At 64.5% G+C, this 91656-nt stretch carries 79 protein-coding genes and 1 pseudogene (1 of these 80 cut by a window edge); 34 read left to right on the top strand and 46 right to left on the bottom strand.

The window, feature by feature from the left end; translation table 11 throughout:
• The 11 genes and pseudogenes from BM154_RS21480 to pobA form a co-directional block, all read right to left on the bottom strand.
• A pseudogene (locus tag BM154_RS21480) lies at positions 1-248 on the bottom strand (C4-dicarboxylate ABC transporter); the annotation flags it as partial.
• Positions 249-414: 166 nt separating this feature from the next.
• Positions 415-1410 (bottom strand): C4-dicarboxylate TRAP substrate-binding protein DctP, encoded by a 996-nt coding sequence (dctP, locus tag BM154_RS21475; RefSeq protein ID WP_074889251.1) that lies wholly within the window; start codon positions 1408-1410, stop codon positions 415-417.
• Between the two features lie 328 nt (positions 1411-1738).
• Positions 1739-3124, bottom strand: a complete 1386-nt coding sequence (locus tag BM154_RS21470; RefSeq protein WP_074889247.1) for a sigma-54-dependent transcriptional regulator — start codon at positions 3122-3124, stop codon at positions 1739-1741.
• Positions 3121-4938, bottom strand: a complete 1818-nt coding sequence (locus tag BM154_RS21465) for a sensor histidine kinase (protein WP_208609466.1) — start codon at positions 4936-4938, stop codon at positions 3121-3123. Before BM154_RS21465 ends, BM154_RS21470 begins: the two co-directional genes overlap by 4 nt.
• Before the next feature lie 113 nt (positions 4939-5051).
• Entirely contained in the window at positions 5052-5921 is an 870-nt protein-coding gene (gene rfbD, locus BM154_RS21460; RefSeq protein ID WP_074889245.1) for a dTDP-4-dehydrorhamnose reductase, read from the bottom strand.
• Positions 5918-6463, bottom strand: coding sequence for a dTDP-4-dehydrorhamnose 3,5-epimerase (gene rfbC, locus BM154_RS21455; RefSeq protein WP_074889242.1), 546 nt, complete (start codon positions 6461-6463; stop codon positions 5918-5920). Before rfbC ends, rfbD begins: the two co-directional genes overlap by 4 nt.
• The gene (gene rfbA, locus BM154_RS21450; RefSeq protein ID WP_074889241.1) at positions 6463-7332 is read right to left on the bottom strand and encodes a glucose-1-phosphate thymidylyltransferase RfbA; all 870 of its coding nucleotides are present in this window, start codon (positions 7330-7332) and stop codon (positions 6463-6465) included. Before rfbA ends, rfbC begins: the two co-directional genes overlap by 1 nt.
• Positions 7329-8396: a dTDP-glucose 4,6-dehydratase gene (gene rfbB, locus BM154_RS21445; protein WP_074889238.1), complete on the bottom strand. Its 1068-nt coding sequence runs from the start codon at positions 8394-8396 to the stop codon at positions 7329-7331. Before rfbB ends, rfbA begins: the two co-directional genes overlap by 4 nt.
• Positions 8397-8489: 93 nt before the next feature.
• Positions 8490-9359: a KPN_02809 family neutral zinc metallopeptidase gene (gene ypfJ, locus BM154_RS21440; protein ID WP_074889236.1), complete on the bottom strand. Its 870-nt coding sequence runs from the start codon at positions 9357-9359 to the stop codon at positions 8490-8492.
• 25 nt (positions 9360-9384) lie between these two features.
• Positions 9385-9819 (bottom strand): DUF411 domain-containing protein, encoded by a 435-nt coding sequence (locus BM154_RS21435; RefSeq protein ID WP_074889232.1) that lies wholly within the window; start codon positions 9817-9819, stop codon positions 9385-9387.
• A gap of 54 nt (positions 9820-9873) precedes the next feature.
• The gene (gene pobA, locus BM154_RS21430; protein ID WP_074889276.1) at positions 9874-11058 is read right to left on the bottom strand and encodes a 4-hydroxybenzoate 3-monooxygenase; all 1185 of its coding nucleotides are present in this window, start codon (positions 11056-11058) and stop codon (positions 9874-9876) included.
• Positions 11059-11197: 139 nt separating this feature from the next.
• Here pobA and BM154_RS21425 point away from each other — a divergent pair, with 139 nt between their 5' ends.
• From BM154_RS21425 to BM154_RS21410, 4 genes are read left to right on the top strand one after another with little or no spacing between them, the layout of a single operon-like run.
• Positions 11198-12064 carry a helix-turn-helix domain-containing protein gene (locus BM154_RS21425; RefSeq protein WP_074889229.1) on the top strand — a complete coding sequence of 289 codons (867 nt, stop codon included), beginning with the start codon at positions 11198-11200 and terminating at the stop codon, positions 12062-12064.
• A 39-nt stretch (positions 12065-12103) separates the two neighbouring features.
• Positions 12104-12490 carry a DUF4345 domain-containing protein gene (locus BM154_RS21420; protein ID WP_074889226.1) on the top strand — a complete coding sequence of 129 codons (387 nt, stop codon included), beginning with the start codon at positions 12104-12106 and terminating at the stop codon, positions 12488-12490.
• A gap of 31 nt (positions 12491-12521) precedes the next feature.
• Entirely contained in the window at positions 12522-13229 is a 708-nt protein-coding gene (locus BM154_RS21415; protein ID WP_074889273.1) for a GntR family transcriptional regulator, read from the top strand.
• Positions 13222-13680 (top strand): GNAT family N-acetyltransferase, encoded by a 459-nt coding sequence (locus BM154_RS21410; RefSeq protein ID WP_074889223.1) that lies wholly within the window; start codon positions 13222-13224, stop codon positions 13678-13680. The genes BM154_RS21415 and BM154_RS21410 overlap by 8 nt, the downstream gene beginning before the upstream one ends.
• A 278-nt stretch (positions 13681-13958) precedes the next feature.
• Here the strand turns inward: BM154_RS21410 and BM154_RS21405 are convergent, their stop codons facing one another.
• Positions 13959-14906 carry a PDR/VanB family oxidoreductase gene (locus tag BM154_RS21405; RefSeq protein ID WP_074889221.1) on the bottom strand — a complete coding sequence of 316 codons (948 nt, stop codon included), beginning with the start codon at positions 14904-14906 and terminating at the stop codon, positions 13959-13961.
• Positions 14907-14968: 62 nt separating this feature from the next.
• On the bottom strand, positions 14969-16033 hold the full coding sequence (locus tag BM154_RS21400) for an aromatic ring-hydroxylating dioxygenase subunit alpha (protein ID WP_074889218.1): 1065 nt from the start codon (positions 16031-16033) through the stop codon (positions 14969-14971).
• A 365-nt stretch (positions 16034-16398) separates the two neighbouring features.
• Here BM154_RS21400 and BM154_RS21395 point away from each other — a divergent pair, with 365 nt between their 5' ends.
• A complete protein-coding gene (locus tag BM154_RS21395; protein ID WP_074889215.1) occupies positions 16399-17727 on the top strand; it encodes an MFS transporter in 1329 nt (442 codons plus the stop codon).
• 40 nt (positions 17728-17767) lie between these two features.
• Here BM154_RS21395 and BM154_RS21390 read toward each other — a convergent pair whose 3' ends face one another.
• Positions 17768-19069 (bottom strand): OprD family porin, encoded by a 1302-nt coding sequence (locus BM154_RS21390; protein WP_074889212.1) that lies wholly within the window; start codon positions 19067-19069, stop codon positions 17768-17770.
• Between BM154_RS21390 and BM154_RS24045 the strand changes: the two genes are divergently transcribed.
• From BM154_RS24045 to BM154_RS21360, 7 genes are all read left to right on the top strand, one after another.
• Positions 19058-19255 carry a hypothetical protein gene (locus BM154_RS24045; RefSeq protein ID WP_139225503.1) on the top strand — a complete coding sequence of 66 codons (198 nt, stop codon included), beginning with the start codon at positions 19058-19060 and terminating at the stop codon, positions 19253-19255. The genes BM154_RS21390 and BM154_RS24045 overlap by 12 nt on opposite strands.
• Positions 19256-19399: 144 nt before the next feature.
• A complete protein-coding gene (gene mhpT, locus BM154_RS21385; RefSeq protein WP_074889210.1) occupies positions 19400-20617 on the top strand; it encodes a 3-(3-hydroxy-phenyl)propionate transporter MhpT in 1218 nt (405 codons plus the stop codon).
• A 432-nt stretch (positions 20618-21049) separates the two neighbouring features.
• Entirely contained in the window at positions 21050-21880 is an 831-nt protein-coding gene (locus tag BM154_RS21380) for a p-hydroxycinnamoyl CoA hydratase/lyase (protein ID WP_074889207.1), read from the top strand.
• A 77-nt stretch (positions 21881-21957) separates the two neighbouring features.
• Positions 21958-23406 (top strand): aldehyde dehydrogenase, encoded by a 1449-nt coding sequence (locus BM154_RS21375; protein ID WP_074889205.1) that lies wholly within the window; start codon positions 21958-21960, stop codon positions 23404-23406.
• A gap of 111 nt (positions 23407-23517) precedes the next feature.
• A complete protein-coding gene (locus tag BM154_RS21370) occupies positions 23518-25374 on the top strand; it encodes a feruloyl-CoA synthase (protein WP_074889202.1) in 1857 nt (618 codons plus the stop codon).
• A complete protein-coding gene (locus tag BM154_RS21365) occupies positions 25371-26609 on the top strand; it encodes a thiolase family protein (protein WP_074889197.1) in 1239 nt (412 codons plus the stop codon). Before BM154_RS21370 ends, BM154_RS21365 begins: the two co-directional genes overlap by 4 nt.
• A 168-nt stretch (positions 26610-26777) precedes the next feature.
• Entirely contained in the window at positions 26778-28517 is a 1740-nt protein-coding gene (locus tag BM154_RS21360) for an acyl-CoA dehydrogenase family protein (protein ID WP_074889192.1), read from the top strand.
• 221 nt (positions 28518-28738) lie between these two features.
• Here BM154_RS21360 and BM154_RS21355 read toward each other — a convergent pair whose 3' ends face one another.
• The 5 genes from BM154_RS21355 to BM154_RS21335 form a co-directional block, all read right to left on the bottom strand.
• Positions 28739-29197 carry a MarR family winged helix-turn-helix transcriptional regulator gene (locus BM154_RS21355; protein WP_074889270.1) on the bottom strand — a complete coding sequence of 153 codons (459 nt, stop codon included), beginning with the start codon at positions 29195-29197 and terminating at the stop codon, positions 28739-28741.
• Positions 29198-29340: 143 nt separating this feature from the next.
• Entirely contained in the window at positions 29341-29577 is a 237-nt protein-coding gene (gene rmf / locus BM154_RS21350) for a ribosome modulation factor (RefSeq protein WP_074889189.1), read from the bottom strand.
• A gap of 129 nt (positions 29578-29706) precedes the next feature.
• Complete coding sequence (gene gshA, locus BM154_RS21345) at positions 29707-31287, bottom strand: glutamate--cysteine ligase (RefSeq protein ID WP_074889186.1); 1581 nt, start codon at positions 31285-31287, stop codon at positions 29707-29709.
• A gap of 157 nt (positions 31288-31444) precedes the next feature.
• A complete protein-coding gene (locus tag BM154_RS21340) occupies positions 31445-31834 on the bottom strand; it encodes a PaaI family thioesterase (RefSeq protein WP_074889183.1) in 390 nt (129 codons plus the stop codon).
• Between the two features lie 3 nt (positions 31835-31837).
• Positions 31838-34165, bottom strand: coding sequence for a Tex family protein (locus BM154_RS21335; RefSeq protein WP_074889180.1), 2328 nt, complete (start codon positions 34163-34165; stop codon positions 31838-31840).
• Between the two features lie 263 nt (positions 34166-34428).
• Here BM154_RS21335 and ompR point away from each other — a divergent pair, with 263 nt between their 5' ends.
• Together ompR and BM154_RS21325 are read left to right on the top strand one after the other, a co-directional pair.
• Positions 34429-35172 carry an osmolarity response regulator transcription factor OmpR gene (ompR, locus tag BM154_RS21330; RefSeq protein WP_074889177.1) on the top strand — a complete coding sequence of 248 codons (744 nt, stop codon included), beginning with the start codon at positions 34429-34431 and terminating at the stop codon, positions 35170-35172.
• A 93-nt stretch (positions 35173-35265) separates the two neighbouring features.
• Positions 35266-36579 carry an ATP-binding protein gene (locus BM154_RS21325; protein ID WP_074889175.1) on the top strand — a complete coding sequence of 438 codons (1314 nt, stop codon included), beginning with the start codon at positions 35266-35268 and terminating at the stop codon, positions 36577-36579.
• Positions 36580-36715: 136 nt separating this feature from the next.
• Here BM154_RS21325 and BM154_RS21320 read toward each other — a convergent pair whose 3' ends face one another.
• The 4 genes from BM154_RS21320 to rimA form a co-directional block, all read right to left on the bottom strand.
• A complete protein-coding gene (locus BM154_RS21320) occupies positions 36716-37612 on the bottom strand; it encodes a S66 peptidase family protein (RefSeq protein WP_074889172.1) in 897 nt (298 codons plus the stop codon).
• Positions 37609-38514 carry a 30S ribosomal protein S6--L-glutamate ligase gene (gene rimK, locus BM154_RS21315; protein ID WP_074889170.1) on the bottom strand — a complete coding sequence of 302 codons (906 nt, stop codon included), beginning with the start codon at positions 38512-38514 and terminating at the stop codon, positions 37609-37611. The genes BM154_RS21320 and rimK overlap by 4 nt, the downstream gene beginning before the upstream one ends.
• Positions 38511-38978, bottom strand: a complete 468-nt coding sequence (rimB, locus tag BM154_RS21310; RefSeq protein WP_074889167.1) for a retropepsin-like aspartic endopeptidase RimB — start codon at positions 38976-38978, stop codon at positions 38511-38513. The genes rimK and rimB overlap by 4 nt, the downstream gene beginning before the upstream one ends.
• 73 nt (positions 38979-39051) lie before the next feature.
• Positions 39052-39843: a S6 modification regulatory phosphodiesterase RimA gene (gene rimA / locus BM154_RS21305; RefSeq protein WP_074889164.1), complete on the bottom strand. Its 792-nt coding sequence runs from the start codon at positions 39841-39843 to the stop codon at positions 39052-39054.
• A gap of 78 nt (positions 39844-39921) precedes the next feature.
• Here rimA and BM154_RS21300 point away from each other — a divergent pair, with 78 nt between their 5' ends.
• The gene (locus BM154_RS21300; protein WP_074889162.1) at positions 39922-40347 is read left to right on the top strand and encodes an RNA-binding S4 domain-containing protein; all 426 of its coding nucleotides are present in this window, start codon (positions 39922-39924) and stop codon (positions 40345-40347) included.
• Positions 40348-40373: 26 nt separating this feature from the next.
• Here BM154_RS21300 and BM154_RS21295 read toward each other — a convergent pair whose 3' ends face one another.
• Positions 40374-41165 carry a phosphatase PAP2 family protein gene (locus tag BM154_RS21295; protein ID WP_074889159.1) on the bottom strand — a complete coding sequence of 264 codons (792 nt, stop codon included), beginning with the start codon at positions 41163-41165 and terminating at the stop codon, positions 40374-40376.
• 215 nt (positions 41166-41380) lie between these two features.
• Here BM154_RS21295 and hslO point away from each other — a divergent pair, with 215 nt between their 5' ends.
• The 4 genes from hslO (at position 41381) to BM154_RS21275 (ending at position 47444) form a co-directional block, all read left to right on the top strand.
• Entirely contained in the window at positions 41381-42268 is an 888-nt protein-coding gene (hslO, locus tag BM154_RS21290; protein WP_074889156.1) for an Hsp33 family molecular chaperone HslO, read from the top strand.
• Positions 42269-42422: 154 nt separating this feature from the next.
• Positions 42423-43964 carry a phosphoenolpyruvate carboxykinase gene (locus BM154_RS21285; RefSeq protein ID WP_074889152.1) on the top strand — a complete coding sequence of 514 codons (1542 nt, stop codon included), beginning with the start codon at positions 42423-42425 and terminating at the stop codon, positions 43962-43964.
• Between the two features lie 153 nt (positions 43965-44117).
• Complete coding sequence (locus BM154_RS21280; protein WP_074889149.1) at positions 44118-46043, top strand: RecQ family ATP-dependent DNA helicase; 1926 nt, start codon at positions 44118-44120, stop codon at positions 46041-46043.
• Positions 46044-46115: 72 nt separating this feature from the next.
• Positions 46116-47444 (top strand): NTP/NDP exchange transporter, encoded by a 1329-nt coding sequence (locus BM154_RS21275; protein WP_074889146.1) that lies wholly within the window; start codon positions 46116-46118, stop codon positions 47442-47444.
• On the opposite strand, the gene BM154_RS21270 is transcribed toward BM154_RS21275, so the two are convergent.
• The 15 genes from BM154_RS21270 to BM154_RS21200 form a co-directional block, all read right to left on the bottom strand.
• Entirely contained in the window at positions 47434-48318 is an 885-nt protein-coding gene (locus tag BM154_RS21270; protein WP_074889142.1) for a LysR family transcriptional regulator, read from the bottom strand. The two genes, BM154_RS21275 and BM154_RS21270, sit on opposite strands and share 11 nt — an antisense overlap.
• Before the next feature lie 69 nt (positions 48319-48387).
• Positions 48388-51174, bottom strand: a complete 2787-nt coding sequence (locus BM154_RS21265; RefSeq protein ID WP_074889139.1) for a hybrid sensor histidine kinase/response regulator — start codon at positions 51172-51174, stop codon at positions 48388-48390.
• Between the two features lie 161 nt (positions 51175-51335).
• Complete coding sequence (gene purD, locus BM154_RS21260; RefSeq protein ID WP_074889136.1) at positions 51336-52625, bottom strand: phosphoribosylamine--glycine ligase; 1290 nt, start codon at positions 52623-52625, stop codon at positions 51336-51338.
• Between the two features lie 197 nt (positions 52626-52822).
• Complete coding sequence (gene purH / locus BM154_RS21255) at positions 52823-54427, bottom strand: bifunctional phosphoribosylaminoimidazolecarboxamide formyltransferase/IMP cyclohydrolase (RefSeq protein ID WP_074889134.1); 1605 nt, start codon at positions 54425-54427, stop codon at positions 52823-52825.
• A 74-nt stretch (positions 54428-54501) separates the two neighbouring features.
• The gene (gene fis / locus BM154_RS21250) at positions 54502-54822 is read right to left on the bottom strand and encodes a DNA-binding transcriptional regulator Fis (RefSeq protein ID WP_070884611.1); all 321 of its coding nucleotides are present in this window, start codon (positions 54820-54822) and stop codon (positions 54502-54504) included.
• Positions 54819-55817: a tRNA dihydrouridine synthase DusB gene (gene dusB / locus BM154_RS21245; RefSeq protein ID WP_074889131.1), complete on the bottom strand. Its 999-nt coding sequence runs from the start codon at positions 55815-55817 to the stop codon at positions 54819-54821. The genes fis and dusB overlap by 4 nt, the downstream gene beginning before the upstream one ends.
• A gap of 202 nt (positions 55818-56019) precedes the next feature.
• On the bottom strand, positions 56020-57423 hold the full coding sequence (locus BM154_RS21240) for a DUF3426 domain-containing protein (RefSeq protein WP_074889128.1): 1404 nt from the start codon (positions 57421-57423) through the stop codon (positions 56020-56022).
• A 116-nt stretch (positions 57424-57539) separates the two neighbouring features.
• Entirely contained in the window at positions 57540-58418 is an 879-nt protein-coding gene (gene prmA / locus BM154_RS21235) for a 50S ribosomal protein L11 methyltransferase (protein WP_074889125.1), read from the bottom strand.
• A gap of 76 nt (positions 58419-58494) precedes the next feature.
• Positions 58495-59190 carry a DUF4272 domain-containing protein gene (locus BM154_RS21230; protein ID WP_074889122.1) on the bottom strand — a complete coding sequence of 232 codons (696 nt, stop codon included), beginning with the start codon at positions 59188-59190 and terminating at the stop codon, positions 58495-58497.
• A 76-nt stretch (positions 59191-59266) separates the two neighbouring features.
• Positions 59267-60622: an acetyl-CoA carboxylase biotin carboxylase subunit gene (accC, locus tag BM154_RS21225; RefSeq protein ID WP_074889119.1), complete on the bottom strand. Its 1356-nt coding sequence runs from the start codon at positions 60620-60622 to the stop codon at positions 59267-59269.
• Between the two features lie 17 nt (positions 60623-60639).
• Positions 60640-61095 carry an acetyl-CoA carboxylase biotin carboxyl carrier protein gene (gene accB, locus BM154_RS21220; RefSeq protein WP_074889115.1) on the bottom strand — a complete coding sequence of 152 codons (456 nt, stop codon included), beginning with the start codon at positions 61093-61095 and terminating at the stop codon, positions 60640-60642.
• Positions 61096-61207: 112 nt separating this feature from the next.
• On the bottom strand, positions 61208-61657 hold the full coding sequence (gene aroQ, locus BM154_RS21215; protein ID WP_027909693.1) for a type II 3-dehydroquinate dehydratase: 450 nt from the start codon (positions 61655-61657) through the stop codon (positions 61208-61210).
• A 120-nt stretch (positions 61658-61777) separates the two neighbouring features.
• Positions 61778-63550 (bottom strand): protein-disulfide reductase DsbD, encoded by a 1773-nt coding sequence (locus tag BM154_RS21210; protein ID WP_083414628.1) that lies wholly within the window; start codon positions 63548-63550, stop codon positions 61778-61780.
• Positions 63551-63907: 357 nt separating this feature from the next.
• Entirely contained in the window at positions 63908-65872 is a 1965-nt protein-coding gene (locus BM154_RS21205) for a methyl-accepting chemotaxis protein (RefSeq protein WP_074889109.1), read from the bottom strand.
• A 158-nt stretch (positions 65873-66030) separates the two neighbouring features.
• A complete protein-coding gene (locus BM154_RS21200) occupies positions 66031-67644 on the bottom strand; it encodes a response regulator (RefSeq protein WP_074889107.1) in 1614 nt (537 codons plus the stop codon).
• Positions 67645-67966: 322 nt separating this feature from the next.
• On the opposite strand from BM154_RS21200, the gene BM154_RS21195 reads away from it, so the two are divergent.
• The 5 genes from BM154_RS21195 (at position 67967) to BM154_RS21175 (ending at position 72567) form a co-directional block, all read left to right on the top strand.
• Positions 67967-69034, top strand: coding sequence for a DUF2333 family protein (locus BM154_RS21195; protein WP_074889104.1), 1068 nt, complete (start codon positions 67967-67969; stop codon positions 69032-69034).
• 3 nt (positions 69035-69037) lie between these two features.
• Positions 69038-69571, top strand: a complete 534-nt coding sequence (locus tag BM154_RS21190) for an NUDIX hydrolase (protein WP_074889101.1) — start codon at positions 69038-69040, stop codon at positions 69569-69571.
• 107 nt (positions 69572-69678) lie between these two features.
• Positions 69679-70050, top strand: coding sequence for a translation initiation factor Sui1 (locus BM154_RS21185; RefSeq protein WP_074889098.1), 372 nt, complete (start codon positions 69679-69681; stop codon positions 70048-70050).
• Positions 70051-70183: 133 nt separating this feature from the next.
• A complete protein-coding gene (speA, locus tag BM154_RS21180) occupies positions 70184-72097 on the top strand; it encodes an arginine decarboxylase (RefSeq protein WP_074889095.1) in 1914 nt (637 codons plus the stop codon).
• A 50-nt stretch (positions 72098-72147) separates the two neighbouring features.
• Entirely contained in the window at positions 72148-72567 is a 420-nt protein-coding gene (locus tag BM154_RS21175; RefSeq protein WP_074889092.1) for a DUF4174 domain-containing protein, read from the top strand.
• A 78-nt stretch (positions 72568-72645) separates the two neighbouring features.
• Here the strand turns inward: BM154_RS21175 and BM154_RS21170 are convergent, their stop codons facing one another.
• Complete coding sequence (locus BM154_RS21170; protein WP_074889089.1) at positions 72646-73356, bottom strand: NrtR DNA-binding winged helix domain-containing protein; 711 nt, start codon at positions 73354-73356, stop codon at positions 72646-72648.
• 38 nt (positions 73357-73394) lie between these two features.
• Positions 73395-73973 carry an adenylyltransferase/cytidyltransferase family protein gene (locus BM154_RS21165; protein ID WP_074889086.1) on the bottom strand — a complete coding sequence of 193 codons (579 nt, stop codon included), beginning with the start codon at positions 73971-73973 and terminating at the stop codon, positions 73395-73397.
• 99 nt (positions 73974-74072) lie between these two features.
• On the opposite strand from BM154_RS21165, the gene BM154_RS21160 reads away from it, so the two are divergent.
• The 3 genes from BM154_RS21160 to nadE are packed head-to-tail and all read left to right on the top strand — an operon-like array spanning position 74073 to position 76772.
• A complete protein-coding gene (locus BM154_RS21160) occupies positions 74073-74726 on the top strand; it encodes an isochorismatase family protein (protein WP_074889083.1) in 654 nt (217 codons plus the stop codon).
• Positions 74719-75924, top strand: coding sequence for a nicotinate phosphoribosyltransferase (pncB, locus tag BM154_RS21155; RefSeq protein ID WP_074889081.1), 1206 nt, complete (start codon positions 74719-74721; stop codon positions 75922-75924). Before BM154_RS21160 ends, pncB begins: the two co-directional genes overlap by 8 nt.
• 20 nt (positions 75925-75944) lie before the next feature.
• The gene (nadE, locus tag BM154_RS21150; protein WP_074889078.1) at positions 75945-76772 is read left to right on the top strand and encodes an ammonia-dependent NAD(+) synthetase; all 828 of its coding nucleotides are present in this window, start codon (positions 75945-75947) and stop codon (positions 76770-76772) included.
• Between the two features lie 54 nt (positions 76773-76826).
• Here the strand turns inward: nadE and BM154_RS21145 are convergent, their stop codons facing one another.
• Positions 76827-78182: an MATE family efflux transporter gene (locus tag BM154_RS21145; RefSeq protein ID WP_074889075.1), complete on the bottom strand. Its 1356-nt coding sequence runs from the start codon at positions 78180-78182 to the stop codon at positions 76827-76829.
• 145 nt (positions 78183-78327) lie between these two features.
• Here BM154_RS21145 and BM154_RS21140 point away from each other — a divergent pair, with 145 nt between their 5' ends.
• The 3 genes from BM154_RS21140 to BM154_RS21130 all read left to right on the top strand — a co-directional run bounded on the left by BM154_RS21140 (position 78328) and on the right by BM154_RS21130 (position 82315).
• Positions 78328-78831, top strand: coding sequence for an RNA polymerase sigma factor (locus BM154_RS21140; protein ID WP_074889072.1), 504 nt, complete (start codon positions 78328-78330; stop codon positions 78829-78831).
• The gene (locus BM154_RS21135) at positions 78828-79775 is read left to right on the top strand and encodes a FecR family protein (protein WP_083414626.1); all 948 of its coding nucleotides are present in this window, start codon (positions 78828-78830) and stop codon (positions 79773-79775) included. The genes BM154_RS21140 and BM154_RS21135 overlap by 4 nt, the downstream gene beginning before the upstream one ends.
• A gap of 134 nt (positions 79776-79909) precedes the next feature.
• Complete coding sequence (locus tag BM154_RS21130; protein WP_074889069.1) at positions 79910-82315, top strand: TonB-dependent receptor; 2406 nt, start codon at positions 79910-79912, stop codon at positions 82313-82315.
• A gap of 45 nt (positions 82316-82360) precedes the next feature.
• On the opposite strand, the gene BM154_RS21125 is transcribed toward BM154_RS21130, so the two are convergent.
• Positions 82361-84535 (bottom strand): TonB-dependent receptor family protein, encoded by a 2175-nt coding sequence (locus BM154_RS21125; protein WP_074889066.1) that lies wholly within the window; start codon positions 84533-84535, stop codon positions 82361-82363.
• A 301-nt stretch (positions 84536-84836) separates the two neighbouring features.
• Between BM154_RS21125 and BM154_RS21120 the strand changes: the two genes are divergently transcribed.
• The 3 genes from BM154_RS21120 to BM154_RS21110 are packed head-to-tail and all read left to right on the top strand — an operon-like array spanning position 84837 to position 87435.
• A complete protein-coding gene (locus tag BM154_RS21120; RefSeq protein ID WP_074889063.1) occupies positions 84837-86282 on the top strand; it encodes a cytochrome ubiquinol oxidase subunit I in 1446 nt (481 codons plus the stop codon).
• A gap of 2 nt (positions 86283-86284) precedes the next feature.
• Positions 86285-87292, top strand: coding sequence for a cytochrome d ubiquinol oxidase subunit II (gene cydB, locus BM154_RS21115; protein ID WP_074889060.1), 1008 nt, complete (start codon positions 86285-86287; stop codon positions 87290-87292).
• Complete coding sequence (locus BM154_RS21110) at positions 87292-87435, top strand: DUF2474 domain-containing protein (protein ID WP_074889056.1); 144 nt, start codon at positions 87292-87294, stop codon at positions 87433-87435. The genes cydB and BM154_RS21110 overlap by 1 nt, the downstream gene beginning before the upstream one ends.
• A gap of 126 nt (positions 87436-87561) precedes the next feature.
• Here BM154_RS21110 and BM154_RS24040 read toward each other — a convergent pair whose 3' ends face one another.
• The 3 genes from BM154_RS24040 to BM154_RS21095 all read right to left on the bottom strand — a co-directional run bounded on the left by BM154_RS24040 (position 87562) and on the right by BM154_RS21095 (position 89973).
• Positions 87562-87963 carry a hypothetical protein gene (locus BM154_RS24040; protein ID WP_139225502.1) on the bottom strand — a complete coding sequence of 134 codons (402 nt, stop codon included), beginning with the start codon at positions 87961-87963 and terminating at the stop codon, positions 87562-87564.
• A gap of 148 nt (positions 87964-88111) precedes the next feature.
• The gene (locus BM154_RS21105; RefSeq protein ID WP_074889053.1) at positions 88112-88900 is read right to left on the bottom strand and encodes a transporter substrate-binding domain-containing protein; all 789 of its coding nucleotides are present in this window, start codon (positions 88898-88900) and stop codon (positions 88112-88114) included.
• 581 nt (positions 88901-89481) lie between these two features.
• On the bottom strand, positions 89482-89973 hold the full coding sequence (locus BM154_RS21095; RefSeq protein ID WP_074889048.1) for a hypothetical protein: 492 nt from the start codon (positions 89971-89973) through the stop codon (positions 89482-89484).
• Positions 89974-90605: 632 nt separating this feature from the next.
• Here BM154_RS21095 and BM154_RS21090 point away from each other — a divergent pair.
• On the top strand, positions 90606-91656 hold the 5' portion of the coding sequence (locus BM154_RS21090; protein ID WP_074889046.1) for a TldD/PmbA family protein. The gene runs 392 nt beyond the window's last position; only the first 1051 of its 1443 coding nucleotides appear in the window; it begins with the start codon at positions 90606-90608; its stop codon lies beyond the right edge, outside the window.

Below are 91656 nucleotides of genomic sequence, written 5' to 3'. Positions count from 1 at the left end.
ATCAGCCAGCCGAACATGGCCTTGGTCAGGGCCACGCTCCAGGTCATTTCCTGGGCGATGTAGAGGATGCCGTCACCGATGGCGAACATCGCATCGTTGGCGAACGGCAGGGCATCGCCCAGGCTGTAGAAAACACCGTAGAGGTTGTTGAACACCACGTACGAGAAGGTGACCAGGGTCATGCCTGCAAGCAGGAATGCCACCATCACCTCTTCGGCTTGGTTCCAGACACGAGCGACAGCGTGCATGGGTTATCTCCGTGTATGAGAGCGGTCGCGAGGCGACATGAGAGACAGCGGCACCCGGGGCTCGGCAGCGAGGCTGCAGCCAGTAGGTGTCAATGTCGGTATAGCGGGCGGCAACCCCTTTCAGGAGTCGCCGCCGGATGGCCCCAGCGTATGGAGCCGGGCGGCCTCAGTTGGCCTGGTTGGCGGCTTCGGCAGCCTTGATCAGGTCGGCACCGATCTCGCCTTCGAACTTCTTCCACACCGGGCGCATGGCTTCGCGCCACTCTTCACGCTGCTCCGGCGTCAGGGTGACGATCTCGGTGGTGCCGGCATCGAGAATGCGCTGCTTGTCTTTCTGGTTCAGTGCTTCGGCCTGCTTGTTCACCTCGACGGTGACTTCGGCGAGGATCGCGGTCAGTTCGCTGCGGATGTCTTCCGGCAGACCTTCCCAGAACTTGGTGTTGGTGATCACCATGTAGTCCAGCACGCCGTGGTCGGTCTCGGTGATGAACTTCTGCACTTCGTGCATCTTCTGGCTGTAGATGTTCGAGTAGGGGTTCTCGGCACCGTTTACCACGCCGGTCTGCAGGCCTTGGTAGACCTCGGCGAAGCTCATCTTGCGCGGCGCGGCGCGCAGGGCCTTGAACTGCTCGTCGAGTACGGCGGAAGCCTGTACGCGGAATTTCAGGCCGCGGGCATCTTTCGGCTCGACCAGCTTCTTGTTGGCCGACAGCTGCTTCATGCCGTTGTGCCAGTAACCCAGGCCGGTGATGCCTTTGCTTTCCATGCTGGTCAGCAGGGCCTTGCCTTCAGGGCTTTGCTGGAAGCGGTCGACGGCGTTGATGTCATCGAACAGGAAGGGCAGGTCGAAGATCTGGATCTGCTTGGTGTAATGCTCGAACTTGGCCAGCGACGGCGCGATGATCTGTACGTCACCGAGCAGCAGCGCTTCCATTTCCTTGCCATCGCCGAACAGCGAGGAGTTCGGGTAGACCTGCACGGTCACCTTGCCGTCCATGCGCTCGTCGACGAGCTTCTTGAACAGCAGTGCGCCTTGACCTTTGGGGGTGTGCTCGGCAACCACGTGGGCGAATTTGATGGTGATAGGCTCGGCGGCCTGGGCCATCCCGGCGATGCTCAGCGACAGGGCGCAAGCCAGTGCCTTGGCAGTGAATTTGAACATGCGATGCTTCCTCTTGTTGTTGGATATCGTGCTGGGCGCCGAGGCGCAAAACGAGCGAACAAGAGCAAGTCGAGGATTGCCGCTTGAGCGGCAGGATCGGTTGGCAGCGATTGGGCCTGGACTTGTACTTGTTTTTCGCTGATGAGCAGCAGAGCAAGCGTTGTGCCAGGCTGTGTGAGGAATTGGCATGGCAGCTTTGCGTGCGGTGCAAAGCCCCATGGTGTACGGGATGGATGATTGTATCGAAAGAGCCGGCCAGCCCTTGCGGCTGGCAGCATTACGGGCGAACGCTGAAAGCGGCTGCCGAAGTCGGCAGGAATCCGCTTATTTACTCGATGTCGTCTGGCGAGCTTCCGCCAGCATCGGCGAAGTTCAGCCCGTGCTTGCGCAACTTGTCGTGCAGGGTCTTGCGCGGCACACCCAGGGCTTCGGCCAGGCTGCGCAGGGAGTTGTGGTTGCGGGTCAGCTCGGCCGCGATCAGGGCGCGCTCGAAGGCCTCGACCTGCTCGCTGAGGCTGCCGGACAGCGGGGCGTTGTGCAGCGGGCTGTCGACGTTCAGCTCCAGGCCCAGGTCCAGCCCGAGGGCGAAGCGTTCGCCAGCGTTCTGCAGCTCGCGCACGTTGCCCGGCCAGGGATGGCGCAGGAGCATGGCGCGCTGGCCCGGTTGCAGCTCGCGCTGGGGCAGGCCGTGGCGGGCGCTGGCGGTGTTGGCGAAATGCTGGAACAGCACCAGGATGTCCTCGCCACGTTCGCGCAGGGGCGGGATGCGCAGCGGCGCGACGTTGAGACGGTAATACAGGTCGGCGCGGAAGCGGCCCTGGTCGGCGGCGCTGCGCAGGTCTTCCTTGGTGGCGGCGATTACGCGGATATCCAGCGGGATCAGCTGGTTGCCGCCGAGGCGTTCGACCACCCGCTCCTGCAACAGGCGCAGCAGCTTGACCTGCACATCCAGGCTCATGCTCTCGATCTCGTCGAGAAACAGGGTGCCACCGTTGGCGAACTCGAACTTGCCGATACGGCGTTTCTGCGCGCCGGTAAAGGCGCCTGGCTCGTGGCCGAACAGTTCGCTTTCCACCACGGACTCGGCGAGGGCGCCGGCGTTGATCGCCACGAAGGGCCCGTCGCGGCGGCTCGACAGGTCGTGCAGGGCACGGGCCACGACTTCCTTGCCGGCACCGGTTTCACCGAGGATCAGCACATCGGTGCTGATCCCGGCCAGGGAGCCGATCTGTTCACGCAAGCGCTGGATGGCCGACGACTGGCCGATCAGCCGGCCGGACAGTTGCTGGCGGTCGGCCAGGGCCAGGCGCAGGCTGCGGTTGTCCAGTACCAGGCGGCGCAATGCCAGGGCGCGGCGCACGCTCTCGAGCAGGTCTTCGCTGGCGAAGGGTTTCTCCAGGAAATCGTAGGCCCCCGCGCGCATGGCCTGCACGGCCAGGGGCACGTCGCCATGGCCGGTGATCAGCAGTACCGGCAGGTCGGGATCCTGTTCGTGCAACTGCTTGAGCAGCTCCAGGCCATCGACGCCGGGCATGCGGATATCGCTGACCACCACGCCCGGCCAGTCGCGCTCGATGCGTTCGGCCAGGCCCTTGGCATCGGCCAGGGTAGCGACTTTGAGGCCGGCCAGATCCAGGGTCTGGCTGAGGGCCTGGCGCAGGTGCGGGTCGTCGTCGATCAGCAGAACCTGGGTTTGCGCGTCGATGGTGCTCATAGGGTGAAGTCCTCGGGCGGCTGGATATTCACGCCGTTTTCGGCGGTGCGCAGGCGCAGGATCAGGTGCGCGCCGCCTTTAGGGTGGTTGGCGAACAGCAATTCACCGCCCAGGGCGCGCATCAGGGTGTCGCAGATCGCCAGGCCCAGGCCGAGGCCCTGGGCGCTGGTCTTGGTGGTGAAGAAGGGTTCGCGGGCGTGGGCCAGGGCGCTTTGCGAGAAACCCGGGCCATTGTCGCGCAGGTGCAGTTCGAGCACGTCATCCTGCAGCTCGGTGCTGATCCAGATGCGCCGCGGTTGCGGGCGTTCGGCCAGGGCATCGAGGGCGTTGGCCAGCAGATTGCTGAGCACCTGGCGCAGGCGCGTCTCGCCAGCCTGCACCCACAGTGTGGCATCGGGCAGGTCGCGGATCAGCTCCACATCCATGGCCCGCCGGCGCTTGGCCAGCAGCGCCAGAGCGTCGTCGATGGCCGGTTGCAGGGCCACGCTTTCCGGCGCGTGGCGGTCGCGGCGGGCAAAGGCGCGCAGGTGGGCGATGATCGAGGCCATGCGTTCGGTGAGCTGGCTGATCAGCTTGAGGTTGCCGCGGGCGTCTTCGGTGCGCCCGTGGTCGAGCAACACGCCGGCGTTTTCCGCGTAGCTGCGTATCGCCGCAAGTGGCTGGTTGAGTTCGTGGCTGATGCTCGCACTCATGGTGCCCAGGGCGGTGAGCTTGCTGGCCTGGACCAGTTCGTCCTGGGCCTGTACCAGCTCCTGCTGGGCCTGCTCGCGCTCCAGCACTTCCTGCTTGAGGCGACTGTTGAGGCGCTCCAGGTCCTGGGTACGTTCCTGTACGCGCTGCTCCAGTTCCTGGCGAGCACGGGTGCTGAGGGCGATCCGATCGAGGTAGTGGCGGCGGCGTTGCATCAGCAGACCGAGCAGTAGAATCAGCACCAGCAGCGCGCCACCGCCGATGGCCACCACGGTGCGCACCGAACGGTCGAGCACCGCCCGCGGGGCAAGAATGCTCACGCTCCAGCCGGTTTCGTCGAGCACCCGGCTTTGGGTCAGCCAGACTTCGGGATCGAGCTGCAGGGGCGGCGGTGCCTGGGTCGGGTACGGCTGGATGGCGGCGATGGAGGCGCGTTCGGCCTTGTCCAGCGGGCGGCTGGCGTGAAACCGCCAGTCGGGGCGCGAAGTCAGGATCACCACGCCGTTGCCGTCGGTCACCAGCAGCTGTTCCGGGGTATTGCCCCACAGGCTCTCGGTGTGGTCGAGGTCGACCTTGATGACCATCACGCCGATCTTCTGGTTGCCGTCATAGACCGCCGAGGCAAAATAGTAGCCGCGCTTGCCGGAGGTGGTACCGAGGCCGAAGAAGCGTCCCAGGCGGCCGGCCAGGGCTTCCTGGAAATACGGCCGGAAGGCGAAGTTGCCGCGCACGAAGGTGTCCTGCTGGTCCCAGTTGGAGGCGGCCAGGGTTTCGCCTCTGGGGTTCATCAGGTAGATGACGTCGGCACCGGTCTGCTGGCGTACGCGCTTGAGCAGCTGGTTGGCCGCCGCCTGCGCCGTTTCGTCGCCGGGCGTGGCCAGCACGGTACGCAGGCCAGGCAGATCGCCGAGAATCGGCGGGAGCACTTCATAGCGGCGCAGGGTACCCAGCAGGTTGGCGACGTACAGGTCGAGGGTCTGGCGGTTCTGTTCGGTCAGCTCGGTGCGGTAATAGCGTTCGGCGACGTAATGCAGGGGCCATAGCAGCGGCGCCAGCAACAAGGCCAGCAGGGCCAGGCTGCGCCAGCGAGGGCGTTTGGGAATGCTGTTGGGGATCGAGTTCATGAAGTCGGCGCCGGATAGACCGGGGCATTATGACCGCATTAGCTTTCGGCCCGGTAGCCCGCGGCGGGCGCTGCGACAGCTGGGTCGCCGTGCTCAAGCCGGGCGGGCTGGGTTCAACGTGGGCTGTTCAGGCACTGCAACAGGCCGTCGTGCCAGTCCGGCAAGCGTACGCCCCAGTCACGTTCCAGGCGCGTACAGTCCAGGCGCGAGTTGAGCGGGCGCCTGGCGGGCGTCGGGTACTCGGTGGTGGCGATGGGCGTCAGCGCGGCGACGGACTTGCCTTGCGCCAGCAACTGCGCGGCGATGGCTTCGGTAAAGCCGAACCAGGAGGTCTCGCCATGTGCCGTGAAGTGGTAGATGCCCCAGGCTGCGGTTTGCTGATTCTGCCAGCGTTCGATCAACTGCACGGTCGCGGCGGCGATGCTGCCGGCCCAGGTCGGTGCGCCGATCTGGTCGGCCACCACCTTGAGCTGCTCGCGTTCCTGCAACAGGCGCTGCATGGTCAGCAGGAAATTGCGCCCGTGCAGCGAGTACACCCAGCTGGTGCGCAGGATCAGGTGCTTGCCGCCCACCGCGGTGATCGCCTGTTCACCGGCCAGCTTGCTGCGCCCATAGACGCCTAGCGGGTTGGGAACGTCGTCTTCGTCATAAGCGGTCGGCTTGCTGCCGTCGAAGACGTAATCGGTGGAATAGTGGATCAACGGCACGTCGAGCGCTGCGGCCTCTTCGGCGAGTACGCCGGGCGCCAGGGCATTGATCGCAAAGGCGGCCTCCGGCTCGCTCTCGGCGGCATCGACCGCGGTGTGCGCGGCGGCGTTGATGATCAGCTCCGGCTGCAGTCGGCGAATGGCTTCACGCAGGCGCTCGGTGTCGGCAAGATCGAGCTGTTCGCGACCGAGCACGATCAACTCATGGCGGCTGCCGAGCAACAACTGCAACTCACGGCTGACCTGACCGTGCTGACCGAGCAGCAGGATCCTCATGGAAAGACCTCCGCCTCGTCGAAGCTCAGGCCCTGCTGATCCTTGGCCGATAGCCTGGGCGCTTCCTGCAGTGGCCAGTCGATGGCCAGCTTGGGGTCGTCCCAGCGGATGCAACGCTCATGGGCCGGCGCGTAGTAGTCGGTGGTCTTGTACAGGAACTCGGCGAATTCGCTGAGCACCACGAAGCCGTGGGCGAAGCCCTCCGGCACCCACATCTGGCGCTTGTTGTCGGCGCTGAGGTGGGTGCCGACCCACTGGCCAAAGGTCGGTGACTGGCGGCGTAGATCCACGGCGACGTCATACACCTCGCCGGCGGTGACCCGCACCAGCTTGCCCTGGGCCTGCTGCACCTGATAGTGCAGGCCGCGTAGCACGCCGCGTTGCGAGCGCGAGTGGTTGTCCTGGACGAATTCCGGGTTCAGGCCGGTGGCTTCGCTGAAGGCGCGGGCGTTGAAGCTTTCGAAAAAGAAGCCGCGCTCATCACCGAACACCTTGGGTTCGAGGATGAGTACATCGGGGATAGCGGTTTGGATGATGTGCATCAGTTGTCCTCGGCGAGGCTGAACAGGTACTGGCCATAGCCGGTCTTGCCGAACGCCTTGGCCTGGCGCAGCAGGCATTCGCGGTCGATCCAGCCCTGATCGTAGGCGATCTCTTCCAGGCAGGCGACCTTCAGGCCCTGGCGGTGCTCGATGGTTTGCACGTACTGCGAGGCTTCCAGCAGGCTGTCGTGGGTGCCGGTGTCGAGCCAGGCGAAGCCACGGCCGAAGCGCTCGACGCGCAGGTCGCCACGCTGCAGGTAGGCGTTGTTGACGTCGGTGATTTCCAGCTCGCCGCGCTTGGAAGGTTTGACCGCCTTGGCGATCTCGATCACGTCGTTGTCGTAGAAGTACAAGCCGGTAACGGCATAACTGGAGCGCGGCTGCGTCGGTTTTTCCTCGATGGAAATCGCCTGGCCCTGGGCGTCAAACTCCACCACGCCAAAGCGCTCGGGGTCGCGAACCCAGTAACCGAACACCGTGGCGCCCTTGTCCGCGGCGGCTGCACGCAGCAGCTTCTCGGTGAAATGCTGACCGTGGAAGATGTTGTCACCGAGGATCAGGCACACCGAGTCATCGCCGATAAATTGCTCGCCGATGATGAAAGCGCAGGCCAGGCCATCCGGCTCGGGCTGTTCGGCATAGCTCAGTTGCAGGCCGAATTGGCTGCCATCACCGAGCAGCTTCTGGAACTGCGGCAGGTCGTGGGGCGTGGAAATCACCAGGATCTCGCGGATGCCGGCGAGCATCAGCACCGACAGCGGGTAGTAGATCATCGGCTTGTCGTAGATCGGCAGCAGTTGCTTGGACAGGCCCAGGGTGATCGGGTGCAGCCGGGTGCCGGAGCCACCGGCGAGGATGATGCCTTTCATGCTTGTTGCTCCCTGGGGGCGCCGAGCCGTTCGCGCTGATAGCTGCCGTCTTGTACGCGGCGGCACCAGTCGAGGTTGTCCAGGTACCAGCGCACGGTCTTGCGCAGGCCGCTGGGGAAGGTTTCGGCCGGCGTCCAGCCCAGCTCGCGCTCGATCTTGCTGGCGTCGATGGCGTAGCGCAGGTCATGGCCGGGGCGGTCGGTGACGAAGGTGACCTGCTCGCGGTAGGAGCCTGCCGCACGCGGTTGCAGCTCGTCGAGCAGGTCGCAGATGGCATGCACCACTTCGAGGTTCTTCTGCTCGTTGTGGCCGCCGATATTGTAGGTCTCGCCGACCGCGCCGCGGGTCACCACCTGCAGCAGGGCGCGGGCGTGGTCCTCGACGAACAGCCAGTCGCGTACCTGCTGGCCGTTGCCGTACACCGGCAGCGCCTTGCCATCCAGGGCGTTGAGGATCACCAGCGGGATCAGCTTCTCCGGGAAGTGATACGGGCCGTAGTTGTTCGAACAGTTGGTCAGCAGCACCGGCAGGCTATAGGTGCGTTGCCAGGCGCGCACCAGGTGGTCCGAGGCCGCCTTGCTGGCCGAGTAGGGGGAGCTGGGTGCGTAGGGCGTGGTCTCGGTGAACAGGTCGTCGACGCCGTGCAGGTCGCCATACACCTCGTCAGTGGAAATATGGTGGAAGCGAAACGCCTGACGACGTGGCTCGTCCAGCTTCGACCAGTAGGCGCGGGTGGCCTCGAGCAGGGCATAGGTGCCGACGATATTGGTCTGGATGAAGGCCGCCGGGCCATCGATGGAGCGGTCGACATGGGACTCGGCCGCCAGGTGCATGATGGCATCGGGCAGGAAGCTGTGCAGCGCCTCGCTTACCGCAGGCTGGTCGCCGATATCGGCCTGCAGGAAGCGATAGCGCGGGTCGTTCTCGACCTCGCGCAGCGACTCCAGGTTGCCGGCGTAGGTCAGCTTGTCGAGGTTGAGCACCTCATGATCGGTGTCGTTGATCAGGTGACGGATCAGTGCCGAACCGATAAAGCCGGCGCCGCCGGTAACGAGAATGCGCATGTTAAAGGTGCCCAGCCATTAAAAGAGTGAAGTATGCCCGCCCGAGCGCTTTTGCGTACAGCGCTCCAGCCCTGACCAGTCAGGGCTGGCGGCTTACAGCCGTGCGCTGGAAAAGGTGTCGCAGGCGCCTACCTTGCCGGTGTCGAACCCGGTGGTGAACCAGTGCACGCGCTGCGCCGAGGTGCCGTGGGTGAAGGAGTCCGGCACCACGTGGCCGCGGGCCTGTTGCTGCAGACGATCATCGCCGATGGCATTGGCGGCGTTCAGGGCTTCTTCCAGGTCGCCGGGCTCGAGCCAGTCCAGGCGCTGCTGGGCGTGGTGCGCCCAGATGCCGGCCAGGCAGTCGGCCTGCAATTCCTGGCGCACCAGCAGGCCGTTGGCGCCTTCCAGGTTTTCGCCGCGCTGGCGCGCTGCATCGACCTTGGCGGAAACGCCCAGCAGCGTCTGCACATGGTGGCCGACCTCATGGGCGATCACGTAGGCCTGGGCGAAGTCACCGGCCGCCCCATAGCGCTGTTCCAGATCACGAAAGAAGCTCAGGTCCAGATACACCTGCCGGTCGCCCGGGCAGTAGAAGGGGCCGACCGCCGAGCTGGCGAAGCCGCAGGCGGAATTCACCCCGCCGTCGAACAGCACCAGTTTCGGATCCTGATACTGACGGCTATTGGCCTGGAAGATGGTGCGCCAGGTATCTTCGGTATCGCCGAGTACCGCACGCACGAACTCCGACTGCTCGTCGTTGGCAGCGGGGCGATCCGCCTGGGTCGTCGTGTAGCCGCCTGATTGCCCGGTCAGTTGGCCGAGAATCTGCAGCGGGTCCTGGCCCATCAGCAAGCCGACCACCACGACAATGGCGATGCCGCCCAGGCTCAATCCGCGGCCGCCACCAAAGCGCATGCCACCACCGCCGCCGCCGCGGGCGTCCACGACGTTGTCACTGCGGCGAGCTCGTTTCCAGCGCATGGCGATATCCTTTCAAGAGAGCGAGTCAGTTACCCGGATAACTACTGACCACGCTTTCGCCGCCTTGTGCGTCCAATCCAATCACCTGATAGGCATCGCGAATGTTGCCGCGCTCCATGCCCGGCGAGCCGGTGGGCATGCCGGGGGCGGCGATGCCGAGCAAGTCGGGTCGTTCGCGCAGTTTGAGGATATCGGCGGCGGGCACATGGCCTTCGACGAATTTGCCGTCGATCACCCCGGTGTGACAGGAGCCCAGGCGCTCGGGCACGCCGAGGCGCTGCTTGACGGCGTGCATGTCGGTCTCGACATGGTCGTTGACCTGAAAACCGTTGGCCTGCAGGTGGCTGATCCAGCCCTTGCAGCAGCCGCAGTTGGCATCACGGTGCACATCGATGGTCAGCGGCTCGGCGGCCTGGGCAAAGCCGACGACCAGGCCGGCGACAAGAAGCATTGGGCGCATGCTGGAAATCCTCGGTGGGGTTTCGGAAGCATAGCGCCGTCAGCGGGTGTTTATCTATTCGATGGGCTCGTAGGGCAGGCCCACGTAGTTCTCGGCGATGCTGGTGCGGCCTGCCTCGGAGCCCACGAAGTAGTCCAGCTCGGTCTGGCGCATGCGCGCGGTGAAGGCATCGGTATCCGGAAAGTTGTGCAGCAGGCCGGTCATCCACCAGGAGAATCGCTCGGCCTTCCAGATCCGCCGCAGGCAGATCGCCGAGTAGCGCTCCAGCAGGTCGGTGCGGCCTTCGCCGTACACCTTGAGCAGGATGCGGTACAGGGTGCTGACGTCGCTGGCCGCCAGGTTGAGGCCCTTGGCGCCGGTGGGTGGCACGATATGGGCGGCGTCGCCGAGCAGGAACAGCTTGCCGTACTGCATGGGCTCGACCACGAAGCTGCGCAGCGGCGCGATGCTTTTCTCGATGGATGGCCCGGTGACCAGATTGGCCGCCGTCTCGGCTGGCAGGCGCGATTTGAGCTCATCCCAGAAGCGCTCGTCGGACCAGTCCTGCACCTGCTCGTCGAGGCCGACCTGCACGTAATAGCGGGTGCGCGTCGGCGAGCGCATGCTGCACAGGGCGAAGCCGCGCGGGTGGCTGGCGTAGATCAGCTCCTCGGCCACCGGTGGGGTGTCGGCCAGCACGCCGAGCCAGCCGAACGGGTAGACCCGCTCGAACACCTGGAGGGTTTCGGCGGGGATCGATTGCCGGGACACGCCGTGGTAGCCGTCGCAACCGGCGATGTAATCGCAGTCCAGGCGATGGGCCTGGCCGTCCTTCTGGTAGGTGACATGAGGCGCGCCACCCTTGAGGTCGTGCAGCTTTACATCGCTGACCTCGTAGTGGGTCACGCCGCCACTCGCCTCGCGGGCCTCCATCAGGTCGCGGGTGACTTCGGTCTGGCCGTAGATCATCACCCTCTTGCCGCCGGTCAGGCCCTTGAGGTCGATCCGCTCGCGGCGGCCGTCGAAGGCCAGCTCGAAGCCATCGTGCACCAGCCCTTCGCGGTCCATACGCGCACCGACGCCCGCCTCGCGCAGCAGGTCGACCATGCCTTGCTCCAATACACCGGCACGGATGCGGCCGAGCACGTAGTCGGGGCTCTGGCGTTCGAGAATCACGGTATCGATGCCGGCGTTGTGCAGCAGTTGACCGAGCAGCAGGCCGGAGGGGCCGGCCCCGATGATGGCGACGGAGGTCTTCATGGTGTCCTCGATATTGTTGTGTGGACCTTTGTGCTTGTATTTTTGATTGGCGTTATTCGGCGGATAAGGCAAATTCACGTCGTTTACTTGGACTTTCATAAACTCCGTTCGCCTATCGGCCACTTTTCTAGGAGCCGTCATGAATCAGCAGCAGGTCGGCGTACCGGTGTTCAAGTTGTATGGCGATGCCCTGGAGTGGCCAACGCCTGACTTGCTGCACTGCGAGTCGATTCCCAAGCGCAGCCGCCTGCACGACTGGGTGATCGAGCCCCATCGCCATCCGGATCTGCTGCAGCTGCTGTATCTGCGCAGCGGCTGGGCTTTGATCGAGGTGGAGGGCGTGCAGTCGCGCATCGACGACGCGGCGCTGCAGGTGCTGCCGCCCTTGTGCGTGCACGGTTTCCAGTTTTCCGATGACGTGGACGGCTACGTGCTGACCTTGGCGGCGCCGCTGGTGGCGCAACTGGAAGCCCATCTCGGTGCCCAGCACCCGGTGTTCAGCGCACCGGCGCTGTACCCGGTGGGCGATGACCAGGGCTATCTGGATACCCTGTTCGATGCCATCGACCGCGAGTACGGGCAAAGCGCACCGGCCCGCAACCTGCTGTTGCAGTCGCTGGTCGGCGTGCTTGCCGTCTGGCTGGGCCGCCAGGTGCTGGTGCGCCAGGCCGCCGACCGGCCGGTGCGCGGCGAGCAGCATCTGGCCGCGTTCAATCGCCTGGTGGAGCAGCATTTTCGCGAGCAACTGTCGGTCGAGGAGTACGCCCGGCGTCTGGGCATCACCACCGCCCACCTCAACACCATGACCCGTCGCTACGCCGGGCAGAGCGCTCAGGCGCTGGTGCACCAGCGCCAGTTGCTGGAGGCCAAGCGCCTGCTGGTGTATTCGTCGATGACCCTCAGCCAGATCGCCGATGCGCTGCAGTTTTCCGAACCGGCGTATTTCTCGCGTTTCTTCAAACGCCTGACCGGCCAGACGCCCAGTGCCTTTCGGCAGCAGCGCTGAGTGGCCTATGCTGCGCCCACGTGTCCGGAGGACTGCGCCATGCCCGTTGCTCGTCTGTTTCTCGTTGTGCAATTGCTGTTGCTCGCCGGCTTCGGCGGCGCTTACTTTCTGTGGCCCCAGGAAATGGGGGCGGTCAGCGGCATGCTGCTGATGGAGTCGTCTGCGGTCACCGATGTGCGCGCCTACTACGGCGCTCTGTCGATTGGCCTGGCAGTGTTTCTCGGCCTGTGCCTGTGGTTGCCCGAGCTGACCCGACCGGCGCTGATCCTGCTGCTGGTGCTCTATGCCAGCCTGGCGCTGGGGCGCATCGTCGGGTTGTGGCTCGATGGCGGCGCGCAGCAGACCTTCAACCTGTGGGCCATCCTCTTCGAGGTGGTGTCCGCGGGGCTTGCCGGTTGGGCGCTGCGCCGCGGGCCAGCGGTATGATTGGGCGCTTCAGCAAGGCGACGAGGACATGATGTACAAATCCGGACAGCGGGTGTTGGCCGCCTTGCGGCAGATGATCGCTTCGGGCGAGCTGGCGGCCGGCGAGCGTATCGCCGAGATTCCTACCGCCGAGCGGCTGCAGGTCTCACGTACGCCGATCCGCATCGCCTTTCGTACCCTCGAACAGGAAGGCTTGCTATGCAAGGCGCCTGGCCGTGGCTACACGGTGCGGGCGGTGACCGACGAGGATATCGCCGGGGCCGTGGAGGTGCGTGGCGTGCTGGAGGGGCTGGCCGCGCGCCAGGCCGCCGAGCGAGGGCTATCCGATGCGATCCGCAGCCGGCTGCATGCCTGCCTGGTTGAAGGCGATCGGCTGTTCGACAAGGGCCATGTGGTGATGGAGGAGCTGGAGATCTACCACGACCTCAACAAGCGCTTTCACCAGGCGATCATCGAGGCCAGCGGCAACAGTGCCATTGCCGTGGCGCTGTCGCGCAACGATCACCTGCCATTCGCCTCGGTCAGCTCCCTGGCCGTGGACGGCAATGACATGGCGCGCGAGTACCGGCGCTTCAGCTTTGCCCACATGCAGCATCACGCCGTTTACGACGCCTTGATCAACGGCCAGGGCGCCCGTGCCGAAGGCATCATGCGCGAGCACGCCAATGCCACCCTGCGCTATGCCCGAGCCATGCAGGGGGGCGGCGAGGCGGCGATGACCGTATTGCGCAATGGCTGAGGCGCAGATTCGTCGCGCACTCGACAGCGATGCCGAGGCGATCAGCCAGCTTATCGTGCAGACCCTGCGGCTCAGTAATGCGCAGGATTACCCACCTGCAGTGATCGATCGGGTAGTGGCCAACTTCGACGCCGCTGGCGTGCGTGGGCTGATGGCCTCTCGGCAGGTGTTCGTGGCGCTCGACGGCGCACGCGTGGTCGGCACCGCGAGCCTGGCGGGCGATGTGGTCAGGTCGGTGTTCGTGCTGCCCGAGAGGCAGGGGCGCGGCGTTGGCAAGGCGCTGATGAGGCATGTCGAAGGTGTGGCCCGTGCCGCTGGCGTGGGGCAATTGCGGGTGCCTGCCTCGCTGACGGCGGTGCCGTTCTATAGCGCGCTTGGTTATGCCGTGGTGCGTGAAGTTGTCGACGGTGATGAGCGCACCTTTGTCATGGCGCGTGAGCTCTGCAGCTGAATCGATCTTGGGTGGGGGGTGATTTGTGGGGGTAACTTGCGAGCGCGCCATGCTCGAGATTTTTCGCGCGCATGGCGCGCTCCCACATTATTTGCGTAAGCCGCGCGATGTCTTTCGCATCTGACATCTGAAACCGGCCGGGCAGCTGTAAAGAGCGGCGTTTAAGTCACTCAAACCCCTTTAATGGAAACAAAGCCTGTGGGAGCGGGCGGGGGCGCCCAGTCCATGCCCGCGATTTTTCGCGCGCATGGCGCGCTCCCACAGTTATCCGGGTGTATTCAGATATCCAACACCAGCCGCGCACTTTTCGCCCTTGAACAGCAGGGCGTGAATTGATCATTGGCGGCCTGTTCATCCTCGGTGAGAAACAGGTCGCGGTGGTCCGGTTCGCCCTCCAGCACGCGGGTCAGGCAGGTACCGCAGATGCCTTGCTCGCAGGACACCGGAATTTCCACGCCGATGTCGCGCAGCACTTCCACTACGCTGATGCCGTCCGGTACCTGCAGCACCTCGCCGCTGCTGGCCAGCTGAATCTCGAAGCCGGTTTTCGGCTGGTCGTCGGTCTCGGCGCTGAAGTACTCGCGGTGCAGGTTGTCGTTCGCCCAGCCCAGGTCGCGGGCGCTGCCCAGCACATGTTCCATGAACCCGCCGGGGCCGCACACGTAGAGGTGGGTGTGCGGGTCCGCCGGGCCGATCAGCGCGGCGGTGTCCGGGCGCTTGCCTGGCTCGCCGTTATCGAAGTGCAGGTGCACGCGGTCGGCGAACGGCGACTGGCGCAAACGCTCGATGAACGCCGCCTGCTGCGCCGAACGGGCGAAATAGTGCAGGGTGAAATCGCCACCGGTGTGGCTCAGGCGCTCGGCCATGCACAGGATCGGCGTGATGCCGATGCCGCCGGCCATCAGCAGGTGGCGCTTGGCGTCGTGCTGCAGGGGGAACAGGTTGCGCGGCTCGCTGATGCGCAGCCTGACGCCCTGCTGCAGACCGTGCATGGCGATGGAGCCACCGCGCGAGTCGGCGTTGCGCAGTACGGCGATCTGGTAACGGTGCCGCTCCTCGGGGTGGTTGCACAGCGAGTATTGGCGGATCAGCCCATCCGGCAGGTGCACATCGATATGCGCACCGGCGCTGAAGGCGGGCAGGGGTTCGCCATCTTCGCGGGCCAGCTCGAAGCCGAGAATGTCCTGGGCCTGCTGCTCGATGGATGTGACGATGACGTCGATCATGGTGGCGCTCTCGTAAAAGGCTTGCGCTCGCTGCACGGGCGGCGAGCGGTGCAGTCGATGAATCAGCCGACCTGGCGGACGTCGATTTTCTGGGCGGCGAGGGCCTGCTCTTCGTTGATCAGGCGGTCGATGATCCGTCGTGACTGCACGCCGCCAGCGTCGATATTGAGCTTGAGCAACTGACGTTCGGGCTGCCAGAGCAGGTTGCGCTGCTGGCGCTCGAGCATCTCCAGGTCTTCACTGAAGATCTTGCCCTGGCCTTCACGGATGCTGTCGGTCAGCGCCTGGTCCTCGGGCTTGAAGCTGCGCGCCATGCCCCAGAAGTACCAGATCGAGGTCTCGCTTTCCGGGGTGATGAAGTCGACCACGATGCTCGCCGCCTTGGCATCGGCCGGCGCCTCGTAGCCGCCATGGCCGGCGTGGGCCACGCCGACTTCGATCATCACGTGGCTGGGCGGGTTGAAGCGGCAGATCTGCCAGCGATCCACCGGCACGTCGTCGGCCAGGCCGTTGCCGCGTAGCGCCATGCGCCAGAAGGGCGGGGCCATGATGTTTTCCATATGCCGGCTGGTGATCACCTCGTCGCCTTCGACCTTGGTGACCGGCGGCGCTTCGTCGATTTCCTTCTGGCCGATGCTCGAGGCATGCACGTAGGTCTCGTGGGTCAGGTCCATCAGGTTGTCGATCATCAGGCGGTAATCGCAGTTGATATGAAACAGACCGCCGCCGTAGGCCCATTCGGGGTTTTCCGCCCATTCCAGGTGGTGGATGGTGGCGGGGTCGGCCAGCGCCTGATCGCCCGTCCATACCCAGATGAAGCCATAGCGCTCCACCGCCGCGAAGGCGCGGATGCCCGGGAAGCCACGCACGCGCTGACCCGGCATGGCCACGGTCTTGCCTTCGCAGCCCATCTCCAGGCCGTGGTAGCCACAGATCAGGTTGCCGTTCTCGACATAACCGAGCGACAGCGGCGCGCCGCGGTGTGGGCAGAAGTCCTCGAGGGCTACCACCTGCCCTTCTGCGCCGCGATAGAAGACGATCTTTTCCCCGCAGATCTGCCGGCCCAGAGGCTTCTCGGCGATCTCGTCGGGTGTGCAGGCTACATACCAGGCATTTTTCGGGTACATGACGACCTCGGTTATTGTTGGTGTTATTGGATCCAATGGTTGATTTTTAATCAGCCTAATGTCAATGCCTGAACGGGAAAATAGTTAACAAAATAAACTGTCCGATCAGCGAACGGATTCTTCATGGTGTTCTTATCGCCAGAGGCCTGGCGCGGCGCCACCTTGGCGCAATGGAGCGGCGCCTGTGGCTTTGCCGCTTCGGTTGCGCGGATTGAATATTGGATCCACTTCTGCAAGCTTGGCAGCGGCTTTTCCCATAAAAACAATTCAGGATCTGCACCGATGAACCTTCGCTTAGCTCAGTCAGTTGCCGAGTGCGGCAGCCCGCTCTCGTTTCCTTCAGTTACTGCGGCGGGAGGTGGGCGATGAGCGATCTGCGCCAAGTCGTCGACCAGGGGCCGATGCGCGGCTTTCAATGGGTCGCCATCGCCGTTTGCGTCGTGCTGAACATGATCGACGGCTTCGATGTGCTGGTGATGGCCTTCACTGCCTCGTCGGTGGCCGCCGACTGGTCGCTGGGCGGCGCGCAACTGGGCATGTTGCTCAGTGCCGGGCTGCTCGGCATGGCGGCCGGCTCGCTGTTCATCGCACCCTGGGCCGACCGCATCGGCCGACGCCCGTTGATCCTGCTGTGCCTGGTGATTTCCGGTGGCGGCATGCTGCTCTCGGCACTCAGCCAGACGCCCACTCAGCTGGCGCTGTTGCGCGGCCTGACCGGGCTGGGTATCGGCGGCATTCTGGCCAGCAGCAACGTGATCGCCAGCGAATACGCCAGCAAGCGCTGGCGAGGCCTGGCGGTCAGCCTGCAATCCACCGGCTACGCTCTGGGCGCCACCTTCGGCGGCCTGTTGGCCGTGTGGTTGCTGTCGCACTGGGGCTGGCGCTCGGTGTTCTTCGCCGGCGGGCTGATGACCTTCGCCGCCATCGTGCCGGTGCTGCTGTGGTTGCCCGAGTCCCTGGATTTCCTGCTCTCCAGGCAGCCGGCCAAGGCGCTGGAGCGGGTCAACCGCCTGGCCGCCAAGCTGGATCGGCCGAGCCTGGCCACGCTGCCGGCATTGCCGGTCGGTGGCCACGCCAACAGTGGCGCCTTCGCGCGGTTGTTCGATGCCGAGCAACGGCGCAGCACGCTGCTGATCTGGGTACTGTTCTTCCTGGTGATGTTCGGCTTCTACTTCATCATGAGCTGGACGCCCAAGCTGCTCACCCAGTCCGGCCTGTCGGTGCAGCAGGGCGTCACCGGTGGAGTGCTGCTGAGCATCGGCGGCATCTTCGGCGCGACCTTGCTGGGCTTGTTGTCAGCGCGCTTTTCCCTGGCGCGGGTGCTGGCCGGCTTCATGCTGATCACCGCCGTGCTGCTGGTGGTGTTCACCAGTCTCGGTTCATCGTTCAGCGCGGCACTGGGTATGGGCCTGCTGATCGGGCTGTTCTCCAATGGCTGCGTCGCCGGGCTGTATGCGCTGTCGCCGCTGATTTACGGCGCGTCGGTGCGGGCTACCGGGGTGGGCTGGGCGATTGGTATCGGGCGTGGCGGGGCGATTCTGTCGCCGACCGTGGCCGGTTTGATGCTCGATGACGGCTGGCAGCCGCTGCAGCTGTATACCTGGTTCGCCCTGGTGTTCGTCGCCGCAGCAGTGCTGTTGTTGACCTTGCTGCCGGCGCAGAAGCCGCAGCAGATGACGCCGGCTCAGGCCTGAAGCGACAAGGGCGCGAGGCGCGTGCCTCGCGCCCGCTCCTTCACCAGAGCGCCAGGGTGTAGTCGATATGCAGGCGGGTCTGGTTCTCGTCGCGGAAGGCTGCGCCGGCGGCGAAGTCATTGCGGTAGATCGAATGCCGGGCCTTCAGCCCGACGCCCTTGAACGTGCCGCTCTGGATCACGTAGCCGATCTCCATCTGCAGTTCACGCTCCTTGAGGTCGGCGCCGCCCAGGGTCGGCAGCTCGATGTTGTCGCCACGCAGGTAACGCAGGCGCGTCTTCAGGCCGGGCACGCCGGCAGCGGCGAAGTCGTAATCGTAGATCGCCTGCCAGGTACGCTCCTTGGGATTGATGAAGTCCGAGCTCATGGCCATTTCGCTGATCACCATCGACTCGGTGCCCGAGATGTACGGCTTGGCCGTGTCGCCGCTCTGGTGCATGTAGCCCAGGGTGAAACGATGGCCGTCGAGGCCGTAGGCGAGCTGCGCGGCGAGGTTGCGGTTATCCACCTTGCCGGCCTTGGCGCTGCCATCCTCGTTGCTGATAAAGGCGCGCAGGTCGGTGCTCAGCACGCCAGGGCCGACCGGCAGCTCGTGCAGCAGGCCGAGGTATTCCTGGCGGTACAGATCGGCGACCGTGGTGTGGTAGGCGCGCAGCTTCAGGCCCTTGCCGAGCTGATAGTCGCCACCGAAGAAGGCCGCGTGGGAGCTTTCCGCCGTCGGGTTGAAGCGTCGGTTCGGCGAGGCCACCGTCATCGCCTGGTAGTTGCTGGAGTCGCGGCGATTGATGCGGTCGAGATAACCCGCATTCAGGGTCAGGTCCTCGATATCGGCGGACTGCAGATAGGCACCGCGAAAACTCTGCGGCAGCAGCCGCGCCGGGCTGGCGACGATGGAGGGCAGGAACGGCGAAACATCGCCGACCTTCAGAACGCTCTTGCCAGCGCGGATCTTGGCGGTCGGCGCCAGGCGCGAATATTCATCGGCGGCCCGCCCGCTGCTGGCGGACACCGGCAGCAGTTCAGTGCCGCTGCGCCCGGGGGAGGAGTCCAGCTTGACGCCCAGCAGGCCAGTGACGTCGAGGCCAAAGCCGACATCGCCCGGCGTGTAGCCCGATTCCATCTTGAGGATGAAACCCTGGGCCCATTCGCGGGCCGCCGATTTGGCGCCGTCGTCCTTGTAGTCGCGGTCCATGTAGTAGTTGCGGGTGGTCAGCTTGGCGCTGCTGTCTTCCACGAAACCGTCGGCCAGGGCATGGCCGGCCAGCAGGCCGGGAGCCAGCAACAGGCCGGCCAATGAGCTGCGGCGAAAGAGAATGGAATCGAGCGCCCGATGGGTGTGCATGTCATTGTCCTTTTTATTGTTGTTCTTCGCCCACCGATGGGGGCGGTGGATGCAGCGCTATCAGCGTTGCAGTGGGGCGAGAATGGAAAGGCAATGGCAGGTGGTCAATGTGCTCTGTTCGATAATCGAACGTTAAAATTATTAATTATTTTTAAAGTTAATAAAGATCTTCGGTTAAGTGATTGATGCCATTCGATTAATGCCAGATTCACTCGTCGAAGCGAATTACTTTCGTTATCCATTATCTTTGTTAATCTTTTTTCAGACTTCGCGGCCTTTCCTTTCGGTGCACCGCGAGCGACTAAAACAACAATAAAATCGAGGGTTCCCATGGATACGTCATCGCGTCGTTCGACGCTGACCGTCACGCTGTGTTTCATCGTCGCGCTCATCGAAGGCCTGGACCTGCAATCGGCGGGCATCGCCGCCGCGGGGATTCGCCAGGCGTTCGAGCTGGATCAGAAAATGATGGGCTGGATGTTCAGCGCCAGTATCATCGGCCTGCTGCCCGGGGCGTTCTTCGGCGGCTGGCTGGCCGACCGAATCGGCCGCAAGCGCGTACTGATCGGCGCGGTGATTCTGTTCGGCATCTTTTCCCTGTGGACGGCCTATGTATCCAGCGTCAATGGCCTGCTGCTGGCGCGCCTGATGACCGGCCTGGGTCTCGGTGCCGCCTTGCCGAATCTGATCGCCCTGTGCGCCGAGGCCGTCGAGGAACGCCGCCGCGGCACGGCCATCAGCATCATGTATTGCGGGGTGCCACTGGGCGGCGCCATCGCGGCAGTGGTGGGCATGCTCGGTGGCGAAAGCTGGCAGACGGTGTTTATCGTCGGTGGCGTGGCGCCGCTGCTGGTCGCGCCTCTGCTGATCTTCGCGCTGCCTGAATCGCGGGACTTCCGCGAGCAGCATCAGGGTGCTGCGCCAGTGCGTGAATCCACCGTGCAGGCGTTGTTCGGTGGCGGTCGTGCGGGCGCCACGCTGGCGCTGTGGGTCAGCTATTTCTTTACCCTCACGGTGATGTACATGCTGCTCAACTGGCTGCCGTCGCTGCTCCTCGAGCAGGGTTTCAGCAAGCCCCAGGCCGGCACCATTCAGATGCTGTTCAACATCGGTGGCGCCATCGGCTCGCTGCTTGGCGGGCTGCTGCTGGATCGTCGCGGGCGCACCGGGGTGGTGCTGTTCGCCTATGGCGGTGTGCTGGCCTCGCTGGCCGGCCTGGGGTTCGCCTCGGGCATGCTGGCCATGGCGATTGCCGGTTTTGCGGCTGGCTTGTTCATCATCGCCGCTCAGTTGGTGCTCTATGCATTGGCACCGCCGGCCTATCCGACCTCGGTGCGCGCCACTGGTGTGGGCGCTGCCGTGGCCGTGGGGCGCCTGGGTTCGGTATCCGGCCCGCTGGCAGCCGGGCAGATTCTCGCCGCGGGCGCCGGCACCGCAGGCGTGTTGCTGGCGGCATCGCCAGGCCTGGTGATCGCTGCGCTGGTGGTGCTCGGCATGAGCCGCCGGCGTGCTGCTGAAGCACCGGCCACCTCGACGACGTCGCACTGACGGAGGCGGGCGCATGAGAGACGGTGCGGCGGCCTTGCGCCGTCGCACTTGCCTGCGCACTTTTCTGCAGGCAATAAAAAACCCGCCGAAGCGGGCTTTTACTGACCAATGCCAACATCCTGTCGGCTGCCATCCTAGCTATGGTCACGTCATCCATGACCCTGAGCACGTCCTGTGCTGCAGGTATGGGCATAGATTACGGCCCCGGCCGGGGTGTCACCAGAGCGAACCGGCGCGCCGTCGTGTAAGCCTTTGGCTATAGCGAAACGGCAGCGTGAACTGTTCGAGGGTTTTCGGCCCCTCGAGCGAGAGGCTTTCAAGCGCATATGTCCGAATTCGGCACAGATGGTGATTTTGATTAATAGTTAATTGACATAACTATTTTTCAGGATTAGCTTCTGTTCATCGACAACCAAAACAAGAGCACCCCCCATGAGCAAGTACGAAGGCCGCTGGCAAACCGTGAAAGTCGATGTCGACGAGGGCATCGCCTGGGTCACTCTCAACCGTCCGGAAAAACGCAACGCCATGAGCCCGACCCTCAATCGTGAGATGGTCGATGTTCTCGAGGTGCTGGAGCAGGACGCCGAGGCTCGCGTACTGGTGCTGACCGGTGCTGGCGAGTCCTGGACCGCAGGCATGGACCTCAAGGAATACTTCCGCGAAGTGGACGCCGGCCCGGAAATTCTTCAGGAGAAGATCCGCCGTGAAGCCTCGCAGTGGCAGTGGAAACTGCTGCGCATGTACGCCAAGCCGACCATCGCCATGGTCAACGGCTGGTGCTTCGGTGGCGGCTTCAGCCCGCTGGTGGCCTGTGACCTGGCGATCTGCGCCGACGAGGCGACCTTCGGCCTCTCGGAAATCAACTGGGGCATCCCGCCGGGCAACCTGGTCAGCAAGGCCATGGCCGACACCGTGGGCCACCGCCAGTCGCTGTACTACATCATGACCGGCAAGACCTTCGACGGTAAGAAAGCCGCCGAGATGGGCCTGGTCAACGAAAGCGTGCCGCTGGCGCAGCTGCGCGAGACTACCCTGGAGCTGGCGCGCAACCTGCTGGAAAAGAACCCGGTGGTGCTGCGTGCCGCCAAGCATGGCTTCAAGCGTTGCCGCGAACTGACCTGGGAGCAGAACGAGGATTACCTGTACGCCAAGCTCGACCAGTCGCGCCTGCTGGATGAAGAGGGTGGTCGCGAGCAGGGCATGAAGCAGTTCCTCGACGACAAGACCATCAAGCCCGGCCTGCAGGCCTACAAGCGCTGATCGCCCGGCCTTGTGTTGCGCGGTGGCCGTCAGGGCGCCGCGAGCGTTCCCTACAAAGACAACAATGAGGAATCATCATGCTGGACGTGCCCCTGCTGATCGGTGGCCAGTCGTGCCCCGCCCGTGATGGACGAACCTTCGAACGCCACAACCCGGTAACCGGTGAAGTGGTCTCCCGGGTCGCCGCCGCTACCGTGGAAGATGCCGATGCGGCAGTCGCAGCCGCCCAGGCCGCGTTTCCGACCTGGGCTGCGCTGGCGCCCAACGAGCGGCGTACACGCCTGCTCAAGGCGGCCGAGCAGATGCAGGCGCGCGCTGGTGAGTTCATCGCCGCGGCCGGGGAAACCGGGGCGATGGCCAACTGGTACGGTTTCAACGTGCACCTGGCGGGCAACATGCTGCGCGAGGCGGCGTCGCTGACCACCCAGATCCATGGCGAGGTGATTCCTTCCGACGTGCCCGGCAGTTTTGCCATGGCGCTGCGTCAGCCCTGCGGTGTGGTGCTCGGTATCGCGCCATGGAACGCCCCGGTGATTCTCGCCACCCGCGCCATCGCCATGCCGCTGGCCTGTGGCAATACCGTGGTGCTCAAGGCCTCCGAGCTCAGCCCCGCCGTGCATCGGCTGATCGGCCAGGTGTTGCAGGATGCCGGCCTGGGTGACGGTGTAGTCAACGTGATCAGTAACGCGCCCGCCGATGCCGCGGTGATCGTCGAGCGGCTGATCGCCAATCCGGCGGTACGGCGGGTCAACTTCACCGGCTCGACCAAGGTCGGGCGCATCGTTGGCGAACTGTCGGCGCGGCATCTCAAGCCAGCGCTGCTGGAACTCGGTGGCAAGGCGCCGTTGCTGGTGCTCGATGATGCCGATCTGGACGCCGCCGTCGAGGCTGCGGCATTCGGCGCCTACTTCAATCAGGGGCAGATCTGCATGTCCACCGAGCGCCTGGTGGTCGACAGCAAGGTCGCCGATGCTTTCGTCGCCAAGCTGGCCGCCAAGGTGGCTACCCTGCGCGCCGGTAACCCGGCCAGCAACGAGTCGGTGCTCGGTTCGCTGGTCGACGTGTCGGCCGGCGAGCGCATCAAGGCGCTGGTCGATGATGCCGTTGGCAAGGGCGCGAAGTTGATCGCTGGCGGCCAGGTGGAGGGCAGCATCATGCAGGCGACGCTGCTCGACCACGTCACCCCAGCGATGCGTCTGTATGCCGAGGAGTCCTTCGGGCCGGTCGCCGTGGTGCTGCGCGGCAACGGTGACGAGGAGCTGCTGCGCCTGGCCAACGACTCCGAATTCGGCCTGTCGTCGGCGATCTTCAGTCGCGATACCACCCGCGCGCTGGCCCTGGCGCAGCGCGTCGAGTCGGGCATCTGCCATATCAACGGGCCGACCGTGCACGACGAGGCGCAGATGCCCTTCGGCGGCGTCAAGGCCAGTGGTTACGGCAGCTTTGGCGGCAAGTCGGCCATCGAGCAGTTCACCCAGTTGCGCTGGGTGACCCTGCAGAACGGCCCGCGGCATTACCCTATCTAGTCAAACCATTGCTGCATTCCTGCGTGTGCCGGTCGCCTCTTGCGAGGGGCGATTACGGCGCCTCGACAAGAACAATAGTGGCGACCCGAGTCGCCCGCGTGGAGAAGCAAAGTGAACTCCGATACCGGACCGCGTTATCGCCAGGTGTCCATCGGCCGCCCGGCCGTGGAGGTCAGCGAACGTCAGGGCGTTTTGCACATGCGCTCGCTGGAACCACTGGCCCCCTTGCCCGAGCGCTTGCTCGACCGCCTGGTGCACTGGGCCGAAGTGCGCGGGCAGCAAACCTTTCTGGCCGTGCGCGACGAGAACGGCGAGTGGCAGCACACCAGTTATGCGGGGATGCTCGACGCGGTGCGGGCCATCGCGCAAAGCCTGCTCGGCTTCGGCCTGAGCGCCGAGCGGCCCCTGGCGATTCTTTCTGGCAACGGCTTGCAGCACCTGCAGATGGCCCTTGGCGCCATGTATGCCGGCATTCCCTATTGCCCGGTGTCGCCAGCCTATTCGCTGCTCTCCCAGGATCACGCCAAGCTGCGCCATGTCTGCGACTTGCTGCAGCCGGGCCTGCTGTTCGTCGATAACGCCGCGCCCTACCAGCGCGCCATCGACGCGGTGATGGCCGCCGATGTGCCGGTGATCACCGTGCACGGTGAGGTGGCGGGCCGACCCAACATCGATTTCGCCAGCCTGCTGGCCAAGCCCGGCGGCGCCGAGGCCGATGCTGCCTTCGCCGCCACCGGCCCCGATACCATCGCCAAGTTCCTGTTCACCTCCGGCTCGACCAAGCTGCCCAAGGCGGTGGTCACCACCCAGCGCATGCTCTGCGCCAACCAGCAGATGCTGCTGCAGACCTTCCCGGTGTTCGGTGAGGAGCCGCCGGTGCTGGTCGACTGGCTGCCGTGGAACCACACCTTTGGTGGCAGCCACAACCTGGGCATCGTGCTGTACAACGGCGGCACCTTCTATCTCGACGACGGCAAGCCGACGCCCCAGGGCATGGCCGAAACCCTGCGCAACCTGCGCGAGATCTCGCCGACCGCCTACCTGACCGTGCCCAAGGGCTGGGAAGAGCTGGTCAACGCCCTGGAGCAGGACGCGGGGCTGCGCGAGCGCTTCTTCGCGCGCATCAAGCTGTTCTTCTTCGCCGCTGCCGGACTGTCGCAAAGTACCTGGGATCGCCTCGATCGCATCGCCGAGCAGCATTGCGGCGAGCGCATCCGGATGATGGCCGGGCTGGGCATGACCGAGGCGTCGCCGTCCTGCACCTTCACCACCGGGCCGCTGTCCATGGCCGGCTACGTCGGCCTGCCGGCGCCGGGTTGCGAAGTACGCCTGGTGCCGGTCGACGGCAAGTTGGAAGGGCGCTTTCGCGGGCCGCACATCATGCCGGGCTACTGGCGTGCCGAGCAGCAGACCGCCGAGGTGTTCGACGAGGACGGTTTCTACTGCTCCGGTGACGCGCTCAAGTTGGCCGACCCGACCGACCCGCAACTGGGCCTGATGTTCGATGGGCGCATCGCCGAGGACTTCAAGCTGTCGTCCGGGGTGTTCGTCAGCGTCGGCCCGCTGCGCAATCGCGCCGTGCTCGAAGGCTCGCCCTACGTGCAGGACGTGGTGGTCGCCGCGCCGGATCGCGAATGCCTGGGGTTGCTGGTATTTCCGCGCCTCTATGAATGCCGGCAACTGGCCGGCCTGGCGGCGGACGCCAGTGACGCCGAGGTGCTGGCCAGCGCCGCGGTCCGTGGCTGGTTCGCCGATTGGCTGCAGCGCCTCAACCGCGAAGCTACCGGCAATGCCACACGGCTGGAATGGATCGCCCTGATGAGCCAGGCGCCGTCCATCGACCGTGGCGAGATCACCGACAAGGGCTCGATCAACCAGCGTGCCGTGCTGCAATGGCGCGCCGAGCAGGTCGAAGCGCTGTACCGCGGCCGTGACGTGTCGATCCTGCGCGCCGAGTCGCGGCCGTGAGCAGCGGCCAGTTCAGTGCATTCGAGGAGGTGGCGATCATCGAGGCGCTGCGCACGCCCTGGAGCGACCTGAACGGGCCGCTGGCCCAGGTTTCGCCCATCGACCTGGGCATCAAGGTCGGCCGCGCTGTGCTGGCCCGCGCCGGCCTCGATCCGGCAGCGGTGGACGGCGTGTTCGCTGGCTCCATGGCCCAGGCCAGTTTTGACGCTTATATGCTGCCGCGGCATATCGGCCTGTACAGCGGCGTGCCGCAGCAGGTGCCGGCGCTGGCGGTACAGCGCATCTGTGGCACCGGCCTGGAGTTGCTGCGCCAAGGGGCCATGCATCTGCAGTCTGGCGGGCAACTGGCGCTGTGCGTGGGCAGCGAGTCGATGTCGCGCAACCCGATTGCCGCCTATGAGCACCGGGCGGGCTTTCGTCTCGGCGCGTCGGTCGGTTTCAAGGATTTTCTCTGGGAAGCGCTGTTCGATCCGGCGCCGGGTGTGGACATGATCGACACCGCCGAGCGCCTGGCCGTTGAATACGGCATTAGTCGCGAGCAGGTGGATGCCTACGCGTTGGGCAGCCATCAGCGTGCATTGCAGGCTCGCGATAGCGGCTGGCTGGGCGAGGAGATCGTCGCGGTCGGCAACGAGCGCTTCGAACTGGATGGCTATCAGGCGCGCGGTATCCAGTTGCCCAGGCGGGTTGTCGAAGTGGCGCAGGATAGTCATCCACGACCCACCGATGCCGAGGCGCTGGCGCGGTTGAGCGCCATTCACCCTGGCGGCGTGCAGACCGCCGGCAACAGCTGCGCGGTGGTCGATGGTGCGGCGGCGGCACTGGTCGGTAGCGCCTCCGACTCCTCGAAGCCGCCTCTGGCGCTGTTGCGTGCCTCCAGCGTGGTTGGTGTGGCGCCGGAGATCATGGGCATCGGCCCGGCACCGGCCATCGAGTTGCTGCTGCAGCGCAGCGGCCTGGGGCTGGACGACATCGGTCTGTTGGAAATCAACGAAGCCCAGGGCGCCCAGGTGCTGGCGGTCAGTCAGGCGTTGGGGCTGGATCCGGCGCGCCTGAATCAGCGCGGCGGCTCCATCGCCCTTGGCCACCCATTGGCGGCTACCGGCCTGCGCCTGGTGATGACCCTGGCGCGGCAGCTGCGCGACGCCAAGCTGCGTTACGGCATCGCCGCTGCCTGCATCGGTGGCGGGCAGGGCATGGCGATGCTGATCGAGAATCCGGGCTACCAGGCCTGAGTTTTGCTCTACAGGGCACCTCTAAAAACGTAGGCGAGGCAGCCAGCGCAAGGCAAAAGCAGGCGAAAAAGCGCAGTTTACGAGCTGTAAATGAGCATTTTGAGCCTGTTTTAACGCCGCGATGGCAACGCAGGTAGTTTTTAGAGGTGCCCTACAGGGAGGTTGACCATGTGGCAATACAAGGCGCCGTTGCGCGATATGCGTTTCGTCCTCGAGCACTGGCTGCAGGCGCCTGCGGCCTGGGCTGAGCTGCCGGCCTTTGCCGAGGTCGACCTGCCGCTGGCCTTGCAGGTACTGGAAGAGGCTGCGCGCTTCAGTTCCGCAGTGCTGGCGCCACTGAATGCCAGCGGAGATCGACAAGGCTGCAGCTGGCAAGAAGGCGAAGTCAGCACGCCCGAGGGCTTTGCTGCCGCTTACCGAGCCTATGTGGAAGGCGGCTGGTCCGCGCTGGCCTGCGATCCCGCCCATGGCGGCCAGGGCCTGCCGCAACTGTTGGATGCGGCGCTGCAGGAAATGCTCTACGCCAGCAACCATGCCTGGGCGATGTACACCGGCATCGCCCACGGTGCCTACCTGTGTCTTGATGTCCACGCCCCGCAGTCGCTCAAGGAGCGCTACTTGCCGGCCATCGTCAGCGGGGAGAGCCTGCCGACCATGTGCCTCACCGAACCTCAGGCCGGCAGCGATGTGGGGCTGCTGCGCTGTCGCGCAGAGCCTCAGGATGACGGCGGTTATCGTCTTACCGGCAGCAAGCTGTTCATCTCCGGCGGCGAGCACGACCTCACCGCAGACATTCTGCACCTGGTACTGGCGCGCCTGCCGGATGCGCCGTCGGGTACCCGCGGCATCTCGCTGTTTCTGGTGCCCAAGCGGCTGGATGACGGCACGCGTAACGCCGTGCGCTGCGACGGCATCGAACACAAGATGGGCATCAAGGGCAGCGCCACCTGCTCGCTGAGTTTCGACGGTGCTCAAGGTTGGCTGATCGGCGAGCCGAATTGTGGCCTCGCGGCGCTGTTCGTGATGATGAACTCGGCGCGCCTGCACGTTGGTTTGCAGGGCCTCGGGCATGCCGAGGCGGCCTGGCAGAATGCCCTGGATTACGCCCGGGAGCGCCGGCAGATGCGTGCGCCAGGCCGACCGGAAGGCGTTGCTGCAGCGCCTGCCGACCCCATCCATTACCACCCGGCCATGCGTCTGGCGCTGCTGCGCCTGCGCGCCGTCAGCCAGGGGCTGCGGGTGGTCGGTTACTGGGGCGCGCACCTGCTCGATCAGGCCGAGCATGCCAGCAGTGAACCGGCCCGCCAGCAGGCCACTCGCCTGGCCGGGCTGCTGACGCCAGTGATCAAGGCGTTCTTCACCGACCAGGGTTTTCACTTGGCCAGCGAGGCGCTGCAGGTGTTTGGCGGCTACGGCTACATTGGCGAGTACGGCATCGAGCAAACCCTGCGCGACAGCCGTATCGCCATGATCTACGAGGGCAGCAACGAGATTCAGGCCAACGATCTGCTATTGCGCAAGGTGCTGGGCGATGGTGGCATGGCGTTGGAGGAGCTGCTGGCGTTGTTCGAGCAGGAGGCGGCGGCGGGCGGCGAGCATGCCGACCCGCTAAGTGCGCTATCCGCGAATTTGCGTGTCTTGGTGAAAGGCATCCTCAAGCAAACCGAGGGCGACGCCGAATACCCGTACCGGATTGCCAGCGATTTTCTGCACCTGCTCGGCTGGGCGCTGCTGGCCTATGCTTGGGCGCGTTCCGCACGCGTGGCGGCGCCGCTGCTGGCCGGAGATCCCTGGTATCAGGAGAAGCTCGATAGCGCAGCGTTCTTCTTCAGCTATCTGTCGCCCGAGATCGACTTGCGCATCGCCCGTATCGATGCAGCCCGGGCGCCGTTGGGATTTCTGACATGACAGGCGCTCTGCCCGTCAATGTTTGGCGTGCAGAGAACTGGCAGAAATGTGGCGGAAGCGGCCGATGTGCAAAGTTGTGGGAGAGGCTTTAGCCTCGAGTTCTTTGCGCCTAGGCAGGCACATCGGGGCTAAAGCCCCTCCACAAAAGCAGCCGCTTCCGATGTCTGCTTCTGCCTTTTGGCGGCCTACCAGGCCACTCCCGCCGCCTCTCACAAGGCATCTTACCGATTGACCTTATGCAGCAACCGCAGCAACTGCGCGCGTTCATCTTCGTCGAGGGCGGCGGTGGCCGCTTCGTCGCTGGCCACGGCGATGGCCTTGAGCTGGCCCAGCAGGGCAGTGCCCGCCTTGGTCAGAAACACGCCGTAGGCGCGTTTGTCCTGCACACCGCGAACGCGCTGGGCGAGGCCTCGGCTCTCCAGCTTGTTGAGCAGCGGTACCAGTTGCGGTGGCTCGATGGCCAACTGGCGCGCCAGGTCGGCCTGCATCAGCCCAGGCTCGTTGTCGATGATCACCATGGCGGTGAACTGCGCTGGGCGCAGGTCGTGCTCGGTCAGGTTGCCGACCAGATGCTGGAACACCTTCAGCTGGGCGCGGCGCAGCGCATAGCCCACCAGGGTGTCCAGCCAGCTGTCAGGCAGCGCGTCGCCTGCGGGGTTGGCCTGGGGCGAGGTGTCCATCTGGCTGGAGGCATTGCTCATGGCTGGGCTTCTTCAGTTAAGCGAGTTAAGCATTTTTGCACGCTGGGGCGGCAACTGACCAGAGCGTGGAACGCTTGCTACAGCGGCCAACGACAGGAGGGCGTCGGGCCGGGCGCGTTGGCTCAGGCGCGTTTCTTGACGCCAGGTGTGGCGCCCGGCGAGCGGTTGAGCTTTTCCGCGCTGAGCCGGCGCTGGCCTTCGCCGTCGACCCAGCCGGCTTCCCAGGCGGCAGCAGGCATGCTGTCGGCGAAGGGCAGGATGTCGGAAGGGTGGCCGGCCAGGCCTGCCATATAGCCCTGCTGGTAGGCCTTGGTCAGGCTTTCCAGGCTCCAGTGCTGCGTGTTGTCACGGTGGCTCATGAGAGAGGTTCGCAAAGAGTGCTTGCAAACCATGCTAGCCAAATCCGCTCGGCTGAACCGGGCCACCTGTCCCGGATTTATGACCATTGAGTTTTTTTGTGACGCAGTCGTCGCAGGCCGAGCAAGCTTTCACACGGCCAGGGCAAGGATGCTGGCCTGATAGGCGGCGGCAAAGCTGTCGAAGTCGCCTTCTTCATGAGCTTCTAGTTCGGCCTGGTCCTGCAGCGATTGCTGGGCGTTTTGCTCGAACTCGGACTGCTGCTCGGCGCTCAGCGGCTGGCTGCGGAAGTGCTCGGCGTGGCGCTTGCTCTGGCGCAGGGAAAATGCCGCGAAGGTTTCGCCTTTCTGCAGTTCGGCCAGCACCTGGGCCGAGGGCGTCAGGCTGGCATCGTCGATTTTCGCACGCTGGGCCCGCAGGGCGCTGGCGTGCTCGTCATGGCCCTGGCCGGCATCGAGCAGTTTGGCGATGGCTTCGATGCCGTCGAGCAGTTCGTGGGCCCAGGTCTGCAGCACCACCGGTACGCCCTGGCGAGACAGGTGCAGGCCCGGGCGACGACCTTCCTTGACCACCTTGAGGAAGTTGTCCGAGCAGCTGCCGCATTCACCATTGCTCAGCTGCGGGCTGTCCTGCAGGGCGCAGTAGAGCAGGAAGGCGTCGAGGAAGCGCGATTCGGCGAGGTCGATGCCCATCGGCAGGAACGGGTTGATGTCCAGGCAGCGCGCCTCGACGTACTGCACGCCTCGGGCCATCAGCGCCTGGATCGGCCGCTCGCCGCTGTAGGTCACGCGTTTGGGGCGGATGTTGGAGTAGTACTCGTTTTCGATCTGCAGCACGTTGGTATTGAGCTGCAGCCACTCGCCGTCCTTCTTGGTGCCGATATTCACGTAGGGCGGGTAGGGCGTGCCGACCGCCTGGCGCAGGCTGTCGGTGTAGCTGGCCAGGTCGTTGTAGCAAGGTGTCAGCCCGGCCTGGGCTTCGCTCTGGTAACCCAGGTCGCTCATGCGCAGGCTGGTGGCGTAGGACAGGTACAGGGTGTCGGCGTCCAACTCCTGGAGCTGGTGCGGGCGGCCACGCATGAAGTTCTTGTCCAGCGCCGGCGAGGCGCCGAACAGGTACATCAGCAGCCAGCTGTAGCGGCGGAAGTTGCGGATCAGCGCGATGTAGCGCGATGACTGATAGTCGCGGGCACTGCGCCCGTCGCCTTCGGCCTGCTGCAGCACCGCCCACAGCTGCTCGGGCAGGGAGAAGTTGTAATGAATGCCGGCGATGCACTGCATGGTCTTGCCGTAGCGCAGGGCCAGGCCCTTGCGGTACACGTACTTGAGCTGGCCGATATGCGAGCTGCCATAGCGGGCGATCGGAATGGTCTGTTCATCCGGCAGCGGGCCGGGCATCGACGGGCTCCACAGGTACTCGCCGTCGAGCTTGCTGTACACGAAGCGGTGGATGCGATCGAGCTCGGCCAGGGTGTCGCCCGGATCGACCGCGGTGGTGGTGATGAACTCGAGCAGGGATTCGGAATAGTCCGTGGTGATCTGCCCGTTGGTCAGCGCCGAGCCCAGCGCGGCGGGATGCCCGCTCAGAGCCAGCTGGCCGCTTTCATCGACACGCAGGCATTCGCGCTCGATGCCGTGCAGGCACTGGGAGAGCAGGGACAGGTTGGCATGCTCGCCGAGCAGGGCCAGACGGCGGGAGAACAGGTCGCTCAAGATTGCATTCCTTCACGCAGCGGTCGCCCCAATATGGGGGTGGACGCTGGACTCTACAAGGGGCGAATTGCTGACGTTGGTCGTCTGGCGAAAGGGATGTACGTTTTAGCGACACGCGCAGGCAGCTTTCAGGGCTCTGCTGCGCGTGACGTGGGCCTCAGAGGCAGGCGAAGGTGGCCTGGGCCTTGGCGACCAGCTTGTCGTGCTGGTGCACTTCGGCTTCGATCACCTGGGTGCGGCGGCCGGCGTGGATGACCCAGGCGCGGCAGCTCAGGTCGCCTTCGGTGACGCCGCGGATGTAGTTGACCTTGCACTCCAGGGTCACGCTGCTCGGCTCGCCGTCAGTTAGGCTGTGGCTGGCCTGGCCCATGGCGGTGTCGATCAGCGAGAACAACGCGCCGCCGTGCAGCTTGCCGTGCAGGTTACGCAGGCCGTCGTGCATGCTCAGGGCGATGATCGCCTCGCCGGCCTCGGCCTTGACGATCCTGAGGCCGAGCAGACGCCCGAAGGCGCTGCTCTTGCCGATTTCATCCGCGGATTGGCTCATCGCTTACTTCCTCAACTGCTTGGCGTTGGCGAACAGCGCAGCCATGGCGGCATTGGCCGGAGCCGGTTTGTCCTGGCCGGAATGGCGCTCGCTGCGTGGTGCCTGGCCGCCCTTGCCACCGCCCTGACGGGCGCCGCCACGTGGGCCGTCGACTTTCTCGCCGGGCGTGTCGCTCATGCGCATCGACAGGGCGATGCGGTTGCGCGGGATGTCCACTTCCATGACCTTGACCTTGACCACGTCGCCGGCCTTGACCGCTTCGTGCGGGTCCTTGATGAATTTCTCCGACAGCGCCGAGATATGCACCAGGCCGTCCTGGTGTACGCCGATGTCGACGAAGGCGCCGAAGTTGGTCACGTTGGTGACCACGCCTTCGAGGATCATCCCCAGTTCGAGGTCTTTCAGGGTTTCCACGCCTTCCTGGAACTCGGCGGTCTTGAACTCGGGGCGTGGGTCGCGGCCGGGTTTTTCCAGCTCGCTGAGGATGTCGCTGACGGTCACCTGGCCGAAGGTCTCGTCGGTGAATTTCTTCGGATCCAGGCGCTTGAGGAAGCCCGCATCGCCGATCAGCGAGCGGATATCGCGGCCGGTGTCGGCGGCGATGCGCTGCACCAGCGGGTAGGTTTCCGGGTGAACCGCGGAGGCGTCCAGCGGGTTGTCGCCATTCATCACGCGCAGGAAGCCGGCAGCCTGTTCGAAGGTCTTGTCGCCCAGGCGCGGGACTTTCTTCAGGGCGTCACGGGTCTTGAACGCGCCGTGGGCATCACGGTGAGCGACGATGTTCTGTGCCAGGGTGGCGTTGAGGCCGGAAATACGCGCCAGCAGGGCGCTGGAGGCGGTGTTGACGTCCACGCCCACGGCGTTCACGCAGTCTTCCACCACGGCGTCCAGGCTGCGCGCCAGCTTGAGCTGGGACACGTCATGCTGGTACTGGCCGACGCCAATGGATTTCGGGTCGATCTTCACCAGCTCGGCCAGTGGATCCTGCAGGCGGCGAGCGATGGATACGGCGCCGCGCAGCGATACGTCCAGATCCGGGAATTCCTTGGCGGCCAGCTCCGAGGCCGAATACACCGAGGCGCCGGCTTCGCTGACCATGATCTTGGTCATTTTCAGGCCCGGGTACTTCTTGATCAGCTCGATGGCCAGCTTGTCGGTCTCGCGGCTGGCGGTGCCGTTGCCGATGGCGATCAGGTCGACGCCGTGCTTGGCGCACAGCTTGGCCAGTACGTTGAGGGTACCGTCCCAGTCGTTGCGTGGCGCGTGCGGGTACACGGTAGCGGTGTCCAGCAGCTTGCCGGTGGCGTCGACCACCGCCACCTTGCAGCCGGTGCGCAGGCCTGGGTCGAGGCCCAGGGTCGCGCGCGGGCCGGCAGGCGCGGCGAGCAGCAGGTCGTGCAGGTTGCGGGCGAACACGCTGATCGCTTCGTCTTCGGCGGCTTCGCGCAGTTCGCCGAGCAGGTCGGTTTCCAGGTGGGTGTAGAGCTTGACCTTCCAGGTCCAGCGCACCACTTCGCCCAGCCATTTGTCCGCGGCGCGGCCCTGGTTGGCGATGCCGAAACGTTCGGCGATCATGCCCTCGCAGGGATGCAGGGTGCCGGGCAGCTCCTCACCGACCTTGAGGCTGGCCGTGAGGATGCCCTCGTTGCGACCCCGGAAGATCGCCAGGGCGCGGTGCGACGGCGCGCCCTTGAGCTTCTCGTCATGCTCGAAGTAGTCGCGGAACTTGGCGCCTTCGTTTTCCTTGCCGGCGATGACCCGGGCGCTCAGGGTGGCGTTGTCCTTGAGGTAGCCGCGCAGGCTGCTGAGTAGGCTGGCGTCCTCGGCGAAGCGCTCCATGAGGATGTACTTGGCGCCTTCGAGCACTGCCTTGGTGTCGGCGAAGCCCTTCTCGGCATCGATAAAGCTTGCCGCTTCGCTCTCCGGGGTCAGGCTCGGATCATTGAACAGCGCGTCGGCCAGTTCGCCGAGGCCGGCTTCCAGGGCAATCTGGCCCTTGGTGCGGCGCTTCTGCTTGTAAGGCAAGTAGAGGTCTTCGAGGCGCGTCTTGGTGTCGGCGAGGTTGATTTCGCGGGCCAGCTCCGGAGTCAGCTTGCCCTGTTCCTCGATGCTGGCCAGGATGCTGGCGCGGCGGTCATCGAGTTCGCGCAGGTAGCGCAAGCGCTCCTCCAGGTTGCGCAGCTGGGTATCGTCGAGGCTGCCGGTGACTTCCTTGCGATAACGGGCGATGAACGGCACGGTGGAGCCTTCATCCAGCAGTTGCACGGCGGCGGCGACCTGTTGCGGGCGTACGCCCAGTTCTTCGGCGATACGGTTGTTGATGCTGAGCATAGAAAGAAGAATCCACCTTGAAACGACTAGAACCGGCCTCGCTCAGGATGGCCGGATGATAAAGCGGCGCATTATAGCCACGCCCGCAATGCCTCAGGCACTCGCGGTCGGCGGCTGTCAGACCATGAATCGGCATGAAGTGCGCCAATGTCTGCGAAAAATCTGCTAACAATGGACAATACGTGGTCTACACGGCCTCTGAGCCATAATGCCGCCGTTCAGCCGGGCGCATCGCGTCACGGACTCTCGGTCAAGGAGCCTCTATGAGCAGCACTGCAGTACAACCGGTCGAAGGCGAGAAGATCCTGATTGTCGATGACGACGCCCGTCTGCGTCGCTTGCTCGAGCGTTTCTTCGACGAGCAGGGCTATCGTGTGCGCGCAGTGGAAAACGTCGAGCAGATGGACCGCCTGCTGTCGCGCGAGCTGTTCAACCTGGTGGTGCTCGACCTGATGCTGCCCGGCGAAGACGGCATGAGCGCCTGCCGTCGCCTGCGCGCCGCCAACAATCAGGTGCCGATCATCATGCTCACCGCCAAGGGCGACGAAGGCAGCCGTATCCAGGGTCTGGAAATCGGCGCCGACGATTACCTGGCCAAACCCTTCAACCCCCGCGAACTGCTGGCCCGCATCAAGGCCGTGCTGCGCCGCCAGGCGCCGGTGGTACCGGGTGCGCCGGGCAGCGAGGATGAGAGCGTCACCTTCGGTGATTACGAGCTTTCCCTGGCTACCCGCGAATTGAAAAAGGGCGACGAGGTGCACATGCTCACCACCGGTGAGTTCGCCGTGCTCAAGGCGCTGGTGCAGCATGCCCGCGAGCCGCTGACCCGCGACAAGCTGATGAACCTGGCCCGCGGCCGTGAGTGGGATGCCCTGGAGCGCTCAATCGACGTGCAGATTTCCCGCCTGCGCCGCCTGATCGAGCCGGATCCGTCCAAGCCGCGCTACATTCAGACCGTCTGGGGCGTGGGCTATGTATTCGTGCCGGACGGCAACAAAAAAGATTAAAGCGGATACCCAGCGCAAGAGGGCTGGCGATCGACGCCAGCCCTCTTGCGTTCAGCCTCCCGCCTTCAGCGTTCTGCCCCGGCTCCTGTCCTTATGAAAGCTCCACTCTGGTTCCCGCAAAGCTTCTTCTCGCGCACCCTCTGGCTGGTGCTGATCGTCGTGCTGTTCTCCAAGGCGCTGACCCTCGTCTACCTGATGATGAACGAGGACGTGCTGGTGGATCGCCAATACAGCCACGGCGCCGCACTGACCCTGCGCGCCTACTGGGCGGCGGACCCCGAGGATCGCGCCAATGTCGCCGAGGCCGCCGGCCTCAAGCGGGTGACCCGCGCAGAAGTACCGGCCAGCGAGGAACACTGGCCGTACAGCGAAATCTTCCAGCGGCAGATGCAGTCCGAGCTGGGCCCTGACACCGAGACCCGGGTGCGGGCCAAGAGCCCGCCAGCACTCTGGGTGCATGCGCCGACCCTGGGCGAGGATTGGGTTCGCGTACCGCTGTACCCGCACCCGCTGCGTGGCCAGCGTATCTGGAGTGTGCTGGGCTGGTTCCTCGGCATTGGCCTGCTGTCCACGGCGGCGGCATGGATCTTCGTGCGCCAGCTCAGCGCCCCGCTCAAGCGCTTGGTGATCGCCGCCCGGCAGTTCGGCCAGGGGCGTAGCGTGCGGCTGCCGGTAGGCGATACACCGAACGAAATGGCCGAGGTGTACCGTGCGTTCAACCAGATGGCCGAGGACGTCGAGCAGGCCGGGCGCGAGCGCGAGCTGATGCTGGCGGGGGTGTCCCACGACCTGCGCACGCCGCTGACACGCTTGCGGCTGTCGCTGGAGTTTCTCGACCACGACTCGGAGCTGACCGACGACATGGTGCGCGACATCGAGGACATGGACGCCATCCTCGACCAGTTCCTGGCCTTTATCCGCGATGGTCGGGACGAGCCCGTCGAAGAGCTGGTGCTGCCCGAGCTGATTCGCGAGGTGGTCGCGCCTTACAACCAGAAGCAGGAGCAGGTGCGCCTGTTCCTCGAGCCGGTGCCGGCGTTTCCGCTGCGCCGGGTGTCGATCAAGCGGCTGATCGTCAACCTGATCGAGAACGCCCTGCGTTATGGCGGCAGCCCGGTGGAAATCGTACTGTCGGTGGCCGACGACCACAGCGCACCCTACGTGGTGCTCAGCGTGATGGACCGCGGCGCGGGCATCGACCCGAGCGAGCTGAGCAGTATCGTCAACCCCTTTATCCGCGGTGACAGTGCCCGGGGTGGCAAGGGGGCCGGGTTGGGCCTGGCCATCGTCAAGCGCATCGCCGCGCTGCATGGCGGCAGCGTGGAGTTGCGCAACCGCACCGGTGGCGGCCTGGAAGCACGTATCTGCCTGCCTCTGGGGCTATTGTTGCCGCGTGATGCGGCCTGATGCCCTGCTAGTCGGTTTGCGCGCTGCAGGCACCTCCAGCCTGCTGATGGCCAGGGCCTGCTGCTCCGCAGGCCGGTGCTCAAGGCGGATTTTCTGAAGCGAATGGGCCGGCCACCTCAGGCCCATTCCCGAGGCATCACCAGCTCAGTGTAGCGCCCTGCAGGCGCGCCTTGCGGCCGTAAGGCCAGGCGAAGTTGGCGTCGCCGTGGCCGCTGGGCAGCTCGCCGTACAGCGGGATGTCGAACGGCGCCAGGTACTCGCCGATGATTTCCTCGATGCTGTGCTGTACGCCGCGCCGCGGGCAGTCGGTAAAGCTGCCCAGGCATACCGCGGCCGGGCGGCGCTCGGCGAAGCTTTCGAACAGCTGCCAGAAGCTGCGCTCCAGGCGGTAGTAGGGCTCGCCGACGTCTTCGAGAATCAGGATGGCCTGGTCCGGCAACTGCATGCCGGCGACCGTGCCGCAGCCGCTGGCCAGGGCCGTGAGGTTGCCGCCAACCAGCTGCCCCTCTATGGCGGACTGCGGGCCGCTGAGGTGGCGTACCGGCAGTGAATGGCTGCGGCCCTGCAGCAGATCCCACAGCGAGCGCATCGACGCCAGCCGCTCACGCTGCCCGGCTGGCGCGGCCAACGCCTGCAGGCCGAGCGCGGTGGCGACCGGGCCATGGATGCCGGGCAGCTCATGGCGGGCGAAGGCGTCGAGCAGCACTGACAGATCCGAGTAGCCGATCAGCGGCCGTGGGCTGGCGCGCTGCAGCAGCGCCCAGTCGACGCCCGGCAGCAGTTGTGCGCTGCCATAGCCGCCGCGCAGGCACCAGACGGCGTCGATGTCCGGCAGGCTGAAGGCCTCGTGCAGGTCGTCCAGACGCTGCGCCGGCGTGCCCGCCAGGTAGCGATGGCGGGCGCGCACGTGGCGGCCCAGGTGGTAGTCGATGCCCTGTACGTCGAGCTGCGCCAGAGTGGCGTCGAAGATCTCGTCGGCGATCGCCGATGCCGGCGCGATCAGGGCCACGCGGCCCGTGAAGGCTGTACTCATCCTTTGCCCTTGGTGCGTGTCAGGTTGGGGCCGCCGTTCTTTTCCAGGTAGCCGATGATCATCCCGGCGACATCCTTGCCGGTAGTCACCTCGATGCCTTCCAGGCCCGGCGAGGAGTTCACTTCCATCACCAGCGGGCCGTGGTTGGAACGCAGGATGTCGACGCCGGCCACCGACAGGCCCATGACCTTGGCTGCGCGAATGGCGGTCATGCGCTCTTCGGGGGTGATCTTGATCAGGCTGGCGGTGCCGCCGCGGTGCAGGTTGGAGCGAAATTCACCGGGCTTGGCCTGGCGCTTCATCGCCGCGATGACCTTGTCGCCGACCACGAAGCAGCGGATGTCGGCGCCGCCGGCTTCCTTGATGTATTCCTGCACCATGATGTTCTGCTTGAGGCCCATGAACGCCTCGATCACCGATTCGGCGGCCTTTTCGGTCTCGCACAGCACCACGCCGATTCCCTGGGTGCCCTCGAGCACCTTGATCACCAACGGTGCACCGTTGACCATCTGGATCAGGTCGGGAATATCGTCCGGGGAATGGGCAAAGCCGGTCACCGGCAGGCCGACGCCACGCCGCGACAGCAACTGCAGCGAGCGCAGCTTGTCACGGGAGCGGGCGATGGCCACCGACTCGTTGAGCGGCACCACGCCCATCATCTCGAACTGGCGCAGCACCGCGCAGCCATAGAAGGTCACCGAGGCACCGATGCGCGGGATCACCGCGTCGAAGCCTTCCAGCGGCTTGCCGCGGTAGTGGATCTGCGGCTTGTGGCTGGCGATGTTCATGTAGGCGCGCAGGGTGTCGATCACCACCATTTCATGGCCGCGCTGCTGCCCGGCTTCGACCAGGCGACGCGTGGAATACAGGCGCGGATTGCGCGACAGCACAGCGATTTTCATTGGTCACCGGTCGGGTCGGGAAGCACGGGTTTGTCTTGTACGTAAGTAAGCGCCGGGTTGACCACCAATTGGCCATCCACCAGCGCCTTGGAACCGAGCAGCATGCGATAACGCATGGTCTTGCGGCTGGCCAGGGTGAATTCCACCGGCCACTGCAGGTCGCCGAGCATCAGGCTGGTGCGGATCACGTAGCGGCTCTGGGCCTGGCCATTGGAACTCTTGATGGTTTTCAAGGCGACCAGACGCGCCTCGCAGCGGTGACGACGCTGCACCTGGGTACCGATATAGGCGGTAAAGCGCACCCAGCGTTCGCCATCGCGCTCGAACGGCTGAATATCGCTGGCGTGCAGGCTCGAAGTGCTGGCGCCCGTGTCGATCTTGGCGCGCAGACCGACGATGCCCAGTTCCGGCAGGTTCACCCACTCGCGCAGGCCGATCACGTTGAGGTGGTCGAATGTCTTCAAGAACGCGTTCCGTCTCTACAAGGGGCCAACGTCAGAGGCGCATGGTACTGAAATCCGCTGCGCTGCACCGCTGTCAGTGGGTTACCGTGGCTGACGCCCACGCCGTTTCGGCGATCGCCGGTAACCCTCGGAACATCGGCTTGGCAAACAGGTAACCCTGCATCAGATCGATGCCGCTGGCGGCGAGGAAGTCGCGTTCGCCCGGCGTTTCGATCCCTTCGGCGATCACCGTTACACCCAGATCGTTACAAATGTTGAGGATGCCGCGCACGATGGCCTGCCGCGCCTTGTCTCGGTCGACGTCACGGATCAGCGCCATGTCCAGTTTGATCAGGTCGGGCTGGAAGTCGGCCAACAGGGTGAGGCCCGAGTGGCCAGCACCGAAGTCGTCGATGGCGGTCTTGAAGCCGAACTCCTGGTACTGGCGCAGAATGTTGGTCAGGTGCTTGCTGTCGGCCATGTGGTCGCTTTCCAGGGTCTCGAAAATCAACCGGTCGAGCGGGAAGTCATGCTGGCGCGCCGCTTCCAGGGTGCTGCGGATGCACAGCTCGGGGCGGTACACGGCATTGGGCAGGAAGTTGATCGACAGGTGGCTGGACACGCCCAGCTGTTTGGCTTCGGCTATCGCCTGGGTGCGGCAGCGTTGGTCGAAACGGTAGCGGTTGTCGTCGTTGACGCGCTCGAGCACCGACAGTGCACCTTCACCTGCCGGCCCGCGCACCAGCGCCTCGTGGGCGAACACCTGGCGGCTGCGAATGTCGATGATCGGCTGGAAGGCGAAATGAAAGTCGAAATCCAGCTCCGGGCTGCCCTGGCAGCCACGGCATTTTTCGGGATGGACAAGATCGCTGGGAAAGTGGGTCACCGCTGCTCCAGAATGAGGATCGCTCGGGCTTGCATGCATCGGACAATGCGCACAGGCTGGAGTGTGGAAAGAATTGCAATGAGTGAGGTAAGGGTGGCAAAGCAGGATGCCGATGACAAGGTTCGCTTGGATAAATGGCTGTGGGCCGCACGCTTCTATAAAACCCGGGCGCTGGCCAAGGCGGCGATCGAAGGCGGCAAGGTGCATTGTCGCGGTGAGCGCTGCAAGCCGGGCAAGGAGCCGAAGGTGGGCGAAGAGTACGTGATTCGTACTGGTTTCGATGAACGAACCGTGGTGGTGCAGGCGCTATCGGTGGTGCGTCGCGGGGCGCCCGAGGCACAGACCCTATACGCCGAGACCGGCGAGAGTATCGTGCGCCGCGAGAAGGCGGCCGAGCAGCGCAAGGCTGGTGCCCTGGGCGTGCAGACCGAGGGGCGGCCGAGCAAGAAGCAGCGCCGGCAGCTGTTCTACCTGCGCGGCGGTTCCGGGGAGTGGGTGGAGTAGGGTGGCCTGCTCTGCGCGCGCAGTGATCAGCGCCCGCTGACCACCGCGAAGGCGCCGATCACCGGCAGCCGTGCCAGGGGTCGCATCAACGGCGCAGTGGCACGCTCGATAGCCGCGCTGGCGCGGTAGGCCAGCGGCGTGTAGCAACTCCAGGCGATGCCCAGCACGCTGAGCAGCACGCCGCCGACCAGGGCGTCCGCGCCCCAATGGGCGCCAGCGACCAGGCGCGGCAGCATGCCGACCACCGCCACCGTCCACACCAGCAGGCGCCGCCAGCCGCTGACGAAGAAGCTGCAGAACATTGCCCAGATCATCAGTACCGAGGCGTGGTCGCCTGGGAAGCTGCGGCTGGCGCTGTCCTTGAGATCCCAGCGTTCTTCCCAGGCCGGGAACATCTCGGTCAACCGTGCGCTGCCGTCAATCTGCAGTGAAGGACTGGCATGCTGCCAGCCCATGTACTCGACCAGGTCGGAAAAGCCCACGCGCATCAGCAGCATGACGATCAGCGCGACCAGAAACGCATACAGCCCGGTGCGTACTTGGTTGGCCGGGAAGATCAGGCCGGCGCGCAGCATGATCGCCAGCATCACCACACCGACGCCCGCGTCCACCGGGCGCATGCTGCCGATGGCCCAGATATGCGCCCACAGGCCGGCGGCATGTACGGGATCGTTGAGCAGATGGAACAGCCACACATCGAACTGGTTCCAGTACAGGCGGGTGACCGGCCACAACCAGCTGGCGAACAGCAGGGCGATGAGCAGATGGCTGATGATGAGCGCGCGAGGGCGCCATTGGGCGTTGAGAGCGAGATGCATGGCGAGGGCTTTCGAGGAAAACCGCCAATTCTAGGCAGCCTGGGCACCTGGCTGGCGTGTTTCCCGGCTTTGTTCAGCCGGCGTTCAGGCAGCGGCGCCTTGGCCGTTCTTCGCATTCAACTTGGTCGACGCCGTGTTTGCGCCTAAAATTGCCGGCCCCCCGGTCCAGGGGTGCGCTCCTGGTCCGTCTTGCATCCATCAGCAGGCGAGCCGTTATGTCCGACTTCACCCAACGCTTTATTTTCGACGACACCGATGTGCGCGGTGAGCTGGTCGGGCTGTCCGGCAGCTATCAGCAGGTGCTGGCCAAGCACGACTACCCGCGCCCGGTGGCGCAACTGCTGGGCGAGCTGCTGGCTGCTGCCTCCCTGCTGGTCGGCACCCTGAAGTTCGACGGCCTGCTGGTGCTGCAGGTGCGCTCCGAGGGCCCGGTGCCGTTGTTGATGGTGGAGTGTTCCAGCGAAGGCGACGTGCGCGGCATCGCCCGTTTCGAGGCCGAACGCATCGCCGAGGGCGACGGATTGCCGCAGCTGATGCCCGAAGGCGTGCTGGCGATGACCGTCGACCCTAAACAGGGCCAGCGCTACCAGGGCATCGTTTCGCTGGACGGCGACACCCTGGCCGATTGCCTGAGCAACTACTTCGCCACGTCCGAGCAGCTGGCCACGCGTTTCTGGCTGTGCGCCGATGGTCTGCGTGCCCGCGGCTTGCTGCTCCAGCAACTGCCAGCCGATCGCCTGCCCGACGACGACGAGCGCGCCGCCAGCTGGGAGCACCTGGTGACCCTGGCCAACACCCTGCAGAACGAGGAATTGCTGGGCCTGGACAACGAAACCGTGCTGCATCGCCTGTATCACCAGGAGACGGTTCGCCTGTTCGAGCCGCGGGCCATTCGCTTCCGTTGTAGCTGCTCGCGTGAACGCTCGGCCAAAGCGCTGGTCAGTTTAGGGCGTGCCGATGCCGAGCTGCTGGTCAGCGAGCATAACGGCCGCGTGGAAATCGACTGTCAGTTCTGCAACGAACGCTATGGCTTCGATGCTGCCGATATCGCTCAGCTGTTCGCCGGCGGTGGCAGTCAGCAGCCCTCCGACACCCGTCACTGAGGGCTGTCAACAACGCGCAGGCTGTTCTGAATCGGGGGCTGCACCCGTAGCCCGCTTTTCTGGCATAATCCGCGCACTTTTTTAGCTGTAGCCCTGCTCCGCGCAGGGCTACAAACGTTTGGAAGACTCGGCCGTTCGGCCGACGGGGACTCACATGACGCAAGCCAACAACGCTGTGTACACCGACATCAGCACTGCCCAACTGGTCGAAGAAGCCCTTCGTCGCGGTGAAGGCGAACTGGCGTCCACCGGTGCTCTGGTTGTACGCACCGGCCACCGTACCGGGCGTTCTCCGGTCGACCGCTTCATCGTCGACGAGCCGAGCACCTCGGCCGATATCGGCTGGGGCCCGATCAACCGCAAGTTTCCAGCCGACAAGTTCGATGCCCTGTGGGATCGCGTACAAGCCTTCTCCGATGCCCAGGACAGCTTCGTTTCCCACGTTCATGTAGGTTCCGCCGAAGCGCACTACCTGCCGGTCAAGATGACCACTGCCACCGCCTGGCAGAACCTGTTCGGCCGTCAGCTGTTCATCGAGCCGGCCCAGTACAACCCGTCCGGCAAGCAGGAGTGGCAGGTTCTCAACGTCGCCAACTTCGAGTGCGTACCGGAGCGTGACGGCACCAACTCCGATGGCTGCGTGATCATCAACTTCGCCCAGAAGAAGGTGCTGATCGCCGGCATGCGTTACGCCGGTGAAATGAAGAAAGCCATGTTCAGCGTGCAGAACTTCCTGCTGCCGGCCGCCGACGTGCTGCCGATGCACTGCGCGGCCAACATCGGTGAAGAAGGCGACGTGACCCTGTTCTTCGGTCTGTCCGGCACCGGCAAGACCACCCTGTCCGCCGATGAAAGCCGTTACCTGATCGGTGACGACGAGCACGGCTGGGGCACTGGCGTGGTGTTCAACATCGAGGGCGGTTGCTATGCCAAGTGCATCGACCTCTCCGAGAAGAACGAGCCGGTGATCTGGAAAGCCATCAAGTTCGGCACGGTGCTGGAGAACGTGGTGCTCGACGAGCAGCGCAAGCCGGATTACAGCGACGACAGCCTGACCCAGAACAGCCGCGCTGCCTACCCGCTGGAGTTCGTCGAGAAGCGCAGCGAGAAGAACCTGGGTGGCGAGCCGAACGCGGTGATCTTCCTGACCTGCGACCTGACTGGCGTACTGCCGCCGGTGTCGATCCTCAACGAAGAGCAGGCGGCCTACCACTTCCTGTCCGGCTACACCGCCCTGGTCGGTTCCACCGAAATGGGTTCGGGTCCCGGCATCAAGTCGACCTTCTCCACCTGCTTCGGCGCTCCCTTCTTCCCGCGCCCGGCCGGCGTCTACGCCGAGCTGCTGATCAAGCGCATCCAGGCCTTCGGCTCCAAGGTCTATCTGGTCAACACCGGCTGGACCGGTGGCGGCTACGGCGTCGGCAAGCGCTTCAACATCCCGACCACCCGTGGCGTGATCGCCGCGATCCAGAGCGGCGCGCTGATCGGTACCGAAACCGAGCACCTGCCGATCATCAACCTGGACGTGCCGAAAGCCGTTCCGGGCGTCGAGACCAACCTGCTCAACCCGCGCAACACCTGGGCTGACAAGAACGCCTACGACGAGGCCGCCAAAGGCCTGGCCAAGCTGTTCATCGACAACTTCACCAAGTTCGAAGTGAGCGATGCCATCAAGAGCGCCGGCCCGCAGCTGTAAGCTGACCTGTGCTTGCTGACAGAGCCGCCTTCGGGCGGCTTTGTCATTTATGGTGCAACACTTCTCGCAGTCCCCGGGTGGCTGTGCGCTGTGAAATGCATGCCACACAGGTTACGGTTATTGGCCATTCAGCGGTCAACGGAGTGACAGCTCATGTCTACCCTCAAACGTGTCTTCGGTTTCGATCAACTGCGCCCCGGCCAGGAAAGGGTGATCAGCGCCGTGCTCGGCGGCCGCTCGGCGGCGGCGATCTTTCCCACCGGCTCGGGCAAATCCCTGTGCTACCAGCTGCCGGCCCTGCATCTGCCGCACCTGACGGTGGTGGTCTCGCCGCTATTGGCGCTGATGCAGGACCAGCTGGCTTTTCTGCACCGCCACGGCATCAGCGCGGCCAGCATCGATTCGGCCCAGAGCCGCGAGCAGATCAACGAAACCATGGCCAAGGCCAAGTCCGGCGAGCTGAAGATCCTGATGATTTCCGTCGAGCGCCTAAAGAACGAGCGCTTTCGCAACTTCATCGGTGAAGTGCCGATTTCCCTGCTGGTGGTCGACGAAGCCCACTGCATCTCCGAGTGGGGCCACAACTTCCGTCCGGACTACCTGAAGCTGCCGGACTATCAGCGCCAGTTCGGCATCTCTCAGGTGCTGCTGCTCACCGCCACGGCAACGCCGCCGGTGATCGCCGACATGCAGAAGAAATTCGCCATCGCCGCCGAGGATGTGGTCACCACCGGCTTTTACCGGCCCAATCTCAATCTGCTGGTCGAGCCCGTAGCGGGGCGCGACAAGCAGCGGCGTCTCGAACAGTGGCTGGGTGCCAAGCAGGGCGAGGCGAGCATCGTCTACGTGACCCAGCAGAAGACCGCCGAGCAGGTCGCCGAACAACTGAGCCAGCGGGGCCTGTCCGTCAGTGCCTACCATGCCGGTATGGGCCATGAGATGCGCGAGGCGATCCAGCGTAGTTTCATGGCCGGCGAGCTGAGCTGCATCGTCGCCACCATCGCCTTCGGCATGGGCATCGACAAGCGCGACATCCGCAACGTGGTGCATTTCGATCTGCCCAAGTCGGTGGAAAACTACAGCCAGGAGATCGGTCGTGCCGGCCGCGACGGCGAGGCTTCCGACTGCCTGGTGCAGGCCAATCGCGACAGCCTCAACGTGCTGGAAAACTTCGTGTACGGCGACACGCCGGAGCTGGGCGGTATCGTCCGGGTGCTCGAGGAGATTCGCGGCAACAGCCAGGGCGGGCAGTGGGAAATGACCATCAATGCGCTGAGCGATCACAGCAACATCCGCCAATTGCCGCTCAAGACCCTGCTGGTGCAGCTGGAGCTGCGCGGCATCATCGCGCCGCGCTACGCCTACTTCGCCGAATATCGCTTCAAGTACCTAGTCGAGCCGGACGCCTTGCTGGCGCGCTTCGAGGGTGAGCGGCGGCAGTTCGTCGACGCCATCTTCAATGCGTCCACCCGGGCCCGCACCTGGTGCACCGTGGATTTCGACGCGCTCTATGGCCAGCATCAGGCCCAGCGTGCGCGGGTGGTCAAGGCGCTGGACTATCTGCAGGAGCGCGGCTGGATCGAGCTGGAAAGCAAGCAGATGACCGATGTCTACGCCGTGCTGCAGGCGGACTTCGACGTGCACTTGCTGGCCGGCGAGCTGCATGCCTATTTCGTGGCCCAGGAGGGCAGCGAGATCCGGCGGATCCAGGCCATGCTCGCGCTGTTCGCCAGCGAGGAGTGCCTGAGCCATCGTCTGGCCCGCTACTTCGGTGACGAGCAGGCGCCATCGCACTGTGGGCATTGCTCGGTGTGCCGTGGCCAGATCGCCCATCTGCCCGAGCCGCCACAACTGCCGCCCCTGGCAGAGCGCGATCGCGACGGTCTGTGCGCGCCGTTCATCGCTGCCCATCAGGCCGCGCGAAACGGCGAGTTGCCGGGTAACGAGTGCCTGGCGCGCTTTCTCTGCGGTCTCAGCGCACCGCTGTTCACCCGCCTCAAGGCCCGGCAGATAAGGGGCTTTGCGGCGCTGGAGGCCTATCCCTATGGTGAGGTTGGGGCCTGGCTGGCCGACGCCTGACAGGCCGCTGCCGGGGTAGGCGTGGTGCCGTGAGCCATACTGCACCTTTCGACGCCCGGAAGCCGATACGCCATGACCCTTTCCCTGCCCCAGCGCCTGGCGCGCGCCATCAACGCGCAGCCCGGCGAGCTGACTGCGGCGCTGGCCGGTTTTGCATTGTTCTTCTGCCTGTTCTGTGGCTACTTCATGCTGCGGCCGATTCGCGAGTCGATGGGCATCCAGGCCGGGGTGGACAACCTGCAATGGCTGTTCACCGCCACCTTCGTGGTCATGCTGCTGGCCGTTCCGCTGTTCGCCTGGCTCAACTCACGGGTGCCTCGTATCCGCTTCATCGACTGGGTATACGGCTTCTTCTGCGTCAACCTGCTGGCCTTCGCGCTGGCATTCTGGCTGGTGGCCGACAGCCTGTGGCTGGCGCGAGGGTTCTACGTGTGGATATCGGTCTACAACCTGTTCGTGGTCTCGGTGGCCTGGAGCCTGATGGCCGATGTATTCGACTCGCCCCAGGCCAGGCGCCTGTTCGCCTTTATCGCTGCGGGCGCCAGCGTTGGCGGCCTGGCCGGCCCGGCGTTGAGCGCGTTGCTGGCCGGGGGTATCGGGGCCAGTGGCCTGGCGCTGCTGGCGGCAGTGCTGTTGGCCGCTGCGCTGGCGCTCAAGCATCACCTGATGGCTTGGCGTGAGTACGCCGGCGCTGGGCGGCCGGGCGCCAGTCCGGCGGAGAGTCCGCGGCAGCCGGTGGCGGGGAACCCGTTCAGCGGAGTGACGCGGATCCTGGGATCGTCCTATCTGCTGGGCATCTGTGCCTTCGTCATCCTGCTCGCCACCACGACCACCTTCCTGTACTTCGAGCAGGCGCGGCTGGTGGCCGAGCTGTTTCCCGAGCGTAACGAGCAGGTGCGGGTCTTCGGGCTGATCGATTTCGTGGTGCAGGCCGGCGCGCTGCTGGCCCAGCTGTTCATCACCAGCCGCGTGGCCCAGCGCCTCGGCGTGCGTAGCCTGTTGGCCGCTGTGCCGATCCTGATGTGCGCAGGCTTTCTGGCCCTGGCCATGACGCCCACCTTCGCGGTACTGGCCGGCCTGATGATCGTGCGGCGTGTCGGCGAATACGCCTTCGTGCGCCCGGGTCGGGAAATGCTCTTCGCGCCGCTGGATGCCGAGAGCAAGTACAAGGCCAAGAACTTCATCGACACCGTGGTCTATCGCGGCGGCGATGCCCTCAGCGGTTGGGCCAAGAGCCTGCTCGACCTGTTCGGCCAAGGCGTGGCGCTGATCGCCCTGATCGGTGCACTGTGCGCCGCCGTATGGGGGTTGTTGGGCTGGTACCTGGGCGGCCGTGCCGATCGCGGTGCAACCGCCGTTCAGCCGCCCGGTGACGAAAACGCAGCGTCGATCAGGCGTTGATCAGCGTGCGCGCTTCGCTGAAGCAGGCTTCTGCCAGGGGCGAGCGGGGCGCGCCATGGCGCATGATCAGGCCCAGGGGCGCCAGGGTGTGGGCGTCCTCGATGGGCGTGAGGATCAGCTCGTTGGTGAATTCGGCCAGGCCGTTGCGCAGCGGCATGATCGAGCAGCACAGCCCGGCGCTGACGGCTTGCAGCAGTTGGTGAACGGCATCGGTTTCCAGTTTGGGCAGGGGGGTCAGGCCGCGAGAGCGGAAACAGTGGTCGATGGATTGGCGAAAGTGCATGCCGGCCGACAGCAAGCCCAGGGGCAGGTCGATCAGGCTCTCCCAGCGCAGGGTGGTTTCGGTGAACTGGAAGTGGCGGCGGTCGTACAGCAGGCCCATGCGTGTGGGGGCCAGCTCCAGGCTGTCGAAGTGCTCGCGATCCAGGCGGTCCAGGTAGGAGAGGCCCAGATCCAGCTGGTTGCTGCCCAGACGCTCGAGAATCTGGTCGCTGCTTAGGGCGAACAGCTGGAAACGCAGCCCCGGGTGCTGCTCGGCGAACAGCCGCACCAGCTCCATGGGGTCGAAACCGGACAACGGCACCACCCCCAGGCGCAGGGTGCCGACCAGCTGCCCACGGCAGGCTGCAGCCTCGGCATACAGGCCATCATGGGCGGCCATCAGGCTGCGCGCCCAGGCCAGTACCCGCTCGCCTTCGGCGGTGAAGCCTTCGAAGCGCTGGCCACGGCGTACCAGCTCCAGGCCGAGTTCGTTCTCCAGGTTGCGCAGGCGCATCGACAGCGTCGGCTGGGTGACATGACAGCGGGTGGCCGCCTGGCCGAAGTGGCGGGTTTCGTCGAGGGCGATCAGAAACTTGAGCTGCTTGATATCCATGGGCGCTCTATCTGGGGAGTCGGCGATGCCTTGGCGGCGCGGGCGGCATCGAAAATTCTAGGAGCCGCATCAGGAGACGACGGTATCGTCCTGGCTCTGGGTATGGCGTTCGCCCACCCAATATTCGATCAGGTCGCGCAGCTGGGAGAGCTCCACCGGCTTGGCCATGTGGCCGTCCATGCCGACCTGGCGCGCGCGTTCCTTGTGTTCGCTGAGGATGTGCGCGGTCAGAGCCACCACCGGCGTGCGTGGCCGGCGTTCGGCGATCTCCCAGGCACGCAGCTGCTCGGTGGCGGAAAAGCCGTCCATCACCGGCATCTCGCAATCCATCAGCACCAGATCGTAGCGCTGGGCCTTCATGGCGCTCAGGGCTTCCTCGCCATTGCTTGCCGTGTCCGGCTTGAGGTTGAGCTTGCCGAGCATGCCGCGGATCACCTTGGTGGAGATGCTGTTGTCTTCGGCGACCAGGATGCGGAAATCCTCGGGCACCTCCAGGCTCGCCGGGCTGGCGACGACAGGCGCGTCTGCCCCGCGCTGACGCTGGGCCAGTTCGTCGGCCAGGGTGGCCTTGAGCGTATAACCGGCTACCGGCTTGGCGAGGATGCGCTTGATCCCGGCGTTACGGGCGATGATCTTGCTCGGCGCATGGCTGATGCCGGTAAGCATGATGATCAGGATGTCGTGGTTGAGGCTCGGGTCTTCCTTGATCTTGGCCGCCAGCTGCATGCCGCTCATGCCCGGCATGTCCTGGTCGAGCAGCACCACGTCGAAGTATTCGCGCATGTGTGCCCGGGTGCGCAGCAGCGCCAACGCTTCCTTGCCCGACGGCACGCTGCTGACGTTCATACCCCAGGCGTTGCACTGCTGCAGCAGTACCTTGCGGCAGGTGTCGTTGTCATCCACCACCAGCAGGCGGGTGCCTTGCAGGGTGCCGTCGATATCGGTGCTCGGCTGCTGCAGGCGGGCGTCGTCGAGCGGCAGGGTCAGCCACAGGGTCGAGCCCTGGTTGCCGCCACTCTGAATGCCGAATTCGCCGCCCATCAGCAGGATCAGCTGGCGGGCGATGATCAACCCCAGGCGGCTGCCCAGGCGGGTAGCGGAGAGGAAGTCGCGGCTCTGCAATTCGGTGTTGAGCAGGGCGTCGCGCTCGCTGGCGTCGAGCGGATGGCCGCTGTCCTGTACGGCGAAGCGCAGGCGCGGCTGCTGGCCGCTGGTATCGAGGGCCACCACCAGCAGGATCTCGCCTTCGCTGGTCTGCTTGAAGGCGTTGTCCAGCAGGCTGAGGAGGATCTGTCGCAGGCGCGTCGGATCGCCGCTGACGATGCGTGGCACCTGGGGCTGGATGAAGCTGATCAGCTCGATCTTCTGCAGCTCGGCCTTGGCGCGGAAGATGTCCAGGCAGTCCTCGGTCAGGGCGTTGAGGTCGAACTGCACGTCGTCCAGCTCGATCTGCCCGGACTCCAGCTTGGAAATGTCGAGAATCTCGTTGATCAGGTTGAGCAGCTCGTTGCCGGAGCTGTGGATGGTCTGCACGTAGTCGCGCTGCTTGGCCGACAACGGTGTGCCGAGCAGCAGCTCGGTCATGCCCAGCACGCCGTTCATCGGCGTGCGGATCTCATGGCTGATCTTGGCCAGGAACTCCGCCTTGGCCTTCAGCTCGGCGTCGTTGGCGGCCAGGGCGGTGCGCGCACGCGAAGCCGCGCGCTGCAGTTGGCGGTGGTGTTCGGCGAGGGCGGCGCTGAGGATCACCCCGCTGAGGGTGGCGATGGTGAACACCCCGATGACCAGCCAGCCCGGGTCGAGCTGGTCGAAACCGAACAGGATGGGAATGAACAGGCCGAAGCCGACGTTGAACACCACCATGGCCACGACCAGCAGGCGCGCCGACTGGTAGCCGTTGTGCCAGTGCACGCCGCTGACCAGCAGCACCGCGAGGGTACCGAGAAACACCATCAGGTAGACCAGCGCGCTGTACCACAGCAGCCCGGTGATCAGGATGGTCAGGCCCAGCAGCAGGGTCAGCAGGGCGTGGCCCTGGAGGATCAGGTTGAGCTTGCTGCGCTGCATCGCCGTGTTGTGGAAGAAGCCGAGCACGAACGCGGACAGACAGAACGCGGCGAGCAGCGCACTGATGTCGGCGATCAGCGACTGGTTGTAGCCCAGGCTCGGCACCCAGGCCGCCAGCAGGCCCAGGTTGGCGGCCGCACAGACGGCCAGACCGGCATGCAGGCCGGCCAGCCACAGGCTGCACACCGAGCGCATGTAGGCGAAGCGGATCAGGTTGTAGACGACCACCAGCAACAGCGCGCCGAGCAGCGCACCGAACAGGTAGGCCGGTTTCTCCAGGCTGACCAGCTCGGCCTCGTCGATGACCTTGAACCAGGCCATCAGCGGATGGTTGGAGGTCATCCGCACATAGACTTCCCGGGCCTGCCCGTCGTTGGGCAGCGACATCAGGTAGGCGCGCGAAGGCAGCGGGCGCGAGCTCATCGGCATCGACTCACCGCTGTGCACGGCCTGTTCGATCAGCGGGCCGTTGAGCAGGTAGTAATCGAGATACTGCACACGTGGCGCGAACAGCCACAGCCAGTACGGCGGCTGATGCCCGGGCACGTCGAAACGCAACCACACGGCTTTCTGGCTGGGCGGGTAGGTAAAGGCGAGGTCATCGAGGGGCAGGAACTGGTTGCGCCGGCTGCGCACCTCGTCCAGCGTCAGCTGGGCGCTGTCGTCGACCAGTACCGACCAGCCGCTGGCATAGGGCGTGACGACCCGCGGCGCGGCTGTGCTCGACAGGCAGACGCCGGTCAACAGCAGGCTGACGAGTAGACCTATGGCGATCCTGAGCCGTCGCACGTGGCAATCCCTTTTAGGTTATACGGCTGAACTATAGCCGGCCGTGGTGGTGCAGACTATGTAACTGAGACGCTATCCTGACAGCCAGAACACGCTGTCGATCAGCGGACTCCGGGGCATTGCCGACGGGCGGCATCGGTTGATGCCGCCGTCTTGTTACTTCACTTTTCGCCGCGCTCGCGGGCGATTGCCCGATAGCCGATGTCGTTACGATGGAACATACCGTTCCAGCGGATCTTCGCGGCCAGGCGATAGGCCTGCTGCTGGGCATCGGCGACGCTGGCGCCGATGGCGGTGGCGCACAGCACGCGGCCGCCGGCAGTGACAACCTGGCCGTCCTGCAGGGCGGTACCGGCATGGAACACCTTGCCTTCCAGCTGCGCAGCGTCATCGAGGCCTTCGATCACGTCGCCCTTGGCGTAGTCGCCCGGGTAGCCGCCAGCGGCCAGCACCACGCCCACGGTGGGGCGTGGATCCCAGGTCGCTTCGACCTTGTCCAGCGCCTTGGCCAGCGCCGCCTCGACCAGCAGCACCAGGGAGCTTTCCAGGCGCACCATGATCGGCTGGGTTTCCGGATCGCCAAAGCGGCAGTTGAACTCGATGACCTTGGGCGCGCCTGACTTGTCGATCATCAGGCCGGCGTACAGGAAACCGGTGTAGACGTTGCCTTCGGCCGCCATGCCGCGCACGGTCGGGTAGATCACTTCGTCCATCACCCGCTTGTGCACCTGGGCGGTGACCACCGGCGCCGGCGAGTAGGCGCCCATGCCGCCGGTGTTCGGGCCGCTGTCGGCATCGCCAACACGCTTGTGGTCCTGGCTGGTGGCCATCGGCAGGACGTTCTCGCCGTCGACCATGACGATGAAGCTGGCTTCCTCACCATCGAGGAATTCCTCGATCACCACGCGTGAGCCGGCGTCACCAAAGGCGTTGCCAGCGAGCATGTCGCGCACCGCGTCCTCGGCTTCCTGCAGGGTCATGGCAACGATCACGCCTTTGCCCGCCGCCAGGCCATCGGCCTTGATGACGATGGGCGCGCCTTTCTCGCGCAGGTAGGCCAGCGCCGGCTCGACCTCGGTGAAGTTCTGGTAGTCGGCCGTCGGGATCTTCTGGCGGGCCAGGAAATCCTTGGTGAAGGCCTTGGAGCCTTCCAGCTGGGCAGCGGCGGCAGTCGGGCCGAAGATGTCCAGGTCACGGGAGCGGAAAAGATCCACCACGCCCTTCACCAGCGGTGCTTCCGGGCCGACGATGGTCAGCTGCACGTTCTTTTCGGCGAAGTCGGCCAGCGCCTGGATGTCCAGCACGTCGATGGCCACGTTCTCGCACTTGGCTTCGGTGGCGGTGCCGGCGTTGCCGGGAGCGACGAAGACCTTGGCGATGCGCTTGTCCTGCGCCACTTTCCAGGCCAGGGCGTGTTCACGACCGCCGCTGCCGATGATCAATACGTTCATGTCTCTCTCCCAATGGAGGCAGGCCTTGAGCCCGCGTGGCGGATAAGCGAAGCGTTATCCGCCCTACAAATTCCGAGGTCGCGACCGGGCCGGTAGATGCAAGGCGCGGCTGGTTTCGATAAGCGGAGTGCCTGTTGGCAATGAGCATTATCGGAGCCAGCTGCAACGCCGCAGATGCCTGTCCGAGTGCGGCCGATTTAGTGCCTGAAGTGGCGCATGCCGGTAAACACCATCGCAATCCCTGCCTCGTCGGCGGCGGCGATCACTTCATTGTCGCGCATCGAGCCACCCGGCTGGATCACCGCGGTGATACCGGCCTTGGCGGCGTTGTCGATACCGTCGCGGAACGGGAAGAAGGCGTCCGAGGCCATGACCGCGCCCGGTACCGGCAGGCCTGCGTGCTCGGCCTTGATGCCGGCAATGCGCGCGGAGTTGACGCGGCTCATCTGGCCGGCGCCGACACCGACGGTCTGGCGGTTCTTGGCGTAGACGATGGCGTTGGATTTGACGAACTTGGCCACTTTCCAGGCAAAGATCAGGTCATGGACTTCCTGCTCGCTCGGCGCGCGCTGGGTGACGATCTTCAGGTCGTCGGCGGTGATCATGCCGATATCGCGGCTCTGCACCAGCAGGCCGCCGTTGACGCGCTTGTAATCCCAGCCCGGCGCACGGGTAGCTGGCCACTCGCCGCACTCGAGCAGGCGCACGTTGGCTTTGGCGGCCACTACTTCACGGGCTGCGGCGCTGATTTTCGGGGCGATGATCACTTCGACGAACTGGCGTTCGACGATGGCCTTGGCGGTTTCAGCGTCCAGCTCGCGGTTGAAGGCGATGATGCCGCCGAACGCCGACTCGCTGTCGGTGGCGTAGGCCAGGTCGTAGGCCTTGCGGATACCGCCCTCGTTCTCGGGAACCACGGCGACGCCGCACGGGTTGGCATGCTTGACGATCACGCAGGCCGGCTTGACGAAGCTCTTCACGCATTCCAGCGCGGCGTCGGTGTCGGCCACGTTGTTGAACGACAGTTCCTTGCCCTGCAGCTGCACGGCGGTGGCCACGCAGGCTTCGTCGGCATGCTCGACGTAGAACGCGGCTTGCTGATGCGGGTTCTCGCCGTAGCGCATGTCCTGCGCCTTGACGAACTGGGTGGTGAAAGTGCGCGGGAACAGGCTGCGATCTTCGGTGGAGAGGCTGTCGCGGCCCTGGTCGATGGTGCCCAGGTAGTTGGCGATCATGCCGTCGTAGGCGGCGGTGTGTTCGAAGGCCTTGAGGGCCAGGTCGAAGCGCTGGGCATAGCACAGGCCACCGAGCTTCAGGGAGTCGATGACTGCTTGGTAGTCGCCGGCATTGACCACGATGGCCACGTCCTTGTGGTTCTTGGCGGCCGAGCGAACCATGGTCGGCCCGCCGATATCGATGTTCTCGATGGCGTCGGCCAGGTCGCAACCCGGCTTGGCCACGGTGGCAGCGAAGGGGTACAGGTTGACTGCAACCAGGTCGATCGGCTTGATGCCGTGCTCGTCCATCACCGCGCCGTCGAGGGCACGACGGCCGAGGATGCCGCCGTGGATCTTCGGATGCAGGGTCTTCACCCGGCCGTCCATCATTTCCGGAAAGCCGGTGTAGTCGGCCACTTCCACTGCTGCCACGCCGTTGTCCTTGAGCAGCTTGTAGGTGCCACCGGTGGAGAGGATTTCCACGTTGAGGGCGACGAGCTCGCGGGCGAATTCGAGGATGCCGGTCTTGTCGGAAACGCTGATCAGCGCACGGCGGACGGGGAGGCGGGTGGTCTGGTCGGTCATTACAGGATCCATCAGCAGGGGAATCAGTAAAAAGGGCGGCTCATCAAGGCCGCCCTTCTTCAGGATTTCGGTGATTACAGCAGATCGTACTGCTTGAGCTTCTTGCGCAGCGTGCCGCGGTTCAGGCCCAGCAGCTCGGAAGCCTTGGTCTGGTTGCCTTTCACGTAGTTCATGACGGTCTCCAGCAGCGGGGCTTCCACTTCCGTGAGCACCAGGTTGTAGACGTCGGTGACGTCCGCACCCTCTAGGTGAGCGAAGTAGTTGTGCAGGGCTTTCTCGACGCTGCCGCGTAGGGTCTGGCCTTCTTCGCTCGGTGTGTTGAGGTGCTGTTTCAAGCTGGTGTTGTCGCTCACGGGTGCAATCCCACTTCCTAAAGTCTCGTTCATCAGTGTCATGCGGCAGCCTCTTTTTCGTCGTTGTAGCGCTCACCGAAGAACTGGCGAACGCTTGCACATTGCGCCTCCTGGCTGTCCAGACGATTGAACCGGGCACGGAATTCGCGGGCGCCGGGCAGCGTCGCGAGGTACCAGCCCACATGCTTGCGAGCGATGCGCACGCCCATTACATCGCCATAGAAGGCGTGCAGGGCGGCCAGGTGCTCGAGCAGAATGCATTCGATCTCGGCCAGCGCAGGGGCCGGGCAATGGGCTCCGGTGCGCAGGTAATGCTCTATTTCTCTGAAAATCCATGGGCGGCCCTGGGCCGCCCGGCCGATCAGCAGGCCATCGGCACCGGTAGCGGCCAACACCTGGGCGGCTTTTTCCGGCGAATCGATGTCGCCATTGGCCAGTACCGGAATCGATACCGCCTGCTTGATCGCGGCGATGGTGTCGTACTCGGCCTCGCCGGTGTACAGGTCGGCGCGGGTGCGGCCATGTACCGCCAGGGCGACGATGCCGCACTGCTCGGCAATCCGCGCGACCTCAACGCCATTCTTGTTCTGGCGGTCCCAGCCGGTGCGGATCTTCAAGGTGACCGGCACATCGACCGCAGCCACCACCGCCTCGAGAATCGCCTGCACCAGCGGCTGGTCCTTGAGCAGAGCGGAACCGGCGGCCTTGTTGCAGACCTTCTTGGCCGGGCAACCCATGTTGATGTCGATGATCTGCGCGCCCAGCTGCACGTTGGCGCGGGCCGCCTCGGCGAGCATCTGCGGGTCACCACCGGCGATCTGCACGGAGCGTGGCTCCGGATCGCCACTGTGGATCATGCGCAGGCTCGACTTGCGGGTATTCCACAGGCGCACATCGCTGGTGACCATCTCCGACACCACCATACCGGCGCCCAGGCGTCGGCACAGTTGCCGGAACGGCTGATCGGTGACCCCGGCCATGGGGGCCAGGATCAGTCGATTGGGCAATGTATAGGGGCCGATGCTTAGCGCCGACATAGGGCTTCCCTGCTCAAGAGACGTGCTGTTGAGGCCAGTAGGAGAGTACGAAAAAGGGTGGAGATCATACCCGCTCTGAATGACCGGATAAAGGTGGTTTTGAACAAAATCTGAACAGTTGGATCGCGCCGGCCCGCCGCGTCGCCGGTCGGCCGCGGTGCAGACGGCTGTCCGCCTGGCACCGCTTATCGGCTGCCGAGCCTTACTCCGGTGAGTGGAAGTTGAGGCTGTAGTTCACCGCGCGCGCGCCGGGATCAAGGATGTCCAGGGCGATATGGATCGGCGTCTGCGGGGGCATTTCCGCCTGGCCGGCCAGTTCGCCGGCCAGGTATTCGCTGGGCTTGAAGCGGCGACTGGCGATGAGTTGGCCATTGAGATCGGCGAAACGCATCTCCAGCAGCGGAAATGGCTGCGAGAACGGCGCACGATTGTAGATGATTGCGTCAACTACCAATGCACCACTGAATTCCGGATGGCTGCGCACCACCAGATTGCTGCTCTTGATCTGCTCGATGTCTACCTTGGACGGCAGGCTGCAGCCGATCACCGGACAGGCCTTTTCGAACCAGGGGCGGTACTGATCCTGGCGCGCCAGTTCGGCGTAGTGGTAGATCACGTATTGCCCGGCCAGTGCAGTGGCGGCGAGCAGGTTGAGCAGCCCCCAGCCGATCCAGCGACCCCATGGCTTGCGCGGCGGGCGCCAGTCGAGCTGCAGCGGTTCCTCTTCGAGTTCGAACAGCGCCTCGTCGCGCAGGTTCGGCTCGTTGCGCGCGCGGGTTTTCTGGGCGTTCTTTGCCACGCGCGGCGGCGTGGCCGGCTCGTCATCCTCAGGGGTATCGGCAAGTGGAGCGGGCTCGGGCTCGTCGTCGCGTTGCGCGCTCAGGCTGAAGGCCGGCTCCGCCTGCGGCTCTTCACGGCGCGTGGCAGCGGGCTTCGGGGTGCCCAGCACGTCGCGCAGGCCGGGCGTCTTGGGAATCGGAGGCAGCGGCTCGGCGGCCTTGCCAGGTGGCGGCTGGCCAAAGTCGATGCTCGGCGTCGGGCGCTCGCCGAGCGGTTCGAGCTCCAGCTTGCTGACCGGTGGGTCGTCACGCAGCAGGGCTTCTGCCCAGCGTTCGTCCTCGGCAGGCTCGTCATCGTCCTGATCGTCGAAACTCGGCGTCTGCCGGGCGGGCAGATCGAGCTCGAGGAACTGACGGGACAGCTGCTGCTCCTGGGCTTCGAGCTTGGCCAGTTCCTCGTCGAGATCCAGACCATCGAGATCCAGGTCGTCATGGATCCACAGCGTGCCGTCGTCTGGTTTGCCCGCCGGTTTGCCAGGCGCGGGCGGCACTGCTGCGATACTGGGTGCGGGTGCGGGTGCGGGTGCGGGTGCGGGTGCGGGTGCGGGTGCGGGTGCAGGTGCAGGTGGTTTTGCTGTTGCTGCTGGTGGTGCGGCCGTGCGCATGTCCGGGATGTGATGACCCTGCTCGCGCAACTGGCGGGCAGCGTTGAACACCTGCAGGCAGGCGCCGCAGCGCACCGAGCCCTGGGCGACAGCTAGCTGGGCCAGGTTCACGCGGAAACTGGTGCTGCAGTTCGGGCATTGGGTCACGAAGCTTTCGGTCATGCTGAATCCGACGGCCGCAGGGCGGCAAAAACGGGGGCGATAGTCTAACCCAACAGATTGCAAAAGCTGCATTAAGTGCCGTGGCCCGCCGATGCGGCCACGGCACGGCCACTCGCTTAGCGGCGAACGCCGCTGATGCGCACCCAGCCGTCCAGGGTGGCGGTAGGGTCGAGCTGGAAGTGGGCGGCGTAGGCGGCGCGCACCTCTTCGGCTTGTTCAGCAAGAATGCCCGACAGGGCCAGGCGGCCGCCGCGCTTGACCAGTCCGGTGATCTGCGGCGCCAGGCTGACCAGCGGGCCGGCAAGGATGTTGGCCACGACCACGTCGGCTGGCTCCTGGGGCAGGTCGCCTGGCAGGTAGACCGGGAAGCGTTCCTCGGCGATGCCGTTGCGCCCGGCGTTGTCGCGCGAGGCTTCCAGGGCCTGCGGGTCGATGTCAGTACCGACCGCGCGCGGCGCGCCAAGCAACAGCGCGGCGATGGCCAGGATGCCCGAGCCGCAGCCGAAGTCGAGCACGCTGCAGCCTTCCAGCGGCTGAGCGTCGAGCCACTGCAGGCACAGCGAGGTGGTCGGGTGGGTGCCGGTGCCGAATGCCAGGCCCGGGTCGAGCAGCAGGTTGACGGCATCCGGCTCCGGCGCTTCATGCCAGCTCGGCACGATCCACAGGCGCTGGCCAAAGCGCATCGGTGCGAAGCCGTCCATCCAGCTGCGCTCCCAGTCCTGGTCCTCGATGCGCTCGATATGGTGCTCGGGCAGCGCGCCGTCGGTCAGCAGCTGCAGGTGGGCAGTCAGCGCATCGGCATCGGTATCGGCCTCGAACAGGGCGAGCAGGTGGGTGTGGCTCCACAGCGGCGTGGTGCCCAGGTCGGGCTCGAAGATCGGCTGGTCTTCGGCATCCATGAAGGTGACGGACACCGCGCCGACTTCCAGCAGGGCGTCTTCGTAAGTGGGCGCCTGCTCGGGGGTGATGGCGAGGCGCAGTTGTAGCCAGGGCATGGGAGGCTCCGGTGAGGGGCGCGAGCGAATCACCCGCGGCGGCAAAGGTCTGTAGGCGCGAGCGCCGGCATTGGTGTCAGGTGCTGACGTCGGGATTGTCCCAGTCATCCTGGCCATCGTTGTCGATAAGCCAGTTTAAGGCGGCGTGGCGCTCCATGACTACGCTGGGGTTCAGGCCGGCCGGCATCGGTGCCTGCTTCAGGCGTGCATCCACGCAGGCCCAGTGGTAGCGGTAGATCAGGTCGGCTTCATCGAGAATGCTGGCGATGTCGCGCAGTTTCGTCGTGGCCATGAAGGCGGCGAAGTCCGGGTGCTGGGCCACGGCCTGGATGGCGAAGTCGCAATCGATGGCATGGTCGGGGAAGTCCAGTTCCTCCACCACGCCCAGGGCCCACAGCAGTACCCAGTACGCCTCGTACTTCCAGACCATATTGACCACATCCTGCTCACCACCCTCGTTGCCGAGGATGCGCACTTCGTTGTGCGTCAGCTGCGCGATGCCATACTGCTCCAGCAGCTCCTGGCACCAGCGGGCGGTGTCCGGCGTGTACTGGCCGGCCTGACGGTCGCAGGCCGCCTGGATGGCGATCAGGCAGGCGATGGCGCGCCGGGCGATGTCCTCGGCGCTGCGCACGCGCACCTCGCTGGCACTCTCGATGCACGGCAGGTGCTCGATATAGGGAATGCCGGCCGCGGTGAGGCGAGCGATGGACGCCTGCTTGCGCGCCTCTGGCGTCAGACTGCTCTCGTTGTCCTGGGAAGATCCGTTCATATCGCCTCCATTACAGGCTTTGAATGCAAAAGGGGAGCGGCCTTCGCCGCTCCCCTTCTGGTGGTGCTGGACGCGCTTAGTGCTTGTCCATACCCAGTTTCTTTTCCAGGTAGTGGATGTTGATCCCACCCTCGCAGAAACCTTTGTCACGTACCAGATCACGATGCAGCGGTACGTTGGTCTTGATGCCGTCGACGACGATCTCGTCCAGTGCGTTGCGCATGCGGGCCAGGGCCTCGTCGCGGGTCACGCCGTAGGTGATCAGCTTGCCGATCAGCGAGTCATAGTTCGGCGGCACCGAGTAGCCGCTGTACAGGTGCGAGTCGACGCGCACACCGAAACCGCCCGGCGCGTGGAAGTGCTTCACCTTGCCGGGGCAGGGCATGAAGTTGTCCGGGTCTTCGGCGTTGATGCGGCACTCCAGGGCGTGGCCCAGCAGCTTGATGTCTTCCTGCTTGTACGACAGCTTGTTGCCCGCGGCGATGCTGAGCATCTCCTTGACGATGTCGATGCCGGTGACCATTTCGGTAACCGGGTGCTCGACCTGGACGCGGGTGTTCATCTCGATGAAGTAGAAACGACCGTCTTCATAGAGGAACTCGAAGGTGCCGGCGCCGCGGTAGCCGATCTCGATGCAGGCATCGACGCAGCGCTTGAGCACTTCGGCGCGGGCCTTCTCGTCGATCAGCGGCGCCGGGGCTTCTTCCAGCACCTTCTGGTGACGGCGCTGCAGCGAGCAGTCGCGATCGTACAGGTGAATGGCGTTGCCCTGGCCGTCGGACAGCACCTGGACTTCCACGTGGCGCGGGTTGCCGAGGAACTTCTCCAGGTAGACCATCGGGTTGCCGAACGCGGCACCGGCTTCGGTGCGGGTCAGCTTGGCCGACTTGATCAGGTCTTCTTCCTTCCACACCACGCGCATGCCGCGACCACCACCGCCGCCGGCGGCCTTGATGATCACCGGGTAGCCGACTTCACGGGCGATGCGCAGGGCCTCGGCTTCGTCTTCCGGCAGCGGGCCGTCGGAGCCTGGAACCACCGGTACGCCGGCCTTGATCATGGCGTCCTTGGCAGACACCTTGTCGCCCATCAGGCGAATGGTGTCAGCTTTCGGGCCGATAAAGGCGAACCCGGAGTTTTCCACCTGTTCGGCGAAGTCGGCGTTTTCCGCGAGGAAGCCGTAGCCAGGGTGAATGGCAGTGGCACCTGTGAGCTCCGCGGCGCTGATGATGGCCGGGATGTTCAGGTACGACAGGTTGCCCGGCGCCGGGCCGATGCACACCGATTCGTCAGCCAGGGCCAGGTGCATCAGCTCGCGGTCGGCAGTGGAGTGCACGGCCACGGTCTTGATGCCCAATTCCTTGCAGGCACGCAGGATGCGCAGGGCGATCTCGCCGCGGTTGGCGATCAGAACTTTTTCCAGCTTCTGCATTACGGGTTCCCCGTGCATCAGACGATGGTGAACAGCGGTTGATCGTATTCCACCGGCTGGCCGTTCTCGCCCAGGATGGATTCGATCGTGCCGCTGGTTTCGGCCTCGATGTGGTTCATCATCTTCATCGCTTCGACGATGCAGAGGATGTCGCCTTTCTTCACGGTCGAACCGACTTCAACGAAGTTGGCCGAGGTCGGCGAAGCGGCGCGGTAGAAGGTACCGACCATCGGCGAGCGAACCACGGTGCCGTTCAGCTTGGCAGCGGCTGGCGCAGCGTCAGCGGCAGCGGCTACTGGAGCAGCGGCGGCAGCGACCGGAGCAGGCGCCGGGGCGTAGGTCGGTTGGGCGTAGGCCGGTTGCTTGCCATGGCGGCTGATGCGTACGGACTCTTCGCCCTCTTTGATTTCCAGCTCGTCGATGCCGGACTCTTCCAGCAGCTCGATCAGTTTTTTGACTTTGCGAATATCCATAGGTGTTCAACTCCCAGTCTGGTCAGGGTCGTTCAAGTTGTAGATGAACCGCCGCTTGAACAGATCGTATGAAAGCTACTGCGCATTCGGACGATCTGTCGTGACGCCGGTATCAGGTGTTTTTGCTCGCCAGTTGCTCCAGCGACGCTTCGAGCGCCAGGCGGTAGCCGGTGGCGCCGAGCCCGCAGATCACGCCTACCGCCACGTCGGAGAAGTAGGAGTGGTGCCGGAAAGGCTCACGCTTGTGCACGTTGGACAGGTGCACTTCGATGAATGGGATGCTCACCGCCAGCAACGCGTCACGTAATGCCACGCTGGTGTGGGTGAAGGCCGCCGGATTGATGATGATGAAGTCGACGCCTTCGCCCCGGGCGGCGTGGATGCGCTCGATCAGTTCGTATTCGGCGTTGCTCTGCAGGTGCAGCAGGTGATGGCCGGCTTCACGGGCGCGCTGCTCAAGATCGAGGTTGATCTGTTCGAGCGTGGTGGCCCCGTAGGTACCTGGCTCGCGGGTACCGAGCAGGTTCAAATTGGGGCCGTGCAAAACCAGCAACGTCGACATGATCCGGGCTTCCTTCTTTTTAGCTGCGCGGACTCTGCCAGAATTGCCGTAGGGCTGTCCAGTTTTTGGGAGTAGTCAGCACGATCCGTGCAGGGTTGGCCGAATATGTGACCGAATTGCCTAGAAACGTTCTCGTGCGCTACTCAGGCGCTCGGCAAAGCCTGCCGCGTCGATTTCGCCAACTACGCGCAGATCCTGCATTTCCTTGCCGCTGGCGTCGAACATCTGAATCGCCGGCGGGCCGAACAACTGATAACGATCGAGCACGGCGCGTTGCGCGGCAGTGCTGTCGGTCATGTCGAAACGCAGCAGGTGATAGTCGGCCAGTTGCGGGCCGATCTGCGGGGAATTGAACACTTCGCGTTCGATCTTCTTGCAGCTGATACACCAGTCGGCGTACCAGTCGAGCAGCAGTGGCTGGCCGCTGCTCCTGGCCTGGGCCAGCGCGGCGTCCAGCTCGGCGGGCGTGCTGACCGTCTGCCAGCTACCGGAGGTGCTCGACTGAGCGCTGGCGACGCCGCCGGCAAGGGGCTGCAGGGGATCGTCGTTGCCTTTCAGGGCGCCCGTCCAGGCGGCCAGGGCGTAGACCAGCAGCGCCAGGCCGAGCAGTTGGGCGAGCTTGCCGCGAGCATCTTTAGCGGTGAATTCCAGGGCACCGAGAAACAGCGCAACGCCGGCAGCCAGCAGCCCCCACAGCGCCAGAGAAAGTTGCCCCGGCAGCACCCGCTCGAGCAGCCAGACCGAAACGCCCAGCAGCATCACGCCAAAGGCGTTGCGCACGGCAACCATCCAGGTGCCGGACTTGGGCAGCAGGGCGCCGCCGCCAGCGGCGAAGATCACCAGTGGCGTGCCCATGCCCAGGCCCAGGGCGAACAGTTGCAAGGCGCCGCCGGCGGCATCGCCGGTGCTGCTGATATATAGAAGAAGCGCAGTGAATGGCGCAGTGATGCACGGCGAGACGATCAGGCTGGACAGCACGCCCAGGGTCGCGGCGCCGGCGATGGTGCCGCCCTGGGTCTGCGCTGCCTTGCGATCCAGGCGCTCACGAATGAACGCCGGCAGGCGCAGCTCGAAGACGCCGAACATGGCCACGGCGAACAGTGCGAAGAACAGCGCGAAGGGCACCAGGATCCACGGCGATTGCAGCATGGCCTGCAGGTTGAGCTTGGCGCCGAACAGCCCCATCAGCGCACCGAGCGCCGCATAGCAGGCGGCCATGGGCAGCACGTAGGCCAGTGACAGCACCAGGCCACGGCTCCTGCTTGGCCGGCCGCGCAGCACCACGCCGGAGAGGATCGGCAGCATGGGCAATACGCAGGGAGTGAAGGTCAGGGTAAGGCCGGCGGCGAACATCAGTGCCAGGTCGGTCCAACTCCAGGTGGTTTTCCCATTGCCTGGCGCGGCGGTGCCGTCGGCCTGGGCGGCAACGCCGCCGTTTACGGATAGTGTCTCGGTTTCCGGCGGGTAGCACAGACCCTTGTCGGCGCAGCCCTGGTAGGTGACGGCGAGGTTGAGCGGCTGGTTGTCCGGGTTGTTCAGCGGGATTTCGACGTCCAGCACTTCGTAGAACACCTGCACGTCACCAAAGTACTGGTCGTTCTTGTGCAGGCCTTCGGGCACCTCGACGGGCGCGCCGGCCAGCGCTGCCGGTTCGACCTTGAACTTGAACTGGTGGCGGTACAGGTAATAGCCCTCGGCCGCGACGAAGCGCACGGTGGCCGAGGTCGGCGAGCTATTGACCAGGCTGAGTTTGAACGCCTCGTGGACCGGCAGAAAGTCGGCGCTGTTGTTCAGCGCCTGACCCAGGGGCGCGGCATTCGGGCGGCTGTCGAACACCCCGGCGCCGGCAGGCAGGACGACGAGCAACAGCAGCAGGCAGATAAAACGTGGCATGGGCATCTCGGTGAGGCAGTGATCGCGCCATGATAGCGGAGCTGGCGCGCCGCGCCATGGGGTGCGCAGTAAGTGGCCGTTGCAGGCGGCGGATGGTGCGCGCCTCGGGAGCGGATGCTGCGACACAAGGCCGCGCGGGGTGGCTGCCTTCAATCGCGTCATGCGCAGATGCTGCGATTCGCGCGCATGGCGCGCTCCTACAACGGCGTGGCCAACTCCATGGCAGGGCGGCATACCTTGGGGGAACCGGCCATGCTCGTGATTCGCGGGCGTGGCCCGCTTCCATTAGCTCGTGGTTCGCGGCGCCTGACCTTGCTGTTTCCAGGGAGGGTAGGTGCATCTATCCTACAAGCGGCCTTACACCCGAAACGCCTGCACGGCCTGATCCAGCTGGCCGCTCAGCGCTTGCAGCTCGACGCTCTGCGCGCGGCCCTGGCCGATACGCTGCAGGTTGTCACCACCCAGTTGATGAATCCGCTCGCAGTGATCGCGAGTCTCGGCGACGGCGCCGCCCTGGTAGGCGGTGGCCTCGGCAATCCGTGCGGCCATGCTGGTAATGGTACCGATGGCGGCGACAATCTCGTCCAGCGCGCCATCGGCGGTGCGCGCCTGTTCGGCGGTCGCCTCGGCGTGTTCGACCTGGCTGCGCATCGCCTGTACCGAGCCGTTGGCCGCCTGCTGCAAACGGCCGATCACCTCCTGGATCTGTGCCGTGGCCGAACTGGTGCGCAGCGACAGCGAGCGGACTTCGTCTGCCACCACGGCGAAACCACGGCCCGCTGCGCCGGCACGGGCGGCCTCGATGGCGGCGTTGAGAGCCAGCAGGTTGGTCTGCTCGGCTACCCCGCGAATCACCGTCAGCACGCTGCCGATGGTGGCGGTTTCCGCGGCCAGGCGTTCGATGGACTGGGCGTTGTCCTGCACTTCCTCGACCAGCGCATGCAGGCCGGCCAGGCTGTTGCCGATCACCTGCTGGCCCTGGGCGAGGGCGCGGTCGGCGTTGCGACCGGCGGTTGCCGTCTGGCTGGCATCGTCGGCCACCTGCAGGATGGTGGCCTCCAGTTCGCCCAGTGCATCGCGAATCTGCGCCGTGTCGCTGGCCTGGCGTTCAGCACCGTCGTGCAGGCCGCTGCTCAGCTCGGCCAGGGTATGGCTGGACGCCGACACCTGGGCGGCGTGCTGGTGAATGGTGCCCACCAGCTCGACCAGATAGCGGCGCAGGCGGTTGAGCGATTCCTCGATATCACGCAGTTCACGGGTGTTGGTGGCCAGGCGGATCTCGCCGGCGAAGTCGCCCGCCGCCCAGGCCGAGAGCGCCGGCACCATATGTTCGAGCAGACGGCTGAGGCGACGCTGCAGGGTGTCGATGATCAGCGCGGTGAGCAGGATCAGCGCCACCATGATGCCGAGGATCAGGCGCACTTCGCCCTGGATGCGGCCATGCTCGCCGCGCACCAGGGGCTCCAGGGCGGTGAAAGCTTGCTGCACGGCATCCAGGCGCGTGCGGGTGGTGGTGGCGAGCTGGCTACGCTCTTCGATCAGCGCCTGGGTGCGCGCCAGCTCGCCTGGGTAGCGCCCCAGCAGGCTGTCCAGCTCGCGTTTCAGGGCGATGCCGCGATCCTGCGCCTCGCTCTCCTGGTTGTCGCTGTCCAGGCCCAGCAGGGACGCGAAGGCGTCGCCGCCCGAAACCGCCTGTTCCGTCAACCCGAGCAGGGGCAACTCGTCGATCTGCCTGGCTTGCGTCTGCAAGGCCTGTACCTCGCGCTCCACATCCGCGGCCAGTTCGCTGCGCCCGCTGCTGACCAGCTTGGCGCGCGCCAGGGCCAGGCGCGCCAGCTGCTGCGAGGCGTTGAACAGTGGCGAGCGATAGGCATCGGCGGCATCGCCCTGGCCCTCGTCGGCGTAGCGAGCGAGCCCCGCCAAGGCGTCGGCCATCTCGCGCTCTGCCTGGATCAGCAGCCCCTGTGGGTCCGCGGACAATTTGCCAGCGGCGAGCAATTGCTCGGCGGCGAAGGCCTTCAGCTCGCCCAGGCTGCTGCCCAGGTCGCCGGTGAGTGTGGCAGGCAGTTCAGCGACATTGGCCTGCAACGCGTCCAGGTTCTGGATGGCGGCGCTGTGCCGCAAGGCATCGCCGCTTTCCAGATAGCCGATGATGTTGCCGGCTGCCTCGCGCTGGAATTGCTGCGAGAGCTCCAGGTACTGCTCCATCAGCACGTAGGGGCGCTCCAGTGCCCGCTGCGACCACCAGAGGGTACAGGCCAGGGCAATGCCGATGCCGACCAGCATAAGGGTGTTGAGATTGGTGAGCGATTTGAGGCGCATGGGGCACGCTTGACGTCCGATCGGTGCTGGCACTGCGCCATGCAGTGCGGCTTGGTCGGTACGTTATGGCGCCTTTATGACAGTGTGGTTACGCGGCCGGCTGCGACGCGTTGATGACGCCAGGCGATCGACATGCGGTCGCCAGCCTCCGGCACCCCTTACCCGTAGATTTCGACGCGATTGCGGCCACCGTTCTTGGCGCGATACAGGGCCTCGTCGGCGCGCTGCGACAGGTGCTTGCTGTCCAGATCACCGACCAGCTCGGCAATACCGCAGCTGAAGGTGCAGCTCAGGTCGTGCGGGTGGGCGGGGTAATTGATCTCGGCGAAGCGCTTGCGTACTTCATCCAGCACCCTGCTGGCGGTCTGCGCATCGGTGTTGGGCATCACCACGGCGAACTCCTCGCCGCCATAACGACCGATGCAGTCGCTCTTGCGCAGGCGCTGCTTGAGGAACAGCGCCAGGCTCTTGATCACCCGATCGCCCATGGGGTGGCCGTAGTTGTCGTTGACCTTCTTGAAGTAATCGATATCGATCATCGCGAAGCTCAGCGGTTGCTCGTCGCGCTGGGCGCGGAAGCGGGCGTCCTCGAGCAGCTGCAGGGTATGGGTGTGGTTGAACAGCCCGGTAAGGCTGTCACGTACCATGCGCGCCTTGAGGCTGCGCGCGCGGTCGGCACGGTTGCGCACGGTGGCGATCAGGTGCCGCGGCTTGATCGGCTTGGTGAGGAAGTCGTCGCCGCCCTCACTCATCGCGTCGAGCTGCTTGTCGAGGTCGTCCTCGGCCGACAGGTAGATGATCGGCACGCTGACGTAGCGTTCGTTGTGACGGATCACCTGAGCCAGCTCGGTGCCGTTGCAGGCCGGCATGTACATGTCGAGGATGATCAGGTCGGGCTGGAATTCGGCCAGCTCGTCCATCGCCTGGATCGGTTCGGTGAGCGTGCGGGTGACGATGCCGGCGCTGTTGAGCACGCGCTCGGTGTGGGTCGCCTGGGCGCGGGAATCATCGACGATCAGCACGCGGTAGGGCTCGTACTGGGCCACGTGGGTCAGCACCTCGATGCGTTCCAGCAGGCTGGAGGCATCCAGCGAGCCGGTGAAGAACTCGCGCCCGCCCGCACGCACGGCGGCCAGGCGGGTCGGCGTGTCGGTGTCCTCATGGCTGTAGAACAGTACCGGGATCTTCTCCTGCAGACCTTCCTGGGCTGCCTGGGCCAGCTGCAGGCCATTGCCCGTGCCGGCGAAATCGATCTCCATGACGATGGCTGCCGGATGACGTTCGAGCATCGCGGCGCGAAAGGCGTTGGCGGTGTCCAGCGGCTTGGCGTTCATGCCAAAGAAGTCCAGCTGCTGGGCCAGACGCTCGGCGCGCTCGAGGTGCTGCAACGCCAGGTACACCGGTTTGCGCAACGGCGGCAGGCTGGTGTGCTCGAAGCGATCGCCATGGCGCAGGCCGGTGCGCGACAGGCGTTGCACCAGTTGGTTGAGCTCGCTGATCACTTCGCTGTTGAGGCGCCCGCGGTTGGCGTCGACGACATTCAGGCAGGCGACGATGCGCTTGCCCAGCTCACGGTGTTCGACCTGCTCGAAACGCTCGGCATAGCGCTGCAGCAGCTGCGCGGCCTCCTGCAGTTCATGCATGCCGATCTCGTTCCACTCACCACGCTGCAGGCGCTGCCAGACTTCCAGGACGTGGCGAGCCTGATGGATAACACGCTGGGCGAAGTGCTGTTTAAGTCGGTCGCGGCTGGGGTCTTCTTGCTCGTTCATAGCCTGTCAATCTGAGTACGGTGGCCTGATCGCCACCAGTTGATGGCGTCATGCTATCACTGGGCCCGCATTTTGCCATTCCTGTAAAGCCAATGCTGTGAATCATCCCGCACCCTTGACCTTGGTAATGGCAGCTGGCCGCTAGCCGAGCGCGTTGCCATCTGTTACGTCGTGAACAGCTTGCCGCGCTGCGCGGCGAGACAGCCTTCCCTTATAGTGGCAGCCTAGCCTGTACCCAGGCCATGGCCGGCAAGTATTAGCGCAACCCTGCCATGGGCCTGTGGTCGAAGCCCTGTACGTCGCTGATCAAAGGATAATCGCCATGCTCGATTGGAAGAACCGCACCACCGGCACTGCCCATGCCGATGACGGTGCCAGCACCGGATCCCGCCGCCGTGTCGGCGGCCGGCTTGGCGGCCTGCTTGCCGCCTTGCTGGGTGTCTACCTGCTGGTGGCGCTGATCATTGGCTGGTACTGGAGCCAGGAACCGGACATGTTCCCGGTGCAGCAGCGCGTGCAGGCGGCGGCTGACAGCAGCCAACGCCAGGTGGTGAATGGTTACACCACGGTGGAAACCCTCAAGCAGGTGGCCAGTACCCTGCTCGACAAGCCGGGTGGCTTTCTTTCCAACGACCTGGCGCCGCCGGGCCTGTGGCTCGACAACATGCCAAGCTGGGAATACGGCGTGCTGGTGCAGGTGCGCGACTTCTCCCGTGCGCTGCGCAAGGACTTCGCCCGCTCGCAATCGCAATCCACCGAGGATGGCGACCTGGCCCGCGCCGAGCCGCGCTTCAACTTCGATCATCGCAGTTGGGCGCTGCCGGCCGCCGAGTCCGAGTACCGCGAAGGCATCAACTCCCTGGATCGCTATCTCGCTCGCCTGTCCGAGTCGGGGCAGGGCGGTGCACGCTTCTATACACGTGCTGATAACCTCAATAACTGGTTTGGCGATGTCGCCACCCGCCTGGGCTCGCTGTCCCAGCGCCTGTCGGCCAGCGTCGGCCAGGTACGCCTGAACACCGAGGTGACCGAGACCACCGAGCTGGCCGAAGGCCAGGTGCCGGAAGTGACCGAGCGCACCTACGAAACCCCGTGGCTGCAGATCGACAACGTGTTCTACGAGGCGCGCGGTCAGGCCTGGGCGCTGTCGCACCTGCTGCGCGCCATCGAGGTGGACTTCGCCGACGTGCTGGCCAAGAAGAACGCCACCGTCAGCGTGCGCCAGATCATCCGCGAGCTGGAGGCCGCCCAGGCCACCCTGTGGAGCCCGATGGTGCTCAATGGCAGCGGCTACGGCATCCTCGCCAATCACTCGCTGGTCATGGCCAACTACATTTCGCGGGCCAATGCCGCGGTGATCGACCTGCGCCAGCTGCTCTCCCAGGGTTGATCGATGGCCGTTGCCGAAGCCGAGGTGGCGCACCGCGCCGCCTCGGATGCCGAGCTGATCGCCTGGGTCGACGAGCACGACACCGTGCTGGGCGCCTTGCCCCGTGCCGAACTGCGCAGTCGCGGCCTGATCGGTCGCGGCACCTTTATCCTGCTGTTCAATGCTGCCGGTGAGTTGTGCGTGCATCGGCGCACCCTGAGCAAGGCGGTGTATCCCGGTTACTGGGATATCGCCGCAGGCGGCATGGTGGCGGCCGGTGAAACGTATGGGCAGTCCGCCAAACGCGAGCTGGCCGAAGAACTGGGCATCCGCGATGCCGTGCTACGTGCTCACGGCCGGTTCTTTTTCGATCAGCCGGAGAATCGCATCTGGTGCGCGGTGTTCTCGGCGGTGTCCGATGCGCCGTTGATCCTGCAGCCCGAAGAAGTGCTCGAGGCGCGCTTCATGACGCTCGAAGATGCGCAGCTCGACACACGACGCAGACCCTACTGCCCGGACTCGCTGCTGGCCCTCGAACACTACCTCGCCAATCGATGAACCTGGCGGAGTCGCCAATCCATCAGGGGTTGGCGCATTTCGCTTCTTAGCATCGCCGGCCTTTGTCGTTACACTGCGCCGCTCCCATCCACTGAGGAAAAAACGCGGTGGCCAAGAAAGCCTCTTCATTCGCCGGCCTCGGTGGCCTGGTGTTTTCCACGGACGCGGGCCGGCACTGCCCGGACTGCTCGCAGCCGGTGGACGCCTGCAGCTGTTCGCACACGGTGATTCCCGAGGGCGACGGCATTGCCCGGGTGCGCCGCGAAACCAAGGGCCGTGGCGGCAAGACGGTGACCACCATCAGCGGCGTGCAGCTGGCCGAGGAGCCGCTCAAGGAACTGGCCTCAGCGCTGAAGAAGCGCTGTGGTTGCGGCGGCTCGCTCAAGGATGGCGTCATCGAGATCCAGGGCGAGCATGTCGAACTGCTGCTCGCCGAACTGCTCAAGCGCGGTTTCAAGGCCAAGAAATCCGGTGGCTGAACGCCGCCACCCGTGACGCTCTAAACTTACTCACTGCTTGGCCAGTCCATTGCCGAGCAATCGTCATTTCCAGGCTCTATGCTCGCTCGACCGTTTTCGACAGCATCAGCCCATCCGCTACAGGGGAACCTCGATGGCCGCACGACGCACACGCAAGGACGATGGAAGCCAATGGACCGTAGGCGACAGCCGCAGTGTCTATGGCATCCGTCATTGGGGCGCCGGTTATTTCTCGATCAACGACGCCGGCCGCGTCGAAGTGCGCCCCAATGGGCCGGACAGCACGCCCATCGACCTCTATGAGCAGGTCGACGAGCTGCGTCAGAGCGGCCTGTCGCTGCCGCTCTTGGTGCGTTTCCCGGACATCCTGCAGGATCGCGTGCGCAAGCTGACCGGCGCCTTCGACGCCAGCATCGCGCGCCTGGAATACAACAACCGCTACACCGCGCTGTACCCGATCAAGGTCAACCAGCAGGAAGCGGTGGTGGAGAACATCATCGCCACCGAGAACGTCTCCATCGGCCTGGAAGCCGGCTCCAAGCCCGAGCTGCTGGCCGTGCTGGCGCTGGCGCCGAAGGGCGGCACCATCGTCTGCAACGGCTACAAGGACCGCGAGTTCATCCGCCTGGCGCTGATGGGCCAGAAGCTCGGCCATAACGTGTTCATCGTCATCGAGAAGGAATCGGAAGTTTCCCTGGTGATCGAGGAGGCCGCCGAACTCAAGGTGGCGCCGCAGATCGGTCTGCGCGTGCGCCTGTCGTCCCTGGCGTCGAGCAAGTGGGCCGACACCGGCGGCGAGAAGTCCAAGTTCGGCCTGTCCGCGGCGCAGCTGTTGTCGGTGGTCGAGCGCTTCCGCAAGGCCGGGCTCGATCAGGGCATCCGCCTGCTGCACTTCCATATGGGCTCGCAGATCGCCAACATTGCCGACTACCGCAAGGGCTTTCGTGAGGCCATCCGTTATTACGGTGAGCTGCGCGCTCTCGGTTTGCCGGTCGACCATATCGACGTCGGCGGCGGCCTGGGCGTGGACTACGACGGCACCCATTCGCGCAACGCCAGCTCGATCAACTACGACATGGAAGACTACGCCGACGCGGTGGTCGACATGCTCAAGGAATTCTGCGACCGCCAGGAAATCCCCCACCCGCACATCTTCTCGGAAAGTGGCCGGGCGATGACCGCGCACCACGCCGTGCTGCTGGTGCAGGTCACCGACGTCGAGCGCCACAACGACGAGGTGCCGGAAATCGACCGCAGCATCGAGCAGCCCGAAGTGCTGCAGGTGCTGATCGACCTGCTCGACGACAGCGACCCGGAAATGGTCGCCGAAACCTACTGGCGCGCCACCCACTATGTCAGTGAGGCCGCCGGGCAATATTCGGCCGGCAAGCTCGACCTGCCGCAGAAGGCCCTGGCCGAGCAGTGCTACTTCTCGATCTGCCGCCGTCTGTACAACCAGCTCAAGGCGCGCCAGCGTTCCCATCGCCAGGTGCTCGACGAGCTCAACGACAAGCTGGCCGACAAGTACATCTGCAACTTCTCGGTGTTCCAGAGCCTGCCGGACACCTGGGCGATCGGGCAGATCCTGCCGATCCTGCCGCTCAACCGCCTGGAAGAAGAACCACTGCGCCGCGCCGTGCTGCAGGACCTGACCTGCGACTCGGATGGCAAGATCAACCAGTACGTCGACGAGCAGTCCATCGAGACCAGCCTGCCGGTGCATGAGCTGCGCGACGGTGAAGACTACGTGCTGGGCATCTTCCTGGTCGGTGCCTATCAGGAAATTCTTGGCGACATGCACAACCTGTTCGGTGACACCGACTCGGTGAACATCTACCAGAACGCCGATGGCAGCATCTACCACGCCGGTATCGAGACCCACGACACCATCGAGGACATGCTGCGCTATGTGCACCTTTCGCCCGAGGAGTTGATGACTCACTACCGTGACAAGGTGGCCAGTGCGCGCATCACTGCCCGTGAGCGTACCCAGTTCCTCGACGCCCTGCGTCTGGGCCTGACCCGCTCTTCGTACCTGTCTTACTGAGGGCATCCGCATCGCTGATGGCGGGCGCGATCCCGCCGGGGAGAGAGGCCATGAAGTGTTTCGCGACCGTGCTGCTGTTGGCTCTGCCGCTGCTGGCCCAGGCCAGTGACGATCCGCTGCAGGCCGAGCGCTGGAAGACTCGCCCGCTGATCGTGCTCGCCGCCAGTGCCAGTGATCCCTTGTTGGCGCGGGTGCAGGCTGCCTTGCAGGAACCTGCCAGCCGCGAGGCGTTCGTCGAACGTGACATGGTGCTCTACACCGTGATCGGCCAGCAGGGGCAGCGCAACGGGCAGCCCCTGGAGGCCATTGCCACCAAGCGCCTGCTGCTGGCGCTGGATGCCGGCAATGCCCGGCCCCAGGTGATTCTGGTTGGCAAGGATGGCGGCAAGAAGATCCAGCAGGGCGCCGATGCCGATCTGCAGGCCATCTTCCAGACCATCGACCGCATGCCCATGCGCCAGAGCGAGTGATCCGGGTGCCTGACATGGATCAATGACCTTCGCGGGTCTTGATCCTATGGAGCAGGCCGGGCGGCGCAACTCGATACCTCAGGCGCTGGTACGATCCGCCAGCAGGCTGCGGTCGAACACGAACACACCCTCGGCCTGCTCGGTCAGCTCCCACAGTTGCTGGGGGCGGCCCATTTTCGGGAAGTTCTTCTCGCCGGTATCGCGGATCCAGCCGGCTTCCTTCATCTTTTCCAGGCGCTTGCGCAGCGAGGTGTTGTTGATCGTCGTGCCCAGGCAGGCCTGGGCGGCGTTCAGGGCATCGAGCACGGTGAAGCGCGGCGGTGCCAAGTACAGCGGCAGGCTGGTGTAGACGGATTTGCCGGCCAGCCGCTCGACGCCCAGGCGCACCAGTTGTCGGTGATCGAAGGGCAGGGTGAGGCGCCCGTCCAGCACTTCTTCGAGCGGTGCGAAACGCAGGCCCTCATCGGCGGTTTCCGTATCCGGTGCCAGCAGGGCCAGGTAATAGGTGCTCATCGACCAGCCACGCGGGTCGCGTTCGGCACTGCCTTCGGTGCCGACTTGCTCCAGATGCCTTGGCAGCACCTGTGCCTTGTCGCGCAGCACTCGATGGGCGGCGGCTTCCAGATTGGTGTCGCGGGTGCTGCCGTTGACGATCACTCCCGGCAGCGCCCACTGGCCCATGAACGGCTCGCGCTCGCGGCGGTGCAGCAGCACATGCAACTGGCGGCTCTCGGCTTCCATGCGCAAGGCGATCAGATCCACGCTTGCCAAGACTTCAACAGAGCTCACATCGCCCTCCTTACAGGTGGTTGAAACGGGTCGACGTTTTAAACGCCCTGATAGATCGTCATATCGGCCTGAATCTCTGGCAACTGCCAGGCCTCGGGGACTGCTTGCCCGGCGGCGATCATCGCCCGAATCGCGCTGCTGTGCACGGTCATCTCCTCGTCTGCCACCACCAACCCGAACTGTTCGCGTAGCTCGGCGGCGCGGTGGAAGGTCGCCAGCCGGGTGAGGTTGTCTTCGCCGATCACCAGCGCCAGGCGCTCGGCCGGTAGCGCGGTCTGTTCGGCCAGCCGGCTGAGCAGGTTATAGCTGTAGATCACCCGGCCATCGGCGCCGAGCTCGCGCTCCAGGTTGCAGCAGCGTACCCGCTCGCCGAAGCGCGCGGCCAGGCGCTCGACCCAGGCACAGCGCAGGTCGAAGTCGGCCATGCGCTTGCCATCGGCGTGCCGGTAACTGGGCACCACCAGCACCTGCTCGCAGCTATCGAGTACGCGGCGGATCACGCTGGCGTGCCCGGCATGGGGTGGGTCGAAGGCGCCGCCATAGATGGCCAGCGCGAAATGCTGCGGCGTTGGCTGGTCATGGCCTGCCGCGAAGCACTGCAGCGGTGAAGGCAGCATGGTGAATCTCCTTGCAAAGGGGAGTTGACATACATAATACACCTGGTGGAATATGTGTCCAGCCCGCAGTGATGCGGCCCCAGCAACAGGAGGTGTCAGATGAAGATCGCCACGTTCGATGTCGATGCGCAAAAAGGCTTCACCCGCCTGTGCCCCGATGAATTGCCGGTGGCTGGCGGCCATGAAATCGCCGCGCCGCTCAACGACATGGCGCGGCGCGGCACCCTGCGTCTGGGCAGCAAGGACGCCCACGCCCCCAACGCCCTATGGGTGGTCGACAGCCACGCCAAGATGCTCCAGCCCCTGAGCCATGCCAACGCCGACCTTACCTGGGTCAGCCACTGCGTGCCGGGCACCCCGGGCTTCGAGCTGCTCGATGAGCTGCCGTCGCCAATCGACTATGACTTCTTTGTCTGGAAGGGTGTCGAACCCGATCTGCACCCCTACGGCGCCTGCTTCCACGATCTGGCCGGCAAGCGCAGCACGGGCGTCATTGAATACTTGCAGGTGGCTGGTGTGCGGGCCGTGGTGGTCGGCGGCCTGGCCCTCGACTTCTGCGTGAAGAACACCGCGCTGCAATTGCGCAGCGCCGGCCTTGAGGTGTTGCTGTATCTTCCGGCGTGCCGGGCCATTTCCGAAACCGGCGCGACGCAAGCCATCGATCAGATGCGCGCGCAGGGCATCATCATCTGCGCCGATAGCGGAGCGCTCGACAACGAGTTGGCCCGCCTCGAGGAGAGTGACCATGAGTGAGAGCGTATTCGCCCCCAACATCATCCAGAATCTGCTGGACACCGATTTCTACAAGCTGACCATGATGCAGGCGGTGCTGCACAACTACCCCAACGCCGAAGTGGAATGGGAGTTTCGCTGCCGCAGCAACGAGGACCTGACGCCGTACCTGGCGGAGATCCGCTATCAGATCGAGCAACTGGTCAACACCTCGATCACCCCGGACCAGCTGGCCTACCTGGAGAAGATCCCCTTCATCAAGCCGGACTTCATCCGCTTCCTCAGCCTGTTCCGCTTCAACATGCGTTACGTGCACGTTGGCACCGACGATGCCGGCCAGCTGGCGATCCGCGTGCGTGGCCCATGGCTGCACGTGATCCTCTACGAGATCCCGCTACTGGCGATCATCTCCGAGGTGCGCAACCGCTATCGTTACCGCGAGGTGGTGATCGAACAGGTGCGTGAGCAGCTGTACCGCAAGCTCGACTGGCTCAAGGGCGAAGCCACCGCCGATGAACTTGCGGGTTTCCAAGTCGCCGATTTCGGCACTCGCCGGCGCTTTTCCTACCGTGTGCAGGAAGAGGTGGTGAACATTCTCAAGCACGATTTCCCGGGGCGCTTCGTCGGCACCAGCAACGTGCACCTGGCCCGTGAGCTGGAACTGCGGCCGCTGGGCACCATGGCCCACGAGTGGTTCATGGCCCACCAGCAGCTCGGCCCGCGGCTGATCGACAGCCAGAAGGCCGCGCTGGAGTGTTGGGTCAAGGAATACCGCGGTCTGCTGGGCATCGCCCTGACCGACACGGTCGGCATGGACAGCTTCCTCGGCGACTTCGATCTATATTTCGCCAAGCTGTTCGACGGCCTGCGCCACGATTCCGGCGACCCGCTGGCCTGGGCCGAGAAAGCCATCGCCCACTACGAGACGCTGGGCATCGATCCGATGAGCAAGACCCTGGTGTTCTCCGATGGTCTGACGCTGCCCAAGGCACTTGAACTGTACCGCGCGCTGCATGATCGCATTCATGTGAGCTTTGGTATCGGCACCAACCTGACCTGCGACATCCCGGGTGTCGAGCCGATGAACATCGTCATCAAGATGATCGACTGCAACGGCCAGCCGGTGGCGAAGATCTCCGATACGCCGGGCAAGACCCAGTGCCGGGATCCGAACTTCGTGACCTACCTGAAACACGTTTTTCGCCTCGAAGCCAACTGACGCGAACCAAGGGAGACACCATGAGCAATCGACAAGCTGAAATCGCCAACGCCCTGGGCGTAATCGCGCCGTTCACCTCGGATGCCGACGTGGACGCCGAGATCGCCAAGCGCATCGCCTTTATCAAGGACACCCTGATCGCCTCGCGCACCAAGGCGCTGGTGCTCGGCATCAGCGGCGGCGTCGACTCCACGGCAGCCGGCCGCCTGGCCCAGCTGGCTGTCGAGCAACTGCGCGGCGAGCAGCAGGATCAGGACTACCGCTTTATCGCCATCCGCCTGCCGCACAAGGTGCAGCACGACGAATCCGACGCCCAGGCCGCGCTGGCCTTCATCGCTGCAGACGAGGTGCAGACCATCGACATCGCCCCAGCCGTTTCCGGCCTGGCCAAGCAGGTCGGCGAACTGGACGAGCTGACTTCGGCGCGCCGCGACTTCGTGCTCGGCAACACCAAGGCGCGCATGCGCATGCTGGCCCAGTACACCGTGGCCAACGCGCGCAACGGCCTGGTGATCGGCACCGACCACGCCGCCGAGGCGGTGATGGGCTTCTTCACCAAGTTCGGTGACGGCGCCTGCGACCTGGCGCCGCTCAGCGGTCTGGTCAAGGGCCAGGTGCGGCGCATCGCCGAGCGCCTCGGCGCACCGACCGCGGTGTTTTCCAAGGTGCCGACCGCCGACCTCGAAGACGAACGCCCGGGCATCCCCGACGAGCAGGTGCACGGCGTCAGCTACGAAGACATCGACGCCTTCCTGCAGGGCAGGCCGGTCAGCGACACCGCTTACCAGACCATAGTGCAGACCTACGACAAGACCCAGCACAAGCGCGAATTGCCGCTGGCACCTTGATCGCTAGTGCGACGAAAAAGCCCGCGATTCAGCGGGCTTTTTTGTGGGCGGGCGCTAGTGGGGGGCTTGTCCGCTGGGCGCCGCCAACCACTGATCATGGCGCGCCAGCTGCCAGGCCAGGGCGCCGAGAGTCAGACCGCGCAGTGCCATGAAGGTCAGAAAGGCGATCCAAAGGCCATGGTTGCCGAAGCCCTGCAGTGCCGCCGCGACTGGCAGGCCTATGGCCAGGGCGACGAACATGGCGTTGCGCATCTCGCGAGCGCGGGTGGCGCCGATAAACAGGCCGTCGAGCAGGTAGCTCCATACCGCGAATAGCGGCAGCAGGGCGAGATAGGGCAGGTAGTGACCGGCGGTTTCGCGCACCGCGGCGATGCTCGTCTGCAGGTTGACGAACAAGTGACCGCCCACTGCGAAGGCCGCGGCGAACAGCAGGCTGGCCAGTAGCGACCAGATGCCCGCGACGATCAGGCTGCGCCTGAGTGCCAGGCGATCCCGCGCGCCGATGGCATGGCCGTACAGCGCTTCGACCGCATGGGCCAGGCCATCCAGTGCATAGGCGGTGATCAGCAGGCCGTTGAGCAGCAAGGCGTTGGCTGCCACAGTGGCGTCGCCCAGCCGCGCGCCCTGGATGGTGATCAGCAGGAACACTGCCTGCAACGCCAGGGAGCGCAGGAAAATGTCGCGGTTCACCGCCAGCAGCGCGCGCCAGCTCTGCCACTGGGCCATCGCCGCCCAGCGGGTGTTGCCGGGGTGGCGACGCAGGGCGCGACGCGCTAGCGCCAGGCCGACCAGCAAACCGCCCCATTCGGCCAGTACCGCCGCGCGGGCGGCGCCCACCACTTCCCAGTGCAAACCGAGCACGAACCACAGCGACAGCAGAATGTTCAGTAGGTTGGTGACCAGCAGCATCACCAGCGGCGCCCGGGCATTCTGGGCGCCGAGCAGCCAGCCGATCAGCGCGTAGTTGGCCAGGGCTGCGGGCAGGCCGAGCAGGCGCGTGTGCAGAAAATCGCGGGTCAGGCCGTCGAGTTCGGCCGACGGGTTCATCAACCCCAGCGCCAATCCGCTGAAGGGTATCGCCAGGGCGCCGAGCACCAGTGCCAGCAGTGCCGCGAGCAGCAGGCCCTGTACCAGCACCTGGCGTAGCGCGCCGCCGTCACCGCGGCCGCAAGCCTGGGCGGCGAAACCGGTGGTGCCCATGCGCAGAAAACCGAGTACGCCGACGATCAGGATGTACAGGCTGCTGCCCACCGCCACGGCGCCCAATTGATGTGCATGGGGCAGGTGGCCGACCACCGCGGTATCGACCAGCGCCACCAGGGGTACGGACAGGTTGGACAGGATCATCGGCGCTGCCAGCGCCCAGACCTTGCGGTGGGTTGGCGCGTGGCGCCAGGCATCACGGAACATGGGCAACTCCCTGCAGGATGCGCAGTATAAGGGCGTTACCCCCGCCACGCGCATAGCGGTAGGAGATGGCTGCCCGTCGCATCGCATTGAAAATTGTTCGCAGCGGATATATGTTCGCAACCCTTTCCCTGCACGAGATCGCCGAGTGCGCCCGCCCCGCGATAGCGACGCCCAAGATGGCCAGTTCCAGCGCCACGCCGGTGAGCTGCTGCGTTTCCTGACGCGGCAGGTCAAGTGCAGCGAGCTGGCGGCCGACCTGTGCCAGGAAACCTGGCTGCGCTTCCAGCGCCGCGGCGCCGATGAGGTGGGCAACCTGCGGGCCTTCCTGTATCGCATTGCCCGCAATCTGGTCATCGATCACCGCCGCCAGCAGCAGGCGCGGCCGATGGAGGAAGACGTTTCGGTCGAGCTGGCCTCCGAATTGCCCGGCCCCGAGCAGATCGTAGGCGATGTGCAGCAGCTCGGCCGGTTGCAGGCCATTCTTCAGGATTTGCCGCCGCACTTGCGCCAGGCGCTGTTGTGGAACCGCCTGGACGGCCTGACACAAAAGGAGATCGGCCAGCGCCTCGGGGTTTCCGAAAGCATGGCCGGGCGCTATATCCTCAAGGCCCTCGAACACTGCCAGCAGAAAATGGATTTGATGCCGTGACCACCGACTCATCGCTTCTCGCCCAGGCCCGGGAATGGCAGGTGCTGCTGCATTCCGGCCGTGCTACGGCAGCCGACCATCTGGCCGCCAAGGCCTGGCGCGAGCGCTCGCCGGCCCATGAGCAGGCTGCCGGTGAAGTAGATCGACTGTGGGCGTTGCTCGGCCAGGTAGAGCACCCCGTGGCCGTACCGCCCGGCAACCTGGCAAGCTTGCCGCCCCCGCGCCGACGTCATTGCGTGCGCTGGGCTGTACCGCTGGCCAGTGCCGCGCTGTTGCTGCTGGCCCTGTGGCTGCCCCAGGGCGCCTGGCTGGGCTGGTACGCCGATGTGGCGACGGCTCCGGGCGAAGTGCGCTCCGTCGAACTGGATGACGGCTCTATCCTCACCCTCAATGGCGCCACGGCGCTGGACTGGACGCTAAGCGAAGGGCGCCGCACGGTGCGCCTGTACCGCGGCGAGGTGGACCTGCAGGTCGCCAAGGACTCCAGCCGGCCATTTATCGTCGAGGCGGGGCCGGCGCGCATTCGGGTGACCGGCACCCGTTTCGATGTCGACTACGATGGTCGCGATGTGGTGCTGGCGGTAACCGAAGGGCAGGTGCAGGCCAGCGATGCGGTGAGCCAGCCCCTTGCTGTCAGCGCCAATCAGCAGGTGCATTGGCGTGCTGACCGTATACAGCAGGTGCAGCCACTCGACGCTCGTCAGCAACTGGCCTGGCAGCGCGGCAAGCTGGTGTTTCGCGCGCAACCGCTGAGCGAGGTATTTGCCGCGCTGGAGCGCAGCCAGCGCCAGCGGGTGATCTTTCTCGATGACAGCGTGCGCGAGCTGAAGGTTACCGGCGTGTTCGCCCATGACGACCCCCAGGCCGTGCTACGCGCCATCGAGAGCGCGCTGCCGGTACGCCTGGTGCGCCTGCCCGGGTTGCTGCTGGTCAGTCGAGCCTGAGCCGGGGCTGGGCCATGTGCGGGTATCCTGGAAAATAATCAGGTTAGCGGTTCAGAAATCTGCGGGTGCTTCGTCTTCCTCTCTGCAAATGCGACTTCTTCGCATGACCTTACGCAGAATACAGGAAACCCAGCATGCGCCTGACGCGTACCTCTCTCTGGCAAGCCATCGCCACCGCCCACCTGCTGCTCGCCACCAGCAGCGCTTCGGCCCTGGAGTTCGACCTCCCGGCCCAGCCGCTCGACGCCGCGCTGACCGATTTCGCCGAGCAGGCCAATGTGCGCCTGCTCTACGATGCCAGCCTGACCCCCGGTGAACGCCAGGCGCCGGCGCTCAAGGGCGACTACTCGGTGGACGAAGGCCTGCAGCGGCTGTTGCAGGGCAGCGGGCTGAGTTACCTGATCGGCGCCGACGGCACGGTCAGCCTGGTGCCCCTGAGCAGCGACGCCAATTCGCTGCAACTCGATGCCACCACCGTCAGCGGCCAGGCCGAGGGGCGTCTCGATCTGCCGGTCGAATACGCCGGTGGCCAGGTCGCCCGCGGCGCGCGGATCGGCATGCTGGGCAATCAGGATATGCAGGATGTGCCGTTCAGCTTCAGCAGCTATACCTCCGACCTGATCAAGAACCGCCAGGCGCAGAGCCTGGGTGACGTCCTCAACAGCGACTCGGCGGTGCGGCAGTCCTATGGCTTCGGCAATTTTTCGCAAGTGTTCGTGATTCGTGGTTTCCAGCTGTATAGCGATGACATTGCCTTCAATGGCCTGTACGGCATCCTGCCGCGGCAGATCATTTCCGCCGAGTCGGTGGAGCGGGTCGAAGTGTTCAAGGGCGCCAATGCCTTTCTCAATGGTTTTGCGCCCGGAGGCAGCGGCATCGGCGGGGCGATCAACGTCGTGTCCAAGCGCGCCGAGGACACCCCTACCCGCAGCCTTACCCTGGACTACGGCAGCGACAGTCGGGTCGGTACGCATCTCGACCTGGGTCAGCGGTTCGGCGAGGACAATCGTTTCGGTGTTCGCGTCAACCTTGCAAAGCGTGAAGGCGAGAGCGCCATCGACAACGAAAACAAGCACTTCACCCTGGCGGCAGTCGGCCTCGACTACCAGGGTGACAAGTTGCGGGTCTCGACCGACTTCGGCTACCAGAAGCAGCGGGTCAACGATGGGCGTTCTCCCGTGTACCTGGATCTCGATTCCCGTACCACCTTGCTGACGGGCAAGGTACCGAAAGTGCCGGACGCGAAGGCCAACTATGCACAGCCCTGGAGTTGGTCGCAGCTGGAGGATACCTATGCGATGGTCAATGCCGAGTATGACCTGAGCGAAAACTGGACCGCTTACCTGGCGGCAGGGGGCAAGTACACCCGTGAGAACGGCATCTATGGATCGACCTATGTCTACGCCATGGACGGCTCCTCCCGGATAGGCCGGTTGTACTCGCCGCTCGACCAGGAGACCCGCAGCGCCCTGGCGGGCGTGCGGGGCAGCTTGAGCACCGGCCCGGTGAGCCATCAGCTCAACCTGGCGGTTAACGGCCTGTGGACCGAAAAGAAGAACGCCTTCGAGTCCACGGCAGCCGGTAGCCGCCGATTCGGCAATCTCTATGATCCGGTAGTCGTTGCCGAGCCGGTTGCCACTACCCGTGCGGGCGATATCCATGATCCGGATACCACGGCCAAGGTGCAGAACCGCAGCCTGGCCGTATCCGACACGCTGGGGTTTTTCGACGACAGTGTGCTGCTGACCCTGGGGGTTCGCCGGCAGTCGATTGGCTCGGATGCCTGGAGTGCCGCAAACCGCTCCCGTACAGCCAACTATCAGGAAAGCATCACCACGCCGGCCTATGGGCTGGTGGTCAAACCCACCGAGTACCTGTCGTTGTACGCCAACCGCATCGAGTCGTTGCAGCAAGGGCAGACGGCTCCGTCTACTGCGAATAATCGCAATGAGGTGTTCGCACCCTATCGAGCCAAGCAGACCGAGGCTGGCATGAAGTTGGATTGGGGCCTCTACGGTGGAAGCCTCGGTGTCTATCGCATCGAGTTGCCTCAGGGCGTGTTGGGGGGCGATGGCAATTACCGGGTGGATGCACAGCAGCGTAACCAAGGCGTCGAATTGAGCGTATTTGGTGAGCCCATGCCGGGCCTGCGCATATTGGCAGGAGGCACCTGGATCGACTCTGAATTGAGCGGTGGCGTCAGTGGCACCGATGGGAACCGCGCTGTGGGGGTGCCCGAGTTCCAGTTCAACCTGAGTGCGGATTGGGAGGTTCCGGGTGTTCCCGGTCTGGCCCTCAATGGCCTGCTGCTGCGTACCGGTGGGCAGTTCTACGACTCGGCCAACAATTACAGCATCCCCGCCTGGACGCGGGTCGATCTTGGCGCTCGCTATGCCTTCAAGGTCGAGCAACGCGGCGTGACGCTACGTGCAGGGGTTGAGAACGTCGCGGGCAAAGACTATTGGGCCTCCACCAACGGCGGCTACCTGACCCAGGGCGAGCCACGTACCCTGAAGGTTTCGGCCACCCTGGACTTTTGATCACCCCCTCTCAAGCGGCCCAGGCTACTGGGCAGGGCACCGGGCTCAATTAAAGCTGTACGACACGCCCACGAAGGCCCCGAAGCCTTCGCCCGGCGTTGAGCGGGCGACATCGGCGCCCTTGTCGTCATAGCCCGGCGTGACGGTGGCGGCGTAGCGCTTGTCGGTCAGGTTGCGCAGGTCCAGCCAGGCCTGCCAATCGTCTTTCGGTGAGACGTAGCCCAGGGTCGCGCCGAAGATCGCATAGGCATCGGCGTAGTAGGAATTGGCGTAATCCGCCGCGACCCTGGAGGCGTACTGGGTATTGAGCCCGGCGTAGAAACCACTCGGGTGGTCGTAGCGCAGTTCGGCCTGGTAATAGTGGCGGGGCAGCCCGGGCAGACGGTTGTCGCCGAAGGCATCGTCGTCGCGGTAGTGGAAGTCGCTGAAGGTGTAGGCCTGGCGCAAGGCCAGGGCGCCGGCACCGCCGCCGTTCCACAGCGGGCTGTCGAGGCCCAGCTCGATGCCCTGGTGGATGGTGGGACTGGCGTTGGCCTCGGAGAACACGTTGCTCTCGACCGGCACAGTCAGCAATTCATGGCGCACCAGCGAGTAGTAGTAGGCCACATCCCACTGGCCCAAGGCGGAGTCACCACGGCCGCCGACTTCGAAGGTGGTGGCGGTCTGGTTATCCAGGGAGATCGGCGCGCGCTGGCGGGCACTGTACGGCTGGTTGCTGGTCGGGAAACGCAGCGGCGAACTCCAGAGCATCGACCAGGCGTGGGGCGGCTCCACCGAACGGCTGATATTGCCATACAGCTGAACGTCCGGGTTGAGCTGGTAGCGCAGGCCGATACGCGGCGCGTAATCCCAGCTGTGTTCGCTGAGCTTGTCGTCGGTGGCCGGCCAGGTCACCTCTACCTCACGACGGGTATAGATCAGCGCCAGGCCGCTGGTCAGCCACAGGTCGGGGGCCAGTTCGGTTTCGTTGCCGATATGCAGCACGTTGTCCGAACCCAGGTGCTCGTAGGCGCGCATCAGGGTACCGGCGGGGTAGGTTGCTGTCGGGCCGCCGTTCGCGCCGACGCTGATCGGCAGCGCGGCATTTTCCTTCGACTTGCTGCTCGGCAGGTTGGTGGTGCTGCGAAAGCCCAGGGTGGTGGTGCTGTCGAGCCCGAACAGGCTGTGGCGACGGGTGTAGTCCAGGGTGCCGCTGACATCGCTGTAGTCCACGCGCACCCGGTAGGTGTTGCCGTTGGGCGAGCTGTTTTCGACGATATCCATCGGGTAGTGGTGATAGGCCAGGCCGGCCACCAGGGTAGAGTCGTCATCGATCTGCCAGGTGGTCTTGTTGGCCAGCCAGGTGCTGCCGGGTTGGTCGCGGTGAGCATCGATACGCAGATTATTGGCGGCGGCCGCCCGTGGATCGTGCTCGATCTGTGCCTTGGTCAGGCGGCCCGGTACTTCGTGCGCGGTCTCCCGATAACGCAGGTAGAAGCGTGTCTCCAGGTTTTCGTTGAGGCGATAGCCGACGTTGGCGGCGACGCCCTGGCCTTTGCCAGACGAGTGATCCTGATAACCGTCGTAACGGCTGTCGGTGACATTGATGTAGTAATCGAAGTCGCCCAGCACCTGGCCGGAGCTGATGCTGCGCTTCTGGTAACCGTGGCTGCCGGCCTCATAGCGCAGTTGCAACTTGTCGGCATCACGGCCGGTACGGGTGATGTAGTCGATGGCGCCACCCAGGGCCAGCGAGCCCTTGTCGAACCCGTTGGCGCCGCGCAGCACCTCGGCGCGGCTGATCCACAAGGGCTCGAGCAGCTCGTAGGGCGTGCCGCCCGAGCCGGTCAGCGGCAGGCCGTCGAGCATGATGTGGTTGCCGCTGGCGTGGGAGCCGGTGCCGCGGTTGATGCCCGAGCCACGGATGGCGATCTTGATGCCCTCGTTGCCTGGTGACTGTGCATACACGCCCGGCTGGTAGGCCAGTACATCGGCGTTGCCGGCCACGCGGCCCTGCTTGACGCGCTGCATGTCCACCAGATTGCTGCCGCCGGGTACCCGCTCCAGTTGCTCTTCGGCCGCCTGCTGCTCGCTCAGTGCCTGCTCGGTGATCTGCACGCCTTCGAGCTGCAGGCTGCCCGTCGCGGTCTCGGCATGGGCGACAGGCAGCGTCGCGCAACCCAGCAGGCTGGCAGCCAGCAGGTGACGGGGGCGCAGGGCGAATGGGGGCAGGCAAGGCATTGCGGTGGTTCTCCGTGGGGCCGGGTGTTGGATCGCGCGGGGTAGGACGGCGCCCGCACGCGCCAGGCCACTTCTGCCCTTCGTCCGACAGCGCGCACCATACCCCGTGCCGTGCAACCAAGTCACAACGCCACAGCGACAGCCTGTCGCGCGGCAACCGGCCACGCTGGTAAGTGGCGCAGCGAGGCGTAATCTTGAGTTGATCATTTGATCCAGATCAAAGCGCCTTTCGCTTTGGCTGTCTGCGGCAATACTCACGACAAGAAATAGATAACCGAAAATCTGATCGAGGGGCACGTCCATGTTCGGCCTAGAGGCTTTGGATCTTGCGCGCATCCAGTTCGCCTTCACCATTTCCTTTCACATCATCTTTCCTGCCATCACCATCGGCCTGGCCAGTTACCTGGCGGTGCTGGAGGGCCTGTGGCTGAAGACCGGGCAGACGGTGTACCGCGACCTTTACCACTTCTGGGTAAAGATCTTCGCGGTCAACTTCGGCATGGGCGTGGTTTCCGGCCTGGTGATGGCCTACCAGTTCGGCACCAACTGGAGCGCCTTCTCGGATTTCGCCGGTTCGGTCACCGGGCCGTTGCTGGCCTACGAAGTACTCACCGCGTTCTTCCTCGAGGCGGGCTTTCTCGGCGTGATGCTGTTCGGCTGGAACCGCGTGGGCCCGGGCCTGCATTTCTTCTCGACGGTGATGGTGGCGGTCGGCACGCTGATCTCGACCTTCTGGATTCTCGCCTCCAACAGCTGGATGCAGACGCCCCAGGGTTTCGAGATCGTCGATGGCCGGGTGATTCCGGTGGACTGGTTCGCGGTGGTGTTCAACCCGTCGTTCCCCTATCGCCTGGCCCATATGGCCACCGCCGCGTTCCTGGCTACCGCGTTCTTCGTCGGCGCCTCGGCAGCCTGGCACCTGCTGCGCGGTCGCGACACCCCGGCGATGCGCAAGATGTTCTCCATGGCGCTGTGGATGGCCCTGCTGGTCGCACCGATCCAGGCGGTGATCGGCGACTTCCACGGCCTTAACACGCTCAAGCATCAACCGGCGAAGATCGCCGCCATCGAAGGCCACTGGGACAACAGCTCCGGTGAGCCGACGCCGCTGATCCTGTTCGGCTGGCCGGACATGGAGCGCGAGGAAACGCGCTTCAAGGTCGAGGTACCGTACCTGGGCAGCCTGATCCTCACCCATAGCCTGGACAAGCAGGTGCCAGCGCTCAAGGAGTTCGCCAAGGAGGACCGGCCCAACTCGACCATCGTGTTCTGGTCGTTCCGGGTGATGGTCGCCATGGGCCTGCTGATGATCCTCGCCGGCGTGTGGAGCTTGTGGCTGCGCTGGCGCGGCAGCCTCTACCGGTCGCGCCCGTTCCTGTACTTCTGCCTGTGGATGGGCCCGTCCGGGCTGATCGCCATCCTCGCCGGCTGGTTCACCACCGAGATCGGTCGCCAGCCGTGGGTGGTCTACGGGCTGATGCGCACAGCCGATGGCGTGTCGGCTCACAGCGCCGCGCAACTGGGCCTGACCCTGGTGCTGTTCGTGGTGGTGTACTTCGCGGTGTTCGGCGCCGGCTTTGGCTACCTGATGCGCCTGGTGCGCAAGGGGCCGGTCACCGGTGAAGGCGATCATCAGCATGAAGGTGGTCCAGGCACCCAGCACACACCCGCGCGGCCGCTGTCGGCCGCCAAAGAGGGCACCGACGACAGTGACCACGGCAGTGAACATGCCGAAGGGAGGGCATGACCATGGGTATCGATCTGTCAGTCATCTGGGCGGTGATCATCGTCTTCGGGGTGATGATGTACGTGATCATGGACGGCTTCGATCTGGGCATCGGCATTCTCTTCCCGTTCGTGCCCGACAAGGGCGAGCGCGACGTGATGATGAACACCGTGGCACCCGTGTGGGACGGCAACGAGACCTGGCTGGTGCTCGGCGGCGCCGGGCTGTTCGCGGCCTTTCCGCTGGCCTACTCGGTGGTGCTCAGCGCCCTTTATCTGCCACTGATGTTCATGCTGCTGGGCCTGGTGTTTCGCGGCGTGGCCTTCGAGTTTCGCTTCAAGGCCAAGGACCACAAGCGGCATATCTGGGACAAGGCCTTTATCGGCGGCTCGGTCGCCGCGACCTTCTTCCAGGGCGTGGCGCTGGGCGCCTTTATCGAGGGCATCCCGGTCGAGGGCCGGGCGTTCTCCGGTGGTTCGCTGGACTGGCTGGCGCCGTTCCCGCTGTTCAGCGGCCTGGGGCTGATCGCCGCCTACGCGCTGCTTGGCTGCACCTGGCTGATCATGAAGACCGAAGGCCGCCTGCAAAAGCAGATGCATGACCTGGCCCGGCCACTGGCTCTCGCGCTGCTGGCGGTGATCGGCGTCGTCAGCCTGTGGACGCCGCTTTCCCAGCCGGGCATCGCCGAGCGTTGGTTCACGCTGCCCAATCTGTTGTGGTTCGCCCCGGTACCCATTCTGGTGCTGGCGAGCTTCTTCTACCTGCTGCGTTCGGTGGCCAACTACGACAACAGCAAGCCGTTCGTGCTGACCCTGGTGCTGATCTTTCTCGGCTACAGCGGCCTGGGCATCAGCCTGTGGCCGAACATCGTGCCCGGCTCACTGACCATCTGGCAGGCCGCCGCGCCGCCGCAGAGCCAGGGCTTCGCGCTGGTCGGCGCGCTGCTGATCATCCCGATCATCCTTGTCTACACCGCCTGGAGCTACTACGTGTTCCGCGGCAAGGTCACGCCGGATCAGGGGTACCACTGATGGAAAAATCGACCGAGAAGAAACCCCTCTGGCAACGCATCGCCTGGCTGGCCGGCATCTGGACGGTCAGCGTGCTGAGCCTGGGGCTGCTGTCTTATCTGTTGCGGCTTTTCATGAATGCGGCGGGATTGAGTACGCCGTAGGAGCCATTGCCGACGTGTAGGGTGGATCGGGGGGCGTAGCTGGCGCTTTACCCATCCACCATGGCTTTGCATGTTGCGAATGGTGGACAAGCTTCGCGTTGCCCATCCTGCTGCCTGGAAGCGATCTCAATCATCTGAGCAAGCATATTGAGACACTTCCACACCGATGCCGATCTGAGCGGCAAGTTTTATAAACGCGGATGGGAAGTGAAAGGATTGGGTGACGCTTCCTTCTTGAAAAGAGAGCCCGAAATCCAGGGTAGAGTGCTGCACTCCAGGCGTCGCAACTAATAGTGCGAGTGCCGATGCATGTGTTTTGAGATAGTTTGTCGCCTCGGCTAGCTGTCGTGGGAATTCGTCGAAATCTGCTTCGCTCGCGGCAAAATTTGCCCCGCTATCCCGGTGAGTTTTCCCTTTGAGCAGCCGTGGTTCGCCTTTTTTCCACATTAGGTAAGGCTGCACGGTGCAGGTAGAAAGCGCCGTTTCAATATCCAGAGACTCGCCGGATATTCTCAAAATGCAACTCATAAAGTGTGAGGGCCTTAAGCGGAGCTGATAGCTGGCTGGATTGCGTCACCGCGGATTCGATTAGGAGTTCGCAGTGACACATTGCTGAAGCTTGTAACGATCAACCTTAGGGTGGATGACGCTTCATCCATCCACCAGTCGTGTGTCTTTACTGCCCCGGCACCGCCAGCCAGTGACCAAGCGTCTTCTGGTAAGCGCCGGTGGCCTTGCTCAGGTGCAGCCACTGATCGACATAGCTTTTCCAGGCCATATCGTCGCGGGGTAGCAGGTAGGCCTTCTCACTATATTGCATGTAGTTCTTCGGGTTGACGGCGCACAGGCCGGGCATGCGTTTCTGCTGGTAAAGGGCCTCGGACGTGTCGGTGATCATCACGTCGGCGCGCTTATCCAGCAGTTCCTGGAAGATGGTCTTGTTGTCGTGGAAGTTCAGCTGAGCCTTTGGCAGGTGGGCCCGCGCAAAGGCCTCGTTGGTGCCGCCGGCTGGCTCGATCAGGCGCACCTCTGGCCTGTTGATCTGCTCGACGGTCTGGTAACGCGACACATCTTCGCAGCGCACCAGCGGAATCTTGCCGTCGACATCCAGCATGCTGCTGAAAAAGGCCTTCTTCTGGCGTTCCAGCGTCACGGAAATGCCGCCCATACCGATATCGCACTTGCCCGCCACCATATCCGGCATCAGGGTTTTCCAGGTGGTCGGCACCCACTGCACCTTCACCCCAAGGCTCTGCGCGAGGGATTGGGCCATCTCGATATCGATGCCTTCGTACTCGCCGTCCTGACGCAGGAAGGTGTAGGGTTTGTAATCGCCGGTGGTGCACACCGCCAGCTGTCCCTTCTCCAGCACCTTGTCCAGGTGCGACGGCGTTTCCTGAGCCTGGGCAAAACCCGACAGGCCGATAAGCAGGGCGGTGATGGCGCTGATTTTTAGATTTTTCATGGTGGGGAGACTCGCGGTTGACGGCGGGGTAAAGGCGAACGGACAAGGTAAGGACAAGAGCGGGGCTGGGGCAAGGCTTGGGTTAGGGGAGGTGATGGTAGTTTTAGTGCTGATCCGGTGCTTCTAATGCGGTGGACAAGCTTCGCGTTGTCCATCCTACCTGCGATCCCGAGTCCCTCATGTAAGTATCAGGTGCATATGGCAAAGTTCTCTACCCTTAAGCTTGAAGTTCTTGCATCCGGAAAATCTGCAAAGCCCTTCTGAGAACCCAGCATGTGCCAGTATCGCTAAAAACTGCTTTCTAGATTGGACTTCGTTGTCTGTTGGCTGGGCGCCTGAAAAATACTTCATGGCAAATACTATAGAGGGGTACTGCTCTGGCGTTGACTCCACGTACCACTTTTGTCCGCAAGATGTACATTCGTATGATGCAGTGGAATAATTGAGTTCCGGTGAGAATGTGCTGTCATCTGGCGTTTGGAAGTGGCTCGAAAATAGCTTTGCTCCTAGGAAATTAAAGTCTCGGTCGTGAGCGTGTGTTAGTTCTATAACAGCATCGTGGTATTGGTTGCATTGGCACATTATTTTTGAGTGTCCGACGGCGACATAAGCTGAGGTTGGTCGGTGATCTCTAAATCTAACCGACCACGCCCGTAATAGTTAAGAAAATCTCGCATCGTAGGTGTGATCTCCTCTTGAGCAGCAATGCGCCAAAACTTCTTCTCGCCCAGCATAGGCGTGAAGCGCTTAATTATTTCTTGGGCTGTATTGTGGTGCGATTTTCGTAGCAGGGATCTGAAAAACTCTTCCATCTCTTTTCGAGGAAGCTGTGCTGCTTGTGTGAGCTTTAATGCGAGCAGAAAGTTTGTAGGCCAGAGTTCGCTAATGAAAGCAATGCGCTCCTCTACGCTAAGCGATATTAGCCACTTTCTTAAGTTCGACTCGATTTGGTTCGTTCCCGTTAGTTTGGCAAGCTGCTCATGTGTGAACGCCGTTGTCTTCATAATAATATTTAACTTGCGTCTGCTTAAGTGTGCTCTAAGTAGTCCCGCTGCCCTCAGGATGATTTCCATGAGACTCAAATAATACTAAAGCTGCTTTTGCCAGCGAGAGCAATTCTCTCCAGGCGAGCATGGTATCGGGTGTGGGCGGTGGCCGCATTGGATCAGGAGTAGAGTCAGCAATTATATGCCAAGCAATATCGAACTCTCTGATGCGTTGGCGCTCTGCCTCGGTAAAGACGGGGTCTGGGTAAGTCTCATTGATTGATGTGGTCTGCCAGTCTGGCCAGTAATTTATTACTGCACCCGGTCTAAATTGCTCTTGAGCTTTAGGGCAGGATACGAAATGGAAGTACTCCATTATACGATTTCGTATCCGTTGTTGAATTACATGGTTTGATGGTTCTGTGCTTGGTTGCATGATCCGCCTAAAAAATTAGATATCAAGTCTTACATGGCTGTCTCGCTGGCTTTGGCGAATGAAATTCCAATTTTCATACAGGTTCGCACTAAAGCTAGACCCAGCGGCGCTGTCGTGGAGCTATATACCACTTGGGGGCAATGGGATGTTGCTAGGTTACGCTGGAATCAGATTCTTTGAGGCCCAGGTCTGCCATATGCAGGCCTTTGAATCATGACCCGCAGTTGATCCTCCATCACCTTGTTCCCATACTCCCCTTCATCACCACCCAAAGGCCCCTGCAATGTTCGCCATCAGCGAAACCCTAGAACGCCGATTCGCCGCTCTGCATTCCACCGCCGATTTCTGGTCGCTGCGCCATGTGCGGGAAAGCACCGAGCGCTATTGGGTGCGGCGCAATGTGGCGCGGGCACCGTCGTTTGCGGACGATGCGGGCGCCATGCTCAGTGTGCGTGTCGCTGGTGTGGAGGCTTATGCGGCGACCAGCGATCTCAGTCAGGCCGGCTTGCAGGCGGCGCTCGACAAGGCCGAGGCGCTGGCGCGGCAGTTGGCGGGGCGTAATTTGCTCGATCTGCATGAGCTGCCCGTGCCCCATGAGCAGGCCGATGACGTGATGCCTGGCTACCAGCGTACGCTGGCCAGCCCGGCGCACTGGTACGAGCTGCTGGCGGCGGAGTCGGCGCGGGTGCCGCGCGATGAGCGGTTGGTGGACTGGTACGCCGGGCTGACCTTTACCGCCACCGAACAGATCTACCTGAACAGCGTCGGCGCCCGTTTGCGCCGCGCTCAGCATTACGTCTTCCCGCAACTGGGCGTTACTGCCAGTGATGGTGCCGACAGCCAGAGCCGCAGCTTTGGCGGCACCCACCTGGCGCGCCAGGGCGGCGCTGAGGTGATCGATGAGCTGGGTGTGGTCGGCACCGCCAGCCGTATCGCCGACGAGGCGCTGCAATTGCTGCTGGCGCCCAATACGCCGAGTGGCCATCGTGATCTGCTGCTGATGCCGGACCAGATGATCCTGCAGATCCACGAGTCCATCGGCCATCCCCTGGAGCTCGATCGCATCCTTGGTGACGAGCGCAATTTCGCCGGCACCAGCTTTATCCGCCAGGAGGATTTCGGCAGCTACCAGTACGGCTCGTCGCTGCTCAACGTGACTTTCGACCCGACGGTATCTGGAGAGCTGGCCAGCTATCGGCATGACGACGACGGCACCCCGGCGCAGCGCGAATACCTGATCCGCGAGGGCGTCCTGCAACGGCCGCTTGGCAGTGCGCTGTCACAGTGGCGCAGCGGGCTGGAGGGCGTGGCCAACAGCCGTGCCTGCAGTTGGA

Origin of the sequence: Phytopseudomonas argentinensis (assembly GCF_900113905.1) — a bacterium.
Classification (GTDB): domain Bacteria; phylum Pseudomonadota; class Gammaproteobacteria; order Pseudomonadales; family Pseudomonadaceae; genus Aquipseudomonas; species Aquipseudomonas argentinensis.
The sequence above is the reverse complement of the archived record's forward strand: the minus strand, read 5'-3'. Positions and strand labels throughout refer to the sequence as shown.

Coding starts and splice junctions, on each gene's coding strand:
- BM154_RS21125 (WP_074889066.1), bottom strand. CDS start 84,535: ATGCCTTGCCTGCCCCCATTCGCCCTGCGCCCCCGTCACCTGCTGGCT.
- BM154_RS21200 (WP_074889107.1), bottom strand. CDS start 67,644: ATGAACGAGCAAGAAGACCCCAGCCGCGACCGACTTAAACAGCACTTC.
- BM154_RS21435 (WP_074889232.1), bottom strand. CDS start 9,819: ATGCGCCCAATGCTTCTTGTCGCCGGCCTGGTCGTCGGCTTTGCCCAG.
- BM154_RS21380 (WP_074889207.1), top strand. CDS start 21,050: ATGAGCAAGTACGAAGGCCGCTGGCAAACCGTGAAAGTCGATGTCGAC.
- cydB (WP_074889060.1), top strand. CDS start 86,285: ATGGGTATCGATCTGTCAGTCATCTGGGCGGTGATCATCGTCTTCGGG.
- BM154_RS21470 (WP_074889247.1), bottom strand. CDS start 3,124: ATGAGCACCATCGACGCGCAAACCCAGGTTCTGCTGATCGACGACGAC.
- BM154_RS21110 (WP_074889056.1), top strand. CDS start 87,292: ATGGAAAAATCGACCGAGAAGAAACCCCTCTGGCAACGCATCGCCTGG.
- prmA (WP_074889125.1), bottom strand. CDS start 58,418: ATGCCCTGGCTACAACTGCGCCTCGCCATCACCCCCGAGCAGGCGCCC.
- hslO (WP_074889156.1), top strand. CDS start 41,381: ATGTCCGACTTCACCCAACGCTTTATTTTCGACGACACCGATGTGCGC.
- aroQ (WP_027909693.1), bottom strand. CDS start 61,657: ATGTCGACGTTGCTGGTTTTGCACGGCCCCAATTTGAACCTGCTCGGT.
- BM154_RS21165 (WP_074889086.1), bottom strand. CDS start 73,973: ATGCTGCCTTCACCGCTGCAGTGCTTCGCGGCAGGCCATGACCAGCCA.
- BM154_RS21395 (WP_074889215.1), top strand. CDS start 16,399: ATGAGCGATCTGCGCCAAGTCGTCGACCAGGGGCCGATGCGCGGCTTT.
- ompR (WP_074889177.1), top strand. CDS start 34,429: ATGAGCAGCACTGCAGTACAACCGGTCGAAGGCGAGAAGATCCTGATT.
- BM154_RS21160 (WP_074889083.1), top strand. CDS start 74,073: ATGAAGATCGCCACGTTCGATGTCGATGCGCAAAAAGGCTTCACCCGC.
- BM154_RS21425 (WP_074889229.1), top strand. CDS start 11,198: ATGAATCAGCAGCAGGTCGGCGTACCGGTGTTCAAGTTGTATGGCGAT.
- BM154_RS21175 (WP_074889092.1), top strand. CDS start 72,148: ATGAAGTGTTTCGCGACCGTGCTGCTGTTGGCTCTGCCGCTGCTGGCC.
- mhpT (WP_074889210.1), top strand. CDS start 19,400: ATGGATACGTCATCGCGTCGTTCGACGCTGACCGTCACGCTGTGTTTC.
- BM154_RS21280 (WP_074889149.1), top strand. CDS start 44,118: ATGTCTACCCTCAAACGTGTCTTCGGTTTCGATCAACTGCGCCCCGGC.
- BM154_RS21285 (WP_074889152.1), top strand. CDS start 42,423: ATGACGCAAGCCAACAACGCTGTGTACACCGACATCAGCACTGCCCAA.
- BM154_RS21095 (WP_074889048.1), bottom strand. CDS start 89,973: ATGGAAATCATCCTGAGGGCAGCGGGACTACTTAGAGCACACTTAAGC.
- BM154_RS21190 (WP_074889101.1), top strand. CDS start 69,038: ATGGCCGTTGCCGAAGCCGAGGTGGCGCACCGCGCCGCCTCGGATGCC.
- rfbC (WP_074889242.1), bottom strand. CDS start 6,463: ATGCACATCATCCAAACCGCTATCCCCGATGTACTCATCCTCGAACCC.
- ypfJ (WP_074889236.1), bottom strand. CDS start 9,359: ATGCGCTGGAAACGAGCTCGCCGCAGTGACAACGTCGTGGACGCCCGC.
- BM154_RS21325 (WP_074889175.1), top strand. CDS start 35,266: ATGAAAGCTCCACTCTGGTTCCCGCAAAGCTTCTTCTCGCGCACCCTC.
- pncB (WP_074889081.1), top strand. CDS start 74,719: ATGAGTGAGAGCGTATTCGCCCCCAACATCATCCAGAATCTGCTGGAC.
- purH (WP_074889134.1), bottom strand. CDS start 54,427: ATGACCGACCAGACCACCCGCCTCCCCGTCCGCCGTGCGCTGATCAGC.
- pobA (WP_074889276.1), bottom strand. CDS start 11,058: ATGAAGACCTCCGTCGCCATCATCGGGGCCGGCCCCTCCGGCCTGCTG.
- BM154_RS21240 (WP_074889128.1), bottom strand. CDS start 57,423: ATGACCGAAAGCTTCGTGACCCAATGCCCGAACTGCAGCACCAGTTTC.
- BM154_RS21400 (WP_074889218.1), bottom strand. CDS start 16,033: ATGTACCCGAAAAATGCCTGGTATGTAGCCTGCACACCCGACGAGATC.
- BM154_RS21275 (WP_074889146.1), top strand. CDS start 46,116: ATGACCCTTTCCCTGCCCCAGCGCCTGGCGCGCGCCATCAACGCGCAG.
- BM154_RS21210 (WP_083414628.1), bottom strand. CDS start 63,550: ATGCCACGTTTTATCTGCCTGCTGCTGTTGCTCGTCGTCCTGCCTGCC.
- dctP (WP_074889251.1), bottom strand. CDS start 1,410: ATGTTCAAATTCACTGCCAAGGCACTGGCTTGCGCCCTGTCGCTGAGC.
- BM154_RS21205 (WP_074889109.1), bottom strand. CDS start 65,872: ATGCGCCTCAAATCGCTCACCAATCTCAACACCCTTATGCTGGTCGGC.
- BM154_RS21120 (WP_074889063.1), top strand. CDS start 84,837: ATGTTCGGCCTAGAGGCTTTGGATCTTGCGCGCATCCAGTTCGCCTTC.
- BM154_RS21390 (WP_074889212.1), bottom strand. CDS start 19,069: ATGCACACCCATCGGGCGCTCGATTCCATTCTCTTTCGCCGCAGCTCA.
- BM154_RS21230 (WP_074889122.1), bottom strand. CDS start 59,190: ATGAACGGATCTTCCCAGGACAACGAGAGCAGTCTGACGCCAGAGGCG.
- BM154_RS21340 (WP_074889183.1), bottom strand. CDS start 31,834: ATGAGCCAATCCGCGGATGAAATCGGCAAGAGCAGCGCCTTCGGGCGT.
- BM154_RS24045 (WP_139225503.1), top strand. CDS start 19,058: ATGGGTGTGCATGTCATTGTCCTTTTTATTGTTGTTCTTCGCCCACCG.
- BM154_RS21465 (WP_208609466.1), bottom strand. CDS start 4,938: ATGAACTCGATCCCCAACAGCATTCCCAAACGCCCTCGCTGGCGCAGC.
- BM154_RS21410 (WP_074889223.1), top strand. CDS start 13,222: ATGGCTGAGGCGCAGATTCGTCGCGCACTCGACAGCGATGCCGAGGCG.
- rfbA (WP_074889241.1), bottom strand. CDS start 7,332: ATGAAAGGCATCATCCTCGCCGGTGGCTCCGGCACCCGGCTGCACCCG.
- BM154_RS21300 (WP_074889162.1), top strand. CDS start 39,922: ATGAGTGAGGTAAGGGTGGCAAAGCAGGATGCCGATGACAAGGTTCGC.
- BM154_RS21375 (WP_074889205.1), top strand. CDS start 21,958: ATGCTGGACGTGCCCCTGCTGATCGGTGGCCAGTCGTGCCCCGCCCGT.
- BM154_RS21360 (WP_074889192.1), top strand. CDS start 26,778: ATGTGGCAATACAAGGCGCCGTTGCGCGATATGCGTTTCGTCCTCGAG.
- rfbB (WP_074889238.1), bottom strand. CDS start 8,396: ATGCGCATTCTCGTTACCGGCGGCGCCGGCTTTATCGGTTCGGCACTG.
- accC (WP_074889119.1), bottom strand. CDS start 60,622: ATGCAGAAGCTGGAAAAAGTTCTGATCGCCAACCGCGGCGAGATCGCC.
- fis (WP_070884611.1), bottom strand. CDS start 54,822: ATGACACTGATGAACGAGACTTTAGGAAGTGGGATTGCACCCGTGAGC.
- BM154_RS21335 (WP_074889180.1), bottom strand. CDS start 34,165: ATGCTCAGCATCAACAACCGTATCGCCGAAGAACTGGGCGTACGCCCG.
- nadE (WP_074889078.1), top strand. CDS start 75,945: ATGAGCAATCGACAAGCTGAAATCGCCAACGCCCTGGGCGTAATCGCG.
- BM154_RS21355 (WP_074889270.1), bottom strand. CDS start 29,197: ATGGACACCTCGCCCCAGGCCAACCCCGCAGGCGACGCGCTGCCTGAC.
- speA (WP_074889095.1), top strand. CDS start 70,184: ATGGCCGCACGACGCACACGCAAGGACGATGGAAGCCAATGGACCGTA.
- purD (WP_074889136.1), bottom strand. CDS start 52,625: ATGAACGTATTGATCATCGGCAGCGGCGGTCGTGAACACGCCCTGGCC.
- BM154_RS21405 (WP_074889221.1), bottom strand. CDS start 14,906: ATGATCGACGTCATCGTCACATCCATCGAGCAGCAGGCCCAGGACATT.
- BM154_RS21415 (WP_074889273.1), top strand. CDS start 12,522: ATGTACAAATCCGGACAGCGGGTGTTGGCCGCCTTGCGGCAGATGATC.
- rmf (WP_074889189.1), bottom strand. CDS start 29,577: ATGAGCCACCGTGACAACACGCAGCACTGGAGCCTGGAAAGCCTGACC.
- dusB (WP_074889131.1), bottom strand. CDS start 55,817: ATGTCGGCGCTAAGCATCGGCCCCTATACATTGCCCAATCGACTGATC.
- BM154_RS21145 (WP_074889075.1), bottom strand. CDS start 78,182: ATGTTCCGTGATGCCTGGCGCCACGCGCCAACCCACCGCAAGGTCTGG.
- BM154_RS21105 (WP_074889053.1), bottom strand. CDS start 88,900: ATGAAAAATCTAAAAATCAGCGCCATCACCGCCCTGCTTATCGGCCTG.
- BM154_RS21130 (WP_074889069.1), top strand. CDS start 79,910: ATGCGCCTGACGCGTACCTCTCTCTGGCAAGCCATCGCCACCGCCCAC.
- rimK (WP_074889170.1), bottom strand. CDS start 38,514: ATGAAAATCGCTGTGCTGTCGCGCAATCCGCGCCTGTATTCCACGCGT.
- BM154_RS21195 (WP_074889104.1), top strand. CDS start 67,967: ATGCTCGATTGGAAGAACCGCACCACCGGCACTGCCCATGCCGATGAC.
- BM154_RS21320 (WP_074889172.1), bottom strand. CDS start 37,612: ATGAGTACAGCCTTCACGGGCCGCGTGGCCCTGATCGCGCCGGCATCG.
- BM154_RS21270 (WP_074889142.1), bottom strand. CDS start 48,318: ATGGATATCAAGCAGCTCAAGTTTCTGATCGCCCTCGACGAAACCCGC.
- BM154_RS21295 (WP_074889159.1), bottom strand. CDS start 41,165: ATGCATCTCGCTCTCAACGCCCAATGGCGCCCTCGCGCGCTCATCATC.
- BM154_RS24040 (WP_139225502.1), bottom strand. CDS start 87,963: ATGAGTTGCATTTTGAGAATATCCGGCGAGTCTCTGGATATTGAAACG.
- BM154_RS21420 (WP_074889226.1), top strand. CDS start 12,104: ATGCCCGTTGCTCGTCTGTTTCTCGTTGTGCAATTGCTGTTGCTCGCC.
- accB (WP_074889115.1), bottom strand. CDS start 61,095: ATGGATATTCGCAAAGTCAAAAAACTGATCGAGCTGCTGGAAGAGTCC.
- rfbD (WP_074889245.1), bottom strand. CDS start 5,921: ATGAGGATCCTGCTGCTCGGTCAGCACGGTCAGGTCAGCCGTGAGTTG.